Below are 111932 nucleotides of genomic sequence, written 5' to 3' on the forward strand. Positions count from 1 at the left end.
TGGCCTTTATCCTCGTTATGACCCTTCTTCCGCCTTCAAGTTTCACGGCGTCCATGTCGGCTTCCTTTAAAAACCTTCCTGCGTTATACACGGCGTCTTCGTCGGATATCTGGTATGACATGAAGGGCATATCGCCTATGCAAAAAGTATTAGGAGCACCTCTTCGTACTGCCTTACAGCAGGTGATGCATTCTTCCATCGTCACAGGTACGGTTCCCTTGTAGCCAAGCAATACCATCCCTAAGCTGTCTCCTACGAGTATCATGTCCATCCCTGCCTGTTCGGCAAAGGATGCCGTGGGAAAGTCATAAGCAGTTATCCATGCTACGGGCTCTCCCTTTTCCTTCATCTTCATGAAGTCGAGACGTGATTTCTTTGACATGTAGATCCCGCCTTTCGTGCGTTTGTGGTTTTATTTACGTGCTTCATGGTTTTTAATTGAAAATTTAATGAATGCACTCCAAAAAATTGATGTCAAATAAAATGATTGTGCCGATATACGCTACAATGTTTCTCTATATGCTACGTCTATAGCATAGCATGAAAATATTTATTTTGTCAACAGCAAGATGTAAAAATATATCTTTCTGGTTTCATAGTAAAGTGATCTTTTAGGGTGGTTGGTTCTTACAAACAACAATCATTTAGGTACTTCAACTGTTTTAAATTGTTCTAGCAATTTATCAGGGTTTACTCTCATAAAACCACATAATAGTGATAGACCTTGGAGGCTAGCCATAAACCCATTATTGAAGTCGGAATGACGTTTTCGAGAAACTACGGCATACCCGTAATCCCAAGCAGTGCGATCAAGGGCTCCCTGGCACATTATCTTAAAAATAACGGCTTATTGGGCGAGCATTTTAAAGACCTTTTTGGCGAAGACACAAAAGAAAGCGAAGATTCCGAAAACGTGCGAGGATGCCTGATATTCCTGGAGGCCATACCAAAAAGCGACTTAAAGTTCGGCGTTGACATAGTAAACAACCACTTTAAGCCATATTACATGAACTCCGACTACCCTCCGAACGATTGGTACAACCCCGTCCCCGTTACGTACATAACGATCTCGGAAGGAACATTCAGATTTACGCTATTAAAAGACAATACGCAAAATACGCTTCCCAACGAAATTTTTGCCGATGTATCAAAACACCTAAAGCAGATGCTCAGCGAATCAGGCATTGGCGCTAAGACCAATTACGGTTACGGCAGGTTCAAAAGTTCCGGGGTCGGATCTTGAATCTTGAATTTTAATTTAACAGGTTAACATAAAAAGGATTTTAGGTTTCACAAATGCCACCGAGATCAGCGCCTGTTGAGGGCGGGCTCAATGGTATTTGTATGTTTATCAAATATACGATGCGTACAATAGGGGTTAATCAATAACAGTAGGGTTTAATATTTTAAATTAATCATTCTAGGATTTGGCTCTAAGGACAACTTCGGCTGCGGCATAAAGTTTAGATTTGTCGGTGACGGAGCAGGTCAACTTTTCGTCAGAAAATGACAAGCCGAATTTGCGGCGCAATAGTCTTATAAGCACATCTTGCTTGCCCTTTATTCGTCATTCAAGATCCGTCCCTAGAACTAGAAATGCCAATATTGTAAAAGAGTGGAATAAAATTCTTCAATGTCTTTTAGATTATTTCCGAGTATGGATTTTAAGATATTTAAGTCGAGCGCTTGGTAATTATAGACCGCTATATTTCGAAACCCTGTCATTTTGAGCATTCTTGAGGCAAGCTCTGCGCCTATTACTCCCCTTTCCTTTAAGATGACGAAGTTATCTCTGACGCTTTCGGGAAGGCCTAAATACTCCGATGCCACAGCGTGGGCCGCCAGGTCTATGCAGGCTTGAATTGCACGCTGCAGGTTAAGGACGAATATATCCTGCTTATCAATATCATCAAGGCTTTCGGGATCAAGCCCCGTAACGTCACGGATTCTGTCAAGACACCTTTGTATAGTAGCAACCTTCGCCAAAACTATGTCCTTGTCAGGCATAAAGCCGCCTCCTTAGGATGTTTTCTTCAATTTCCCTGCGGCAATACTTTAAGTCGTCATACTCATTTACCGTAGAAACAAAAAACTGCTCGTAAGCTCCTTTTTCAGCATGCAATAAGATGCCCGTTTTTAACGCCTGCATCTTCATCACCGGACCGACGCTATCAAGGACTACAAGGTCTACGTCTACTCCAACTAACTCAGTGAGCTGTTCTTTCAAGTCTAAGACTTGCTTGACATTAAAGCGCCTTCCAAAAAGCACGGCAATATCCACATCGCTATCTGGCCTAGCTGTCCCCATAGCGTAAGAGCCAATCAGAAAGGCCAGTTTTATGTCTTGCATGGCAAAAAAGTCGCGTAGTTTCGCTTCAATTTCCTTTTTGTTTTCTTTTTTCATAATGACCGCCTTCCTTTTTCGACACGAAAAGGACATTATAAATTAAAGTCTTGCTCGTGTTTGCAAAAATATTATAACAGCTCAAGCAGCTTTAAAACCTCGTAAATGCCTTGGGGGCTAGCTTAAAGCGATTGTTAAAAGCTGCTCATATATCTAAAAACGAGCCTATCCCCCTCCGGCCTGTTTTCCGCATCGTCTTCGAAATAGTAATTCACAATGTAGGTGCTCGACCTGTCTCCATACATGATACCGGGGCCAATGCCGAAGACTTTCTCACGCGAATCTGGTACGCCTACTCCATCAATTCAAGATTAAAGATCCGACCCCAGAACCCGTACTATTATCAATTTGAGGTACTCACTACTCACTGGACCACTGGGTGGCGAAAATAAGGTGGTCGGTCCGGTGGTTTTATGAAACGTTTCCTGTTTCAAGGTGCCGACTGGGGACGAGCTGATGCAAAACTGGAGAAAAAGGGCTTGCAAAAAACAGCTTGATCCCTATGCCGATCGATTCAAAATTCTTTACCTTCTCATCGATATCATCGACGGCTATGCGGATGTGATGGATCTTTTCGAAAGGATATGTCATCTTTCTTCTCTCTCCTGTAATTAGTTAATGTATAGATTGAGCATTGCTTGCCGATGGGCAAATATCCCTCATGTTGCATTCGTTACAAAGTGGCTTCTTCGGCTTACACCACTTTCGCCCGATTTCCCAGCAGGAGAAATCAAAAATACCTGGGAACTGTGGGTAGAGAGCCCTTGCTTTATAAACGACCTGCTCTACGGTCGGGTCTGGATTACAAAAACCCAGTCGTGCGAAGACCCTCTTGACATGAACATCTGCGGAAATGTCTATGGAATAATAATCAGCAAATGGAACCTTGAACTCTCGGGCCAGAATGTTTGCCGCCATACTTGCTATTTTGGGCCCGATTCCATCGAACTCAAGAAACCGATAAATTACTTCCGCACTTGACGGTTTCCCCTTCCATATCAGGGAAGCATCGCCGCCATAAACATCTCTGATGCGGGTGATTCCTAAATAAAACAGTCTGCTCATTATGTCCACGAAACGATGGAGAGCCTCCGGTTCTGACATTAACCTATGGATTTCCAAAAGAGAAAGACCTGAAAGTGCTTGAAATGAATAGTCTCCGATTTTCTTATGGATAAGATAGGGAATCAACCATGCCCGCTCCGACTTAATCTGCCTGTCCATGATGCAGGCAAGAACGAAAAAATGAGGATGTTCATCAATATCGTTAAGCAGTTCATCCGCTTCAGGAACTTTTGTAAAAGCGTTAAACTCTTTTTGAGCATGGAACATTTCCTGTCCCAGACCCAAAAGACGATCGCGGATAAGTATTCCTTTGGCACCCAAATCTTGAGAGGTCGAAAAACTATCGTCCGGCGAAGTTGAGCCTTCATTGCCTTTTCCGCCTATCTTCTTTAAATTACCTAAAAGTTTTTTGACACTCAAATCAAACCACTCCTATTCATAGGACCTGTAGTTAGGGGAAATCGCGGAATCGATTCTATAATTTTTCTGCCTTCTGTTCGCTGTTCGTCCAAGTGGATCAGCTCCCAGTAGTGAGCAAATTATTGAGCATCTTTTGGTCAACTATCCCACTTTCTCTTTATATCAGACCACTTCAAACTCAATTTCCTTGTGCTTTTGTTGTGGATTTCAAAACCATAATATGCCGCTCGTTCCTTCATTCCAGAAAGAGCTCAACATTGTATCGGTGCTTGATATCCTGAACTCTATAGAGCAACGTGCTAAATCAAAAACCTCTTGATCTTTCAGAAATCACTCCTGCTCAAAATAAAACCTAGCATTCAGACATAAACCAAGGTTTGTTCGCCACCCATGAAAAATGAAGCAAATTGACTCGAATTGAATGAGAAAACAGTCCAATATATCTTGTTTAAAGATTCTAATTCACAAGGTTTCAAACCACTTTTTGATGCGCATGGCCATCAAATGCCTACGCTCTTCAAGAAAACTTTCGTAGTCTGGTACTTCTCCATCAAGCATCGATTCCGGGATGCAGTTCAAAGTTCATTCGACGTCCAAAGGGATGTCTTTTTCTTTGGCGTACTCTTCTATAGTTCTAGTACGACCTTCCTTATACTCCTTGACAGCTTCTTCAGCTAAGGCGTCAAAAGGACTCACCGCAGGGGCTATCTGCAATCGGTTACTTTGCGGATCATACTTGAAGAACAACGTGTCGCCCGCTTTTACTCCCAAGGCCTTTCTCATGCTCCTGGGCAAAGTAATGCGACCTTTGTCGTCTATTCTTACAGCCACTTCTTTTGTGTCAGCCATCTTCTACCCCCCTTAGTGGGAAAATCCCACTAATTGATGGTTTAATTATATACAACGGACTCTGCCTGTCAAGTAAAAAACTTTGGGGTCAAGTCTTTAGTTTTGAATTTTATGTTTACAGCATGCCATTTTAACGATATGCTATGGTGTAATACATTATTATACTTTACTGCTATATTATTATGGAGAATGTGTTTCCTTGGTTTCGAGTTATAATAAAATAAAAAAAGCAACCAGTTTAGATCTCATATGGGATTTGGCACGTGCAACTAAAACAAACAGAGGGATTATACTTCGTAGAAGAATTAAGGCTGGATATCCGTTAAAATCAAATAAGGAAGCCTTAACTTTTTGGGAGGGCGTTAAAAATAATGAGGAAATTAAACTATGATGAGTATATAGAAAAAATGCGAAAGCAGTCCCTGCACTTGCATGTAGCAAGCGATGCCCACAGAGGCAAGCCGTTACGCTTAAGAAAAGCACGTGATCCCGAAGAAAACGTCGTTTTATTTTTGCTGGACTATAACCGTTGGCAGAAGGCTTTGGCCAGCGGGGAGATCGAAAAGCTTGGCCCGCGGAGGTATCGCATGAAATGGACGAAGGAATAAAAAATATCCTTAATGCTTTAAAGAAAGAAAACGACCCACTTCGCAAAGCTCTAGGAGTGGTTGCCTTGCTAACGGAAGCTCTTGAGCCCGAAGGCATAAGGCCAATTTTGGTCGGCGGAGTCGCCCTGGAATTTTACACCTTAGGCGGTTATGCTACAAAGGATATCGACTTAGTGGTAAGCGACAGAGAAAAGGTAAAGATGGTGCTTGGAAACTTGGGATTTATGCATAGGATGGGCGAAAGGCATTGGTATTCCACAGAACTTGATGTCGCTATCGAGATCCCTGACGAGGTCTTGGCCGGTTCGCCGGAAAAATTGACCGTCCTAGAGATTGACGGCAAAAATGTCTACATCATAGGCATAGAAGACCTAATAATCGACCGCCTGTCTGCAGCCAAGTTTTGGCAAAGTTCAAGCGACTTTGAATGGGCCGTCAAAATCATAGCGCTGCATGCAGAAGACATGGATTTCGACTATTTAAAAAAGGCAGCTAAGGAACACGACGTAAAAGACATTTTAAAAGAAGCCTTAAAAGAAAGCAAAGGTCTTAGACCGCTCAAAGATGTGTAGGAACCGGAGATACTGATATGACTTCATTTCGCGCAACATTCATGTGAAGCTGAGTCCCAGTTTTTATTAATAATTCGCATCATAAACTTCTATAGCAATCAACAACACTTGAGACGTTTCAAAGACTTTCGCCGTTGATGAGGCGCCTTAAAACGATTCCAAAGAACAGCGATAACTGCTAGGCTTTATGCTCATGTCACTGTAAATCTTCCGCCAGTTACGATCCTCGGATGTTTTGACAGCTCCTCCGTCTGAGTAGTGCAAATACCCGAGGGTCAGGTCGTTAGTTTTGAATTTCAATATAGTAATTTAATTAAATAGAACGATCACCTTACACTCTATCAATAGGCGTTATTCTATTTAAATACCACAAACGAAATGTGCATAGAAAGTTTATTGAACGCGTACTGAAGACGTAAGCCGCAGGGTCATTAAACCCCACTGATTTAGTTCTTTTGAAAAACGTATTTTAAGATATATGGCATTTTTCGTTTTGCAAAAGAACAAATATATGATAAAATCGTTCTACGACAGAACGAAAAGGAGAATATCATGACCTTGCAAGATTTGCTATCAAAACTGCAAGAAATACAGGCCCGCCTCGTTTTAAACTTGCCGAAGCGTTTGCGACCGTATTTCGACGCCCTTGACCTGTCGGCCAGGGGGTTGCTTGTGCTGGGCCCCAGGGGCGTGGGAAAGACGACGTTAGCGCTGTCAAGGTCGAAGGGAATGCTTTACATCCCAGCGGACAATCCCTTGGTGGCGCCCTTTAAGCTGTGGGATATATGCGAGGCGGCCTTCGGAGCCGGCTACGACGGTGTTATCGTAGACGAAGTGCATTACGCTCGCGAATGGGCCGTGCACCTAAAGGCGCTTTACGACGCCTTCCCCGGCAAAAGGATCTGGGCCACTGACAGCAGCAGTGCATCGCTTGAAAGTGGCGTTTCCGACCTATCGCGCAGGTTCGTTCAAATCAGGGTTCCCCTTCTTTCGTTCAGGGAATTCATCGCCCTAAAACACGATCGCCTCTTTCCCGTGATCGACCCATTCAACCCAGACATACCCTCGGTCCAGGGCGTAATAAATGCCATAAACCCACTGGCGGCCTTCGGGGAATATTTGCGCCAAGGACTTCGACCTTTTTTCCTCGAGGGACATTACGCGGAGAGGTTGAAAAACGTGCTGGACAAAATGGTGTTCTCGGATGTGCCCTTTTGGACGCCACAAATCTCGGAAAACCACCTTCGGCTCATGCAAGCAATAGTTGGCCATCTTGCCATGTCGCCAATTCCTGTAATTAGCGTGGAGTCGCTAACGCGCGAGTGGGGTGTCGGTAAGGTAAAGCTATACGATCTCATTGAAGTAATGATGCGTATATGTCTTATTCGCGTCATCGAAAGAAAAGGCGCGGCTTCCAAGCTTCACCTTCGAGGAGCGAAGCTCTTTTTCTACGACCCGTCGACTTACTATGTCTTAAATGGAAACACGGCAAACGTGCGGGAGGCATTCGTCGCCTGCTCGCTCGAAGAAGCAGGTAGAAGCGTCTTTGCAGCAGATGATGAAAGGATTTGCGACTTTGTCGTCGACGGCGTAACTTTGGAAGTCGGCGGCAAGAGCAAATTGGGCAAAGCCGCAGATTTCGTCGTAAGAGACGGCCTTGACGTGCCCCTGCCTGGCGTGATTCCCATGTGGCTGCTTGGGATGATGTATTAAGTGAAACGGCGAAAACAAGGCCTTGAGTTTGCAAATCAAAACAGGATTTTGTTTAAAACATACTGCCCAAGCACCCTCAAGGCTTCCCCTTTGAAACAAAATTAAACTGCTAAATTAAAATTCAAGATTAAAGACGTGACCCCAATACCCTTATTGCGTTAAAGACAGCTATCAGTGTGACGCCCACGTCTGCAAAGACTGCTGCCCACATGGTGGCTATCCCTAAGGCGCCAAGGGCTAAGACGGCACCTTTGACGCCCAGGGCGATGGCGATGTTTTGCCTGGCTATGCCAAGCGTTCGCTTGGCTATTTTAATGGCGACTGGGACTTTTGACGGTTCGTCCGTCATTATGACCACGTCGGCTGCCTCGATGGCGGCGTCCGACCCCAGTCCTCCCATGGCGATGCCCACATCCGCCCGCGCCAGCACGGGAGCGTCATTTATGCCGTCTCCGACGAAGATGAGCTTTCCCTTCGCGGATTTGCCCGCCATGAGATCCTCCACCTTTTGCACCTTATCCGCGGGAAGCAGCCCGCCGTAGGCCTCGTCGATGCCAAGATGAGAGGCCACGCTTTCAGCTACGGACTTTGCATCACCCGTGAGCATTACGACCTTTTTTACCTTTTGGGCCTTCAGCTCGCTGACGGCTTTGGTTGCGTCTTCCTTGATAGCGTCTCCTATTACGATATAGCCTTTGTATTCGCCGTCGACCGCGACGTGCACCACCGTTGCAGCGTCGACAAGGTCTTCGGCTGATATGGATATGTCAAGCATCTGCATCATCTTGGCGTTTCCCGCCGCAACGAAGCGGCCGTCGACGGTGGCGGTGACGCCCTGCCCAGGGATTTCTTTGACGTTTGAAATGAGTGCGGCATCGACTTCTTTGCCATATGCCCGCCTGATCGAAAGGGAAATGGGATGATTTGAAAAGCTTTCGGCGCAGGCGGCGAACTTTAAAATTTCTTCATTATTATACATGTCTTGTGAGACGACTTCTTGTACCTTGAAAGTCCCTTTGGTGAGCGTGCCGGTTTTGTCGAAGACGGCAACTTCCGCATCGGCCAGCGCTTCCAAGTAGTTGCTTCCCTTCACGAGGATGCCCTTTCTTGCCGCAGCGCCAAGCCCGCCAAAGAAGCTCAAGGGTATGGAGATCACCAGCGCGCAAGGGCATGAAATTACGAGAAAGACCAGTGCCCTATAGATCCAGTCGCCAAATGCCGCGCCTCCAAGCGCTAGAGGCGGGACGACGGCTATGAACGCCGCTCCGCCCACCACGGCAGGCGTATAAAAGCGGGCAAACTTGGTGATGAAGTTCTCATGTTTTGACTTTTTGGCGGAGGCGTTTTCGACTAAATCCAGGATTTTTGATGCCGTCGATTCGCTGAATACCTTTTTGACCCGTGCGACGAGCAGGCCGTTTAAATTGACGGACCCGCTTAGCAGTTCGTCGCCTTCGCGTACAGCTTTGGGCATCGATTCACCGGTCAGAGGCGAGGTATCAAGGCTTGAGCTACCCTCCATGACCACGCAGTCTAAGGGCACCTTCTCTCCCGGTTTTATGACAATGACGTCGCCAATGTTTACTTCGTCGGGATCGACGCGATCTATAACGTTGCCTATTTTAATGTTTGCATAATCGGGGCGTATGTTCATGAGCTCGGCGATGGATCTTCGCGACTTGTCCACTGCTCTGTCTTGAAATAGCATGCCGATCTTGTAAAAAAGCATCACGGCGACAGCTTCGCTGTACTGTCCGATGCAGAAGGCCCCGATCGTGGCAACGCTCATCAGGAAGTTTTCGTCGAAGATCTGCCTGCGCGAGATGTTTCTTGCCGCCCGTAAAATCACGTCGCCGCCGGCTACCGCGTAGGCAGCTAAAAAAAGCAACAGCCGGGCTGTGTTTTCAGCTTCCAGTAATAGGGCAAAAAGGAAAAGCCCCAACCCTATGACTATCTCAGCGATCCTCTTTTGGTGCGGCGAAATAGGCATCGTTAGGCCTTCTTTACCACCACGTCCGGCTCGTATCTTGCAACAATCCCCTGTGCTGCTTTGACGATTTCGTCAAATCTTGAATCGTCACCTTCGATGACCATCTTAGTGGTCATGAAATTTACGGATGCAAAGTTGACGCCCTCCAAAGCTTTGATCTCCCTTTCTATCTTTTCCGCGCAGTTTACGCAGTTTAGTCCCTCGAGCTTAAATGCCCTTTTCATGCCGACGCCTCCTTTTTAGGCTAAACGTTTTTTGGCTTTACAATTGAACGTCTCTTCAACTGTCAAGGCAATTATAGTTGAGTGATCGTTCAACCGTCAAGGTCGTAAGGTCTTTTTTAAGAAAATATCGGCGGAAACGTGCAAGAAACGTCGAAACATGGCGAAAATATCCGCTTTTTCAACGCTCGGGTTAATGATAGAATACAATCGACCGATACTTGCAGGGGCATTACATCTTTTTGATTGACGTTACTAGCTAAATTTTAGTCAATCGGAGGCAAGGGCATGAAAAAGGACGAAATGGTCTGCGACTGCGACGTCATCCACGAGGAGGTGGTCGACGCAGTCAGAAAAAAACTGCCCGACGAAAGGGAGCTTTACGATTTATCGGATTTCTTCAAGGTCCTGGGCGACAGCACGAGGGCAAAAATTATGTGGGCCCTCGATGAAAGCGAGATGTGCGTCTGCGACCTGGCCGTGCTTTTGGGCATGACGAAGTCTGCCGTCTCCCACCAGCTGCGCTCGCTTCGGGAGGCAAACCTCGTAAAAAACAGGCGCGAGGGGAAAAACGTGTTCTACTCCCTCGCCGACGACCACGTCAAACAAATATTCGAGAAGGGCCTCGAACACATCCGCGAGAAAAAAGACTAAATTCCCGAGGTCGGATCTTTAATCTTGAATTTTAAGGTCCCGGGGTCGGATATGACCCCGGTGCTTTTATACGTCCAGCGCCTGTGGCGTAGCTTTGTTTAGGATTCCCTTCGCCCTAACCTTGCATCCAATTGCCTCAAGATGGCATGAAAGCAGGTCTAAAGCTTTTTCTACTTCCGGTGCGTCGGATTCCTGGGCTGCATCGACGAAAAAGAGCGCACTTTTTGTTTCTTGAGTCACGGCGCATAACCTGCTGTCGCGGTGATTCCACAGCCAACAGCAAATCTTTTCCTCGTCGGCATAGACGATGTGGGTGTCTTTGACGGTAATTTCATCATTTGAACCGAGGGGAAGAAATATCTCACCTGTTTTGCCATACCTCAGCGTGAGGTCGCCTCTAAGCTTATGTACATCATAAGCTCCCATGGGAAGCAGCGTCATGACGGAGACACAGTTGTAGCAATCGACCACGCTTGAAACGTTCCAAAGACTTTCGCCCTTGATGACGCGCCTCAAAAGCGCCTCCAAAGAGCAACGGCAGCTGTTGGGTTTAACGCCCATGTCGCTGTAGATCTTCCTCCAGTTTGCGATCCTCGGATGTTTTGACAGCTCCTCTGTTTTAAATAAGCCGTATTCCTGCACGATCCGTGGCAGCTTTGGCTTGAAGGCTTCTACGTAGTCATTTCTTGTCTCTACTACCACGTGAGCATAAAGCCAACCAATATGGGTGCCGGGATAATTTTTCAATATCTCCGGAGCTATTGTGATCTTCATGATTTCCTCCTATTAGAAGTTCGCAGATGAAAGCGGGAATTCTCTTTTAACGGAATCGCTAAGTTTTTGCAACATATACTGTTTCCCCTTGACGATCAAAAGTAATATGGCTACAATGTTATCACAAACAGGAGGTGTTTGAATTGAGGCGCGTTTGCGATTCGTCAATTCGGGTAAGAATAGACAGCGACACAAAAGAGCGAGCATCAAAAGCGCTGGACAGAATGGGCCTTTCGGTCTCTGATGCCGTTCGCTTGCTATTGGTTCGAATAGCCGAAGACGGTCGATTTCCCTTCGATCTAGAGGTGCCAAACGCCAGAACGAGAAAGGCAATGGTCGAGCTTGAACAAGGAGGCGGAATATCCAAAGGTTCCATCGAAGATGCGTTTGCAGATTTAGGGCTCTAAATGTTAGATATTCGATACTCTTCGCAGTTCAAAAAGGACATTCGTCGTATAAAACGGCAGGGCAAAGATTTGGAGAAGTTGCGAGAGGCGATTTCGCTCCTTGCCCAAGGAGAAGCTTTGCCAGCACATTATTTAGATCACTCTTTACGTGGGCAGTGGAATAAGTATCGAGAAATTCATATTGATAACGATTGGCTTCTTATATACAGAAAAACAGCAAAAGAGCTGCTTTTAGTTTCAACAGGTTCACATTCTGAACTTTTTGATCGATAGGAATAAGATCTTTTATCCTCATTCAGGCGTATCGGAACAAACAGTACTACCCTGTTAAACTAAAATTCAAGATTAATGATCCGACCCCTAAATCCCTCCAACTTTTTCGCTACATCTTTTCCGGAAAGGTTAGGCAGTTTGCTCATCAGAAAGAGATATCTCTACGACATCGACAATAACATCGCTTTGCGGGATTTCATCGCCAAATTGCTCGGAAACTTCTATCCACCCTTTTATGGCTTCCTTCACATTCGCAAGCGCTTCTTCGTAGGTATCACCTTCGCTAATACACCCAGGAAGCGAAGGGACATACACAGTATAACCGCCCTCTTCCGCAGGCTCGAAGATAACTTTATAAGCTCGAGTTTTACTCATCATCTCAATACACCTCTTCAATAATACCTAACTGGGGTCACATCTTTAGTTTTGAATCTTGGCATTTTCAGGAACCCCCGTTATACCTTTACCGTTACACCTTTAAAGGTATTCGGCCGGAAAATTCAAGATTAAAGATCCGATCCCAATGCAAGTAATTATTCTAGCTTTTTCTCCTTTTTGGCTTGGGGAGGTTGGAAATACCGGCTTTGTTTAGGTTATCATGAATTTGGAGCTTTAACATCAACGAATAACCTCTGGAATGATATATCTTATCATAGATTTCTCTAAGCTTTTGATCAGATATTTTACCTTTAATTTGGATTTTTTGAGACTCCAGGTTCTCTAAAAAGATATCTTGGGGAATCACTAAGTCTCCATGAGCTAAATCTAAAATACATTCTTCGGTAAAACCAAACCCCTCATTCGGACTAAACCGAATGAATGGATTTTCCGCCCGCCTTTCGCCTGGCTCGTAATATTGCGTCTGAGTAGTTGTGGTTGGAGCAATTATCATAACAGAAGACGTGTCATCAAATGGATCCGGGTTGTCTTTATACTCTCCCAGATAGATAAACCAGCGTCGCTTTGTCTCTTCTATTGAATAAGGATATTGTTCCCAGATAAAGACATCGCCCACATCCATGACAAATCACTGGCAGGAAACTAAGAAATAGCTTTTTTTGCTTCTTCAATATCTTTCATGCCCTTGTAAACCAAAAAATACTCCTCTTCGGGCGTTAATTCATTCTCGCTCTTTTTAGAAAGATCATCAAATTCGTCTTCATATCTCATTGGCATTCTGCCCCTTTCATATTCTATGGCAATATCCCAGGCTTTATTCCAAGCTTTGATCTCCTTGTGAGCATTTGCTATTAGGTTATCAAGATTGACGCCATCCCTTGTATAGTCGTCCAAAATCTCTTCCATTAAATCTATTTCATCGTCAGCAAAATAATCAAGGTTTGGCTTACTTACCGGTTCAACTCTAAATCCTCCGTCAGCCGTCTCGATAAATTTAAACTTTTTAAATCTTAAACAGGAGCGAGAATTGTATAAAATATTTGGAACGGGCCCAAATTTCATAGCATCATATTCCAAGCCAATACATGGAACACCTGTCTTTTTAAGCGAACGAAAATCGAGAAGTGCAAGAAACTTATATATCCAAGTTTGGCGTGGATAATATCCCTTTCGCCTATTAAATTCAAAAGCAAAATAAGCTACAGCATTCTCAAACTTCTGCTTCCTAAAAGGGATCATTTTATTATATCCCCCCTCCCCCATATACAATTACGATTATATTTAAGAGGTAAATCAATAGAAAGTTGGATAGCCAGTGTTAACTTAATTCATCATTACCGAGGTTTATCTCCGGAAGCTTCAATACCCTCATAGTATATCCTCTGCCAACATATATAATTATAATCCAAACAATAATAAGCGAAACCAGTCATCACTGGTTAACCATGCATCTATGCCAAGTTCGTTTCGTCTATTTACTGCCCAAGCAGCTTTAAAACTTCCTCCTTCGATTTGGCGTCAAATATGGCTTCGGCCGCGGCGTCGAGTTTAGCTTCGTCGGTGACGGAGCGGATTATCTTTTCGTCAGAAGACGAAAGGCCAAATTTTCTGCGCAACAGCTTTATAAGCAGATCTTGTTTTCCTTTGATTGTACCTATGATTGTACCTTTAATCTCGCCTCTTTTTTCGCCCTCTATTTTGCCTCTTTCTTCCCCTTGCTTTATCAGCTTTTCTGCAAAAGATGGCATAAGCTCTTCACCTCCAAGTTCTTTTACTATCCGTTGCATGGTGTCTTGGTCTACGTCGAGAGTGTAGAATAAATAAAGGATCAGTATTATCCTTTCTTCTTCGGACAGTTTTATTATAACAGCTATCCTTATGATTCCTTCTATATCATGTAAGGCTACAAGCTTCATCAAAAGGAGACTTGCCATCAAAAAGGGTGTGGACTTTGCTTTTTGTTCTATCTCGTCGTTAGGAATTTGGGTTAGGTCTACTAGTACATAATTGAATTCAGGAATGTAAGGTTTTATGGATTCACCAATATTTTGAAACTGTCCTTGAAAATGAGTCGTAACGTTCCAGCTTGAAGAGCCGTGATAGATGACTACGGGAATTATAGGTGTAAGTGGTACGTTTTTCTTTCTCTGTTCATCCCACGTTACGGTCATATAGCTTAGTATTTGAAGTAAAACTCCGGGATCAGGGTATGACTTGTGTTCAAATACGAAGTAAAGCTGCCCTTTTGTGTCTGATATATAGCATTCTACAGCTATGTCCATGTAGTACTTGTTATAGCCTTTAACTTTCTCGGTGGGGATTAGTTTCATTTCCTTTAAATCTATCTGGCTTGAAATGTCTTTTGGTAGGAACTCCTTTATAAATTGTCTTACGTTTGCTTCATCTGACATTACCCTTTTAAAAAGCCTGTCGTGGGGGTCTTTAGGAGTTAGGTCGTCTTTTAGCAAAGGTGAAACCTCCTTTAAAAGAAATTGGGCAATATAATTTAGTAGCTTAAAATAACATTAATATGCCTGCTAAAAAAGCAAGCCTATATTGCATTACTTGCTAATGATATCACAAAAGAACACCTAAGGTAACTTGATCTTTACTCTAAATTATGTCTTGGGCATTTACATACGAAAGAGACAATTAAGCATTTTTGGCAGCATCGTTAAACTATTAAACTAAAATTCAAGATTAAAGATCCGACCCCGGGGTCATATACTGTCAATCTAATTCCTCCAAAACCTTTAGATCTTCGCTTAACTCTTCAAGATCGTAATGACGCAAGATATCTTCTTCCCCTAAAAGTTTGGAGAACTCCCACTTTGTCATCCCTGCAAGCTCGCGAGCCTTTCCAAAACTTAAAAGACCTTTATCATATAACCTTAAGGCAAGCTCTCTTTTTAGCCGTGCGGGTATCTCTTCTCTAGGAAGTTTTATGGACATGACCAAATCATCGGGTAACTCTAATTCAAATCCAGACATTGTGACACCTCCTCAAGCTTGCTGCTTCAACAGCAAGAGGCCTGATGTTAGTTTAACATTATATCATTCACAAGAATAAAATCACTATCAGGGCCTACCGTTCATTTAGCTGCACCTGGCCTTTCCATCCTTACGTTACTTAGCCTGCTTCCTTTATTACCCCTACTACACGCTCAAGGCTTAGGTGCCGATGATTTGGTTGAGGTACTTTTTAAGGCTTTTGATACTTAAATAAACATGATAACCTGCTTGGCTTAAGATATCTGCCTGCTTCTTATCTTCTTCTAACAAAAGTGCAACCGGCTCGCTGTACCCCTTTTGCACCCCATCTGGCCAGGCAAGGTCTGCTATGGTAAGCACCTCACCATGGGCATCAGCAATCTCATAATATATCTCCGGGTCAGGCAAATGATTTTCTTTAATCCAGTCTATCAACTCCTGAGTATCCCCGCTTATTAGCTGAGTCCTTTCGGAAACAGCCAAAGCTTGCGAATAATCAATCATCGCCGGTATAGCGGCAGAACCAGTTAAAAGCTCATCCAAAAAGCGGTTGGCCGCTTCGGCAAGTAATTTTCGCCTTTCAGCCAAAAAGGCAGTATAATTTTCCATTTTCCAAAGCTGGGGGTCTGCAGGCACCCACTGTGAAGCTAAAGCTCCGGGGAATCTTTTTTCTACCTCTGGCAAATATATTTCAGGTTTGGTATTACTTATTTTAAGATTTGTGTCCTGCGTCAAGAAACAGTAATTGGCTATAGCGTTTACTTCTGCTTTTGAGTAACCGTAATCGTAAAGTAAAGATTTAGGGAAAATATGATGAATCTGCAGCGCATTAAGTTTACCCAGTAAATTGGCCGAAAGAGGCACACCGCTGCCCCAATCCAGAGCATTATAAACTCTGGTAAGTAAATAAACCATAGGATAAAACCTTGCGCCTAAACTCCAACCGGCAAAATTCTCCGGACGAACAGTAAGATCACCGCGAGAAAGCCGCAACTGTTCAATTAAGCGATCAAGGGCTCCGTCAATTGGCTCTAAAACTTTTAAATCTTTGCTTAGCGTACTTTCGGTCGCACCGGCAAAACGCCCCCATAAAAAACTATGTACATACCAATACAAAAGACGGTCGCGTTCGCGAGCATCACTTATTTTGCCGCCGTGCAGGGACAAATACCTGGCCATTACTGGAAAAGCATAGCGCCCGCCTAAAACACGGTCGTGGTCTAAACCAAGCCTGCCAGAAATCATATTCAATAAATAGTTACTGTTATTTCTGGCCTCAGCCAAACCTTTTTGAAAATCAGCAGCACTTACATTTTCCAGAGCATCAAAGAAAGCTTCGCCGGTAAGTATAGCATTGGCATTACGCAGCAGCCACTCTAAGCTAAAATTAAAACCCGCTTTATTCCATTGCGCTAAATAATCGCGCATCGTTTTTCTGGCTTCGGGCCAAAGAGTACAAATTTTTGCCAGGGCCAGGTCGCCTTTGGATAATTTAGTCCCGCCGCTATTTACCATATTAAAAATATCAACCACTATCTCAATGGTTTTATCTTCACCGGTAACCTCTTCCACATGCAAATCGATTTCTTTGATATTTTCAACAGCATTCAGTCGCCCAATGTAAGTCTTCATTTTGTCGTCTAATAAGTCTGAAGCACCACTTATGCGTTCCAAAAAACTAATAATACCTTTTTGCATAATTTCTGTAACATTTACCCATAAAGGATTACCCTGCATCTTTATAGGCATATAAAACTCAAAAATTTCTTCTTCCAGATTAAAATATAAATCTAAAAAGACTTGAGCATTCCCTTCGAAAAATGCCGGTGGTTTACCCCGAATAATTCCATACAAAGTAGTGACTCGCTGCTGCCCATCCAGCAAAAGCTTAACAATACCAGGCGATAAACCATCGCTGCCCCTATAGGCGGCAGTATCAGCTGGGGTAAGCCAGACCAATAAACTGCCCACCGGATACCGGCGATAAAGAGACTGCATAAATTTGCGCACCTGATTGCGGTTCCAAACGTAACCCCTTTGAAATTCCGGCAGTGCAATACTGCCCAAATCGATATTATCTAGAATAGTACTGATTTTCATGCTGCAGGAACATATCTTCTATAAGATAAATATGCTCCCCTGCCACCTCCTTTTTATGTATGTGATGCTATTCCATACTCCCATTTTTCATCTTAAGTAACGCTCATAAATTCTTTCCATTTCAACCAATATTTTTCTAAAGAATAATCTTGAATTTTCTTTTGCCCTGCTCCCCCCATAGTATTTCTTAACTCACGGTCCAAAATAAGCTTTTCCAACGCCCGGGCTAAACCGACAACATCGCCAAGTTCTACCAAAAAATCTGTTTGCCCATCTTCTACTAATAAATCACGATTATCCCGCACATTACTGGCCACCACTGGTAGCCCAATCGCCATGGCTTCCATGATACATCTCGGCAAACCTTTGTAACTGGGGTCACATGTAACTGGGGTCACATCTTTAGTTTTGAATCTTGGCATTTTCGGAAACCTCCGTTACACCTTTAAAGGTATTCAGCCGGAAAATTCAAGATTAAAGACGTGACCCTGTGGCTATTAAAGATCTGAACCTGTGGCCCACAAAGAGTCATAGGCCATATTGATGTACATATCATAATAGGTCATGTAACTTGCTTCTGATGCTTTCTGCAAAGCACCCAGGTCAACCGAAAAGCCTTTCGGGAAAAGCGCAGCCCATCCGTAGGGCGATGCATCCGACCAGGTCAATTTCTTGACCGTTTTTAGTTTATCAAGGAGGTCAGCAAATGTATCGTCGTAATAGGACGATAAGGTAAGTATCTTTGAAATAGTTAGCGGGACCTTGTTTTCCAGGTCTTTGAAAAGGATATCGCCCGCTCCGAAAAGCTCGCCAGACAGCGTTAAGATTGCCATATATAGGGCAAAATAACGCACAAGCCGGTCGAAGGCATCGTCGCGCCATTGGGCCAATGACGCCCTGATCGGCTCATCATCGCCAAAGCAAGGGTATATGTAAATGCCATCTTCAATACCTTTTTTTCTTAAGTCAAAGGGGACGGATGATGAAGAAATCTTTAACTTAGAAGCTAAAACGATGCACTTTTCGCGCATTTCTTGAAGCTCAAAGGCTTCTTTAAGCGAAGGTATGCGCTGTATGTCTCGGAGGTTGTTGGCACAACTCATCTCGGAAGCGGGAAATTTTCCGATGTATACCCTATCTCCTGATTCGCACTCTCTCGACTGACGCTCTTTGATCCACATATTCCATGAGTTAAGCATTATTCCATCTTTCATCTCGAAATCTTCATTGCTGAGCAAATGCCCTGTGCTGTCGAAGTAATCTGCTAAGCATACATATACTCGGCCATCGATGATGCGCTCCTGTAGCCCAAGCGAATTTATGCGCTCTTCTGCTTCAATAAAGATCGCATACTGCTCATCTTTATTTAAAATTCCAAAATCTTCGACTTTGAGAATGACACCTTGCACAGCCTCTTCGTCTTGCGTCTTTTTATCCAATACGATTGGCCAGGCAACAGGATTTTCTTCCTCGGACCGAATCATCTCGTAACCCATCTTCAAGATGGTTTGATACCACTCAAGCACAGCAAGGGCCTTTTTGTCTATCCAATTCCCCTCGATCAAAGGTATGGATGACATGAAAAGATTGGGCGGATCTTTCGGACAAAGCACCCATCCTGCTTCGACGGCGCCGCTGTTTACTAGGGAGCGCACTTCCTCTAGCAAGGATTCTAGAGCAGTTTCAAAGTCCTCGTCTCGAACATCAAGCAGGCCGTAATTGAAGTCTCTGCCATGCAAAAAATCGTCTCCGTCTTCGGGAGATTCAAACTTTGAGCATATCGCCGCGATCTTACTTTCCTCTCCTGAATTTACGAGAATTTGACGCATTAAATCCCAACCCCAAGGGATCGCCCTGTTTCCCTGCAACAAAAAATATTCCCTTACCATGGCGGGCAGTTCTGATTCAAGCATCTCATCCCATGTCCTAACAGTCCTTTCGTTTAAACTCCAAAGTAAGTCTGCCATTTCTTCCGAAAGCGGATAAGCTTCACGAGCAAAGGTCGTATCGACAGCCTGGGCAAAGCTTGAAACCTGCAGGGACATCAAAAGTCTTTTTAGTCGTTCGGTAAGCAAGTCAACTTCTAACTGCATTTCCCTCTGTCTGTTTCGCAGGTCATCGTTTATGCAATAAAAGAGAGAGGCCAAAAAGTCGATTTGTGGTTTTAACACGTCAAACTTTTCCTTCACATACTTAAGTCCTTTGTCGCTATACTCCTCTGCTAAGGCTTCGGTAAAGCGATTATATAAGCTTTTTACTGAATCACGACGAAATTCGGACCCATTTGCGGCCAGAACTTCCTTTACCCATTCCTTTACAGTTTTTTTAACCATGGGAGAAATATTTTTCAGATCAATTGATGATGATTTTAATGTACTCATTGCAATACTCCTCTCATTTTAAAGATAGTCTAAGTTCATCCAAAATTAACTTTGGCGTCAGGCGTTTTAAGATCAGAGGAAAAACATCCCCTTCGGCTATGCGGACCAAAAGCAGCGGAAGGATGCTGATCGACTAATGCGAAAAAGTACTGAACAAACTGCTGAAATGAACCTAAATTCCACGCTTTTTGCTCACCAAAGAACTTTTACCGGATATTGAGAGATTTGAGAGTCAACCGTCAGAATGGACAGCCCTTCTAATTGAGCTTGTGAAATTAGCAAGCGATCAAAAGGGTCCCGATGATAGTCCGGAAGGGTATAGACATGTAAGACATGGCTTAAAACAATGGGCAGGTTTTCAATGGCGTTAAGGGCCACTTGTTCAGGAATAAAATGCTCAAGATTATCAGAAACCTTTAGCTTGCCAAGTTTAGCTTTTATTGCAATTTCCCAACCGCTGGCAGCGCTCAAGAATAATTGGTTTTTGCCATCACCCATAATTTCGCGAGCCTTTTCGGACAACCTTGGGTCATCTGTGATCCACCACAAAAACGCGTGGGTATCTAACAGGAGTCGCATTTTTCAAATTCATTAAGGATATCTTCGGGAAGTGGCGCATCAAAGTCGTCAGCGATGACTAGCTTCCCCTTTGCGCTTCCTGGAATGCGCTGTGCTGTCTGTCTTTCTATCGACACCAGTCGGGCGACAGGTTTGCCTGCTCTTGCAATGATGACTTCTTTGCCTTCTTCCACTTGGGCTAAGAGCTTGGAAAGGTTGGTTTTGGCTTCATGAACATTTACCTTGAGCAACATTAAGACTCACTCCTTTTTTAAAAGTATAGACTAAGTCATGGACTAAGTCAACTTAGCCTAACTGGGGTCACATCTTTAGTGTTGAATTTTGGCATTCTCGGACACCTCCATTAACCTTTAAAGGTATTCAACCGGAAAATTCATGATTAATGACGTGAGACCCATTCATTACCAGGAATGCAATTTTATTCTATAATTATCAATGAGGTGAACATAAATGTCCATATTGACTGCATTCGTGGAAACAGCCATGCATGAGGCAAGGTATAAAATGCTCGAGGATGGCACGTTTTTTGGGGAAATTCCTTCTTGCCCCGGCGTGTGGGCAAACGAAAAGACCTTGGAAGTGTGCCGTGACGTGCTGAGGGAGGTCCTTGAGGAATGGCTAATTTTAAAACTTCGAGACGGAGATCTTCTTCCTAAAATAGGCGAAATCAACCTTAACACAATAGCGACTGAAGCATGAACCCTAAAAACCAGCGTGAACTGATCAAACGTTTGAAAACATTAGGTTTTACCGGTCCATATTCCGGTGGACGTCATTCGTTTAAGGCGCGATACGTTGAAGTTAAAAGCACCAAGTCCTCATGTAGGGGATATCGGTATTCTAATGCTTAAAGAAATTTTAAGACAGGCGGGCATTTCTGAAGATGAGTGGAATAATACCAGAATAAGATCAACCTGCCAGATTAAATTTAAAGATTAAAGATCCGATCCCAGTGCCGACCGAACATTTTACACCAAAAATTCAAGATTAAAGACCCGACCCCATTTCGAAAGGGAAGTGATATAGTGTTCACGAATGAAAATAATATTGAAGAAAGAATACAGGAGCTTCCCAATGATTTAAAAAAAGAAGTCCTGGATTATGTAGACTTTTTACTCAATAAATATAAAAGTAAGGATATCAAAAAAACAGATAGTTTCAAATTTGACTGGGAAGGCGGATTATCTGATGCAAACATAAAAATAAGTTCTGTTGACCTTCAGCATAAAGCTTTAGATTGGAGATAGGATCTTTGACGATGCTTATCAATGTGTTGCTGCTAAATATTATAAATTGAAAATAATTACCATTCGGAGAGATCCCCTAGGCCGGCTACTTACACATAACCCGAACAAAAATCGACCAAACCAGTCATCACCGGTTAAGCTTGCATTTATGCCAAGTTCGTTTCGTCTATTTACTGCCCAAGCAACTTTAAAACTTCGTCTTTGGATTTGGCGTCAAGGATGACTTCCGCTGCGACGTCGAGTTTAACTTCGTCGGTGACGGAGCGGATTATCTTTTCGTCAGAAGACGACAGGCCGAATTTTCGGCGCAACAGTTTTATAAGCACATCTTGTTTGCCCTTGATTTTGCCTTCTATTTTGCATCTTTCTTCCCCTTGCTGTATCAGCTTTTCAGCAAAAGATGGCATGATTTCTTCACCTCAAAGTTTTTTACTATCCGCTGCATGATGGTTTGAGTATGTCAAAATTCAAGATTAAAGACCCGACCCCAGTACTACTGGCCCATGCCGAAGTACTTGAAGCCGCGGGATTCCATGTCCTTTTTCTTGTAGATGTTGCGCAGGTCGAAAAAGTAGGGCTGGCGCAGCAGTTCCTTTACCCTGTTTAAATCAAGGCTTCTGAACTGGTTCCATTCCGTGATGATTACCAGGGCGTCGCTGCCTTCCATGGTCTCATATTCGTTTTGACAGTAAATGATCCTGTCTTCGATGTTTTTGAGCCTCCATTTGGCTTCCCTATGGGCTGCCGGGTCGTAGACCTTAAAGGTGGCACCCTTACTTGCGAGCTCGTTTAGTATGGTTATGGAGGGTGCCTCGCGCATGTCGTCGGTGTTCGGCTTAAAGGCAAGCCCAAGCACTGCCAATTGCTTTCCCGATAAGTCTCCCAAGACGCGCTCTATCTTTTGTGCGGCCAAAAGCTTTTGGCGTTCGTTTGCCTCGACGGTCTGCTCGACCAAGCTTAAAGTCACGCCGAATTTGCGCGCCATCTCGGCAAAGGCCCTGGTGTCTTTGGGAAAGCAGCTTCCGCCGTAGCCCGGTCCGGGGTGCAGGAACTTGGGCCCGATGCGGCCGTCCATGCCCATGGCCCTGGCGACGTCCTGCACGTTTGCCCCCACGTGCTCGCAAAGGTTTGCCACCTCGTTTATGAAGGTCACCTTCATCGCCAAAAAGGCGTTTGAGGCGTACTTTATCATCTCGGCCGTCTCTATGTTCGTCTCGACGAAGGGCGTCTCGTTTAAGTACAATACCCTGTAAACCTGCTTCATCACCTCAAGCGCCCGATTTGAGTCCGTGCCGATCACCACCCTGTCGGGGTGGGTGAAGTCGTGCACGGCCGAGCCTTCCCGCAGGAATTCGGGGTTTGAGACGACGTCAAACTCAAAGCTTGCCCCTCTTTTTGCCATCTCCTCGTTTATCCATTCTTTGACCTTTTTGCCCGTCCCGATGGGCACGGTGCTTTTGTTCACGATGACCGTGTAGCCGTTCATGTAGCGGGCGATGTCGCGGGCGACCTGCTCGACATACGTAAGGTCTGCGCTTCCGTCGTCTGCGGGAGGCGTTCCCACGGCGATAAATATCACGTCGCAGCTTTCGACGGCCTGCCTTAAGTCGGTGGTAAACTCAAGCCTCTTGTAGTAGACGTTTCTTTCGACTATCGGCTGTAAGCCTGGCTCAAAGATGGGGATCACGCCGCGCTTCAGGCTTTCTATCTTTTCTTTGTCTTTGTCCACGCATATCACGTTTAATCCGAAATCAGACAAACAGCTTCCCGAAACAAGCCCAACGTAACCCGTCCCAACGACGGCTATCTTGTTCATGAACGTCCACTCCTTGCCCTTTAAACTTTATAATATTTCCTGTACCACTCCACGAACTTTGCCAAGCCCTCCTCTATTTGCGTCTCGGGCTTGAAACCGATGGCTTTTTCAAGGTCCGCCACGTCGGCGTAAGTCATTATAACGTCGCCAGGCTGCATGTCCAAGTATACTTTTTGGGCCTTTTTGCCAAGACAATTTTCAAGTACTGCAATGAACCTTGAAAGCTTCACGGGGCTGTTGTTGCCCAGGTTATAGATCTTGTAGGGCGCAAAGCTTTCGCTTATCGGGCCTGCCTTTTCGTTCCAGTCGGGGTTTGGTTTTGGCGTGAGGTCAATAAGGCGGTAAAGGGCTTTTACCACGTCGTCAATGTAGGTAAAGTCGCGGCTCATCCTGCCGTGGTTGAAGACTTTTATAGGCACCCCTGCCAAGATGTCGCGGGTGAAGGAAAAGTAAGCCATGTCAGGCCTTCCCCAGGGGCCGTAGACGGTAAAAAGGCGCACCCCCGTCGAGGGGATGCCGTAAAGGTGGGCGTAAGTGTGGGCCATCAATTCGTTTGCCTTTTTCGTGGCGGCATACAAGCTCACAGGGTGGTCCGTGTTGTGCTCCGTCGAAAAGGGGACGGTCTTATTGCCGCCGTAAACGGAGCTTGACGAGGCAAAAAGCAGGTGTTTAACGGGATAATTTCGGCAGGCTTCAAGGACGTTTACGAACCCCACCAGGTTTGAATCCACGTAGGCGTAGGGGTTTTCGATGGAATAGCGCACCCCCGCCTGGGCCGCCAAGTTCACCACGTATTCGGGCCTACAAGCGGCAAAAATTTCGTCCACGACAGGTTTTTTCTTTAAATCCGCGCGGTAAAAGACGAAGTTGCCATAGGCGCGCAGTATATCCAGGCGGTCTTCCTTAAGCTTGGGGTCGTAGTAGTTGTTTAGGTTGTCTAACCCAACGACGAAATACCTTCGCTCAAGCATAAATTTTGCGAGATGAAAGCCGATAAACCCGGCAACGCCGGTGATCAGGATTTTTGACTGTATAGGTAAGGTGTCGGTCATTTGGTGGTCTCCTTTGGTTAAATCTAAATTGGGCCTTTACGGGGCGCAAAGATTACAAAATGGGTATTGCTGTAATGTTTAAGACAAAATACGGCTGCGAAGGGAAATTAGCCATCTTTGCCAGCTTCGTTAACTTTTTAAATTAAAATTCAAGATTCAAGATGCGACCCCCAGTGCTTTTTTTGATAAATAAAGGTCATATATATCGGACATCTCGACCAGGACATTTTCCAAAGAATAATCGCATATCTTTTTTTGCCCCGCAATGCCCATGGAAATTCGCAGTTGGCGATCCAAAATAAGTTTTTCAAATGCCTGGATTAATCCAGAAATGTCTTCAAGTTCTACCAAAAACCCTGTACGCCCATGTTCTACCAGATCTCGGTTACCGCGAACATTGCTTGCTACGACAGGCTTGCCTGCAGCCATGGCTTCCATGATGCATCTCGGCAAACCTTCGTGTTTAGAAACAAGGGTAACGATATCAGTTTCCCTAAGAATTTGCGGAACATCGCGACGGTAACCCAAGAAATAAACTCGCTGGATATGTTCTTGTAAAACTTTTTTCTGCAAGGTTGCCATTTTTTCTCCAGTGCCTACAAATAACAAATGAATGTAATTATGCCGTCTTGTCAGCTCACCCCAGGCATCTAACAAAAAATCATGATTTTTTCTTTCAATTAATTCAGCCACACATGTAACAATGATATCTTCTTGGCCAATTCCTAAGGAAGCGCGAATGTTATTTTCGCATACAAGTGGGTCAGCATATTCGGATAAATCGACACCCACTCCATGCACGTAAAACAAATTTTCTCCGGCTTTGAAGCTAAGCTTTTGGGCATTTTCAAAATCCTCACTGTTCATAACAATTAGCCCGTCCGTCCAACGTGAGGCAATTCGCTCTGCAGTATAATATATAAGCCAGTTTCGCCTCGGAGCTTCCTTGTAGAAGTGAAAACCGTGTGCAGTGTATAAAACCGGCCCCTGATGTGTTGATTTGGCTAAAAACCTCCCCAAAAAGGCAGCCACCGGCGTATGAACATGGATAAGATCAAAATGATGGTTCTTTAATAAAGACCTCAACTCAAGGAAAGCCTTAAAATTAGCCGGGTTATAGGGAGAACGTTTGAAAGGAATTTCCCAACATATCACACCGGCATTTTCAACGTCATCCCTGCGTCCTGTCACAGAAGAAGCCGCGGCATGAACCTCGTAGCCTTTTTCCTGCAGCATCTTCATGAATGGGATGTGAAAAGCTGCCAAGTGGTTGTAGACGGTGGCGATGAAAAGGATTTTGCCGTTATTTTGGACGTATGTACCACAACTTTGTTCTACATTTTCTTTTTTATTTACAATACAATCCATTAACAGAGAACTCCTTTGATTTCGAAACATCTCATATACTAGAATACAAATCATAAAATTAATAAGATGATTTAATATAAATTAATCTTTAAGCCTGATCTATTCCAGAAATCGAAGTAGACAATATATAAGATATTACTTTTTCTGCTATTTCTTTTTCTTTATCAGAAATCACCTTGCTGCGCCTACGAATCAAAATCTGCTCAAGCCCTATTAACGTAAAAATTTTATAAATTATATATTTCATCCATTCTTTACACAAAAGAGAGAAGGTCCCTAAATATCCGACAATCGATGGGCCATATTTAGTTATTATCTTCATATCCGTTTTTTTTGATGCGATATATTTTGATATATTAAAAGATCCTAATTCTCGATAAAAAAATAGTGGCTCTGGTAATATCGCAGCTTGCGCTCTGCCGAAAGTTCTACACCATAACTCCCGGTCTTCGGCTCGTACAAATAATGGGTCATACGGATTATTTCTAAACCAAACAGTTCGACCTGTTATAGTGGGATGAACATAAGGCGCACGACGAAGAACGTCCTTGCCAGAGATATTCGACATAATATCGCCCCTTTTTCCAGTTATTTGATTTTGGTCGTCAATAATATATATTGCTGTAGCGACAAAATCCACATCTGGATGAGCATCCAGAAATTCAACTTGTTTATGTAATCTATCGGGATGCATAAGATCATCGGCATCCATTCTGGCAAAATACTCACCTCTAGCCATATTAACCATTTGGTTTAATCTTACAATCAAACCTTTATTAACTCCATCACTTATTAGTCTAACCCGCGGATCTTTTATCCTTCTTGCTATATTTAATGAATTATCGGATGATCCATCATCAATCAATATCAGTTCCCAATCTTGAAATGTCTGGCAAAATACGGATTTAATTGCATTCAACAAAGTTTTTTCATTGTTAAAAAAGGGAATTCCAACGGAAACTCTCACATATCCCAACCTCCTATTTCACAGGCTTATTAAAATGTTGGTAGAACTGATATTTAGGCATCACCATCTTAAGAGATCAATCTCTATTAGTTTCAGAGCAGTTCCTTCTGTTTATAACTTGACGAAAGAAATCTAAACGTTTACTCTCTTTTTGCCAGGTGCTAAGATGCATCACTTCATTACGCGGAACACGTTTTCCCTTCCATTGGTTTACAAAGTTTTGTATCAATTGAATATTATTATCAATATTATCCTCACAGTTAGGAAGTTTAAGCAAAAAAGAAGCGCCATTGGGGAAATCAGTATCTTCATAAGCAATAATAACAGGTAAACCGTATGCAAGATATTCTCTAACTTTCAAAGGAGAAGCTTCTTTCATCCCATTACGATGTAATGCCAGGGTACCTATTGCACAGTCAGAGATTTGTAATATCTGCTCATATTGTGATCTATTGAGCTTCCCATGCAAATGTAAATTTGTTGGTGCGCTACCATCAATTTCAGATTGACTAATACCGATAAGTTCGAATTCCCAGCCAGGACATAAATTTGCAAGGCGAATAATTTTATCAACGCCGTGCCAGGAACAACCTGCTTGCCCAATGAAAACCAGTCTGACAGTATCAGTATTATTTGGAGGTAATGTTTTTACCTCTTCTATTGGAAAGCCATTTCCAATTAAGGTATACGGTTTATTGTATTTTCTATATTGGTACTCCTGTGCTAATTCCGAACATACAAACACTAAACCAGCAGCTTTACTAAGGATAATGCGACTCGATGCTAAACTGTAAAGCCATTTTAATCTTGAATACATTCGTACTTCCTTCATAAAATTTGTGTTAACTTCAATTACTAAAGCATTATTAATTGCTAATTGTTTAACAGGTGGATAGTAATGATCTTGTCTTGTATAGATAACATCAGGATTCCAAGCAATTATATCATTTACTGCCCTTTCAAAAGCTGTAATTCTTGAACGATAAGCAATTGATCGATTCTGATATGTGTATATAGCTGAATCAAAGTTATAATATTTCTTTATGGATTCATCGAGGCATCGTGTTATTATAAAAATCTTAACGTCAGAATATTGTAACCATACATTTATCTGAGATATTATTTTTTTGAACACACCACTGTCAGGTCCCATGTTTAGATGAACCATGTACGCTATGCGCATATTATGCAATCTATGAAGTCTCCTTTTTATATATTTAAATGATAATCGTCATTATTTAACATACTATAATATTTAGAATATGGTATGTTGATATTAAGCTTTACTTTCATACTTGACATAACTATTATAATAATAAAAGCTACTAAGCCACCTTTATTTATAAAATCGGAGAAGCTACCTGATATTAATCCTAAAATAGAGTATGAAGAAATTGCTAATGTAGCATAAAAAATACATATATCTACATTTCTTATACAATAATCAATTAAAATAATTATAGATATAAATATAATAGATATTATAAATATCCCAATATATCCATATCCGCTCCACGCTACAGCAAGAAATGAGGCATTCGATGAAAATCGATCTCCAACAGCTGCATATGCAACTTGATATATACTAATATCATTATTAGAGTATCGTAGTGGTATGGCAAATATTTTTAAGATGCCTCGATAATCAAAATATTCAGGAAAAACTGCAAAAAAGTTTGTTTCGGTAGCGCCTGGTATTATAAAAATCCTTGCTATTAGACTCAATGTTGCTTCCTTAAATGATAAGCCAAAGTTGACAGCATAAAGAAGGATTCCCCCTATTATGCCTGTCATAAAAGCAAGTTTTGTTATTTTGCCTAGCATATCTTTAATAGATGTTCCATATGATATACTAAAACTTTTCCAAAGCAATATATAAATTAATATCACACCTAATATGGGTGCTTTTTGTCTTGTTTGATAAGCATAGGCTAACGAAAGGAAAAATAATATCATATAAATTATTCTTGTAATTATACTTTTCTTTTGCTTACCCGCCAAATAACAAAACGCGGTTAAAGGAAATAAAATTTGAGCAGCTAAGCTTGCAGACCACGCCCCTTGTCCTTTTTGAAGAGTATCACGTATTATTGATCTTGCTCCTATTGCTTCCATTGTACTAGAATAAAATAAGCGTGTATCCATTAGGAAACCTAAACCGGGACCTAAAAAAAAGTATTTAATGTAAAATAATATACCTATTACAAAAAAAATAAATCCCCATATGTTTAAAGTGTATTTCTTCAATTTTACTGAATTATATGATCTAATGGAAGTCTTCCAATTAAGTTCTATCATAATTGCGACAATAGCAATACTAAAAAATATCCAATGTGAGAATAATTGCCTTGCATAAAGCTCTAAATTACCATCATTAATTAAAAAAATAGGATTAGGTAAATATGAAATATTTTCTAGTGGTAAATATGGAGCTATGCTAATTCCCAATGAATCAAACACAATAAATCCTACTAATATGAATGCTAAAAACGATTTTTTTCTTATCATTATAATATATGATAAAAGAAGAGCTATTAAAATGAATAATAAGTGTGCTATACTCAACATCACCATTTTACTAACCTGCCCCTTAGATAAATATATTAAATAACATCATCAATTAAGTAGGCTATTATCTTCTTGGCCGCTGAACTCTGTTTGTATGCATTTAGATCCATTTTATTGAATTGTTCTAGAATATTTTCTATTACGGTAACAATATCACAGAAAACAGGATTTAGTAATATATTCCACCCCAGCTCGACCAATTCCACCCATTCCGTCTCCTCGCGCAAGGTAACGCAGGGCACGCGGTAGAAAAACGCCTCCTTTTGCACGCCGCCGGAATCTGTGGCGATGAGACGGGCGTTTTTTTCAAGCATCACCATATCAAGATAGCCAACCGGCTCAGTCAGGCAAATGGCCGAAGCCACCTTATCGTACATACCGCTTTTTATCAACGCCTCACGGGTTCGCGGATGTAAAGGCAAAACCACCTTTATCTCACCGGCTATTTCACACAATGCGTCAAATATGACCTTAAGCCTTACAGGATCATCCGTGTTTTCGGCGCGGTGCACGGTAGCAAGGATGTATTCCTTAGGTTTTAGGCCCAATTTATTTAATATTTGGCTTTGCCCCTCGGCCATTTTACCGTAGAAAAGGGCTGCATCATACATCACGTCTCCAACTAATTTAATCCTTTCTTCGGGGATTCCCTCGTGTCGCAAGTTCATAACGGCAGTCTTCGTGGGAGCAAAGAGCAAATCCGAGGCATGATCCGTAAGTACTCTGTTGATCTCCTCAGGCATATGGCGATTGAATGAGCGCAGTCCCGCCTCCACGTGTGCCACCGGAATATGAAGCTTGACGGCTGCCAACGCACCTGCCAGCGTGGAGTTTGTGTCGCCATAAACCAACACCCAGTCAGGTTTTTCTTCCAATAAAACTTTTTCGATGGCTTCTAGCATTTTCCCGGTCTGCGCGCCGTGCGTGCCGGAACCGATACCCAGGTTGTAATCGGGCCTTGGAATTTCAAGCTCCTCAAAGAATACGTCAGACATATTTGCGTCGTAATGCTGACCTGTATGCACCAAAATTTCTTTGACGCCTTCTGTTGACCTAAGCACCCGCGATACAGCGGCAGCTTTGATGAATTGTGGACGGGCACCGACCACAGACACTATCTTTAGCATAATACGACCACTCCGTTTTTTATGTCGCCTTCACGACTACGCCTCAAATTCAAACCCCCACCAACACCTTACCGTAAAGCTCCCTGTCCTTCCTTGAGATCAAGCTGCTGTTGTGCCATAATAACGTAAAGTCGCCATTAAACATTTTACACGTTTCTGCCAGCTTTTGGATCAAAGGCAGGGACTTTTCATGCGAAAATCCCATATATTGGCCTCCCAGCATGCTTCCTTCCATCACTATCAAGGGCCTTTCGCACAAGGCTAAAGGTTTCCGCTGGAGGATGTCGTAAACAGGATACTCAAAACACACTCCGCAGCGAAATCCGACGTGATCCGCAAAGGTCAATGTGCTGTCGTAATCTAGCCCTGCTTCCTCCCACGCCCGCCACGTCGTGGGAGCCTCCCAGCGCAGGTAATGCTACCTTCCGCCCCAAACGTCCTGGCAAATCCCCTCTTCTTCTGCAACCGAAATAAGCCTTTTAAACTCCTTCTTCACCTGATCCGTGCTTCGAAAACTATTATAGCTTGTGTGCAGCCCTATTTCATGTCCCCGCCCGCAGATCTTTTTCATTAGCTTTCTAATCCATGGATCATCAAGGCGGTAAATTCCGTCGATTCTACCCGCCGTATGGTCGGCGATGAAGTAAAAAGCTCTCCTTAAGCCATTTCGTTCGCTCGCATCCATGATGAAGTCAAAGGTATTGCTGATATCCGCATCGACGTTTCCCGTGCATACCTTTGCCAACGACATAAGCCTGCGCGTCGAAAGTTGCACATCTTTTCTTTTTAAGACATCTCCCGCTGCGGTCTTTAACACCCTTAGAGGATTGTTGCCGGCGACGCTCAAAGGCCAATCTACGTCATGGCTGAGACATGCTCTGTAGCTTCTTTTTTTACGCTCAAGTCCAGGCCAAAGCTTCTTAATGGACCACCACAGAATCTCCAGGTATTCATTTACTATCGGGCGCATTAAAAAGCCCTCATGGTAAGCAAGCGATGCCCGGGCCGGAAAGCGCTCGTGCTCGTCTTTGACCGATTTAACGACCTCTTCGTATCGCGTGAGCATGAAAAAGGCGCTCCCAAAAATATCGAGGCCCAATTTAACTTTAGAATCTTGAACATCTATATAATCGCCGCTATCCAATCTGCTTCCGTAGATAATCGGGATAATATGATTTACACATGCAATATCGACAAGAACCTGAGATAAATCAAATGTCTCCAGCGGTTGGTTCGGCAAAGAATCGTCCTTAATCCATTTGTCCGTTGGAGTTTGAAATAAGACGTCTGAGACAAGCAATTCGCGATTCTTTGTGTCATTCATGGTTATCAGGACGTCTTGTCGTTCCTCTGCAACCTAAATTCCCGAAAAATTTTAACTATGCTCCGGGTCAACCTCCAGCCTCTCCATAATTTGACGCTGTGGCTTAGTAACTTCCGTGAGGATATGCCTGTACTTGCCCGAATAGCGAACTTGAGTCAACGTCTCCATTTCCAAGAGCAGTTCCCGGACAGTGTTCTTTTCAATAAGCCTAGCGTCGCGCATCTTTTTTGCGCAGGGCGCTCATATAGATGGAAGCTATGAACTGGACGAAGAGTCGGCCATCCATAGTCGAGGAGGTGTGAATGCGGAGTCGTTTCATATCCAACTGGTTTTTGAGGTCATCAAAACATTTCTCCACATAAAAGCTTTGAGATTTACTGAGACATACATGTCTCAATAGAGAAATGTTGCAAGGAATCTAATATGGGGAGCACTATACAGATACTCTAGTAAGAAATATGATAACTCGGGCAAAAGAGTAGGGCAGTTGAAGAGGAAAGTCTTGAATATCTCAATTGAATAGTGCCTTCAAATAACTCCTCCAAACTAACAGGAAAGCGCAGCTTCCTAAGAAAGCCGAAGAATACATGAAAATTTGTTTCCCGATAATCTGAAAATATAAACAAGGCAGCAAAAGTAAAACCGAATGAACAAAGATTTTCCCTATGAAACGCATAGGAGTTGTCAACTTGTTCCCAGAGATATTCAATATCAAAAGAAGATATACGCAATATGCTGCAGCGCTAGCGACTCCATAAAAAAGTATGGAATGGTCGGCGCTTTCAAAAAGCCTACCGCTGTAAAGTGAAGTGACCCTGGTTAGAAGCAGAATTGACTGGAAAACAAGAAGGGTGCGTTGTCTTTCCATAGCGAAAAAAACAGTGGAGAGAGGGGATGCCAATACCTGAAAAATGAGATATGGAGCTAGAAATCTGACATAGAGTCCGGATATAGCCCAATCCTTTCCAAATACTGTTGAAAAAAGATTTGGAGCGATAATTGCTATGACAATGAGGGGGAAGATCCCAACAATGGCCAAAGCCTTAAAGAACTTCTCTGTTACATTTGCGGTATTCCCTGAAAATCTAGAAGCACTTGCCTTTTGAAAATAAACCTGGGAAACGGACGCACCGATGATCAAAAGAGGAAGATGTATGAGCCGATTTCCCAGGGAAAACCATCCAGCTACAGATTCGGAATACCAGCTCACCAGAAGAATCGGAGTGACCTGTGCACTGGCGGTATTCAGCAAGGTGCCCCAAGAACTGTATAAGGGGAACCGGCGGTACCGTTTCGCCACGTGCTTCAAGCGATGTGATCGGGGGAACCGGAAGGTCTTGCCCTTGAAACTGCTCGCCAAGGAAAGGATACCTGCAGTCTGGTTTATGAATTGCCCGATCAGCAACCCTATGGGGCGCAGCCCAATGAATCCGAGGAAAATCTGAGTGATGCCTCCGAAAATGCTTTGAGCCATTCGTGTCCTGGATATGACCCCAAAAGCTTTTTCTCTCACTGCCCAGTAATTCAGGATGGTGTAGAAGCCCCCGCCGGCAAAACCCAATGGAATCAACCAAAAATAGGGTTGCAAAGATTCCCATTTGAGAATACGCACCCATTTGTCGGGTACGAAGAATATTGTCGTCGCAACGAAAAGACAAAGAAGCAGGTGCAGTATCATGCTTAAGACGAATAGATTGAAAGCACGATTGTTTGCCTTTGGTAAAGGTATGGCAAGATGGTAACCAAATCCAGAGAAGGCTAGAAGCAATGCAAGTATCGCGGTATAAACCGAGAGAACTCCAAAATCAGCGGGAGAATACACTCGAGTTAAAAGGGGGGCGAAGAGGATATTAATAAATTGAGCCATAGCTGTCCCTCCGGCAAGAACCGATATGGCCCGAACGGTTTTGCTTTTCGGAACAAATTTCGCAAATTTTTCTCTGGCCTTATCAATTCCAGGAATGGTCATGTATCACTCAATAAGCTCCAAGGGATTCATATACTTACCTCGGCATCGCACAGGGCTTCACCTGTCCTCCGGAAAGAGCGGATTGGTATGCCGCCTGGATGATCTCCACGGTCTTTCGTCCCTCGCGCCCTTCTACAACTCCGTTGATATTGCCTTTAAGCGCCTCAATGACATGGCTGTAGAAGTCAAGGTGTCCGAAGCCGTAGACTGAAGTCGGATTGGTATTGGCCTGTTCCACTTCTTTGTCCATGGGGTGGGGCTGATCGAACTCCCAGGTATCTATTCTATTGAGGGCAATGCCGCCTATCTTGACAGTGCCTTTTTCTCCCAGAATTGTGATGCTTCCTTCAAGATTTTTGGGATATGTCAGGGTGGTGACGTTGATGCTCCCCAGGGCTCCGCTTCGGTAGCGGAGATTGACCACGATGGTGTCCTCGGCCTCGATGCGCCTGGCCAAGGTGGCGCTGAAGGCCTGGACGGATTCCACGGCCTGGAGTATCGAAAGGTCTTTGCCTTTTTCTTTGGCTGAACGGATGAGAGCCTTCACGTCCTTGGGAAAGCATGAACCTCCGTAGCCGACGCCGGCGTAGAGGAAGGCGGGGCCGATTCGCTTGTCGGTGCCGATGCCGCGGCGGACTTCCTCTATGTCGGCGCCTACGGTCTCGCAAAAGTTGGCGAGCTCGTTCATGAAGCTGATACGGGTGGGCTGCATGGCGTTAGCGGCGTATTTAATCAGTTCGGCGGAAGAGATGCTCACGGTGAGGATTCTGGGTTCCCTCTGCACGTAGGGGGAGAAAAGCTCCCTGAGAAACGCCGATGTCCTGTCGTTTTCCGTCCCGATGACGATGCGGTCGGGGCTCAAAAAGTCGTCGACGGCGGAGCCTTCCTTGAGGAATTCGGGGCAGAAGGCCACGTCGAAGTCGATGTCGGTGCGTCCGCGCTTTGTAAGTTCTTCTGTGATGATGGTCTTGATCTTGTAGCTGGTCCCCACAGGGACGGTGGACTTGATGGCGATGATCTTGTAGCCTTCCATGCAGGCGCCGATGTTTTGTGCCGCCTGTAGGACGTATTTGAGGTCGGCGTTGCCGTTTCCGTCGGGCGGGGTCCCCACTGCGATGAAGACGAAGAAGCTGTTTTTGACGGCTTCTTTTGTGTCGGTGGTGAACTTGAGCCGTCCCTGGGAGACGTTTCTTTTGATGATGTCCTCCAGGCCGGGTTCGTAGATGGGGACGATTCCGGCATTGAGCCTTGAGATCTTGTCTTCGTCAATGACGACGCACCAGACGTGGTTACCCTGTTCGGCAAGGCATGCCCCGGTGACGAGCCCCACATATCCTGTTCCGATCATGCAGACGCGCATTGGTTGCCTCCTTCGTGTGCCTTCAGCGTGCCGTAGAATTGTGCCTTCGCTTTGATTCTAGACGTCAGTTGCCTTTTCAGTCAATTCCCAGAACTGCTACAAATTCGGGCACGGTTACATATTCATCGTTACGGCCTCTGGTTTAGCCATAACGGGCTATCGTAAAACTAATTTCTCCCTGAAACCGCTTTTAGGTAAACTGTCTTACAAGTCTTAATATCATTCACCTCATAAATTCCCTTATAGCCTCCGTCACTTCCCCCTGCACATCCTCTCCTATATTCGGCCAGATGGGAAGGCTTAAGACTTCGCCGCTCAACTTTTCTGCGACGGGTAGCACGGGTGCGCCCTCCTTGTAGATAGGGAGCCTGTGTACGGGTACCGGGTAGTAGACCATCGTGCCAATGCCTCGGTCAGCCAAGCTTTGTTGAAGCTCGTCTCTTTTGCCGTCCAAGACGCGAATCGTGTATTGATGGTAGACGTGTTTTGATCGTGCGTCTTCGAAGGGAGTTATTATTCCAGGGATATCCTTTAGTAAATCGTTATACCTGTGCGCGGCCTTTCTCCTGGCCTCGTTTGCTTCGTCTATGCGGGACATCTTCACCCGTAGTATCGCGGCTTGTATTTCGTCCAAGCGAGAGTTGTAGCCGACCGTTTCGTTGTAGTACTTTTTCTTCGAGCCGTGGACTCGAAGCATCTTGGCCGTCTCTGCCACTTCGTCGTCGTTTGTTGCTATAAGGCCACCGTCGCCAAAGCCTCCGAGGGTCTTTGAGGGAAAGAAGGAAAAACAGCCCACGTGGCCTATGGTTCCAAGCTTTCGGCTTTTGTAGTCGCCGCCAAAGGCCTGGGCGGTGTCTTCTATGACCTTTAGGCCGTAGGCGTCAGCCAACTCCATGATGGGGTCCATGTCTGCAGCCTGACCATAAAGGTGTACGGGAAGTATCGCTTTGGTGCGCTTCGTTATGGCCTGCTTTATGAGGTCGGGATTGATGTTAAAGGTGCGTTCGTCTATGTCCACGAACACGGGCGTCGCACCCAAAGCCGTGATGGACTCGGCCGTGGCAAAAAAGGTAAAGGGCGTCGTTATGACTTCGTCATTCTCACCTATCCCTGCAGCCCTAAGGGCAATAACCAATGCGTCGGTGCCCGAGTTTACGCCGATGGTGTGTTTGACGCCAAGGTAACGGGCGACTTCTTCCTCGAAGGCCTTTACGTTTGGTCCCATGATGAACTGGGCGGATCTCAGGACTTCCTCTATAGCCTTCATGTATTCGTCTAAGTGCTCGTTTATCTCACTCTTTAGGTCCAAAATGGGAATCTTAAGCTCGCTCATGTCTTCACCTCATTTAATTCGAACTATGCACGCTTCGTTTTCCTTGCGGTATTCCTTCAGGCATTCAGGGCATAAGGCATGTGCGTCGGCAAAGCGCAGCGGAACTCCGCACTCGCAGGCCCAGCCAATTATCCTTGCGGGCACGCCCGCTACCAGCGCGTAAGGCGGCACGTCTTTGGTGACGACGGCACCGGCGGCAACAAAGGCCCATTCGCCTATCGTTACACCGCAGACTATCGTGGCGTTTGCGCCTATGGAGGCGTTTCTTTTTACCAATGTCTTTACGTAATCTTCGCTTGTGTTTCGTGGGTAGGCACAGCGAGGAGTCCTTACATTGGTAAAGACCATGCTCGGGCCGCAAAAGACGTAATCTTCAAGGATGACGCCCTCGTATACCGAGACGTTGTTTTGTATCTTCACGTGACTTCCTATCTTCACGTTTTTTGCCACGTAGACATTTTGCCCGATCGAGCAGTGAGAGCCTATCTCGCAGTCGCCGCTTATGTGGCAGAAATGCCATATCTTGGTGCCCTCTCCGATGCGCGCTCCGTCGTCTACGTAAGAAGATTCGTGCACAAAGTAATCGCTCACATCTTCACCCCCAGCTTATTGCTTGCTTCTTCTAAAATTTTGACTACCCCAACGGCGCTTTCACCATCAGAGTAGGGCCTTTGCCTGCTTTGACAGCACTCTATGAAATGTTTGAGCTCAAGCTTCAAAGGTTCGCTGTTTCCTTTAAATACGACTTGCTGGCCTTCGTCCATGTTTTCTAATTTTGAATTTATGTATTTTTTATGAAGCGTCACCGTCTGGGCAATTTCATCGTAGACGAGCATGCCCCGTTCAAATACGGCAGTTAATCTGCGGTATTTTCCCGGCCAAAGCCACGAGGCGTGAAGGTGTGCCGCTACGCCGCCGGAAAAGGCAAGGTGAAGGTATACGTCGTCTTCGACGTCTTTCTGCAAAACGGGCTGGCCCACTACTTCGACTCTTTGGGGGTTTCTTCCGACAAGGTCTAAAAATACGGCCACGTCGTGGACGCCAAGGCTCCAGAGGGCGTTTTCGCCCCTCCTTGCACGCCCCAGGTTTAACCTCTCCTGATGAAGGAAATACAACTTTCCCAAGGTATTTTTTAGGATGCAGTCTTTGATCCACCTTATGGCGGGCTGGTAAAGAAGGAGATGGCCCACCATGATTATGCGGCCTGAAGATTTGGCCAGCGTTACAAGCTCTTCTGCCTGACTTGCGTTTAATGTAAAGGGCTTTTCGACGAATACGTCCCTGCCCTTTGTAAGGGCTGTTTTTGTTATTTCGTAGTGGGTAGGCGCTGGCGTAGCTATTGCGACCGCGGGTATGGCCATCTTCCATAGGTCGTTTAAACTGGTAAGCAAATGCACACCTTTATAGTCTTTGCCTACTTTGTTTAGGCGGCCTTCGTCCTCGTCTACGACGGCAGAAAGCGAGCCGAGTTCGTAAAAGTTTTTAACTAAATTTTTGCCCCAGTTTCCTGCGCCAATGACTGCAACTTTAACCATGTCCTGCAATTTCGGTATCTCCTTTAGCGTAAAAGTTTAAAGCAGATGAAGCTTCGGGCAGCTTTTAATGTCAACGCCGGTGACTTTTGAAATTATGTTTTTCGTGTCAAGTATCAGCGGTGAAGCTTCTAATACCAAATTGTAATCCACGCCCTTGGTGTGAGCGCAAGTTACGACGACGGCGTCGGCTTTTTTTAGCATATCTTCGTCTAAGGAGCACGACTCGTAAGCTTTGCCTTTGCGTTTTACCGACCTGCAGTAGGGATCAAAGTAAGTGACGTCTGCTCCTTTGGCTTCGAGCTGGTCCCACACCTTCAGCGCGGGCGATTCGCGCACGTCGTCCATGTCGCCCTTGTAGGCGATGCCTAAAAGTATGACCTTGCTTCCCCTTAGGGGTTTTCTTTCGTCGTTAAGCAGGTCCTGCAGCCTCGCGGTCACGTATTCGGGCATGTAGTCGTTTATCTCGCCTGCCAGTTCTATGAGCCTCGTGTGATAGTCGACAGACCTTGCCTTGTAGGTCAGGTAAAAGGGATCTATGGGGATGCAGTGGCCACCCACGCCCGGGCCTGGATAAAAGGGCATGAAGCCAAAGGGCTTGGTCGAAGCAGCCTCTATGACTTCCCAGATATTTATGCCAAGCTTCCTGCACACGACGGCCATCTCGTTTGCCAGTGCACAGTTTACAATGCGAAAGGTGTTTTCAAGTATCTTTGCCATCTCGGCTTCCTTTGGAGAAGATACGGCAAATACGGGAGCTTGTAAGACTGCCTCGTATAAGGCCTTGGCATGTTTAAGACACTGGGGCGTGCATCCACCTACCACCTTTGGCGTGTTTTTGGTCTTATAAAGCAAGTTGCCGGGGTCCACGCGCTCGGGCGAATAGGCAAGGTAAAAGTCTTGGCCTACCTTTAAGCCGCCTTTTGAAAGGATGGGAAGAAGCACCTCTTCTGTGGTGCCGGGATAGGTCGTAGATTCTAGGACGACGAGCATGTCTTCGTGCATGAATGAAGACAGAGTATCAGCCGTATTTACTACGTAGCTTAAGTCGGGCTGTTTGAAGTTGTCCAGAGGTGTAGGAACGCATATCGCCACGACGTCGCATTCGCCGATGCGGGAAAAGTCGTCCGTGGCCGAAAGGTGCCCGTTTTTGGTCAAAGTCGCCAGGTCTTCGGGGACAACGTCACCTATGTAGTTTTCGCCGCGGTTTATTTTGTCCACCTTTTCGCGCTGGATGTCAAAGCCCAATACGCGAAAGCCCGCCTTTGCCTTTTCCACCGCCAGAGGAAGGCCCACATATCCAAGCCCGATTACGCCGACTTTCGCAGATTTCGTAGTGATCTTTTCGTACAATGTTGACATAAGTTTTGCTTCTCCTTCCAATTTCCAATTTAGGGTCACATCTTTAATCTTAAATTTCTCACCCTGCCCTCACTCACCCCTACCGCTCCACAGCTCTATTGCCTCTTCCAGTTTAAGGGCAGCTTTGTACCTTTCAAGCTCGTCTTCGCCTAAAGACAGGTAGCGTATTTTTCGGTGAAGCATGGGCTCGACCTTGTCTATTAAATTTTGCAGGTAAGCTTTGTCAACTTTGCCTACTAAGACGAGGTCAATTATACCCGAATCCATCCCCCTTGCGTAGTCGCCCACGATGTAGGCCGAATGTATGTCGCCAAGCTTCGACAATACTTGAGGGATCAGCTGGTCAATCCCTGTGAATTTACGAACCATGCTGTGTATTTCAGGAAATAAGGGGTGGTTGGTGTTTGCCCGATAAACTTTTGTCCTGCCCTCGTCGAAGGAATTTAAAAGCCCTGCTTCAGTGAGCCTATTTAACTCTACCCGCACGGAATTGGTCGATTCGCCGAACTCCTCTGCAAGCTCTCGAAGGTACGACCTGCTTTCGGGGTTTAAGAAAAACTTTAAAAGAAGCTTTACCCTCGTCTGGGAGGTTATCAAAGAATCTAGCTTTATGGCCAATGAATTCACCTGCACACATAGTTATTTATGAGTAAAAATACTACTCGGAAATTCGCCTGTCAAGTGGTGATCTTTAAATTCCCTCCCTTGGTACTTTTTTTCTTTTTTTGTTTTTTACGCTAATGGTTGAATATTAATAAGACTTATTATTTATGTAATAACTAAATATTCCTGGAAGGAATTATGTAATTTATATTTCAATTTGGGGTTGCATTTTTGTCCAACCTGTGTTAAATATTTTTCTTGTGCGCATTAGCACAATTAAAAGTCCAATCGGGAGGACAAAATAATCGGAAAGGAGGTGGGCTCATGGAGTTCGAAATTCTGAGCGAGGTCATCGGTGATTTGGTGAGGCGAAGGCGAAAGGAGCTTAACCTTGCCCAGGCCGATGTATGTCGCTATGCTCATATTTCTCAAGGCCAGCTTTCCCGTATCGAAAACGGGCTTCGGATTCCTTCTCTTGCTCTTATGCTCAGGTTGTGCCGCGTGTTGAAGTATGACATAAGCATCAGCGACATATTCGATAAGTTTTCATCCAAAGATATGAAATCGAAAAAAGACAAAAAGGAGGGTGACGAAAAGAAGAAAGGCAAGGAGGGCGAAAAGTCCTAAAGAATGGTCCGGGCGTGGCCCGGCGGTTTTAGGTAGCGTGAGGAACATCTCACGCTACTTTTTTTGAAAATTAAACGTTAAATCACAAATATGGAGGTATTTCTAATGAGCTCATCTAAAAATGGCGCTTTTGTGATGGTAGACTTCTGTGTAATCACCGATAAAAATCTAGACGTCTTTGACAAGATGACCTACGTGGCGCTTTGCAAATTTGCCGACAGAGAGGGAAAGTGCTTCCCCAGCTTAAACACTCTCGCCGCCCTGGTGGGATGCGCCCGCTCCCGCCTTCGCAAATCGCTGGACAACCTAAAAAGTTTAAATTACCTAAGGGTGGACTGCAGGGTGCTCGACGGCAAACAGCGAAGCAATCTATACACCCTCCTGCCGCGAGAAAACCGCACCCGGGTCTCCACAGGCGCAGAGGGGGGTCTCCAAAAAACCCACCCCGGGTCGCAGAACGGCCACATAACTATATCTAATATAACTAGATCTAAAGAACAAGATTCAGGGGAACTTCCGCAGTGCCATGCAGTCGCAGAAAAACCCCAGGACTCCCGGAAGCCTGCCCTCTATCCGGGAAGAGCCAGCGAACCCCCTTCACCTCTTTTTTATAAAAATCAAAATACGGCCCCCCTAGAGCGGGAGATGAAGCATCCTCCCTATGAAGAAGTGGTCGAGTCCTTTAAGCGGCACTTTCCCGACCAAAATCCTCCCACACTAGACGAAGCAAACTGTATGTGGATGAGGGTTGCCGCCTTAGTGCATAACGAGCTTTATACCGCCCAGGGGTGGGACGACTACTTCGACGGCATCGCTGAAAGCCCCTTTTTGTTGGGGGATAACGACGCCAACTGGAGGCCGGGCGTCTTCTGGATATTGCTTGCACAAAACATCCGAAAGGTAAAGGAAGGCTTCTTTGAAAGGGGCGGAACTTGGGAGCAGATCGTGGAACAAAGAATGAAGGTCGCAGACTTGACGGAGGAAGATCAAAAATACGTTCGTGATCTGATTTTCAATATAAAATCCAATATAAAATCGAGGGAGGCGGCCTAGCCATGGAAAGCAGGGATTTCGAGGGCTTTTTCGGCTTACTTAAGGAGGTTGCCGAGCTTTACGGGACCAGGTTGTCAAAAAAGCGGGCGGAGCTTTTCTTCGAGGCCTGCAGGGGATTATCCCTTGAAAGCTTTGCCGAGGGCGTCAGAAGGCACATTCGCTGGGGGAGCTTTTTCCCGGCTCCTGCCGAGGTGTTCAAGGCCCTCTACGGCACGCATGAAGATCAGGCGACGATGGCCTGGTGCGACGTTTTGGAGGCTATCCGAAAGACGGGTGCCGAGGGACCCGTTAAATTCGCCGACTACCGCATCCACTACGCCATCGAGCGGATGGGCGGCTGGGCGCACGTCGCCTGGGCCGTCGGGGAAAAGAAAAGATGGCCGATGAAGGATTTTATCTACTGGTATGTCTTTGCCCTCAAGATAAACATCGACCCCGACGACGTAAAGCCCTATTTAATGGGAAACAGAGGGCTGCCCTACAAGGCCGGGCCCGAGGACATCGCAAGGATGACGCTCGAGGTGCCGGCAGGACAGGCGCGGGGGCTTCGCAGGGTCCTTTAGGTTTCGCCTGTGCGTCGGCGGGTCGAATATGTTGCATGAAGCTTTTGACTGCTCCGTTGGAGCGATGTGTTTGATCTTGCTGGAGGACTTTGGTGTTTCAGGCGTTCGGCTCTTTGGCGACTTAGATGGCCTAAAAAATTTATAATATTCCTTTAGCTATGCGTATTGTGAAATTGCAGGGCCTCCTTTATAGTAGATACATCACGAAAAGAAAGGAGGCAAAGATATGGCAGCTTATCAACCGATAGCAAGCCGTCTGACCCTGAGGCTTCAGGTAGGAGCAGACGAATGGGGAAAGCCAAAGCTAAAGAGCAAATCCATCGCAGGCGTTGATTACTCCGCCGACGCTACCGACGTGTTGACGGTGGCGCAGGCGATCGCCGGGCTTTTGCCCTACAATCTGGTGGAAGCGCAGAAGGTCGATACCGATAGGGTCGGTTAGGCGATTTAACAAATTATGACGAAAAGGAGGTGATACATGTTGGAGCCGAAAATGACCAGAAGGCTTAGGATGACCTTTGAGACGGAAGACGGGCCGTGGACTTTGTCTTTGTCGGACGTAAAGGAAGGGCTGCTTCCTGAGGATGTTGAGTCGGTCATGCAGACAATAGTTGACAACAGCATATTCGGCATTCCCCCAACGGGGATCGTAAAGGCCGAGCTCATAGAGACCGACACTACTCAGCTGGTGTAAATATAGATGTTTAAAGGCTGCCCTCAAAGGTGGCCTTTTGACGGAAAAATAAGGGGTTTTTTAGGGCTCCCTTTTAAGGTAAAAGTTCAAGCCGGGGGGGTTTACCGGCAAAGTGAAGTGTGTTTGCAGTTTACGAGCGGGTCTTTGCGGGCCTTACATAATGTGAGGCAGACATGGGAAAAGCCGGGGCTTCCTGGGAGGAGGCGCCCGCAAGGGCTTTAAGCTCCTGTAATTTAAGCGAAGGGAGGGAAAATTTTGGAGGAATTTATGACGTCCACTCTTCAGACGACCTTTTCCATCGCGGTGGCGGCTTATCTGCTGATCCGCATGGAAAAGCGTCTCGACGAGCTGGCAATAGCGATAAACAACCTCGAAAAGGGCGTGGCAAAATACTTCGGCAAGGTGTAATTGCAGGTCTAATTTGAAATTTTGCAGACTTTCGAGGCGTTTTTGCAAGTTTTTTGACCGTAATTGAAAAATGCAAGCGCCGATGACGGCGCATAAATATAGATTAATATAACGAAAGGAGATCTCATGAGAGGAAGCGTTGCAGATTATATTTTGAAGGTCGAAGGAGGGTTCGTAGACAACCCGAAAGACCCCGGCGGCAGGACAAAGTTTGGCATCACTGCCGCCACCCTCGCCTCGGCACGAGCGAGGCTAAAAGACGCCGGGCTTCCCGAAGACGTAATAAACCTTACAAAAGAGCAGGCGCTGGCGATATACGAAAAATTTTACTGGAAGCCCGCAGGGTGCGACCACATCCCCCGCCCCGTCGATTTAGCCCTATTCGACGGGTGCGTCAACTGCGGAGTAAGGCAGGGCGTGAAGTTCCTGCAGGAGGCGCTTAATATGCTTGGAGAAAACCTGGCCGTAGACGGCATCTTTGGACAAAAGACCATGCAGGCTGCCTGGGAGCATGCGCTACCCAAGACCAAAATTTTATCCACCCTGCTTTGGCGGCGCACGAAATACTACAACGACATCGTCGCCCGAAACCCCGACAGGCGGGTCTTCCTGCACGGCTGGCTCAACCGCCTAGCCCAACTTTGGAGCTGCGCTGTGGGATGATAAATGTTATGAAGAAATTTATTTAGCCGCACTTGTTGGCTTTGGGGCCTGCCGTTTTATATGAACAATATATAAGCGGTAGGCCCCGCTTTAAGTTATAATAAAGTTACCTAAAAGTAAAGGGTATCATGAGGTCGCCAAGCAAGCGGTAGACCTTGGATTGAGGTGATCGAGATTGGTTAAAGTAGCGGATCGGATCGTCGTCGATCCTGAAATATGTTTTGGAAAACCGGTTATCGAGGACACTAGAATCCCGGTTCATCTGGTTTTGGAACTTTTGGGCGATGGAGTTACACCAGATGAAATTATAAAAAATTATTATCCCTGTTTGACCAAGGAGGATATCCTTGCTTGTATCCGTTTTGCCAACTCCTTCATAATGATAGACCCTTGAAATGACGGCTTGAAATTACATGGCAGCAAATTGAGTGGACATTTTTAATGCGTATAGTATAATATCTTTCAAGTAAAAGTATATGGAATGCATTATGATGATTTGGTACAATCTAATATCAAGGGCATCTTCAACGATTATAAAAAAATCAGCGCTTGACATGAGAGAAAACAATGCTAAACTAATCATTGCAGGCTGAGGCCTGTGCGAATAAGGTTTTCTCCCCCGGCGGATGTTGAGGAAAGCCCTCAACGCTAAATCCAAAGGGGGTTATTTTTTGTCCGCTCAATTTTATAAATATATTTGGGGTCGGATCTTTAATCTTGAAATATCTTTAATCTTGAAATATCTTTAATCTTGAAATATACTTTAGTAATCAAACACGCGATATCTCAGGATCCGATGATCTCAAGGATAAATTTTTGGCTGACTGACACCGATGGGTTTATATAAAAAGACGGAGGCGGCATTTTGAGGTCGGGTCAATTCCTGTTACAGAATGACCGACCTTGAGCCACACCTCCGTCTGCTATTATTTTAACCTAATTACCTAGAATTGTCACTCGATTATTATATGTAAATATTTAATCTAACCAAATAACGTTTGTTGCCAAAATCAGCGCCTATTGAAGGCAGCTTCAGTGGGGCGCTTTTAAAATTTAAAGGCAACGGCACGGTTACACATCAGTAGACCTTAATATTTTAAATACCTCGTCTTTGGAGATAGCGTCAAGCACGGCTTCGGCTCCTACGTCAAGCTTGGATTCGTCGGCGACGGAGCTATTAAACTATAATTCAAGATTAAAGATCCGACCCTCGAGGTTTTCGCGACCCTCGAGGTTTTCGCTGCTAGTTTAGATGGCCTCGCGAAAGTAATCCTCGAAAGCAGCCTTAATTATGTCTTTTACTTTATCCACTGCATTGGACTCGGACAGCGCAAGCGTAAGCAATGTATTAATTAAACTATTAAGGCTTACGTTCTCACGCTCGGCCCTTTCGGCCAGCATACGGTGCAGAAATTTTGGAATTCGAAGGACAAAACGGCCGCTGTACTCTTCTTCCGCTTCTTCTGCAGTCTCAGGTATAGGCAGCCCCTCATTTAGCCAGCGCGCAAAGGATTCCCGTTTTATCTCGTTCAGCAGCGCCAAGGCCTCCTCAAAAGTTTCGCCATACGCATTCATCGATGCCCGACCCAAGGCAGGAATGGTTATGATAAATCCTCCCCCTTCCTCTTGAGAAACTTGCGTGACTTCAAGGGGGTAATTTAACTTCATGTAATATTCTAAATCCTTTTTCAAACCTATCACCTCAATATGTCTCATTTGTCCTTCTTCATCCCTTCTATTTCCTGGATGTATTTCAACGCCTTACAGATATTTCTTAAATACCAATGTTTAACTTTATTTTATGCCGTACGATGACCAAGTCTCCACTGGGATGAAAATCCCTTGAAAAGTAGCCCGGGAACTGCTTAAAGGCTTCTTTAATCAAAGGATGTTGAAAGACCGCATGACTTCCTTTATCGTGAACCTTTTTGAATCCGGCCTTTAAAAGAAAATTTTCAACGACATCATAACGTTCTTCTGATGTTGAACATAGCCACTTGTTCAAAAGTTTGTCAGCTTCATCCACAAAGATACCTCCATCTCAAGTGATATCGTATATGATATCACTAATTTTGTAAATACACCAAAAAACGGGTCCATCCTAATTCAGCGCTCTGTCAAATTGTTTGCCGTGAAGGCGCGCTACTTCCTTGTTACGCTATGTGCGTTACGCAGTATGGGTAATGATTATATGCAAATGAGGATTATGCAACTATTGAAAAATTTAAGAAGTGTAAAATATGATGAATATGGCCAAAATTCTCTATACCGATAAGAAATTGATTTGCTACGTTATTGGTAAATTACAAAACATCGGTATTATATTTTGACTTTCAGTATATTCAAGAACCCTTTTGTTGCTTTTCAAGGGATTCAACGAAAAATTCAAGATTAAAGATCCGACCCTCGAGGGTTCCTTCCCTTGATTTTCCTTGCCGGTACCCCGACATATGTACCAGGCTCCATTATGTCCCTAGTTACTACCGCGCCTGCTCCAATGATGCAATTGCCTGTAATACTTATATTGTTTATTACTGCGCTTCCGATACCTATCCATGTACCCTTTCCAACGCTTACAGTCCCGGCCAGATGCGCACCTGGTGAGATATGCACGTAATCGCCTATCATATTGTCGTGATCTATGGTTGCTCCGGTATTGATTATGCAACCTTTACCTATCTTGGTACAGCAGTTAATTACAGCCCCTGCCATGATGACCGTACCAATCCCGACCTCCACCAGCTTGCCCAAAACAGCACTAGGATGAATCAACACAGGGACGCTTGCTTCTAATGACATCAATTCCTCTAATACCTTTTCTCTCGTAGCGTTATTGCCAATTGCCACGAATATATCGTAGTCTTTTATATACTTAAAGGCATTTTCTGATCTATCTATTACATCAATATCTAACGAAGACTTGATGGCTTCATCCTGATCCATAAAAGCAATATATTTCCATTTATTCATCTTTAAGGCAACGTCGGCAACGACCTTGCCATGACCGCTTGCGCCAATAATCAAAAGCCTTTTTTTTGTATTATAATTTATTTTCATGTAATTGACCTGCCTGTTGGCTTCCTCTAAACGGCTCCATCGTCGCCCTGCCCTCTTGGTTAATTCCCTCTCTTTGTAAAACCTTCATGATGGTCAAAAAAATTATCTTCACGTCCAGAAAAAAGCTGAGGTTATCGACATATTCGACATCGTAGTTAAATTTCTCTTCCCAACTTATGGCGTTACGGCCGTTTACTTGCGCCCAACCTGTTAGCCCCGGCCTTACTTCGTGACGTCGCCTTTGATGTGCATTATATAGGGGAAGATATTCTATCAGCAACGGCCTGGGCCCCACAATTGACATATCTCCTTTTAGGATGTTAAAAAGCTCAGGCAATTCATCCAAAGACGACGCCCGCAAGAACTTGCCGAAATCTGTCAGCCTCATTTCGTCGGGCAGCAATTCTCCCTTTTCATCTCTTTCGTCAGTCATGGTACGAAACTTATATAGGGTAAATATCTTTTCGTTCATGCCAGGCCTTTGCTGTTTGAATATAACAGGACTTCCAAGCTTTATCCTAACGAGCAAAGCGATGAGTAACAAAATCGGACTTAATATGATAATGGCCCCTAGCGAGAGCACAAAATCAAGGGGTCGTTTGAAATACCGCCCGTAGGGGCCTCTTTTTTCTTTTTGTGGCTTTAATTCCGCCTCACCCGGCATCTCATCTCCAAACCCCTTTAATAATTTCACATACCCTGTTTAGGTCGTCATCCGTCATTTTCGTGTCGCTCGGCAAACATAAGCCGTGTTCGAAGATCTTTTGAGATACGCCGCTTCCCAAAAAGTCATAATTCCGGTAAAAGGGCTGCATATGCATGGGCTTCCATATGGGCCTCGATTCGATGTTTTCCCGCTCCAAGGCCTCAATAATGTCTAAAGGCTTGACTTTGCCCGACAAGGTGATGCAGCTCAGCCAAAAGTTGGGCTCGTTCCAATCGTTTACGGGCATCATTCCTAGTCCTTCAAGGTGGCTCAAGTTTTCTTTGTAAAATTCAAAGATGTGCTTTTTTTGGATTAACCTTCGGTCTAAAACCTTTAGCTGACCACGGCCGATGCCTGCCAATACGTTACTCATCCTGTAGTTGTAGCCAAGTTCGCTATGTTCGTAGTGTCGTGCCTTGTCCCTTGCTTGCGTGGACCAAAATCTGACTTTGGCTATCCTTTCTTCGTCACTTGAGACGAGCATCCCTCCGCCCGACGTCGTGATGATCTTGTTGCCGTTGAAGGAAAACACGCCGTATTTGCCAAAGGTGCCCGTGTATTTGCCCTTGTACTTCGTGCCCAGGCTTTCGGCGGCGTCTTCTATTAATGTGACGTTGTGATCCCAGCATATCCTAATGATCGGGTCTAAGTCTGCAGATAAGCCGTAAAGATGAGTCAGTATGACCGCCTTTGGATTGGGGTACTTCTTGAAGGCGTCCTCCAGGGCCTGGGGGTCCATGTTCCAGGTCTTAAAGTCGCTGTCAATGAACACGGGGGTCGCGTTTTGATACACGATTGGGTTGGCCGTGGCCGAAAAGGTGAGGGACTGGCAAAAAACTAGGTCGTCTTTTTCCACTCCCGCGGCCTTCAACGCCATGTGAATGGCGGCAGTCCCTGAAGAAAGCGCCGCTGCGTGCTTTGCGCCGACCCAGGCGGCAAGCTCTTTCTCGAAGGCGTCCACGTTTGGCCCCAGGGGGGCGATCCAGTTGGTGTCAAAGGCTTCTTTCACGTATTGCAATTCGTAGCCTTCACCGCTCATGTGGGGCGACGAAAGCCATATCTTTTTCGGCAAATTTATCCCTCCATTTTTATGATGCCAGTTTACTATAAAAAGTATAACATTTTGGAGAGATTTGAGGTTTATCTTCTTCCTTCCTTGTAAAACTGAGGTAAGAATTTTAATAACTTTGGATTTGGACTTTTTGAATGTGTTGCTATACCCTCCTAAGGATTCATCTGGTATCATTCTACTGCGTTCTTTATGTCAATCCATCGATTGCATAACTGACCTTGTCAGAAAACTTCGAAAGAAGCTGAAATTAGAAACATCTGAAAGATCGGAAAAGGGAAACAGGACTACTACGACATCACCTTTTACAAATCTTGCCAAGCTTCATCTTCCTCAGGCCTGAGCCAATCTTTCCGCAAACTGGATTCGCTAAACGTGAGCGTTTCCGATCGTTTCTTTAATGACTTAGTCTTTAAGAAACGGACAAAATCTAAAACCTCCTGAAGGTCCGATGCCGTTAAACCCTCCATTTCACGGATAAGCTTTTCTCTCCTATCCATCTATCTCCACCTTCTCTATTTTATGTGATTCATGATTTTGTTATTATAATTTTATCAGATCTATTTTATCGACCACTTTTTAATCGGGGGATGAGATATGAAGATCGCAAAGATCACCTCAAAGGGACAGGTTACCATTCCTATCGATATACGCCGCAAATTGGGGGTCAAGGAGGGTGACAAGATCTTATTTGTCGAGGAAGCAGGAAAGGTATACATTCTTAATGCATCGATGGAGGCCCTAAGGAAGGCACAGGCCGCTTTTGCCGGTGAGGCACAACGCGTTGGATTAAAAGACGAGAACGACGTAGTCTCCATGATAAAAGAACTTCGCCGCGAAAGAAAGGAAAAATAGCATGAGAATTATGTTGGATACAAACGTGCTCGTATCGTTGCTTTTGTTTCCTAATCCGCAAATGAATGAAATGATGGAGAATATATTTGCAGATCATAAGTTAGTAAAAATATTTTGGGGGTCTACCATTATAAAACCACTAAATGAACGGTAGGCCCCGCAATCGAAAGGATCAGCCTTTCTGTTCCTCCAACTTATTGAGAAAGGCCATTACATACGAAAGAAATTTGCCGAAATCGTCCAATTCATAATGGATTGTGCGGTAAACTAGCTTGCTATCAACTTCCCAATATACATGGACGAGGATGTTGCGCATTGCGCACATACGAGCCAGTTTGTCGGCAAAATCTTTAGGGATGACGTTTAGCGAGGCAAGTGTTTTGAAGATATCTGCATAGGTCTTTGGTGCCTTAAAATTGCCCTTAAACTGATGCAACGAAAGCAAACGATTGCCTATGTTTATACACGTCTCGATTGCGATTTGTAAGTAACGTTCCGTCGCTGCCTGCAAAGTTTTATCTTTTAGATATTCTTCTATAGGCTTTTGTCGAATCTTTTCAAGGCGACTTATGTATTCCTGTAACAATTCAATTTGGTTCATTAATTTAATATCCATTGAAGGCTCCTCCGAAGCACCTATGAGTCTCTTGTAATACTCCCGCAGAATCGGATAAAAGTCTAGGTAAGCGCCCAAAACCTTAGCCTGAAAATCGATCAAGGTTTGGGGATCGTAAAGGACCAGGATGACCTTATCTTCTATTGCGCTAAATTGTAGGGTTAACGGTGCAACATTTAGATTTACTAAGTCGAAGTCATCAGTGTGCATCAGCCGAGAGAGATCGAGGTAAAGATTTGAATGAATCTTAAACATTTCCCATTCGCTTAAACCTTCACGGTACAAAACTGCCAGGTCGATATCGCTCAAAGGCGTGACCTCATCTCGACTCGCAGAACCGAACAAAAGCAGGGCTGCAACCTCTTTCCTGTAGGGCATTAGCGCCTCCGGGGCCCTTTGAAGCTGTTTTAATATGAAATCAAAATCAAGCGGTCTCTCGCTCAAGCGCATTTGTTTAACTCCTTTTTAAATTATGATCGCCGAGCAACCTTCGTGCTGGTGTCTTGGTCTACGTCGATAGTGTAAAACAGGCATGAGATCCGACGGAGCCTTATTGTATCAGCACCTTCAAACTTGAATATCGGTACTCTAAAGAACTTATTTTTTGCATTTCAAAAAATTAGCTTAAAATTCAAGATTCAAGATCTGACCCCAGGTAGTTTGATTCCCTTATCTTCATCTCTTACGCCAGCCGATTTATCCTTACAGAAGAGGATCTTTAGTGTGTTAATCATTATGCGGATATCTAAAAGCAAGGAGTAGTTTCTAATGTAAAGGAGGTCATACTTTGCTTTATTATCCGGTTTAGTTGTGTACCTGCCAAGGATCTGGGCAAGGCCGGTTATTCCTGCCTTCACGAGGACTCTGTACTTGAACTCCTCAATCTCCTCGTTGAATTGCTCGACAAAATGAGGCCTTTCGGGCCTGGGTCCCACTATGCTCATTTCTCCCTTCAATACGTTTATAAGCTGTGGAAGCTCGTCAAGCCTTGTGGCCCTCAAAAACCTGCCAACTTTTAATATCCTAGGATCGTTCTCCATGGCAAGCACGGGGCCGGTGTATTTTTCCGCATCAACTACCATGGTCCGGAACTTATAAATCTCAAATATCCTGTTGTTTTCAGTGATCCTTTTCTGCCTGTAGAATACGGGGCCTCTGTCTTCAAGCTTTATCATCAAGGCAATGATTAAAAAAAGCGGAGAGGTTAAAATCAATCCTATGGCAGACAAAACCACGTCCATAACCCTTTTCATCACTCTTTGCTCAAATGAAAGACCCAGCGGTTCTACCTTGAGAAGCAAAACGTCGCCATGGTTTTTCGTTTTCGAGTTCATCATTGCTATCTCTAAAAGTCCAGGCACTATATATATTACCTTATCCTTCACGGAACAATATTTAATCAAGTCGAGCTTGTCGTTGTAAGGGATATTGGAATCTACATAAACTTTATCAACATAATCTATTAAATAATATGTGTTATTATTCACTGAGCCGAGGGCATATTCTATGTGATTTTCTCCAGTGTCTCTAGTGAAACTATCAGCAAGTAAGTTAGAGTTTTCACCGGGGGCAATAATCAATATTTTTTGTTGTTTTTTAGTGCGTTTTATAATGCTCAGGATTAAAATCTTTGTAATTAAAATGAACACACATTGTGTTATAAAACCGATTATGAAAATGCTCCTGGGAAAGCTGAAGCCTCTGCTTAAAAACATGATTGCCAAGGTAAGAGTATCTATCAAAAATAATGAAGCCACGATTATGATTACGTTCTCATACAATGATTTTTTAGCAGTTGATGTAATGTTAAAAATGTAAAATATGACTGCCGACGTCAGCACTATGTAAGGAATGTTTTGGTAAAAGGGGATTAAGTTAATTAAAGGCGGATGGCTTCCGAACCTAATAAAATAAGATAAATATAACCCTCCTACTGCTATGAGAACGTAGAGGATGAATTCAAATATCTTGAGAAAACTCCCATCACTTTTCGGCCTCGAAATACGCATTTGACTTCCTCCCGCTTAAAAAGCGAAGGTGCCATTCTTAACCCCACAGAATGCACCAACAAGGAACACAATTTACAATTGCAATTATAGCATTTACCCATATATACCATATATAATCGAGATTATATATCACACAGAAAGTCTTGTTTCAACCTTTGCATGACTCGTTTAACTTGTCTCTGCAAACTATTGCCCATAAATCTCGTGACAAATCTACCTACTGCCTACAGTGATGCTACCTTGCTTTTCAGTTGTCTTTTTGGCACAATCCCTTTTCTTACATATTATCTGATGCTGCTATAGACCACCTCATCACGCATCATCTTGAACGCTACCTTTGCCCCTTTCCGGCAGTGCTGCAGCGATGCCACACAAGGCCCAGAAAAGAAAGCCGATCTTTTGTCTGGCGGCAAATATACTCCCTGCCATGCTATAAATCATGATAGCTATGATTGTGGTAAGGACTGCCGCGTAAAGATACTTATTTTCGCCTTTGCAGCCTTTAAGTTTTCTCCAGGCAAGCCATGCACAGCGAAGCATCAAGCCCATGACGACGATAAGAAGCGGAAAACCTCCATAAGTCAGCAGCTGAAGGTACATGTTATGGGGCTCAAGGGGAATGGCTGATCCCGATATCGGTTTTAATTCATTCATCAAATATAATGTCTGGTATCTGATCCACCCCCACCCCGTGAAGGGTTTTTCAGAGATCAGATGCACAGTTTGCTCCCATATGTCCCAGCGTCTATTTGTAAATTCAGATAAATCCCCCGAGAAAGAAAGTAATTGAGATATCTCTCGTTTAAAGCGGCCTAAATAATCCGGCTGATTGAAGGCAAACAGCCCCGCCAGGAGAACCGTAATTAAAAGGGGAATCAATAACCCCTTAAATAAACCGTATTTCCCTGGGCGGGCTATTATCAAGAAAAGCAAGATCTCTATCCCGCCTACCAGCCAGGGACCGGAGCTGAAACTTAGAAAGAGCACTGTTAAATTAAGGACAACCGTCAAAAAAGAAATGACGTTTAGCAGCCTGCTGTCGTATCTTCGAACTGCAAAGTTAAGTGACATAGGAAGAGCCACTATGGCATACAAACCAACGGTATTTATATTTGAAATAACGGTGATATCAAACACCTTGCCAGCCTGCAAAATATATGCTGCAAATATCAGGACGCTTGAAGCCCACCACACCTTTTGAAAACGCCCTGTACCTTCTTTAGCCACGACGGACGCCGTCAACCATAAGCCAAAGACGGCCTCCAAAGGGTTTGATACCCCCTTGCCAAAATGGTACCATCCGTAAAAGTTAAGCAGCGTGGTAAAAACAGACCATATTATCATTATATATATAATGATTTTAACCGCAGGGTCCAAAACAGGCCTTCGTAGCTCCGAGCTTTGAAGGATAAACAGACCGACTATCCCGATGATGCATAAAAGCCAACCAAAATACCTGGGAATGGGACCCCAAGGATCGAAAAAGAGGGAAAAGTAAAACCCAAAAGCAATTAAAGACATTGGCCACGAGGCGGTTTTAGCAAGGGATTCATTCATCGTTTCATCCTCCATTATGTCAGATAATTAGTATCACTTAAGCACATAAAGAAACAGGGCATAAAGGGCCAAAATATTTTATCACATATCACAAAAGAAAAGTCCATAGCGCCTATAGAAAATTTGAGCGACACACCTTTATTTAAACCCTGTATAATAAAACAGTAACCCAAAGATCGGGAGGTTGTTACTGTGAGTGAAGACATAAAAAAGCAGATAAGACATTTTTACGGAGAGATAGCCAAAAACGCAAAAGAGGGAAATTCCTGCTGTTGCAGCGGCTCATGCTGCGGGCCCATCGCAAACGCACCGCTCATTTACGGCGAAGAGTTTCTTGAGGGTCTGCCCGAGGAAGCCTTGATGGCCTCTCAGGGGTGTGCCAATCCGCTGGTATTTGCCGATCTAAAGGAAGGCGACGTGGTGCTCGATTTGGGAAGCGGCGGCGGTATCGACGCATTTTTGGCAGCAAAGATCGTCGGAGACAGCGGAAAGGTTTACGGCCTTGACATGACGGACGACATGCTTGCCCTAGCCGAGGAAAACAGGAAAAAGGCGGGCCTTACGAACGTGGAGTTTATTAAAGGCTACATCGAAGATATCCCCCTGCCCGATGAATCCGTCGACGTGGTCATTTCAAACTGCGTCGTGAACCTGTCGGAGGACAAGGAGAAGGTCTTCAGGGAAATTTACAGGGTCATAAAGAAGGGCGGCCACCTGTCCATAGCAGACATAGTTACTTTAAAGGAGGTGCCCGACCGCGTCAGACAAATTACGGATCTTTGGGTGTCATGCATAGCCGGCTCCATGCCCGTCGACGAATTGAACAAAACGCTCGCCCACGTCGGCTTTAAGGACATCACGATTTCCCTGGAACACGTGTATACCAAAGACGTGATAAAATCCATGCTCGGAGACGAGGCAAAGATCGATTCTGCCGATTTCGACCTGCTCGACGGGGCCTTCGGCAGCGCCGTGATAAAGGCCGTTAAATAAGCAGGGCTTGACATAAGGGGAGATCGGGATGTATCTCCCCCGATTTTTTTTACCCCAGCGCCACATCCAAGACCATCATTATGGCAACCCCGAGCATAATAGCCTGCTGGTGACGTTGGTTTCACCGCTGCGCCGTGCTTCGGGGATGACCTACTCGACTGCCACTTGCATGTATAATAAAAACATGGAATTAAAAGATCAAAAGGGGAGAAAAGCAAATTGAGAAGCATGGTTCGCATCGATGAGAACCTCATAAAAAATGCCGTTTTTACGACATTAGGAAATATGAAAGAAATTGCCGGAGTTTACCTCTTTGGTTCTGCCCTTGGGTTGTGCCGACCCGACAGCGATATAGATATCGGCCTGGTCATAAAACCGCTTTACGGCAAGCCGGACAAATATTATTTAGACATAGCCCTTGCCGTAGAGACAGGCCTTGACCCCATCGATGGGCACCCCTTCCAGGTGGTCCCCTTAAACATAACGGACTGCATCTTCGCCTTTAACGTCATCAGAAAGGGGCGGTTAATTCACGAGCCGGACCATGAGGTGGTGACCGATTTCATGGAGATGATAAGCCGTCGATACAGTGAAAATTATCCGCGTTACATCAAATATCTAAAGGAAATAGTGGGTGCATAATGATGACTCTCGATACGGAACGGGTCAGAAGAAAGATAGCCTATTACTAGCAAACCCCTTGGAGTCTACCGCTTATTTAGTGGTTTTTGTAATGGTAGGCCCTCAATCATATGAGTAATTAAAATATGCATAATTAAAAGAAAGACTTTAATAATACAGTCAAATCATAGTGATATAATCGTAAAGAGCTGGTACCCTATCTTTAAATACTGGAACTTTTGTTCTTGCTTCAAGAACTTTGTCTGGATCAATGTCGACGAAATATAAACCTTCTTTGCTCCCAGCATCTAACAAAACTTCACCCCACGGATCGACGACCAGTGACCTCCCATCAAAGGTATTTTCCGTCGTGATTCCGCACCTATTACATGATATAACGAATACTTGATTTTCTATGGCCCTCGCTTTAAGCAGTATTTCCCAATGCTTGGCCCGTGCAGATGGCCATTCGGCACTTATGAAAAGGAGTTTCACCCCCTTTAAGGCATAACATCTCATCCATTCGCAGAAGCGCAGGTCGTAGCATATTACACATCCTGCACTTACGCCTTCCCAGTCGAATATGCAATCCCTATCTCCCACCGCAAGATATTTGTCTTCTTCCATCAATGGGAACAAATGCACTTTATCATAAAAGGCAATCAACTTGCCTTGCGGATCTATTACCTGAGCTCTGTTCGTAACGCCTCTTTCTGTTTTGGCCAAGGTGGAACCACCGATGAACCAAACGCCGTATTTCCTTGCTAATTCTCCCAAAAAAGAGGCGGTCTCGTTTCCTTCAACTGAGGCAAGCATGTTAGCTTTTTCCAAGGCATAACCGGTATCCCAAAGTTCTGGAAGTACGATCGCTGTCGGCAATTCAGATGGAACCCATGACCTTTCTATCCATTCTTTTACGCGTATGAAGTTTGCTTCTCTATTACCCACTTGAACGTCAAGTTGCAATACTCCTACTCGAAGCATAGTTTCCCCCTCGCTTTTATCTGGCAAAATTTGGACTTCGTAATTCTTCACTTAACCTATAGCATTTACCGTAAATAAAACTTTATTTTAACGTCTATCCCAGCGCCACATCCAAAATCATCATCACGGTAAACCCGAGCATCGCGGCCATAGTGGTGATGTTGGTTTCACCGCTACGCTGTGCTTCGGGGATGACCTCTTCGACCACCACGAATATCATCGCTCCTGCTGCAAAGGCAAGCGCGTAGGGAAGTATGGGCTGGGCGATCATGACGGCCCAGGCGCCTATGACGCCTGCGATGGGTTCGACCATCGCCGACATTTGACCCATCATAAAGCATTTTCTGGGGGAAACGCCCTCGCGGCGCAAGGGCATGGATACGGCAAATCCTTCAGGGAAATTCTGAAGGCCGATGCCCAACGCCAAAGATACGGCTCCGGCCAGCGATGCCGTGGGCAGCCCGTACGCGAGCGCGCCAAAGGCGACGCCAACGGCGAGGCCTTCGGGGATGTTATGTAGCGTTATGGCTAGCACTAGTAAGGTGCTGCGCCGCCACGATGTTGGGATTCCCTCGGCATCGGTCCTTTCCAACCCTATGTGAAGGTGGGGAAGGACCATGTCGATGGCCCTCATGAAGACTCCGCCGGCCAAAAACCCCACGGCAGGCGGAATCCACGAGGGAATGGGCTTTCCTTCGGACATCTCGATGGCGGGCGCAAGCAGAGACCAGTAGCTTGCCGCTATCATGACGCCCCCGGCAAAGGCAAGCATGCTGTCAAGCAGCTTTTTGCTCACCTCTTTGGTCAAAAAGACCGCCGAAGCACCAAGGGCCGTAACACCCCAGGTAAAAAGCGTCGCCAATAACGCCTGCACAATAGGGTTTAAGTTGATAAAAGCCTGAGCCAGGTTCACAGGTATCCTCCCCCATTCTCGAAGAGTCTGTTTCGTTTGACGTTACAAATATACCATGGCCAGCCAATTTAAAAAAGGTTTAGTTAAAGCAGAACGCGGACAGCATTTGTTTAATGTGTTTAAGGGGGCCATCCTTTTCAAATTGTTCCGTTGAACATAACAAACTGTATTTTCCCCTTCAACGTGATAAAACACAGGCGTTTGATCTAAGAACGAGACCATGGAATAATGACCAATTTCATAGAGGTCACAAGCCGTCGATAGGGGGAAATTATCCGCAGTGCATCGAATGCCTGAAGGAAATATTGTGAAAACAATAAACAATAATGTTAACATCCATGTTAACAAGCATGTTATAATATAGGCTGAAGATTACCTTATTTGGCAGTCGACGGAGGTGCTAATAATGGAAAAAGTAATAGGCGTAAACGAATTAAGGCCAAAGTTGGGCAAATATTTGGATGAGGCAGAAAAGGGCGAAACCTTCGTCATTTCATCAAGGTCAAAGTTAAAGGGTGTTTTGCTCAGTTATTCAAAATACAGGGAATTAAAAGAACTGACCGAAAAAGCAAGGCGGCTTGAAGTTTCCCTATTGGTCAACAAATTCAGAGACAGAGCCTCAAAGGCCGGACTGACCGAGGCAGATGTAGAGGAAGAGATCGAAAAAACAAGGAATTCGTGATGCGCATTGTAGTAGATACGAATGTGCTACTTTCAGGTTTCATAAGCAGGGAAAGTTATCCGGCCAATGTAATCGACAGTTGGATTGCCAAGAACTTTGAGCCTACAGTGAGCAGTGAGATCATTCAAGAATACTGCGAGGTCATGGTGAGAGATAAATTTTCGGCCCTGGGCACTACAGAAGAAAGGCTAAATCTAATTCACATGATGCTATCCTTTGAGCATGTAGTATTGGTAGACCCGAAAGAAAAAATCTGCTTGATCGAAGACGATCCTAAAGATAATATCTTCATAGAATGTGCCTTAGCCGGCGAATGCAAGTTCATCGTTTCTGGAGACCATCATCTGTTGAAATTGAAGGAATACAAAGATATTAAGATCGTAACAGCAAAAGAATTAATAACCACTTTGCAACTTCGGGTCTACCATTATAAAACCACTAAATGAACGGTAGGCCCTCACGGGCACGCCTGCACCACAGGACTTAAGCAGACCTGGCATGACATCGCATTGTCATGATTGTTAATATAATTGCTATAATGTCTTTAAAGAAAGAAGCTTAAGGGAGACATCAAAATGGATACAGATGCATTTACTGCAGGTTGGACTGAGAGGCTCGAGATCGAAAGAAAAAGCAGATGCAAACGAATGCGTGAAGCCTATATTGTTGCGCGCAAATGTGCGCACATACTTTACGACAAATACAGGGTCCGCAGAGTCTATCTGATCGGCTCTCTTGCCAATCCTGAGGATTTTCACGAAAGATCCGATATTGACCTCGCAGTCGAAGAGCTTCCGTCGCACCTCTATTTTAAGGCTCTTGCCGAACTTTGGCGTGAACTGCCCGCCGGCTTGGAGTTGGATTTGATTCCTCTAGAAGATGTCGACCCTGTTTTTTTGAGTCGAATATTAAAAGAAGGGGTAATTATTGATGACTAGATTTGCTGCGCTAAAAGCGGATATCGACCATGAATTACGCAACCTCAAAAGATTAGCCAAAGAATTAGACGACATACTTACAGCAACAAAAGAGGGGTCAATCGCAAGAACGCGTGCGGTCGGCAGCTTGCTTCATGACTTCTATACTGGAGTCGAAAAAATCTTTAGCCAAATTGCAATAAAGATAGACCAAGACTTACCTGCAGGCGAAGGTTGGCATATTCAACTGCTCAAAAGGATGACAATTCCAATAGAAGGGATCCGACCTCGAGTAATTGACGAAAAATTAGAAAATGATCTCGAAGAATACCTTCGTTTTCGCCATCTTTTTCGGAATATATACGGTTTTGAGCTAAAATGGGATAAATGCCAGCCTTTAGTTGAAAGATTGGATGATATTATTTGCGAATTGGAAGAACAGGTAGCTAAATTTGAATCTTTTTTGGATTCAATTACATAAAGCCCCCCTTTAAAGTAGCCCCCACAGGGCTAGGATTCAAATATTGTCTGTTCGGATATATCTGCCTGGAGTGTGTCCTTGGGGTCAGGTCTTTAATCTTGAAAATACAATTTAACGTACTTATATCTATCGCAGCTATGTGTTGGCATCATGGTGATAATTACAAAAAGAGTAATTGTAACCAGCGTGGTCATTTTTGATGTATGGACTGAAATTTTTCAAACATACAACATATCTCGTAGGTTTACCTTGGGAAATACATTTGCCCCAGGGGTGGGCATACAATATCGTTAACGAAAACTATATCAAATATGACCGCTGCATATTCAAGTTTTATGTGCTTAAAATTAGTATTTGTTAAATCAAAGGAATAACAAACAATGAAGAAAATCAAAAATAAAGACCTGACCCCCACGGGCAGGCTCAAGTTTAGGAATTGCTGTCCTCTTGTTTTAAGATTACACTAACGGTGGAATAATGAAGGCCTAAAAACCTTGCAACTTCGGTTTGCGTGTAACCGTGTACGCGGACTGCCTCATAAATTTTGCCGTTTCGCTCACGCTTATCATCAATCTTAATATTGGCAAACAGCTCCTTCAAAGTTGGACGTGCTGCCTTTCTTTGATAGATCGGATACTCGTTATCCTGTTGGTAGTTGTCTAACAAAGGCTTCACAGCATCAAGAAAATTTTCGCTGCCAAGCACTACCCCGCCTTTGAGTTCTTCCCACGGGCCTGTTTTGCCATCATTTGCCACGAAAGCCCGATATAGCTGTCTTGCCCGCTCGCTGTTTTTGTCAAATTGATCCAGCAACCAGCTAGTATACAAAAAGGGTGGAGCGCTTTCAATCCCCGCTGTCGCCCTGTAGCTACTCCATGGCCACTCCTCTGGTCGCTTTACGAATCCCGCCCTCACGGGATTCAGCACAATATACCGAGTCAACTCAAGCAAATGACTTTCACGCTCGACCAGTATAGACTTATACCTGCCCTGCAGTACATGACCAACTCGATCGTGATTGCGATTAAAATATATCGTATACACACAATTGAGGTAATGCATCCCCTTTGAAATGTTAGCGTCCGGTGTTTCAATTAAAAGGTGGTAATGGTTATCCATTAAACAGTAAGCATGACATAGCCAATTGTATCGCTCGATGGTCTTGCCAAGCATACCCAAAAACATCGTGCGATCCTTGGCGTCGAGGAAAACGTCGTTTCTCGCGTTTCCGCGACAGGTAATGTGATATATTGCCCCCTCGAATTGAACCCTCAATGGTCGTGCCATGTATCAAATATACTACATATTTTACTTTTGTACATACATGAACACTACGAAAGTTGATCATTGTGTGTTACGAATTTATTCTGGCGCTGAGTAAAGGAAGTATTCAAAAATAAAGACCTGACCCCGCCATTGTTTATTCAGGCCGAAACCTTATGACTTTGCCAAAATTCTATAGCAAAGGCCGCGAATATTCCGACGAAAAGCCCAAGAACACCCGCTACGGCGACCATGAGCGTGCGTTTTGGAGAAACACGCTGGGGGTCGATGGTCGGTTCCTGGACGATTCTTAGACCAGATATATTTGCTTTTTGCGCCTCTAAATCCTTTTGCTTTATAGCCAATTTATTATCTTGAAGATCTAGATTTTTGGACTTTATATCTAAATTTGCTAATCTAACATCAATATCGGCTAATTGAAGATCTAAATTTGCCAATTGCATTTCTAAGTCTTTTATTTCCTGCTGTAATTGTTGTTTTAGAATGTAGTTGTCTTCCAATGTCAGATTAAGTCGATCGATTTGGGTTAAATTTTCCTGAATTGTATTTGAATACAGTAATAGTGACATAGAATCGGTTGGATTATGTTCTTTAGCCAACACTGCATCTCGCTGTTTAATAAAATGTAGCATTTACGGCTGCTTTATGTAAATAAAAATTTTGTACTTTATCGAGAAAAATGGAAAAATATTCTTTTGCCCTCTCCGGTTCTGAAGAATCGATATTAACAAATATATAATTAGTTCTTTCTTGAACATTAGTTTTGATATCAAATTGGTTCTGCGGATCTTGGTAATCCCAGGTCAACTGAGTTAATATTTCATAATGAAAAGGGTTTTGCGAAATGAGCCTTTCGATGTTTTCTGGCGTATCTATCGCCTTCTCACGCCAAATTAAAGCATCGCGCACAGGTTCTTGTTCGTAGATCTGTCCCGGAGCCACTACCGCCGAAACCCTGTAAACCGGTTTCATAATGTATGAAGCCGCAATCGTAACAATTACAACCACCAAAAACACGCCTACGATAAGCTTTTTTCTCTTCAAAAGGACCTGTATAAGTTGATAAAGGTCAATTTCGTCCTCATAGTAGGGCTCGCGCTCATGATGCTCGTTTAATTCATTATCCATTCCCTTCACCTCAATATTCCGCTTTATATATAAAATCAATGTCTATAGTTTACAAAATCTCCCTTAAAAAGTCCACAGATGCTCCTGAGGACTCTCGAGCTTTGCCGCTATAAAACCGTTTTGCATGCTCGACCAACAGGGCGTGATATTCCTGGTAAAGAGTGACATCCCCGGGCAGGTTTGACTCAAACAGATTTTTAAGTTCCATGTAGCCTGCTTTTCTTTCGGCAAGGCCCAAGGAAGTAACGATCCGCTTCGTGTAGGCATCTACGACGAACTCAGGGCGTTTGTAGGCGTAAAGCAAGATAGAATCGGCCGTCTCGTTTCCAACGCCTTTGACGGACATAAGCTCCTTTCTGGATGGCGTCCTCCCCTTCAATCCCACGAAAAAGTCGGCCATTTCCCTCAAATAAATCGCCTTCTGGTTGAAAAACCCTGCGGGCCTTATGGCCGATTTAAGCGCGCCCAAGCTTAAGGCAAGGATTTTATGAGGGTTCAGCGCTTCGATGCGCCTCAAATTTTCAAGCGCCCTCTCAACCGACGTCCAGGCAGTGTTTTGCGTGAGCACCGCCCCTGCGATGATCTCAAAGGTCTCTTCTTCGTTTTTGGGAACTCCGTAATCTCCGGCGTGGTAACTTCCTGCAACGGGCCACCACCCCTGTGGGCCGTAAGCATCAAGCAAAGCTTCGTAAATCGCAATTATCCCCTTGTCCATAGCATTATTCTACCAAATCCAACGGCAGGCCAAACTTATGATACGTAAAATATTTGTAGGATATTTTTAAGGGAAAAAATAAAGGGATCGCGAACTTATCCGCTGATAGACAGAATAAACAAATGTAGTTAAAATACGGTAAATAAAGGAGGTATGGACTTATGAATTTTCAGGAGAACACATTGGCCCTAATCTGCGGAGGAGGACCCGCACCGGGCATCAACAACGTAATAGCTTCAGTCACTATAGAGGCTCGCAACAACGGTTGGGACGTCTTGGGCATCTGCGACGGATTTTCAAGCCTTGCTACGGCCAACAAAAAGGTCATCCCCCTTACCATCGACAAGGTCAGCCGCATCCACAAGGAAGGCGGAAGTATCATAAGAACCTCCAGATTTAACCCCACCAAAAGCGAGGCGACCATGCGCACCGTCGTGGAAAACCTAGTAGACCTGGGCGTTACCCACATCGTCACCATCGGCGGGGACGACACGGCCTACGCTGCCTACAAGGTCTCGGAGTTCGCTAGAGAAAGGCTGGGGTTAAACATCCACTTCGTCCACGTCCCCAAAACCATAGATAACGACCTGCCTTTGCCGGAAGGGCTGCCCACCTTCGGCTTTGAGACGGCCAGGGCACTGGGTGCGGAACTGGTGATGAACCTCATGGAAGACGCAAAGACCATGGGACGCTGGTTTCTGGTGGTTACCATGGGACGTTCCAGCGGGCACTTGGCCTTAGGTATAGGCAAAAGCGCAAGCGCCACACTCACAATCATACCAGAGGAATTTGAAAGCGAAACCATAAGCCTCCAACACGTCATCGACATAATGAGCTGCGCCATCATAAAAAGGCTCGCCCTCGAGAAAGATCACGGCCTCATTGTAGCCGCCGAGGGCCTGATATCGAAGGTGTCCTCACAGGAACTTGCGGCCATCGACTGCATCGAAAAAGACGACTTCGGCCACGTCCGATACGCCGAGATCAACTTCTCCGACGTCTTAAAAAAGCAGCTCAACTCCGAGCTAAAAAAGATGGGCATTCCCATATCGGTCCAAAACAAGGAGATAGGCTACGAGGTAAGATGCGCTCCCCCAAACCCCTTCGACGTAGAATACACCAGAAACCTGGGCTATGGCGCCTTTAAATTCCTCGTCGAGGGCGGCTCCAACGCTGTAATTGCCATCCAAAACAACGAGCTCAACCCCATCAAATTCGAGGACATCGTGGATCCCGAGACGGGCAAGATGAAGATAAGGCTCGTCGATACCGACTCTTTACAGTATCGCATCGCAAGAAAATACATGATACGCCTGGAGCGGCGCGACTTGGAATCGGAATTCCTTTTAAACAAGATGTCGCGCATCGCCAACATGACGCCGCAGCAGTTCGTGGAAAAATACGGATATGTGGCGGGGCTGTAATACGTCGATAATGCTACTTAAGGTGATATATTGTCAATTTTAAGAAACGTATCAGGCTCATATCGGCAGGTAATAATATACGAACATTTTTCGTCGGGCGAAACTAAAGGAAAAAACGACATATCCTTTGCAAATGAAGGCCTCTTTATGGCCAAGACGATGCTTTCCTGTTTTTCTCGTCTGGATTACATAAAGCCCCTTTTGATCTTGAACGAAAGGTTCTCCTCCGCCTTTGACCCTACCGAAGGGCAAAACCAATACATCGTGCACAATGACGAAGGAGAAATGGCACTGTTTGAGCTTTGCGGCAACAGGCCCGTTGTGCTCATTGCCCCAGAAACACAGGGGCTATCCGCGCGTCTTGCCTTAAAGGTGACTCAGGCCGGCGGTATAATTTTAGGGTCAGCCCCAGGTGCCGTAAAGATAGCATCGGACAAGGCCCGCCTTCTTGAACTGCTTGCCGACAAAGGAGTGCCGTGTTCGCCTTTTGCCGTAGTCTGCGACCAAACCACGATAAAAGAGGCGGCTCTGTCGTGGGGTTTTCCTCTTGTCGTCAAGCCCTCCTGCGGGACCGGAGGAGAGGGAAGTATCTTACTTAATAACAAAATCGAACTTGATGAATTTTTAACGTCCAAGAAAGCCGATACAAGAGGTTTAATTATTCAGCCATTCATAGAAGGATTCCCAGCCAGTTTATCCATTTTGGCAACCGGCAGCGGAAAGGCATATCTCGTCTCGGTAAACGAGCAAAAGATCGCCTTAAGCGAAAGCGATGATGGCAAATCCGCAAGCTTCAGGTACATAGGAGGAAAAACTGGCCTTTCCGAAGAAGACTATGCTGCCTACGGAGGCACAAGCCTGGAATACCTTCAAGGGCTTAGTCAGACTGTCGTAGACGCGATACCGGGTCTTATGGGATATATTGGAATTGACCTGATCATGACTACGAAGGGCCCCCAGGTGCTTGAGGTAAACCCAAGGATTACTACGCCTTTGGCCTTCCTGGGGAAGTTTGCAACTTGGAACATAGCCGAGGCATTGATGGAAGCCTGTCTCCTCGACAAGCTTCCCTCAGATTCTGCTGTGCCGAAAATTGATTTCACCCTGGAGGGTTTATCATGCTAAAAACATACGACGTGATCGTAGGCTGGGACATTGGTGGAGTACAGAGTAAGTGCGCCTGTATCTCAGGCGACTTTGCCTTTTTAAGCTCTAAGGATATGACCTTTGAGATATGGAAGGACCCCGGCAAGCTTTCGACGGTGCTTGAGTACCTTGCCTCAGACATCCCCCTCTCCGACACAGCCATGGCTATCACCATGACGGCTGAACTTTCCGATTGTTTTACCACCAAAGCTGAAGGTGTGCGCTTCGTGCTGGAGGCTTTCATCGATACCTTTCCTGGCATCCAACTTATGTGCCTTGGCACGAACGAAAGGTGGGTGCCGGTAGAAAAAGCTATGGGCGATCCGATCAACTTTGCGGCAACGAACTGGATAGCGGCCGCTCGTGAAATGGCAAGGTCCATCGGCGACGGAATATGGATAGATGTGGGAAGCACCACAACGGACATAATACCCATCAAAGAAAATGCCCTGTACGTTAGAGGAAGAAACGACACAGACAGGCTGCGCTTCGGTGAGCTGGTCTATACGGGCTTAATCCGCTCAAATCCCAACGCCCTAGCCTCACGGCTTCCCTTTAAGGGAGACTGGTATCGTACTTCCAACGAATATTTTGCCCTCATGGGAGATTGCTACCTTCTTTTAGGTGAAATCGACCCGGAAGACTACAGCTGTACCCCGCCTGACAGCGGATCCGTTAACACCGAGGGCGCTGCCCGTCGCCTGGCTCGACTTATATGTGCAGACGCTTCTCTCGCAAAGCCAGAAGATCTGTTGCCATTGGCCGGATATTTGAGGGAACGTCAAATCGGGCTGATAGTTGACGCGCTGTATCAAGTTTGCTCCGAGCCTCACGTAAAGGGGCCTGCCGCAGTCACGGGAGCAGGCCAATTCTTAGGAATTCAGGCAGCCCTCCGGACAAATCTGTCAATCTTAAATGCCGAGGCGATCATCCCTGATGTGGTTAAGAAACATTTTCCGCCTATGCTGCTGCCAAGGATTTGGCCATTTACCTGTCATGTCTGTCGAAGTCGTAGTAAAATTTGGCGGAAGCCTTGAAAGGCTGCCACAATTTCTTGAGATATGCAGAAATTTAAGCGAGTCACTGCGAGGCCACAAATCCATAGTGGTACCGGGAGGCGGTAAATTTGCCGATGTGGTGCGCCTATGCGACAGACAATGGAAGCTAGCGGCTTTCACTTCTCACTGGTTGGCCGTGCTGGCGATGGATCAATTTGGTTACGTGCTTGCCGAAAAGGTACCACACTCCGTAACGGCCTACGGCAAAGAAGATATATCAAAGGCCTGGCTTTCAGGAAAGATCCCTATATTTTTGCCATCTAGCTGGCTTAAGGAGCAAAGAGGAATACCCGAAAGCTGGGAAACAACCTCTGACAGCTTGGCCTGCTTTATCGCCGCAGCCTTCGACGCCTCAAGACTTGTCTTGCTTAAAGACAACATTCCTCCCTATGACGTGAAGGACCTTAGGGGCACAAGTTGGGTCGATCCAATGTTCTTCCGGTTCCTTTCCCGCTACAATGGAGAGGTCTGGCTGTGCGACGGAAGTAAGAAGCTTTCGCTACAAGACACCGTCAGCTGCGGCGACAGGTGCTGCTTTCGCCTGCAATGAGCGACGAAATTTCCAGGACCTTTCTTGACGAAAGCTTGCCCGACCGACCCCCTTCGCAAAGCGCGCCTCTAAAGCCCAGGTAATCAGGCCTAAGGGGCAATAATAAAGGTATATCTTCGAGTTTTAAAGAACCAGCCAAGGCAGAAAAAAGGCCCCATTCCCTGCAGGCCGAGACAAAATCCCTTACCCGCTCCATAGAGGCAATCTCAAGCAAGTTGTGGCCGAAGGATTTATCAAAAGTATCAAGAAGACAACCTGCAGCTTTTGCCTCTGCCGCCATGGACGGGACAGCGAGAAAGTCTATGCCGCCAAAAAATTGAGCATCCGCGTAAGCTCCGACAACCAATGAAGATTCTGGGCAATACTTTTTTAACGCAGTCGATACCGAAAAAAGCAGCTTCAGGACTTCATCCGGAGTTTTAGCTCCATAAAGGCCCACTTTAATGATCGAAGCCCCCGCCTGGGCTGCTCCAATGGCTGCAAGCGCTGCCGTACCCGGAAGATAGGGCATGTCTCCGATGGCGGCGCTCACGGGGATTGTCTTGGGGACGACGCCTCTTATCTCGCTTATCGTCTCCGGCAAGGCTGCCCCCAAAGCCCCTTCCGCTGGGTTTTTTACGTCTACCACGTCAATATGGGCTTTCAGTGCCACAATAGCTTCTTCCTTTGAGACGACACTTGCCAAAAATGCCGTTCTATCAGGAAATAATGAGTTCATTACGCAAGCTCCTTTATGTCCTTTTTATTGATCCATCCTTCATGAAGTGCTGTAGCCACAAGCACCCCCGCCATGTTCGACTTCTTTATGTCAAAAAGCTCGTCCTTGGACTTAAACCCTCCACCGCCGTAAAAGCTCATATCGGGCGCCATTTGCGTCGCTGTTTCATACATCTTCAATGGCAATCCCCTCCCCGTCCCAACGCCATCCAACGTAAGCAGGATAACCCTCCTCCAGCCCGCCAACCTCAATAGATCAATTCCCTCCTCTAAAGTCTTGCCTGCAAGGGGCGATTCGCTGCGAGTCAGGATATTGCCTTTCTTCATGTCCAGGCTGAAGATCATACGATCCTCTTGACATGCTTTGCTTATCCTTTCAAATTCGTCGCTGCTTTGAAGCGTCTCAGAGCCAACGACAACCTTGCAGGATGGGATCTCGGACATCAGGTAAAGCACTTCATCCAAGCTTCCTGTTCCCGCATCTATCCAAAGGGTTGCCATTGTCTCCTCCCGCACTTTTTTCAAGATCTCGAGATTATCTCCCATGTCTTGAATGGCGTTGAGATCGGCGACGTACAGGTCACTTCCTCCTGTTACGTAAAGCAACGCCTTTGCCACTTCCACAGGATGGGGCGAATTTACCAAAGGACTTTCCATAGGGCGATATTTGTTCCTCTCTCCCCTGTATGCTCGCACGGTTAAACCATCCAAAAGATCCATTACCGGGATAACTTGCAAATTTACGACATCCCCTCTGATATTTCCTTTTTAAAGTTAGTTTCAAACACTAAAGAGAATTTTTCTTTTACTTTTTTTACTACCTCGCGAAAATCTACATCCTCGACGTAGTCATCGAGCGAGGCCACGGAAAATTCCTTTATACCGCAGGGGTTGATGAGCTCGAAGTGGGACTTGTCAACCTTTACATTAAAGGCAAAACCGTGCATGGTGATCCACCTTTCGGCGGCGATCCCTATGGCTGCGATTTTTTTGTCGGCGACCCAGACGCCCCTGTATTTAGGCTTTCTGCCGGCCTTTACATTGTAATCTTTCAGCACTTGTATAATCACTTCTTCAAGGCATGAGACGTACCATTGGAGGTCCTTTTTCCATTTGCTCAAATTAAATATGGGGTAGGCGACGATCTGCCCAGGACCATGGTAGGTTATGTTTCCTCCCCTGTTCGTCTCGTATAGCTCTATCCCGTAAGCTTCAAGAGTCCTTTTGTCCGCGAGCAGGTTTTCCCTTCCCCCCGATCTTCCTACGGTAAAAACGGGCTTGTGCTCCAAAAGAAGGAGTATGCCATCGGCCTCGCCCGCGGAAACTTTTTCAAAAGCTCTTTCCTGGAGGGTAAGGCCGTCGCCGTAACCCAGGGGCTCTTTAAATTCCACGACAGAGCATCTCCTGCTCAACTGGCCACACCTCCCAAAAGTAAGGTGTAGGGGCATTTTCCCCTACACCTTGTACTATTATGTTATATCTTATTTCAAGACAGCCAGAAGCAGCAAGGGATTTTCAAGCAGCTCTTTTACTCGCCTGATAAACATGGCCCCTTGGGCGCCGTCGACGATCCTGTGGTCGAAGGTCAAAGAAAGCGTCATCATGGGCTTTACTACCATTTGGCCATCGCAAATGCAGGGCCTGTCTTTCATCTCTCCAACCCCCAAAATAGCGCACTGCGGAGGATTGATGATGGGAGTAAAGTCTCGAACGCCAAACATTCCGAGGTTAGTGATCGTAAAAGTGCCCCCGGTCACGTCGTCTATAGCAAGTTCGCCTTTGCGGGCCTTTTCGATCAAGGCATCACCGTCAGAGGCAATTTCGTACAAGTTCTTGCCGGCAACGTCCTTCACCACGGGAACGAGCAACGCCTCTTCCGTCGCCACAGCAAGGCCGATGTTGATCTCGTCGTAGAGGACTACCTCGTTGCCTTCCAAGTAGGAATTGAGCATCGGCTGTTCTTTCAAAGCGACGGCACAGGCTTTCATTAATATATAATTGTAAGAGAGGTTAAGCCCCTTTTCCTTAAAAGAGGATTTTAGGTCTTCCCGCAGTTTTTTTAACAAAGTGCAATCTACGTCGGCATTTAATGTAACCATTGGCGAGTTCTGCCAGCTCGTGGACATCCTCTCGGCTATGACCTGCCTGACATCGGATAGGGCGATCCTTTTAAGCTGAGCTGCCTCAACTGCTGGCTTTGCCCTTTCGGCTTTTTGTCTTTCGATGAAGTCAAGCACGTCTTTTTCTACTATCCTCCCACCCGGACCCGTGCCGGTAACCAAGGCTAAATCGATGCCCTGTTCCTTGGCTATCTTTTTTGCGATGGGCGTGGCTTTGATTAAAACCTCTTCGCCTGCCGGTTTCGCGGCCACCGGGGCGGGCTTGGCTTCCGGTTGAGCGGGCTTTTCAGCTGCAGGAGCCGTAGGAGCTTCCTTTAAAAGCTCGCTTATATCTTCGTCTGGGGCTGCTATTATGCAAAGCGGCGTACCGATGGGCACCTTAGTCCCCGGTTGCGTTAAGATCTTTCTCAGCACCCCGCTTTCGGGGGCTTCGACCTTATAGGTGATCTTTTCCGTGGAGACCTCCAGGACCACCTCTCCCTTTTCGACCCTGTCTCCTTCCTTTTTATGCCATTTGGCCACCGAGCCGGATGTCATGGTAAGGCCAAGCTTGGGCATTGTAATGACTGTTGCCATAAAACTACACCTCCCTATTTGCCGTGATTGGTCATGCGCCCTCTTTGAACGGCAAGCCACATAGTCCTTTCGATGTCTACGACTCGCGGGCCACTTCCGCTTAAACGAACTGAAGCCTTCTTTCCCGGGAGCAATTCCACTTCCCTCTCACCGTCAAGGGCGATCACTGCCGGGCTCATATCGAAACATATCTCATCTCCTATCGATATTGAGTTAAATTCCAGGACCCTTACAGGCTTTATAAGCCCTGGGGCGACAGGAGCGGTTACTATGAAACCTTCCTCAGAATCGGAAGATCCTAAAATTACGTGCAATCCTTTATCCTGTGGCATTGGCCATTGAATGACCATGCCCCCGATGGACGAAAGGCCTATATTGCTCGGTTTGGCCTGGGTCAGCACAAGTTCTTTAACCCTATTCATATCCCATATGGCCTTTGAGCCCAAAAATATATCGTCGTAAAGGGCGACGTCCACCAAGGCGATGTCCACGACCTTTCCGTCGATCATAATATCGATGCGTTTCGTTGGAAAGGTAGCATCTTCGACGGAGACTGCACCGGTAGCTACGTAGCCCGCCGCCATCCCCGCTATTGTCCCTTCAACCATACAGGGAAAGATGTTGTTCGTCCCCGTGGACACGGACATGAAGGGAACGGAAATGCTCCCCTTCGCAACGGCGCGATTTGTCCCGTCTCCTCCGAGAATCACGAAACACTTGGCCCCCTCCTCTTCCAACAGCTTGGCGGCCAAAGTGGAGTCTTCCTGCGTTCCCTCACATCTCATGTTCAATGGTTCGACGCTAATTTTGAGGTGAACGTTTTCCAAAGCCCTGGGTACGATATCGAAGTAATCGGGCATGTAAAGCACTTTGTCCACGCCCGCGGACTCGAGTCCCAAGAGGATGCGCCTAACGATGTTTACCTTTTCGATATTATCGAAGACCGAGCCGTGAGCAACGAGCCTCCTAATGTCCTTGCCCGAAGCGGGGTTAGCTATGATCCCTACTAATGTCAAGGATATCGATTCCCCTTTCCAATCAGATTAAAATGTCATAGAACCTCCATCGACGTTGACCGACTGACCCGTCACGTGATCGGAGTAGACAAAAAACAACGCAAGTTTAGCCATATCCTCAGGTGTCTGCTCAACCCCTTGAGGTATCATGGTCGATACATTTCTGGCAAAGGACTCATCCCAACTTTCGCCTGGCATCTTCCAGACGTCAGCAAGCAGAGTCCACATCTGGGTTCGAACTATGCCGGGGCAGATGGCGTTTACAGTGATGTTGTCCCTGGCAAGCTCCTTTGCCAAGGAATTGGTAAATCCCACCACAGCAAATTTAGACGCGCAATAAAGGGAAAGTCCTGGAAATCCCGATTTCCCCGCAATTGAAGCGACGTTTATTATGCGCCCCCATTTTCTTTGCTTCATGTAGGGAATGACCGCCTTCGAAAATAGAAAGACCCCTTTTGCGTTGACATTCATCGTCAGGTCCCAGGCCTCTTCCTCCACGTTCTCCACGGTCGAGACCGACACAACTCCAGCGGCATTGACCAATATATCTATTGACCCCAGTTCATCGATGGTCTGTTTTACTGCTTGAGCGACTTGTCCGGATTTACTTACGTCCGCGTTTATGGCTATAGCCCGTTTTCCGAGGGACTCTATCTCCTTTACCACTTCCTGGGCTGCGCTGTAACCTTTGATCTCCTTCGTGCCATAGTGGTTAAAGGAGCTGTCGAGAACTTCTGCCTCAACTATTGCAACATTAGCCCCTTCTCTAGCAAGGGCAAGTGCAATTCCTCGGCCGATTCCTCGTCCTCCCCCTGTAACGATCGCTACTTTTCCCTCCAGGCTCATTTCCCTAGCCCTCCTTTAAGAGTTCTTGGGATAGGTATCCTCGGGTTCAGGAAATTCCCAACCTTCTGGCTGGTTGTAAAGCTCCACGATAGTGGCCAAATCTTCCCTGGTGTCAAGATAGGTGTAAGTAAATCCAAACCATGTTCCACCCTGAATTACTTCTATTCCCCTCTCCTCTGCCAGCTTCATCACTTCTTCGTAGCTTTCGACCCCTAAAGCCACATGATGTAGCCCTTCTCCGTGTTCTTTAAGGAAATCAGCATATATACTCTTATCATCAAGGGGTTGAATGAGCTCCCATTGAACGTTCCCGATCTCAGCAAGCGCAAGCCTCATAGCGTAATCTTCTCTTTTGCCATGCAATATCATGTCTTTAACGGTGTTTGGATCGAAGGTATAAACGCTCCAGGGACCTATGCCCCATTTATCCCAGTAATTTTTCATGGCTTCTTCCAGGTCCTTAACGACCACTGCTATCTGAAGAACCTGGTTAAACAAACCTTTCTTTGTCATTTCTCTCTCCCCCTCTTTGTAACGGTTAGCAATGCAGGGAACGCTTTGACAATGGATGTCAAGCGTTCCCTGAACTAGCTCACGCTACGGCTTCCTTTACGGCAGCGATGATCTTTTCCTTGCTTGGGATGTACTCCTGTTCGAGCACGGGGCTAAAGGGTACGGGAGTAAAGGGAGCAGCTACGCGCTTTATCGGAGCATCCAAATAATCGAAGGCCTCTTCGGCGATCATGGCCGCAATTTCAGCGCCGGGACCGGCAAATTTGACCGCCTCATGGACGATGACCACCTTGTGGGTCTTCTTTACCGATTCGATGATCGTCTCGCCGTCTAAGGGTTGCAGCGTCCGCGGATCGACGACCTCCACGCTGATGCCTTCCTTGGACAGCTCCTCGGCTGCCTCTAGTGCTTTGTGGACCATCGCCATCGTGGCAATAATCGTTACGTCGCTTCCCTGCCTTTTGACGTCAGCTTTTCCCAGGGGAACGGTGTAGGTATCCTCGGGCACTTCACCTTCCAGGCCATATATGAACTTATGTTCTACGAATATGACGGGATTGTCATCTCTTATCGAGCTTATGAGCAACCCCTTGGCATCGTAAGCGGTGGAGGGAGCTACGACCTTCAATCCCGGAACGTGCATGAACCAGGCCTCAAGGGACTGGGAATGCTGTGCCGCCGCAGATCCGCCGGCGCCGCATGCCGTCCTTATGACCATCGGTATTTTCGCCTTTCCGCCGAACATATAGCGCATCTTCGCCGCCTGATTGTATATCTGGTCCATGGTAACGCCCACGAAGTCCATGAACATTATTTCTGCCACGGGCCTCAACCCCGTTGCAGCAGCGCCCAGGGCATTGCCGACTATGGCGCTTTCCGTGATTGGCGTATCTATTACCCGTTTAGGCCCGAACTCGTCTATCAGCCCTGCCGTCACGCCGAAACAGCCGCCGAATACTCCAACGTCCTCGCCAATGACGTACACGTTGGGATCGCGCCTCATCTCCTGGAGTAAGGCCTCATTTATCGCTGCACGCATTGTCAACTTTCTCATCGTCTTCGCCTCCTCTCTCGCTCACGCGTACACATCTTCCAAGACTTCTTCCGGAGAAGGCCAGGGGCTCTCTTCGGCAAACTTCACGGCTTCTTCGATCTTGCTGGCAATCTCCTCACGAACCTGTTTCATCTGTTCTTCGGTCATGATCCCCATCTGTGCAAGCTTCTCCTCAAATCGCGGAATGGGGTCTTTTTTCTTCCACTCCTGGACCTCTTCCTCCGGGCGGTAGACGGTCGGATCTCCCTCGAAATGTCCCCTGTAACGATAGGTCTTGCACTCAATTAATGTCGGCCCTTCTCCGGCCCTAGCCCTTTTTACTGCCTCTTGGACTGCCTCATAAACGGCGAGCACGTCGTTGCCGTCGACCACTACTCCGGGAATGTTATAGGCTGCCGCTCTGGCTGCCACATCTGGCACGTTCATAGATCGCCTTTGCGATAGTGAGATCCCGTAGAAGTTGTTCTCGTTGATGAATATGACCGGCAGCTTCCAAATCGATGCCATGTTCAACGCCTCATGAAACGTCCCCTGGTTAGATGATCCGTCGCCAAAGAAGCAGGCCGCCACATGATCGGTACCCTTGTACTTGGCCGTAAAGCCTGCACCCACGGCAATGGGAAATCCGCCGCCCACTATGCCGTTGGCACCCAGGATCCCAAGTTCCACATCGGCGATGTGCATCGATCCGCCCTTGCCCTTACAATATCCCGTACGCCTTCCAAAAAGTTCGGCCATCATAAGCTTGAGATCTCCGCCCTTGGAAATCAGATGTCCGTGTCCCCTGTGCGTACTGGTTATATAGTCATCCTTGCGCAGGTTTGCACACGCCCCCGTAGCCACAGCCTCCTCGCCTACGTAAAGGTGCACAAAACCGAAGCACTTTCCGGCTGCAAAAAGCTCAGCCACTCGCTCCTCGAAATATCTTATAGTGAGCATGTTCCTGTACATCCACTGCAATGTTTCCCTTTCAATTGCCATGATATCCTACCTCCTTCTCTCATAATGTTGTTTAATTAAGCTAACGGTAATCTGACCTTGATCTGTCACCTCCTATCTCTAAGTGAAATTTTATCGTGACGACACCCCTAAGGCTGATAGGCACCAGCCTTATAGGAACTCCTCACCAGTGGGCCGGCAACTACATATTTAAACCCAAGCTCGAGACCCTTTTGTTCGTAAATTTGATATTGTTTTGGATGCACAAACTCCCTCACGGGAAGATGAGATGAAGAAGGTTGTAAATACTGTCCTATTGTAAGTATATCACATCCTACTGATATCAAATCGCTCATTACTTCTATTGATAGCGTAAAATATTTGTAGGAGTTTTTTAGGGAGGAAAAATAAAGGGGCCGCTCCTTTTGGTAGAATCTTTGTAGCACACAAAAATTCATAAAGGAGGGTCCCAACTTGAACAAGGTTATTTTACTACAAATTGTCTCAAACTTCATCTCCGAGATATTGAAGTTTTTTTGCAGTTCCCATGTCAGGACGCTGGCTGAAATAGAAGATGAGCTTTTTCGCATGACGAAGGCCTTCATCCGGGAGATCGTAAAGGCTTACCTTGAGCTTGCAGACGAAGCCATATTAAAGGACAAAACGTCTCGAAAGCAAAGAGGATTGGTCGTAGAAAGGCGTGATGACAAAAGAAGCGTTTATACCATATTTGGAGATATATCCTTTGACAGGACCTACTACTTTGATAAAAGTCATGATAAATACGTATACCCCTTAGACGAAGCCCTGGGGTTGGATAAATACGAAAGGTTGAGCAAAACAGTGACGGTAAAGCTGGTAGAAACGGCAGGCCAGGTATCTTACGCCAAAAGTTCGATGAACGTAACTGAGGGTGAGCTATCCAGACAGACCGTCAAAAACAAGATCCACAGCTTAAACCTGGAGGCCTTAAAGACAAAAGTTCCTAAAAAAAGAGGCGTAGAGGTATTACATATAGATGCAGATGAAGACCACGTATCCTTACAGGAGGGCAGAAATACGAATCTTCCTTTGATCTGTATATACGAGGGCACCTTTAAAGAGGGATCCAAAAACAGATGTATAAACCCCATATACATGAGCGGTTACGGAAAAGACACAGATGAGTTTTGGCTTGAGGTAACAGATAGGATATACGAGCTTTACGACCCGGAGGACATAAAGGACATATACATCCATGGAGATGGTGCAAATTGGATAAGACAGGGGATAAACTGGCTGCCCGAGTCAAAGCTGGTGCTCGATAAATTTCACCTAAATAAAGCGATCCTTGAATCCACGGCAAGGCAGCCTGAAAAAAGACGTGATATATACAGGGCCATAAATACAAATGACTTGAACTTTTTTAAAAAGATTAGCTTTGAGATGTTAAACGATGCCCTGGATGAAAAGGAAAGAAGGAGGATAAAAGATTTCAGGAGGTATATAACCAACAACTGGCAGTCTATAACCATTCGAAACGAAGAGGATTGCGGCAGTTCAAGCCCCGAGGCCCACGTAAGTCACGTGCTTTCTTCTAGGTTAAGCTCCAGGCCTATGGCCTGGAGCAGGAAGGGCTTAAAGGCCATGTCTGCTTTAAGGGCCTACATCTGTAGCGGTGGCATGGTGACGTCAGAACAGGTAAAGAAAAAAGACCAAGAAGGTGAGAATGCGGACAAAAGACACAAATTCACCTTGAACCTGGGGGATATCTTCGGTTCCGTTGCAAGTGAGCTTGGATGCATAACGGTACTTAAAACGGGAAAAGTAACGCCTTTATACACTTCTTTAAAGGGCATATGTCATAGCGGGTTTGATTTTTAGCTGACTCGCAGACGTTACCCTTTAAGATACATCGGGGAGTGGTTCCTAAAAATCCTACAAAAACTTGACGCGGTCCTTCTATTACCTCTTCATACGTCTCGCCAAGGCCGACCATGATCCCCGATTTTGTCAGCACCTTCGGGGCAATGGTCTTTGCCATCTCAATCACGGCCAAGCTCCGTTCGTAGTCAGCCTGCGGCCTCACGGCCGGATAAAGAGAAGGAACAGTTTCAACGTTATGGGCTAAGACTTCTAAAGGAGCTTCAAGTAAGGTTTTTAAGGCGTCCCTGTTGCCCGCCAGGTCGGAGGTCAAAAGCTCTACTCTAGCGCCGGGGTTTAATTTCTTTACTTCCTTCACCACCAAGGCCATGTGCGATGCGCCGCCGTCGGCTAGGTCATCTCGGGTGACACAGGTTAAGACCACGTATTTAAGGCCAAGGGCTTTGCACGCCTCAGCGATATGTCGAGGTTCATCGGGGTCTAAGGGCAAAGGGTTTCCGTGTCTTACGGCGCAGAAGTTGCAATTTCTGGTACATACGTCTCCCATGAGCAGAAAAGTGGCCGTGCGAGACTTGAAACACTCCCCGACGTTGGGACATAAGGCTTCCTCGCAGACAGTATGAAGGGTCATGCCCTTTATTAAGTCCTGCATTTGTCTTAAGCTTTCTTCGTCAGGCGCCGGTATCTTAAGCCACTCCGGAAATTCCTGATTCATTTATCCTTACCCTTCCTTTGGAAGATGTATGGCTCTGCCTTGAACGGACAAAGCCGCTTCCTTCAACGCCTCACCTACGGTGGGATGGGCAACTATAAGTTGAGCTATCTCCTCGGCTGTCGCCTCCAGCTTCATGGCCATACAGGCCGTAGATATCAACTCCGTAGCGTTAGGACCCAATATGTGCACGCCTAATACCTTTTCGTACCTTGAGTCCGCTACGACCTTTACCATTCCTTCAGCTTCACCCAGCGTCAATGCCCTTCCGTTGCCGACCATGGGAAACCGTCCCACCTTTACGGGAATACCCGCTTTTTGGCAATCAAGCTCGCTCATCCCCACGGAGGCCAACTCCGGTGAGGTAAATATGCAGGCAGGAACGACGGAGTAATCCATCTCCCGCATACCGCCGGCGACGTTTTCTGCCGCGATCTCGCCTTCGGCCATGGCAACATGGGCAAGCATGTAAGGAGACGTGCAATCACCTACCGCGTAGATGTTGGGCACATTAGTCCTCATGAATTTATCTGTTTTAATTCGGCCACGCTCCGTCTCGACTCCTGCGTTCGTTAAATTTAAAGTTTGCGTGTTTGTAACGCGACCTGCGGCCAGGAGCAAATGTCCTGCCTCCACGGTTATATTTTCTCCGCTCATTTTTTGAACCGAGACGACAAGGGAACTTCCCCTTTCTTCGATCTTCGTTACCTTGGCAGCTACGTGAATGGTTATCCCCTTTGACGATAAAATCTCGTGCACGTAAGAGGCCATCTCCTCGTCGATGTTTGACAATATCCTCGGCAAAAACTCTACCACCGTTACATGGCAGCCGAGGCCTGAAAAAAGGGTTGCAAACTCTATTCCTATCACGCCGCCGCCAACTATGAGCATCGACGAAGGAATTTCTTGGATCTGCAATACGTCATCACTGGTTAAGACGTTTCGGCATTGCAGACCCTCAATTGGAGGCATCGAGGGCTTTGAACCCGTCGCTATGATGAAGCTGTCTGACTTTAATGTTGAAGTGCCATTGCCGTTTTTCACGACGATTTCCTTAGAATTGACGAACGAAGCCTCTCCGTAAACTACATCTACTCCCCACGATTCCAAAAGCGTAGCCACGCCATCGGTGAGCTGCTTTACGGTAGCATCCTTGCGATCCATGAGCACCTTCCAATCAAAAGTACTTTCCTTGACCGAAAAGCCGTAATCCCGCGCCATATCGAAGTTGCTTTTAAGCTCTGCGGCATGAAGCAAGACCTTAGTTGGTATGCAGCCTCGATTAAGACAAGTCCCGCCTACCTTTTCCCCTTCAATCAGCCTGACATTGCATCCAAGCTGGGCTGCCCTTATTGCGGCTACATATCCTCCAGGTCCGCCTCCTATGACTGTTAAGTCCGCCACGATTCGTTCCCCCTTTGCAGCTTAGAATCAAATACACCGACGATTTAGCAAGAAATATGTTTCATGAGGTTGCAGTTTCTAACCTGTTGTCGAAATTTAAGAATGTTATAACAATATATAAGCATAATATAGCACTACATCAATTATACTATAGTACAGTCGACAAACCTGTCAAGGTATTCGTATTTCTAGACAAAAAACACTACGGCCATGCAGCCTCGTGGGCTTACATGGCCGTAGTGTGCAACTTTTAATAATTCTGTAATCAGGTCGTTACTTTCCTACAAACTGCGGTTCCCTAACGTTTGATTCCTCTCGCCTTACGCCCATCTTCATCTTAGAGGCGATTTTGTCGACGACTATGGCGATAGCGTTGTCTCCAGAAACGTTGCAGGCCGTTCCGAAGCTGTCTTGGGCGATGTAAAGGGCTATCATCAGGCCGAGCTGGGCCTCGCTAAAGCCGAGAATGCTTTCCAGCACGCCTAGGGCAGCCATAACGGCTCCGCCGGGAACGCCGGGAGCTGCGACCATGGTAATGCCAAGCATGGCAATAAAGCCGACCATGGAGGCAAAGGTAAACTGCGTTCCGTGAAGCATCATGACCGCCAGGGAGCACATTGTGATCGTTATCGTAGAACCTGCTAGATGTATGGTGGCGCCAAGGGGTATGACGAAATCCCTTACCGCCTTGGAAACGCCGTTTCTTTCGGCGCACTGGACATTTACGGGAATCGTAGCAGCCGAGGACTGCGTTCCTAAAGCAGTAACATAGCCGGGGATCTGGTTTTTAAGGCACTGAAAGAAGTTTTTGCCTCCGTAGGTGCAGGCTATGGCAAAATAGACAATTATCAATGTGAGATGGGAAGCGATGACGAGCAGAAAGACTTTGCCAAAAACGGACATTATCCTGCCCACTTCTCCCGCATGGGTCATGTTCGCAAATATGCCCGCCACGTGAAAGGGAAGCAGGGGAATTACCACGTAAACAATGACCATGTTCACGATCTTTTGAAATTCGACCGTTACGTTGTAGAGGGTTTTTTCCTTCAGCGCGGATATACCGATCCCGAGGATAAAAGCCAGCAGAATAGCCGTCATCACGCCCATGAGCGGCGGCATGTCGATCACAAAATAAGGGGGCAACAGGTGCTCTTCGGGGTTGGTAGCCATTATGTTGGAGGCGAAGTTGATTATCTTAGGCATAATATTAGTCCCGACAAAGAAGGCAAAAAGGCCGGCCAGTACAGTAGAGCCGTAGGCAAACGCGACCGTCATCCCAAGGAGCTTTCCCGCTCCCTTGCCCAGATCTGCTATGCCGGGGGCGACGAAACCGAGGATAATGAGGGGAATGACAAACCCCAGGAAATTTCCGAAAATGCCGTTGAAGGTGGCAAGAAGCCCGACACACCACTGGGGAAAATATTTCCCGATCAAGATACCGCAAATAATGGCAATGATCAGCCTTGGCAGTAAGCCCATCCTCTTAAACATCGAAAGACCTCCTATCATTTGTTATAAAGATAACTTAAATGAGTAAAATAATGCTTACACAACCGATCCGACCTGCTGTAACCTCGAGCATCACCTCCGCATGTGTATTTATTCCATAATCACATGTATATTATATACGCAAAGTCTCTTTGTCTATGTATACATGTCAGGAAGAGCTATCAAAATATTTACGGTAAGGGGGATGCAAAATTTCATTATATGTGTTAGGCTAACTACGGTTTTTAAAATTCCATTCACAAGAAAGGTGGTGGCAGTGCGTGGACGCTGGACCCGGTAGTCGTCGGTACAGTGCAATGAAGGATGAAGTTACGTTTTTAAATGAAGGACATCGCCTCAAGCGCGCTCTTCTTCCTTCGGAAGGTCGCAGCTACACTGCCGCCGCTTTGACAGCTTCAGCCTCTCGATACTCTCGATAGCCTCCGTTTAAAACGTTTTCCAAATAAGCGGCAGAACCTTCCGATAAGATGAGAGCAGCCTTTGAAGGCCCCGGGCAATCGGCTTGGGCAACGTAATGTTGCCTCCATATTCCTTTGCCCTTTAACCAAAAAAGCTCTCTGGGAGGTGATTTGCATGGAACAGAGAAACATCGATTTCTTCAAGGAAACGGTCGAAGAAATGCTCGAAAAACAGGACCTGGAAGCTTTGCGCCTTTATTTGGAGGAGCTTCACCCCTACGAGATAGGCGCGCTCTTGGACGAACTCGAAGAGTCCGAACAGCTCGTCATCCTCTCTCTCACTCTGCCGGAAGCAGCAGCTGAGGCTTTGGAGCACCTTGATTACGACGACCAATACAGGCTCCTCGATCATCTGGACGAAGAGTCAGCAAGCAAGATAATCGCCGCCATGGGACGGGATGCTATAGCCGACCTGCTTATGGCCATACACCCAAACAAAGCCCAGGAGATCATGGCCATGATTCCCCGGGAGTACCTCGAAAGCATAAAGTTTCTCATGTCCTATCCCGAGGATTCCGCCGGGGGCATAATGTCCTTGGACTACATCCAGGCCAGGCAATACTGGACTATAGAGCGGGTGATAGAACACTTCAGAAAGGTCGGCAGAAAACAAAGCGTTGCAAACTACATATACATCGTAGATGCCGTGGGCAAGCTTGTCGGCGTCCTCTCACTGAAGGAGCTTTTATTAAACGAGCCTAAGACAAAGGTTGAAGACGTAATGCACACCAACATCATAACGGTTTTGGCTACGGCAGACCAGGAAGAGGCTGCCAAGCTCATGAGCCAGTACGACCTCATGATACTACCAGTGGTGAACGAACAGGCTCGCCTCGTAGGCGTCATCACGGCCGACGACATCATGGACGTCATCGAGGAAGAGGACACTGAAGACATCCACAGGCTGGGTGGAAGCCAACCTTTGGACCTGCCCTACTTAGAATCGACACTGACGACGCTTTTCAGCAAGCGCATCGGCTGGCTCGTGGTTCTTTTCGCAACACAGGCAGTGACGAGCAACATCCTGAAACATTACGAGGGAGTTTTAAGCAGCGTCGTGGCCCTTACTTTTTTCATGCCCCTGCTTGCGGGAGTGGGAGGCAATTCCGGGACCCAGGCTTCTTCTTTAATCATAAGGGGTCTTGCCCTTGGCGAGATCACGGTCCATGACATAGCCGTCATACTCTTCAAGGAGCTTCGCGTAAGCGCCCTCATCGGAATTGTGATGGGAACGATCGGGTATTTCTTCGCCTGGACTGTCAGCGGTTCAACTGGCGTCGCAACTGTCGTCGCCGTAACCGTAACAGTGGTTTTGATCGTAAGCTCCACCATCGGTGCCATACTTCCCATCGTCGGGAGGGCCTTCAGGCTGGATCCGGCCGTCTTTTCCGCCCCTCTTATAACCACCGTGGTGGATATCACGTCGCTGATGGTTTATTTCAACATTGCCATAAAGCTGCTCAAGTTAGGCGGATAAGATTTTCGAATGCATATTTGATACCCTGGAACACCTGCGGCGCCTATCATGCGAGCCTTTTTGGCATACCTACCCTTGAGTTCGCGCCCTTCGCCTTCTTTAACTACATCAACCCAATAGTGGCCATAATTCTGACGGCCATGGGCAAGTTCATATTCTGGCGCAAGGATACTGACGACGACATAATAACCGAATAGTTTACGAAAAGAAAAAGGCCACCATCTTACCGGTGGCCTTTTTGGAGTTCCTTTAGGATTTCCTCTATCTTGGCAGCCATTATAAAATCATTTAAGAACAGTCCCTTTATGGCATAGGTGAATAAAGTTACGATCACGCGGTTATAGTGGACCGATATGTCAGGATGATGTCCTTCGGACTCGGCCAGCTCAGCTATTCTATCGAAAAACTGCCAGGATTCCCTGAAGTTGTTAAATTTAAAGGTCTTATTAAGTTTAAGAATGCCCTCATCATCCACGATTCTCCATGAAGGCACCTGGCTCAAATATTCTTCGGCCTCCTCCTTTGTCATGGGAGGAATGCCTCCCTCGCAGGGTACGCATCTTTGATTCGTCAATTTTTCCATACCCTACACCTCCCGCAAAGAATTATTCAAGATAAACTATATATGGAAGAGGCCTTTCCCTGCCGCCGGGCGAGTGGTTGATCAAAGCACCCTTCCACCAAAGCCCGGATGAGCCTCCCCCGTCTAAATTGACGGCTTCTTTCATGCCGAATTGTTTGGCAAGGGACTTTAGCTCCGACAGGGTCATGCCCCTGGAGTGCCACGGGTCGCGGCCATCGACCACAACCCAGTAAATCCGCCTTCCGTCGTATCCCCAAAGCGTCCTAGGGTGTCTTTTATCGGTGAAACTCGGCTTAAAACCTTCGTTTGCATAGACCTCTCTTCCATTGCGCAAAAGAGGCGGCCCTGCCTGGAAAGCCCACTTTGCGCCGTTAAACTCCTCGGGGACAAGAGATGATTTTATTTCAACTTCCGTTCCCAATACCACGTTTGCGAAGTACTGCCTGCTGTTACCCCTGGCGACGAGCAAAAAACCGTCGGGCGGGATATAGTGGCCTTTTGCCGTAGCAGCGCTTTGCTTCCAAGTGACCTTCCCTTCCCTCACCATTACTTCCAGGGCATCGGAGGGTAGTTTGGAAACCTCCATGCCGAATTCCGGCCTATATACGCTTATGCCGTGATAGCTCGGCGACACGTTCACGCCATCTAGAGCGAATTCCGCCTTCGATCCCACCACTACCTTTGCTGCTGCTTCGACTTGTCCGATATAGACCTTTCCGCTGTCGTCCCAGCCTATGGCGGTCCTGCCTCTGTAGGGCATGTAAGAGATAGCTCCGTCAGTCAGCACGAGCCCAATGGGTCTCGTTTCGCTGAAATATCCTCCGTTTACCGCAGCCTTCGCCCCCGTCGCCTTGGCCATTTCGCTTAAAGGTTTAAATGTCCCGAATAGAGCGCTGGACAAAGCTATCTTCCCCGTCTCGGAAGTGGCGTCGTAGGAAAGGCAAACCCAATAAAGAGCTGGGCTTTCCTCGGAGCCGTTGTAGGGAACTATGGAGGCCGTCATACTTTTGGGGAGGCGTGCCTTCACGTCATGGGCTTTGACGTAGTCCATGAAGGGCCCGACGGTGACCAAATAGGCCCACTCCTGCTTCACGATGAATGCGGGAAATCCCAGATTTTTCAAATAGTCCGTCAGATCTCGGGCACGAGCTTCGGCGTTCAAGGGAATTTCGTCTATCAACACGAGCCACAGCTTCGGAGGTCGCCCGACACCTTCCCTATGCATCGTCACCGCGATGGGTCCTTCTTCAAGGGTCTTTTCGAAGATAAATCCCCTCTTGCAATTTTTCAGCCAGCTTACGAGGGAATTCAAGCCTTCTCGGCTAACGTTGGCCGCAGGTTCGCTCAAAAGCAGTTCAGGTGCCTTTGGAGACATCGCTTCGGCCATGGTCAGATAGACCGTAAGATGGGGCGGAACATCCTCTTTTTCGCCAAACTCGCATATTTTGTCCAATATTTCGGCCTCGTTGAAAAGACCGAGAGCGCGAAGGGCGAACATCAAGGCCTCGGCGTTCGTCGCGTCCAAAGTTGGATAGAAATGTTCAAAGGGCGGCAATATTCCCAACGCTTTGGCTGCCTGAATGGACTCTCCGTGAAGAGTGAGCTTCGAGACGTCGGCAAAACCAGCGCCGTCCTGCACCACCGGCAGGTCTAAAGCCGTCATTATTTCATAGACCACTTCGCCCCTCGAAATTGCGCTGGCTCCGCCAACGTGCGCAAACGCTATAATGCACACTAAAAAAATTAAAGACGCAACCCGAAGCCTCTTGAAAGCTCCCACGGCCTCGCCCCCCTTAGGTTTTAACCTTTCGTTTTGTCCTTCAAATAGTACCTTCCGTCAGTATAAAAGAACTCATTCTTTAATTCTACAACCTCTTTAGAAAGCAGGAGTAAAACTAACACGTTCGGTATCACTATCATGGCCAGACTGATGTCGAGGAAATGCCAGAGCACCTTGGCCCCGCCCACGGCACCTATGTATATGGCAGCAATGTAGACGTACCTCGAAAGTTTTGCTGCCTTCAGGCCGAAGAGAAACTCCACCTGTTTTTCTGCGTAAAAAACTAACACCAAAACGGTGGTTATGACGAAAAGAAAGAGGCTTAAGGCGACGAGGCCGCTTCCTAAGTTGCCGAAATACCTGCCAAAGGAAAGAGCTGCCAGGCTCGAGGGGTTGACGGCCGCTATCTCGCTCGTCCATATGCCGGAGATGAGAACGGCAAAGGCTGTAGCAGTGCAGGCGAGCGTATCCAGTATTACTTCTGTAACGGACCACAATCCCTGTCTAGTAGGATGGTCGGTGCTCGCCGTAGCGTGAGCGATGGGAGCGGTCCCCATGCCCGCCTCGTTAGAGTAAACGCCCCTCGCAAAACCCCACCTCAAAACGGCAGCCAGGCTCGCCCCCATAAATCCGCCAATGGGTGCCATGGGCACGAAGGCGCTTCGCAAGATGAGCCATATGACGGAAGGCAGCTTGTCTATCTCCATTACTATGATTATCACCACGCCCAGGGTATAAAGAAGGGCCATAATGGGCACCATCTTTTCCGTAACTTTTCCTATTCTTTTGATCCCGCCTATGACCACGACTCCGACGAACAGCATGGCGCCCAACCCAACAAGGTATTCGGAAACGCCAAAGGACTCTGCCATGTTGCCAGCAATAGAATTGGACTGCACCATGATACTGCAAAAAAGTTCCACAATGAAAGCCAGGGCAAACCATATACCAAGCCATCTCCAACCAAGGCCCTTCGTCATGTAGTACATGGGCCCGCCAACGTATTCTCCTTCTTCGTTTCTTTCCCTGTATTTGAGGCTTAGCACCGTCTCGGTAAACTTGGTGGCCATGCCCATCATAGCCACCACCCACATCCAAAATACCGCCCCAGGCCCTCCGTAATAGATCGCAACAGAAACACCCGCTATGTTTCCTGCGCCCAGAGTGGAAGCGAGGGCTGAAGTCAGCGCCTGGAAGGGAGAGATTGTCCCCTCCCCTAATTCTTCCTTGGAAAATATCTTTCCCAGCGTCTGCTTAATGATGTAGCCAATGTACTTCACTTGAAAGAAACGAAGCCTGAAGGAGAGAAAGACACCTGTCACAACTAAAACTGCCATCATGGGAATTCCCCAGAGCCAGGCCGAGAAAGCCTCGACCGCCTGAATAAAACCTTCCATTACTCTGCTACCTCCTTTATATGGGTTTGACCAAAGGCCGACATGCTCCTGCAGGGCTAAATGATTTTGCTATAAAAATCTGAGACAAGGACGCTTTTACTCGTGGTTTTGGCTTTGAATAAAGCTAAAGGGAGGACCGGCGATATGATAATAAACCGAATAATGATTTCAATTTAATATATTATGCATTGTATTACTTCTTTTTTTGAATAATCTCACTTTGCTACGGCATTGTCGTCCCTCCCTTTGAGGGAATTTTAGGACAAGATACTTTGAAAAGTAAACTTGATCATTACAACAGTTACTATAATTGACAAATGAGAATTATTCAAGAAAAAATTACATTAAAAATATTTCATAAATATCGTCTGCCTTCCCCATAGTCATGAACTTAAGTTTATTGACAAGACTTCCGGCTGCATATATATTTAAATCATCGAAGGGCTTTAAATAGTTTGAATCGTTCTTTCATGGGAATTATCTGTAAGTATCGTCGGGAGGTGCATGTAATGAAAAAATGTTTATTTTATCTGTCGGTTATCGCTTTGGCTTTGTTCGTATCGGTAGCTCCTGTCTCTGCCAAGACTTACGTTGTAGGCACGAGCGCCGGGTTTCCTCCTTTTGAGTACATCCAAGAGGGCAAAATCGTTGGCTTTGACGTCGATCTCATGAAGGCCATTGCAGAAAGCCAGGGCTTCGAGGTCGAGTTTCAAGACATCAGCTTCGACTCCCTCATCCCGGGGCTTAACGCAGGCACTATCGACATCGTGGCGGCAGGAATGACCATCACCGAGGAGAGGGCCAAAGTAGTAGATTTCACCGAGCCTTACTACTCGGCAAACCAGGCTCTGCTGGTCAAAGAAGGCAGCGGCAATACCTTAACGGTCCTTTTCGGCAATCACAATATCGCCGTCCAGACGGGCACCACAGGCGACCTCTGGGTCGAGGAAAATTTGGAAAAGACGGGGATTTTAACGGGCAAGGTTACGCGCTTTGACACCTTCGTGCTCGCCATTCAGGACCTGATCAACGGAAACGTCGACGGCGTGGTCCTCGATACTCCCGTCGCCAAAAGGTACGCGGCCGAAAAGCCCGTCGTCATGGTGGCGGAAATAATCACGGGCGAACAATACGGCCTTGCCGTGGCCAAAGGCAACAAGGAGCTCCTCGAAAAGCTGAACAAGGGGCTTGAGGAAGTAAAGACGAGCGGCAAGATGGACGAGCTTTTAAAGAAGTACTTTTAGCCTTTATTAGCGAATAAATGAGGGATTTCCTTGCTTGATGCTCTTGTTTTAATACAAAAGTCCCTCCCAACTCTGTTGGAAGGGACTTTTGTAACGATAAAACTAACCATATTGATTGTGGCCATGGGGCTTGTTTTGGGCTTAATTTTGGCCTTTTGTCAGACCTATGGAAGCAAGACCCTTCGCATTGTGGTGGCCGTCTACGACAGGATCTTCAGGAGCATACCGGAGCTCGTTCTGCTGCTTTTAGTCTTTTACGGCATGCCGGGCATCGGTTTGAGGTTGAGCCCCTTTTACGCAGCCGTGGTCGCCCTGGGGCTTCGTGCCGCCGCCTACATGGGCCAAATCTTCAGAGGAAGTTTCATGTCCGTAGGCTCGGACCAGCTGACTGCCGCCTACTCCCTCGGCATGAGCGAATACAAAGCCTTCATTTACGTCATCTTCCCCCAGGCGATGAGGGCCTTCATCCCGCCCTTCGCAAACGAGTACGCTATCATATTAAAAGACACTTCTTTAGCTTACGCCATAGGCGTAGTAGAGCTCCTTAGACAAGGACAATACATAATCACGGTGGAATACGAACCGCTGCCCATCTTCCTCGCCATCGCAGGCATCTACTTCGTCTTGACCTTCGGCGTGGCGAGGCTCTTAAAAAAGCTCGAAAACAAACTTAAGATCCCCGGGATAGGAGTGTAAAGAGGTCAAAATGGCAGGTAAACCGCTTCTTAGAGTCGTAAACGTAAAAAAGAGGTTCGGGGACAAGATCGTCCTCGACGGGGTTTCCTTTACGCTGAACAAAGGCGAGACAAAGGTAATCATAGGTCCCAGCGGCACCGGAAAGAGCACCTTGCTTAAGTCCGTAAACCGCCTCGTCGTCCCCGATGAGGGCGAGATATGGCTCGAGGACAAGGAAATCATAAGGTGCAAGAACATAAACGCCGTGCGCCAGAAGATCGGCTACGTATTTCAGGATTTCGGGCTCTTTCACCACCTGACGGCTTTGGAAAACGTCATGATCGGCCTAACCAAAGTGAAAAAGATGCCCAAAAAAGAAGCCATGGAAAAGGCCCGTTACGAGCTGAACAGGGTCGGACTAACGGGAATAGAAGACCTTTATCCCGCCCAGCTTTCGGGAGGGCAAAAACAGCGCGTCGCCATAGCCAGGGCGCTCGCCATGGAGCCGAAACTGATGCTTTTCGACGAACCGACGTCAGCACTTGACCCGGAACTGATTGGAGAGGTGCTGGCCGTCATGAAAGAGCTTGCCGAATCGAAGATGACGATGCTCGTCGTAACCCATGAGATGGGCTTTGCCCGCTCCGTCTCCGACGAGATTATTTTCATAGAAAAGGGCAAAATAGTCGAGCAGGCCCCTCCGGAAAAGATGTTCAGGGAGCCCGAGCATCAGCGAACGAGGGAATTTCTCTTTAAGCTAAAGGATCTTTATGGGGAAGGCGGCGAATAGACCGTGCTTGAATTTTTAAGGCAATTCCTGATCGTTGACATCTTCATCTCCAACTTCGGCACGTTAATGAAGGGCCTTGCCTTCACCTTTGAGCTTGCTATCGTCGCCATGTTTTTCGGCACAATACTTGGGGTTTTGCTTGCCCTGGGTCGAAGCTTCGGCAATAGACTTCTCTCCTGGTTATGCACAGCTTACGTTGAGCTGATCAGGGGCACTCCTCTTTTAGCACAGCTTTTCATACTTTACTTCGCTCTCCCGCCTTACGGCATCAGGTTATCTGCCGTATCCGTGGCCTTTTTGGGCTTCATCCTCAACTCGGCAGCCTACCAGGCCGAGTACACTCGCGGATCCATCGAGGCCGTTGGCGAAGACCAATTCAAGGCAGCCTACTCCCTCGGCATGGGCAAATGGCAGACCATATTTTACGTAGTCCTTCCCCAGGCCATTCGCTGGTCCATCCCGGCCTGGATGAACGAATTCATATATCTTTTAAAGTGCACCTCCATCGCCTACATAATAGGCGCACCCGACCTTCTGACCCAGGGGAAGTTCATAGCAAGCAGAAACTACCAGTTCTTCAGGGTCTACCTCATCGTAGCAATCATTTATCTTGTGATAGTGCTTGCAGCCACCTGGATCGTCGGCAAAATAGAACAAAAGGTCCAAATCCCCGGCTTCGGTTACGACAAGGCAAGGCGCTAACCTTTTTTTCGCCAAAATTTATACGCTGTAAGCCCTTAGAGCTTTTAAAGGCTTTTAGGGGTTTTCTTCTTTTTCAATTGACATATGAAAGAATATTTTATATCTTATATATATGTGGGACAGTATGTCCCGTTTTTTGGGAGGAGAAGATGGCAGAGAGATCTTTCAAGGCCGATACCGTCGGAAAAGTAACTGCTGTGATGGAGCTTTTGTGTTCCTCCGATGGCACCTACAGCTTAAGGGAGATAGAAAGCCTGACGGGGATCCCGAAAAGCACCCTCCATCGTCTGTTGAAATCCCTGGAAAGGGAAGAGTGGGTTTACGCCGATTCCGAGACGGAACGATACCGCCCGGGCGTGAGGTTTTTTCTCCTTCACAACGAAAGGCTCTTCCACCAGGCTCTGATCAACACATCCTCTCCCGAAATGGAGCGCCTCGTCCGTGAAACGGAGAAGACCGCCATCTTAAGCGTCCTGGAGGGTTCGGTTGGGCTATGTATACACCATGTTGAACCCTCAAGCCCCGTAAAATACGTAGCCCATCGTGGAATGACCATACCCTTGCACGTAAGCGCCACGGGAAAGGTGCTTCTCGCCTTCAGCCCCAAGGATCTGCAAGAACGAATCATATCTTCATGCCTTCCTTCCGATGTCGATGCTCATCGCCTTATAAGTGAGCTTGAAAAGATCAAAAGCGACGGATTTGCCTACAGCAGAGAAGAATGGATAACCCACGCCGGCGATATAAGCGTACCTCTCTTCGATTCGAGGGGGACCTTCGTCGCCCAGCTGGGGCTGGCGGGGTTGGCCGCCAGCTTCGACGGCCGAGAAGAGGCCATCGTGCAGATGTTGAAAGAAGCCTCCCGCCGCATAGGATCAAAACTTTAAGAAGAATTTATAAGTTTATAAAAGAAAGTCTTAAATAAAAAGTACGAAGAAGGAGGTAGTTTGACGTGAAAGAGATAAACGAACTGAACGGTAAGGCGATGACCATCAAACTCGACCCCGAACTTCCCGAATACCCTCCCTTTGAACCAAACGTAAGGCGCGCTCCCAACAGAGGATTTACTCTAACCCAAAAGGAGGCGGAACTGGCGCTTAAAAACGCCCTTCGCTACGTCCCGGAGGAGCTTCACGAAAAGCTTGCGCCCGAGTTCATGGAAGAGCTCGTAACCCGAGGCCGCATCTACGGCTACCGCTTCAGGCCGAAGGGCCGCATCTGGGGACGGCCCATCGACGAGTACAAGGGAAAATGCATCGAAGGAAAGGCCTTTCAGGTGATGATCGACAACAACCTCGATTTCGAAGTGGCTCTCTACCCTTACGAGCTCGTCACCTACGGCGAGACGGGACAGGTATGCCAAAACTGGATGCAGTACAGGCTCATCAAAAAATATCTCGAAATCCTCGACAGAGAACACACCCTGGTCGTCATGTCGGGACACCCCTTGGGACTTTTCAAATCCCATCCCGAGGCACCGAGGGTAATCATCACCAACGGCCTGCTCGTGGGCATGTACGATGACCAGCAAAACTGGCACAGAGGGATGCAGCTTGGCGTGACGAATTACGGCCAGATGACGGCAGGCGGCTGGATGTACATAGGGCCTCAGGGAATAGTTCACGGCACGTACAACACCATTTTAAACGCCGGAAGGCTGCACCTCGGCCTCAAACCGGGCGAGGACATGCGGGGACATCTTTTCATATCTTCAGGACTGGGCGGCATGAGCGGCGCTCAGCCGAAGGCCTGCGAGATCGCGGGAGCCGTCGGCATCATCGCCGAAGTCGACCCCTCCAGGATCGAGACGCGAAGAAAACAAGGCTGGGTATCCTACGTCTCCTCCGACTTAGACGAGGTATTCCGCGTCGCCAACGAGCACCTCAAGAAGAAGGAGCCTATATCCATAGCTTACTACGGAAACATCGTCGATTTGCTCGAATACGCAGTGAAACTCGGCATAAAAGCGGAGCTCATATCCGACCAAACGTCATGTCATGCGGCCTACGACGGAGGCTACTGCCCCAAGGGGCTGACCTTTGAAGAGCGGACAAAGCTGCTGTCCGAAGACAGGGAAAAATTTAAACTACTTGTGAATAAGAGCCTGCGCAAGCACTTCGAGCTCATAAAGACCCTCGTCGACCGCGGGGCCTACTTTTTCGACTACGGCAATTCCTTCATGAAGGCCGTCTACGACGCAGGCGTGAAAGAAATTTGCAAAAACGGCACCGACGAAAGGGAAGGCTTCATATTCCCCTCCTACGTGGAGGACATCATGGGGCCGCTCCTTTTCGATTACGGTTACGGACCTTTCAGATGGGTATGTCTTTCGGGCAAAAGAGAAGATCTCCTCAAGACGGACAAGGCAGCCATGGAGTGCATCGACCCGGACCGCAGGCCACAGGACAGGGATAACTACATCTGGATAAGGGACGCCGACAAAAACAACCTCGTCGTAGGAACCCAGGCAAGAATTCTTTATGCCGACGCAGACCTTCGCCTTGCCATCGCCCGAAAGTTCAACGAAATGGTGAGAAAGGGCGAAATAGGTCCCGTCATGCTTGGCAGAGACCACCACGATACGGGCGGCACGGACTCCCCCTTCAGGGAGACGGCAAACATCAAAGACGGAAGCAACATCACTGCCGACATGGCCGTGCAGTGCTATGCAGGAAACGCCGCCCGAGGTATGTCTCTTATCGCTCTTCATAACGGTGGCGGAGTCGGAATCGGCAAGGCCATAAATGGGGGCTTCGGCTTGGTATTAGACGGTAGCGAAGGGGTAGATAAGGTCATAGACAGGGCCCTATCCTGGGACGTATTGGTGGGAGTAGCGAGGCGATCCTGGGCCAGAAACGACGGTGCCATGGAAGTGGCCAGATCGGTCAACGAAAAATCCAAGGAAAACTACCACATCACCCTTCCCTACATTCCCAACGACACACTGGTCGCCAACACGGTCGCCGAAGCGTTGAAAAAGAATTAAAAATTAAACAACATAAGGCGGCTTTTAAAGCCGCCTTATTTTTTACGGATCTAAAAGGGCCCGTACCCGACTAAATGGGCAATAATTACCATGGCCGTGCCTATTAAGTGCCAGAATATCATGAGAGGCCAGATGAACTTAAACCACCTGTCGTAGGGAATTTTGGCCATGCCTAATGTGGCCATGAGCACGCCCGACGTGGGGATGATCTGATTGGTAAATCCGTCGCCGTACTGATATGCAAGCACCGCAGTCTGCCTTGTTACGCCTATGAGGTCGGCTATTGGGGCCATTATGGGCATCGTTGCCATGGCCTGCCCGCTTCCCGAGGGGATGAAGAAATTAATTACCGACTGAACCCAAAACATCCCCGCTGCGGACAAAGCTCCCGGTAAATGGGAAACCCAGTTGGCCAGAGCATATATAACGGTATCGATTATCTGGCCTTCCGTCATCACGACCAATATGGCCCTGGCTATGCCCACTACGAGGGCACCAAAGGCAATGCTTTTGGTCCCGTCGGCGAAGGCCCTCCCGATTGCGTTGGGAGTAAGACCTCCCACAAACCCGGAGATGACGCCCATGGCAAGAAATATGGTGGCAAGTTCCATTATGTAATACCCCTTCGCCATGACGCCGTATATCATATAGGCAAAAAACAGCACCACAACCAACAAAACCAACTTATGGGAAGAAGTAAGCTTGGTCGATTCGCTAGTATAATGGCCTGGAACCTCTTCGTCCTTAAAGAGGTCGTAGACGATGCTGCTTTTAGGGTCCTCTTTGACCTTTGAGGCATATCGCATCACATAGTAACAGGCCCCGAGGAAAAGCAGGGCGTAGCCTGCAACCCTGATCCCTATCCCAGAAAAAAGCGGAAGTTCGGCGATGCTTTGCGCTACCCCGACGGTGAAAGGATTCAGGATGCCGCCGGCAAAGCCAACGGCAGCACCGGTAGATATAATAGCCGTCCCGACTATGGGATCGAAGCCGACGGCCCTGGCCAAAGCAACGCCCATGGGAATGAAGACTATCGTCTCCTCTGCCATGCCAAAGGAAAGTCCTCCCAGGGAAAAGACGAACATGGTCGCGGGGATGAGAAGCTTTTCCCTTCCCTTTAATTGCAACACGACTTTCGATATCCCTGCGTCAATAGCGCCCGTCGCCTGAATTATCGTAAAGGCCCCTCCGACGATGAAGATGAAAAATATCACCTCACCGGCAGCGATCATTCCCTTTGGAACGGATGCAAAGACATCGAAAAAGCCAACGGGAGTCGGTTCGACGTGGTGAAAGCTGTCGGGATCGACGAGCGTTCTTCCCGTCGCCTCGTCCCTATACCTCTCAAACACCCCGGCAGGAACTACGTAAGTACCTACCGCCACCACGATAACGATCATAAACAAAAGCACATAAGTATGCGGTATGGCCAACTTTCGCATTTTTAGCCACCTTTCTTTTCAAAAAGTCCGTAAATACGCTGTTTGTGATATTTACTAATTCTCTGGGCAGCTACACACCCCCTTTACAGCCCCTTCCCCCATTCATAGATTTTGTTAACATGTAGACTTTTTACCACGATCGCAAGGAAACTGTCAAGGCGCTCCTGGGGGTATAGGAGAACAAAGATCGCGTAAAATATTTGTAGGAGATTTTCAGAGGTAAAAAGAAAGGGACCCCTCCTTTTGGTAGAATCTTTGTAGCACACAAAAACTCATAAAGGAGGGTCCCAACTTGAACAAGGATATTTTACTACAAATAGCAATAAACTTCATCAAGGAGTTGCTTGAATTCTTCGGTGATTCCGAGGTCAGGACATTAGCGGAAATTGAAGACGAAATCTCTCGGATCATGAAGGCCTTCATCCGAGAACTGATAAAGGCTTACTTCGAGCTTGCAGATGAGGCCATATTAAAGGACAAAACATCTCGAAAGGAAAGAGGGTTAGTCGTAGAAAGGCGTGAGGACAAAAGAAGCGTTTATACCATCTTTGGGGATATATCTTTTAGCAGGACCTATTATTACGACAAAAAGCGAAACGCGTACATCTACCCCCTGGACAAAGCATTAGGGTTGGATAAATACGAAAGGCTGACTGAAGCGGTGGCCATAAAGCTGGTAGAAACGGCAGGACAGGTATCTTACGCCAAAAGCTCGATGAACGTAACTAATGGCGAGTTATCCAGGCAGACCGTCAAAAACAAGATACACAACCTAAACCTTGAGGCCTTGAAGACAAAAGTTCCTGAGAAAAGAAGCGTAAATGTATTACATATAGATGCGGATGAGGACCACGCATCGTTACAAGACGGCAGAAGCACGAATCTTCCTTTGATCTGCATATACGAGGGCACCTTTAAAGAGGGATCCAAAAACAGATGTATAAACCCCATATACATGAGCGGCTATGGAAAGGGCAGCGATGAGTTTTGGCTTGAGGTAACAGATAAGATATACGAGCTTTATGACCCGGAGGACATAAAGGGCATATACATCCATGGAGATGGTGCAAATTGGATAAAGGAAGGGATAAACTGGCTGCCCGAGTCAAAGCTGGTGCTGGATAAATTCCACCTAAATAAAGCAATCCTGGAAGCCACGGCAAGGCAGCCCGAAAAAAGACGTGATATATACAGGGCCATAAATACAAGTGACTTGAACTTGTTTAAGAAAATAACCACCGAGATGGCTAAATGTGCTTCAAGCGAGAGGGAAAGAAAGATGATCGCAGATTTTAGGAGATATATAACCAACAACTGGGGCTCCATTACCATTCGAAACGAAGAGGACTGCGGGAGCTCAAGTCCCGAGGGTCATATTAGCCACGTACTTTCCTCTAGGTTAAGTTCTAGGCCTATAGCATGGAGCCGCAAGGGCTTAAAGGCCATGTCTTCTTTGAGGGCTTACATCTGTAGCGGTGGCAAGGTGACGTCAGAACAGATAAAGAAAAAAGACCAAAAAGGTGAGAATGCGGACAAAAGACACAAATTCACCTTGAACCTGGAGGAGATCTTAGGTCCCGTTATAAGTGAGCTTGGATGCATAACGGTACTGAAAACGGGAAAGGTAACGCCCTTATACACGACCTTAAGGGGCATATGTCATGGCGGGTTTGATTTTTACCTAACCTAAAAGACGTTGCCCTTTAGGACACATGGGGAGTGGTTCCTAAAAATCCTACAAAAACTTGACGCGGTCGAGAACAAACTTCTGCTTGCAGAATGCATAGGGGTGTTTTATAATCGAATACGCAGTGGGCGACTAGCTCAGCGGGAGAGCGCTTCCCTCACACGGAAGAGGTCACAGGTTCGAAACCTGTGTCGCCCACCATTTTTATTGGATTTCCTTAGGCAGACGCATATCCTCAATATCGTAAAGCCCCGATGCTATGGATAGGGCATCGGTGATACCGCACTCCACCAGGGGAGCGAGATAGTTAGCGCCTCCAAAGATCAACATATAACCTCGCGTACGATCTTTTATGCTCATCTGATATTTTGGCGGCATTAGATACCCCAACTCGAAAAGTCCGCTTATGTTGTCGTTTTTGCAGTCTTTGATGGCCTCCACGACCTTTTCGTACATAAAGGAAGGAAAGGTTTTGATGGCGGCCGTGACGCAGCCTTTCCCCGTGCGAACTGCAGACATCACGTCAGTGAAGCCTCCCCTTATCAAAAGCTCTCCCGGGCTCAAGGTAGTGCCCGAATGGGATATAACATCGACGAAGCCCTTGCCTTTGTAGCCCTGCAGCCTGAAAAGTCCTGTAGCAACGGTCTCCACATAGACGCCGCAGCGCCTCAAGGCCACATCGTAATTGGCCGAAGAAAGGCAAAGGATGGCGCAGCGACCTTCCGGAACCCTGTAGTTCCAAATCCTCTTTCCCTGGGGTAAGACTGCAACCAAGGGCGAGACGATGACGTTGGACTCAGACACCTCGGCCAACAACGACAGAGCTTCATCTTTTAGCTCCTCTGGAACGGAGGTGATGTTCACGATGACCTTGCCCTTGTTAGAACAAGGGTCCAGGTCGCTTTTCATGATCAGCATTTCCGTCTCCATGGAAGAAAGGCCTATGCGATCGAAGACGAAGATGGCTCTAGCCTCCTCGCTGCCTTCTACGGTAAGCATCACGCCCTTTCTACCAAAGCGTGTGATGAGGCCTTCCTTCTCCAGGTTGGACAGGTGGTAACGAACGGTTCTGTCATCGATGGAAAAACCGCGCTTATCGAGCTGTTCCTTCAATTCGACAGAGGTCAACGGATCCTCCGAAAAATAGAGGCTCCTAAGTATCTCTATAACTGTTGGCGGATATTCTTCTGCGTTGTTTCCCATCGGTATCTCCATCGGCTATCAACTCCCGTTGTATCTGTATAAATTTCAGCATTTATATTAGTATATCTCAAGAAGGTATGGCAAATCGGAGAGCTGTCAAGCGACGCTCAAACGTAGCTCTCCGATTTTTGCGATTTAGTTAAAAGGCCAATCCCTAGCTCCGACGGAAGAACAGAGCCTTAAGGAATGTATTCGGGCAAAAACGCCTTTTCAAGATCTCTATATTTATTAAAGCCTATCAACTCTTTAAATTCCCCGAAGGGGACCACGAGGTCCGTCTTTCCTTCGGCGATACCGTCTTTTATCACATCGAGGTAATTGACCATGCCCTTTATGGCAGCGAACAAAGGACCTACGGGGATGCTTATGCGAGCTACTCCCATCTCGCGAAGCTCGTCAATACTGATAAGAGGAGTCTTGCCGCCGCTTACGGCATCGAAGAGATTAATGCTAATGGGTGCCTGAATCTCCCTTGTTAATCTTTTTATGTCTTCTTTGGTGCGGGGAGCCTCGATGAATATTAAATCCGCTCCCGCTTCAGCATAGGCATTGCCTCTGCGTATGGCCTCCTCCACCCCGCTCACGGCTATGGCATCGGTCCTGGCGTTAATGACGAAATCAGGGTCCAATTTCTTTTTGACCTCTATGCAGGCCTTTATCTTGAGCACCATTTCCTCCATCGGAATTATCTGCTTTCCTTCAAGGTGCCCGCAACGCTTGGGGAAAACCTGGTCTTCTATATTCATTCCCGCCGCACCCGCTTTTATGAACTCCTCCGTAACCCTCATGGCGTTTATTGCGTTGCCAAAACCTGTATCGGCATCCACCATGACGGGTATGTTCACCGCATCTATTATGTTTTTGGAAAAACTTAAGGCCTCGGAGAAGGACAAAAAAGCCATATCGGGAAGCCCGAGGTAGGTAGCCGAAAGACCGAAGCCGCTGACCTGACAGGCCTTAAAGCCTGCGCGCTCTATGAGCTTAGCGGAAATAACGTCGTGAGCGCCAGGACAAACGAGGGCTTTTCTTTCCAAGATCATATTTTTTAACAAGGTCGATTTCTTCATGCAGACGATCCCTCCAGATCAATTTTTTTGCTGACCATCTTTTCTATTATCAAAAAACCGACGGCGACGGCAAGCCCAATCATCGAATAAAGATGATGGGGAAAGAGCAGCAGCACCCCTCCTGCGAAAAAGAATGCTCTAAACAAAAGGTTCACCTTGCTGTTTATGTGTCCGAAAAAGCCGTAGGCCATGAATATTGCTCCCAAAAAGCCGGTGACTGCACAGATTAAAATCTGCATAGGCGTCCCCCTGCCGACGAAGGCGGGGTTCCAGACGAAGAAAAAGGGCATGATAAAGGCCACGATGCCCAATTTCACCGAATTAATTCCCGTCTTAAACCAGTCGCCCTTTGCTATGCCTGCAGCCACGATAGCCTGGGTACATGTAGGTGGTGTTAGACCGCCGAGCAGCGACCAATAAATGAAAAACAGATGGAGCGCCACAGCATCAGCTCCGAGCCTGAGCAGGGAAGGAGCCAGAATGGAAAGGGAGAGGACGTAAGTGGGAACGACGGGAAGCGAAGTCCCCAAGATAAAGGGGACGAACGTGCTTATAATCAGGGCGAATATGAAGCTGTCCTGCCCCACGCTCATTATCAGGCTGCTTATCTTGGGAGCTATGCCCGTTATCCCCACCATGTTTACCAATATGCTGACCGAGACCAGTATGGGAACGATCCTGGCAAGGCTTATGCCACCTTCAGCCAGAGCAGCGATCATTTTTTTTATGCTTTTCATAAGTCCGCTTTCGGGAATTTCATTTATGAACATGAGAATTATGGTAGAAAGACAAGTATAAAATCCTGCGGTAAGGAGTGGCCTCCCGACGGCAACAAGGCCAAGCAAAATGACGATGGGAATAACAAGACAGGAGAGGCGCCTGAAGGTCAATATTTCCTTCCACTCGGGAATCTCATCTTCCGGCACGGGAGCCAGGCCCAACCTCAAGGTCATGAACTGCACGCCGGCATAGACACTCGTGTAGTAGAGGACGCAGGGAATGATGGCGTAACCTATTATCTTTAAATATGAAATTCCCAAAAATTCGGACATCATGAAGGCGGCGATGCTCATTATAGGGGGAGTGATGCCGCCTCCTGTAGAGGCGACCGCCTCAACGGCTCCGGCAAAGTTGGGAGGATATCCCAGTCGTTTCATCATCGGTATGGTGTAGCTTCCCGTGACGGCGACGTTTGCCACTCCGCTTCCCGATATGCTTCCAAAAAGCGCGCTGGCCACTATGGCAGCCTTGGCAGGGCCTCCCTTCCATTTGCCCGTCAATGCAAAGGCTATATCTATGAAGGTCTTCCCTCCCCCACCGGCCGACAACAAGGCCCCAAAGATTATGAAAAGGGATATGAAGGTGGCCGACATGGCGGTGACGCTACCGTAAATACCTAAGGGGGAGAAATAGATCGAGTTTACTACGAAGTTCCAGGACAACCCTCTCAATTTCCACATTCCGGGAAATATGTCTCCAAAGAGTGCGTAAAATATCAAGCCGGCAACAATTATCGGGATGGCCCAACCCACGGCCCTCCTGGTAGTATCGAGGATTATGACGGTTAAGGCGATCCCAAGCAACAGATCTAACATATCTGCGCTTCCGGGATACATGTAAATATTTAGCGTCTTGATGTATATATTCACATTTGCCGCTATTATGAAAAGAAGTTCTAAGATGTCCAGCGTAGTCAGCCTGTTCGTCTCGTACTTTTTCTTAAAGGGAAACACCAGCGCGGCCAAAGATATGCCGAGGCCTACGTGAATCGCCCTAAGCTGCAAATCGAGCAGGTGAAAAAATATCGGGACAGTAAGCTGCGCCACGGAAAGCGCTACAGCCAACCAAAAGATGACGGAGGTCTTCACATCGGGAGCATCGATTCTGTCTTTGGTCATGTCAAACATTGATCCTCCTTCTCATATCCCCTTATATCAGGGATATATATAGGGCAACCGACGAGAGATATACCATCCTGAATGATCGGCTGCCCCTTTGCCTTATTTGGGTCTACTTTTTGTATTCTGGAGGTATAAACCTCTCAGGAACTTCGATGCCCCTTTCCTGGGCGTAACGTATCAGACCTGCATGAGCGTAAATTTCACCGCCCTCAGGGACGTTTTCGAAGAAATCTGCCACGGGATCCCAACCCTTAATTGCGGGATAGGCGGATGCCACTTCATCGAACCCTTCGACGTAGGCTTTAACGATTTGATACCCGATTTCCTCGGGCAGATTGACCGATGCTACGGCCCCTACTATGGCGCACTCTTCCATGACGGGTCCCACGTCCGGCAACTGCTTGATCTTGCCCTTGGGCGTCTCGAGGAAGATCATGTAGGGGTAACGCTCCCTTATCTTAGCCACGTCATCTTCGCTGTAACCTATAACCGTGATGGGAAGGGTGAGGTTGACCTCGATCATGGAAGCATCCAGGCTGTCCAAGGGTGATGTCTTTTGAAGTCCCGCTATCCTTCCGTTTTTCAAGGCATCTATGGCATCTCCGTAGGCTGCAGGAACGAGGTCTATTCCGACTTTAAGGAGTTCGTTAAATTTAAAGACATAGTCGGCCGATGCGGAGCCTGGGATGCCGGGGCTGAACTTCTTGCCCTTCAGCTCTTTAAAGGTAGTGACGCCTGAGTCCTTTCTCACATACAGACGATCGGCAGTAATATTGCGCATGAAAAGCCAGCGAACGTCTTCCCACTTCTCCTTCTCGAAGGTATCCATGCCCTTCACCATTTGATAAGCTGAAGGCAGATCGACACATAACGCAAAATCGAACACACCCGACTTGATCTTTCTCAAGTTATCGAGGGCCGCGCCACTTTCGATGACCGTAACCTGAATGTCGTTTTGGGCCTCGTTTATCACGTTTGCCGTAGCGACGCACCAGGCATAGACCCCCGAGGTGGAGGACGTGCTCCCCATGTTGAGGTATTGTTTTTCCGCCATTGCCGGCGAAGTTAAAAGACATAAGGCTATGGCGAAGAAAAGGAACCAAAATCCTTTCTTTTTCATCTTTCTCCCCTCCTTAAAATTATGACTGCTCAAAATATCTTCCCTTCAGGACTCGCTCCATACCGCTTTCTCGAATTTTGACCGTACACTTATCCTGCCGCGAAATCCCCGTACTTCTTAAGGTAAGGTACCAATCCTCCTTCTTTTAAGATGGCTTTCATGATATCGGGCATCTTTTCCGTGGGAATTTTTATTTCCTTAGATATGTTCAAAACAAACCCGCTTTCCAGGTCCACCTCAAGTTCGTCTCCGTCATCTATTTCGTCGGTATCACATACCAGGGCGGGAAGGCCGATGTTGATGGCATTTCTGAAGAAAATCCTGGCAAAGGACTTCGCCAGCACAGCTGATACGCCCGATTCCTTTATAGCGATGGGAGCCTGTTCGCGCGAGGATCCGCAGCCGAAGTTTTTGCCCGCCACGACCATGTCTCCGCGCTTCAATTTCTTCGAAAATTCGGGGTCGATGTCCTCGAACAAATGGGCTGCCAGATCGTTTAAATTCAAAGTTTTTGTGTATTTGCCGGCTATTATGTAGTCGGTGTTTATGTCATCGCCAAACTTGTGGGCCTTTCCCTTCAATAAAAGATCGCTCATCTTCCATCACCTTTCTGCCGACTTCAGTCCAAGTATTTTCTGGGGTCGGCTATTCTGCCCTCTATCGCCGAAGCTGCGCACGTAGCGGGTGAGGCCAAATATATGTTCGATTTGTTGTTGCCCATTCTGCCCTTGAAGTTTCTGTTAGCCGTGGAGATGACGTTTTCTCCCTCTCCCGGCACACCAAGATGTGTGCCCGGACAGGGTCCGCACCCCGGCGGGATGAGCGTAGCTCCTGCTTCGACCAGGGAGGCTATGATGCCCTGCTTTGCGGCCTCAAGCATAACCTCCCTCGAAGCGGGACATAGGAGCAGCCTGACAGAATCATTTACCTTCCGCCCTCTTAGGATACTTTCGGCTTCCTTTAAATCCTCCAAACGTCCGTTGGTGCAGGTGCCTATGAAGACCTGCTGTACGGGAATTCCGATGGCTTCGTCCACGGGATGGACGTTGTCGACGGCGTGGGGAAAGGCCACCTGAGGTTCGAGGTTAGCTGCGTCGATATGGAGAACATCTATGTAATTTGCATCTGCGTCGCTCAGCTTGGGAGTAAAGAAACGAGATGAACGGTGGCGAACCCATTCGAGCGTCTTTTCGTCCGGCGGGACTATTCCCCCCTTGGCCCCTGCTTCGATCGCCATGTTACAAAGCGTCATCCTGCCTCCCATTGACATGTCGTCGATGCAGCTGCCTGAAAATTCGAGACAGAGGTAGTCTGCCCCGTCGGATTTCAATATTCCTATGATGTGAAGCATGAGGTCCTTGGGATAGACTCCACGGGTTAGCCCCTTTTCGACGACGATCTTCATGGTTTGGGGAACCTTAAGCCATAATTTGCCCGTAAGGAGCACGCCGCTTGCGTCGGTTGATCCTATGCCGAAGGAAAATGCCCCGACGGCACCGTAAGTGCAGGTATGAGAATCGGTCCCGAGGGCGATGTCGCCAGGCAAGACCATCCCCTTCTCCAGCATCAGTTGATGGCAGATCCCTTCGCCGACGTCAAAGAACCTTATTCCCTGCTCCTTCGCGAAGCTTCTCAACATGTCGTGGAGACCGCTGATCCGTTCGTTTGGGCTTGGCGTGGCATGGTCAAGGACGAAGGCAACCTTTGTGGGGTCCCACACCCTTTCCCTTTCAAATTCCCTGAAGGCCTTGATCGCAAGCGGGCCCGTGGCGTCGTGACACATCAACATATCGACGGGTACCACGCAATAATCTCCTGCCTTAACTTCTTCGCCGACGTGACCGGAAATTATCTTTTCGATAATCGTCTTTCCCACATCGATGCCCCCTGTCGTCTCTTTCGTATAGGAGTGAGCGATGTTTGAAGGTAAGATAGTTGTTCAAGCATGCAATATTGGAAGTGTCTTTCCATTGATTATTTTAAAAATACCACTAATATAATTTTTGTCAATAGTAGGATGGCATGATTTTTAGTGATATCGATGATGTCTCTTAATATCCCTAGGGCGAACAAAAACATCATTAGTATAACGTAGAGTATAAGGTAGGTTCCGGCGATCTTTGAAGGCGAGAGACCTCTGTATCTCCTTCTTCCCGCCGCGTACTGAGTTAGTTCCCTTGCTTATCAATAAAAAGAAATTTCATAACCGGCCCAATACACATATATGCATAGTATCATTTGGTCAAAGACAAATAGATAAATTTTTAGCGATATAACCCTTTTTCATATATTGACTTAAAGGTAAAGGAGTGATAAGCTCGACAAAGATAGGAAATATATATCCGCTATTATGATGCAAAGGGCATCACGATCGGAGGGATCGAATTGGAAAAGGTTTCGTTATTGGTGTCAACGGGAAATTTGGGCGATAACATAATCGAGGAGGGATCCTTTTACGAAGGAGTGAAACGTCAGATCGATTGTTTCGCCGCAGATGCCGGCACTGCCGATGCAGGTCCCACCTTTTTGGGCGCCGACATGCCCCATAACCCAATCGAATGGGAGGAACACGACCTAGAACTTCTCCTGGTAGAAAGCAGAAAAAGAAACGTCCCCATGATAGTAGGCTCCTGCAGCACTACGGGCACGGACAGCGCAGTGGACAGATATGCGGATATCATCAGAAGGCTGGCCACAAAACATAAGCTGGAGCCCTTCAAAATGGCCTTGATATACTCTCAGGTCAGCAAGGAGGAGCTGCAAAGAAGGCTCAAGGATATCGAACCTCTCGAAGCTCCCTACGAACTTACCGAAGAAGTCTTAAACGAGACGACAAACGTAACGGCATCCATGGGCATAGAGCAGATCGTACATGCCCTGGAAGAAGGCGCAGATGTAATTTTGGCGGGCAGGGCCTGCGACGACGCTGTCTTGGCGGCCTACCCCATCTATAAGGGCTTCCCCAAGGGTATCAGCTTGCATATGGGCAAAGCTGCCGAATGCGCATCGCTGGTCTGCTGGCCCCAGATGGTGAAGGAATCCATCATTGCCACGGTCACCAAGGAATACTTTTCGATAGAGCCGATGCATCCGGCACAGCGGGCAACACCCCACAGCGTGGCGGCCCACTCGATGTACGAGAGGACAAACCCCTTCGTACAAGGAGTGCCCGGCGGCATCTTAGACATGCACGAATCCGAGTACGTCGCCGAAACGGACCGCATCACCAGGGTTTACGGAAGCAAATTCGTCCCTTCTCCGGACGGAACCTACAAGGTGAAGCTGGAGGGAGCCGGCGAGGTGGGCTACAGGGTGTATCACCTGGTCGGCATCAGAGACACCAGGGCCATCGCCAACATCGACCAAATATTGAAGGATACGCGTAAAAAGGTCTCCCAGATAATAGGACCCAATAGGGATAACGATTATCAACTGTATTTTCATATTTATGGCAAAAACGCGATTATGAAGGATTTCGAACCGCAAGAGCAGATAACAAGCCACGAGCTCGCCATAGTGATCGAAGCCATATCGAAGGATCAGGAGTTAGCCACCTCCGTGGCAAAGTGCGCCAAATTCCGCTTTTTCTACATGAGCTATCCCGGGCAGATGAACTCCTCCGGCGGATCGGTGGCGCTTCTTACGGACGAACCGCTTTATCCCAAAAACAAATGTTATAGATGGACGGTAGACCATCTGTTACGCCTTGATGATCCCTTGGACGACAAGATATTCAGATTCTCCTTTGAAACTGTCAGGGGAAGGTAACGATGAGCAAGCCGAGGGACGAAAAGGACACATTGCTCTGCAAACTTTCCCGCTACTACGCCTCGCTGTCGCACGATGACGTTCCTGCCAAAGTCATCGAGAAGGCAAAACGTTCACTGGTGGATTTCTTGAGCGAGCTGGCTGCGGGTTTCTATGTAGGTGAACTCGCTGAGGTGGTAAATCCTTACCTTGTGGAGCTAGGCGGCAAACCTGAGTCGACTTTGCTTTGTGTAGGCAAAAAGATACCTGCCCAAAACGCCGCCCTCGGGATGGGAGTAATGGCCCACGCTATAGAGCTTGACGACGGCCACAGGTGGGGAACGTCACATCCTGCCGTGGCAATTATGCCTGCCGTGCTGGCCATGGCCGAAAGGGAGAAAAGCTCCTACGGCGAAATCCTTTTAGCCATCGTCATCGGCTACGACATGATGCTTCGGACGGCCAGGGCGATAAACCCCGCGCACCTTAAAAGGGGATTTCATTCGACCGGGACATGCGGCTCTTTAGGCGCTGCTGCAGCATGTGCCAAGCTTTTAAACTTGGACGAAGAAAAGACGGCTTACGCCATATCAATGGGCGGACTTCAAAGCGCAGGATTACAGGAAATGCTTCACGACCATCCGGGCGTGAAGCCCCTTCAGCCCGGAAAGTCTGCCTCCGCCGGCGTCCTGGCTGCAGACTTGGCAAAGTGCGGCGCCAAATCCCCCAGGACCCTTTTTGAGGGAGAACACGGCTGGCTTAAGGCCATGTGCGATTCAAATTACTCCACCGAAGCCCTTATAGGAGACCTTGGAACCCGATTTGAGATCCTATATACTTACACGAAACTTTATCCCACCTGCAGGCACTGCCACGCCGCCATAGACCTGGCACGGGAGGCCAGAGAAACGCTATCCTGTGATCCGGCCGATATTGAATCCATCGAAGTCAAAACTTACAGGCTCGGCATCGTGGAAGTTGGCCGAATACAGGTGCCAAAGACCCAGCAAGAGGCCATGTTCAGCCTGCCCTTTGCCGTAGCAATAGCATTGACTCGAGGAAACGTCACGCTACAAGACTATACACCTGAGACGTTAAGCGATCCGAAGCTCATCTCCTTGGCAGAAAAAGTTAATGTAATAGAAGATGAAAAATTAAACGACCTGTACCCCGAAGAAAGGGGTGCCCATATGAAAGTAGTTTTAAAAGACGGCCGAAGCTTTGAAAAATACATCCCCGTCGCCAAGGGAGAGCCGGAATTTCCCGTCACCGACGATGATTTAAAGAAAAAGTTACAGGCTATGTTATCACCCTATTACCCCAACGCATTTTTCGAAGGCTTGTGGACAATGACGGTAGATGGGGATATTGAAACTCGAAGTTATGAAGAAACCATTGAACACTTTGGGAGGTATTGTTCATGAAGACAAAAAATGTTTGTGATTTGGCTCGAACGGTAAGAAGCAAGAACGCCGGGAGCTTCATGATAACCCTTGAGATAATATTCGACGACCGGCAAGTGTACGAAAAGGTCAAGAAGAGCGGCGCTATAACCAGGGAAGCAATAGCTAAGGCCTATAACGTAGAACCCGAAAAGATCTTAGACTTCATGTTCTTCGATCCGGGCATGGGCATCAAGGCAAATTATCAGCGCCCGATCCCAAGCGGCGGACCTGCCGAAACGGATGTCTACGGCTGTCAACAGTACGCTCCCCTCTTTTCCCTGGAGATACCGTGGGAGGACTGAAGATGACCAAAAGCGTCTCCGAAAGGCTGGCAGATTTCGTACAAAGGGCTACTTACGAAAACTTGCCCAAAGAGGTGGTCCACCAGGCTAAAAGATGCCTTTTGGATACCTGCGGAGCCGTCATTGCGGGAAGCTATCACTCGACGTCAGGAAAGATAGCTCAAAATTACGCAAGGTCCCTGGAGGAGCCGCCCAAGGCTACGATAATTGGAACGAACATCATGAGATCTCCTCAAACGGCTGCCTTCGCAAACGGCATCGCAGCGCACGCTCTGGAGCTCGACGACGGCTCAAGGCATGCAACTTACCATCCCGGATCCTCGATTATACCTTCCTCCCTCGCTCTATGCGAGGCGGAAGAAAAAACTGCTCGGGATTTGATCGCTGCCATCGCCGTTGGCTACGAAGTCTCCATAAGGATAGGAAAATCCATGAACCCACACCACTACCTCAAGGGATTTCATCCAACGGGAACGGTCGCTCACTTTGGCACGACGGCAGCCTCCTGCAAAATATTAAACTTAAGCGTCGAAGAAACGGTCAACGCCTTAGGGCTTGCCGGAAGCCTGGCATCGGGCATCAATCAATACGAGATAGACGGCTCTTTAGTGAAGCACTTACATCCTGGTAACGCTGCAAGAAACGGAATCTTGACTGCCCTACTGGCTAAAGAAGGCCTGACGGGCCCAAGGGGCATAATCGAGGGGCGTCTCGGGTTCTGCCACTGTTTCTCTGACCGATACGACATCTCATCCATAACGAAGGGCTTGGGCAGCGAATACGACATATTGTCCATTTACTTCAAGCCATACCCCTCCTGCAGATATGTCCACTACGCAAACGAGGCTACATTGAACATTCTAAAGGAGCACCCCATGAGGGCAGACGACGTCGATCATATACACATCCTCACACACCAAAACGCCAAGCAGGGATCTGATATCCCCGATTACCAAACGGTCTTGCACGCACGCTTGAGCATCCAATACGGGATCGCCTCAATATTAGTCAGAGGCAAAGCCGGGCTTCAGGAGTACACGGAAGAGGCGATAAAGGACCCAAAGGTGCATGAAATTGCAAAAAAGATCACCATAGAAATAGATCCTGAAATTCAAAAGCTATACCCGAATCCTAGGAGCATGATCGTTCAAATTAAGGATAAAAAGGGCAATATCTATTCATCGCGCGTAGATTATCCAAAGGGTGACCCGGAAAATCCAATGTCAGACGAAGAATTGACAGATAAGTTCATCGACGTCACGGAAGGGGTAATTTCAAAGAAAAGACAGTCGGAGATCATCGAAAATACGTTACACGGATCAGCCGACGCGCCGGTAAGAAGTTTGATGAAACTGTTAAGTTTCTAAGGCATATTTTTAAAATTAATAGAGGGGGAAAAGAAGATGTCGGAAAAACAGACAATGAGCAGACGGTTATCGGAATTCGCTGTCAGCCTGAAATACGAGGACATTCCTTCGGAGGTGATGGAACACCTCAAAAACGTCATGCTTGACGGTTACGGGTGCGGGCTTTTCGGATCCACCACCCCGTGGATGAGGATCTATAAAGACGTCCTGACGGCCAGGACGGACAGAAAGGAAGCCTCCATATGGGGAACGAAGGACAAAACTTCTGTCACCGCCGCCATGATGATAAACGGCTCGGCCATAAACTCCTTTGAGCTCGACGACACGCATACCGACGGGATAATTCACGTTTCCACAGGCGTTTTGGGATGCGTCACCTCCTTTGCCGAGATGCTTGAAAGCGTAAGCGGCAAGGAATTTTTGGTCGCCGCCGCCCTGGCCTACGAAATATCCTGCCGCGTGGCCGCACCCATCGGCATGGAGCTGGCCCATCAGGGATTTAACAACACAGGAACCACCTGCGTATTCGGTTCGACAGCGGGCGTGGGAAGGCTGCTTGGCTTGAACGCTGAGCAAATGCAACACGCCATGGGAATTTCAGGAAACTGGGCAAGCGGCCTGCAGGCCGTACAGTTTGCCTCCATGGCAAAAAGGATAGTGCCCTCCAAATCCTCGGAAGGAGCCATCGTCGGAGCTTTGCTCGCCAAAGAGGGCTTCACGGGGATCGAAGATGTCTTCGAAAACGAATTCGGAGGATTTTACCACTGCTTCACCGACAGAGTCTACAACGAAGAGAGAACCTGCGGCGAATTAGGCGACCGGTGGGAGCTCATGGGCATCGGACTTAAGTTTTACTCCACTTGCCGAAGCAAGCACACGACCATAGACGGCTTGAGAAAGTTCAGGGCAGAACATCCTGAGATAAAGCCTGAAGACATTAAAAAAATAGTCGTTCATACCACATCCATAACCCGAAAGTACTCCGTCGACGCAGACGATATCAAAAGCGTGGTCTCAGCCCAATTGAGCCACCCTTATGTCTGCGCCGTTACGCTCATGGAAGGGAACGCCTTCATCGACCAGTTCACGGAAGACAAGATCAAAGATCCCAAGATATTGGAGTTCGCAAGAAAAGTAGAAGTCGTAGACGATCCTGAAATAGAAAACCTGCCAAGGGCTCTTCGCTACACCGTGAAAATAGACATCCACATAAACGACGGACGCGTGTTCAACCTGGAGGTAAATTATCCCAAGGGACATCCCAAAAACCCCTTCACTAAGGAAGAGTTGCTTTGGAAGTTCAAAACCCTGGGCTACAAGGCAATCCCCGACGACAAAAAACTCGACAAGATCGCCGAGGCCTTATTTAACCTGGAAGAAGTCAAAAACGTCAAAAACTTCGTGGAGCTTTTGAGGAAGGAATAACTTTTAAATACCGAGCGGGACAAGATAACCGCTCGGTATTTTTATCGAATATCACCTATCATCGCAGGGGATAAAATTTCCTTTTGAGCTCGTCGGTCCCGTATTTATCATATGGGTTGTATTTTCATTAGGAACTGCGGTAAGCATAATTATCGTGCTATTCTTTTAAAATATTCTCAAGTTGTATTTTCAAGGTAGGAAGTTCCTGCTTGATGACACCCCAAATAATTTTCAAGTCTATGTTAAAATACCCGTGAACAATCCTGTTTCTAAGGCCGACTACCTATTTCCAAGGGATGTCTTTATGACGAGTTTTAATGTCGTCAGGAATGTGCCCAGCGGCTTCTCCTATAGTCTCGAGATTTTTTATAACTGCATCGACCGTTTTGTCGTCTTTTTCGAAAAGTGTAAAATCCATGTCGCCGGTATATTTTTCAACCTTTTTGATGCATTCTAAAACGCCTTCAACGTAAAGCATCCAGTCCCTTTTAGACATAACACAAATCTTCCATGACGTACTCTTTCCTGTTGGGCTTTATGCCGTCAGGTGTCGTAAGATTGACTTTTATGCCCAGGATGTCTTCCAGAAAATCGGCAAGGCCGAAGAACTTGAGACCCACGGGCTCGCTAAACTCGACCATGATGTCGACATCGCTGTCTTTGGTCTGTTCACCGCGGGCATAAGAACCAAAGACAGCGATGCTTTTTACCTTGTACTTTTCTTCAAGCTCTTTCCTGTGGCTGTTTATGATTCTTTTTATCTCTTCAAGGGTTTTTGGCTTTGTTTTTTCTTCTTTGGCTTTGGGAACTTCGATCTCAAAGGGGAAACGCCCTTCTTCGGCAACGCGGACTAAAAACATGCGCACTGCGTCAGAAAGGGTGAGCCCCATACCATCTAGGACACGTGCGACCCTCTTCTTTGTTTCGCTGTTTATTCGCACCCTGATCATCGAATCGCAGGTTCGTACCAATGTCAACACCACCTTTGTAGATACATTGTAACTACATATACATACACTGTCAAGTAAGTGTACCCTGTCTAATGCCGGCCTTAAAAGGTCTTTGTTTAATCGGGGCGAGGTTGCCATGCAGACTCGAAGGGGAATTATCCACGGAACAGGGGAAAGGCAGATATCCCAGCGATAGATAAAGATGCCTTATTTTGACCTTATTGTTATAATATTACTATCAGAATAAGAGCATAAAAACAAAGCGAGGAATGAAAATTGATGAAACAAAAATTTATATATTGGCAAGATGGCAATCTATGGATTGGTTATCTCGAAGAATTTCCAGATTATTGGACTCAAGGAGAAACGCTAGAAGAACTTAAAGAAAATTTGAGGGATCTATGGCGGGATTTGGCAAGCGAAAATATCCCCAATGTTCGCAGGGTCTCTGAATTAGAAGTTTCGTGAAAAGAAAAGAATTAATTAAAATCCTGGAGGGGATGGGTTGCATTTTTATAAGGCACGGCGGTAAACATGATTGGTATCAAAATCCGAAGACAAAAGTTTCCCAACCTATTCCTAGACACAATGAAATCAGTGAAATGCTCGCAAAACATATTATAAAAATGCTCAAAGATTAGCATCAGTCGTAATTACCTAATGAGGGCTTTAAGTATTGTTTTTCGTATGATATTTCCTGGGGTTTTTTAATGAAAGTTAAGCTGGCCCGTGCTGCCCTGAACTCAGCGGGAGAGCGCTTCCCTATACGTGAAATAGGTCACAGGTTCAAAACCCGTACTCCTATCATTTTCATTGGATCTCCTGAGGCATCAATTTTCCCGGACTTTCGTCTCATCGCATAATATAAATATCAAATCATTTACGTTTGTGCCCGTCGGTCCCGTCTTTATCAAGCCATTGACTTTTTGTAAGGCGTGATAGGAATCGTTGTCGTTTAAGGCATCGTCGATATCTATGCCGGCTTCCTCTAGCGTATAGGCAGTCTTTCCGTCGACGATTCCGCCCGCCGCATCCGTCGGGCCGTCAGTGCCGTCCGTACCTACGGAGGCTATGACAACTCCCGGATAGTTTCTTATGCCTCGGGCAGCGGACAGGACAAGCTCCTGGTTTCTGCCTCCCTTTCCGGTTCCCTTTACGTGTACCACCGTCTCACCGCCCAAGATTATCGCACAGGGCCTTTCTAAAGGCCTTTCTTTTTCAACCTCCTCTCTGGCAATCGAGGCCAAAAACAGGCCTGCTTCGCTTGCCTCACAATCTAGCGTAGTAGTCAGGATCATGGCATTGTATCCCAAACTTACAGCCACATTTTTTGCGCTTTCGCATACCTTGGAGACGCTTCCTATTATCCTGGTTTCAACGTTGTCGAGGCTTTTAGGGGTTTCTTCCCTTAGGCTTTGAAGTATATGCTTCGGCAATTTTAAGTCGTATTTCCTTATTATTTTTCTTACGTCTTCGCACCTCGTCGAGTCGGGATAAGCGGGGCCTGAGGCGATGCTATCGAGCCTGTCGCCCAAGACGTCCGAAAGAACGAGGGAATACACTCTGGCTGGCGAGGCCATCAGAGCAAACTTTCCGCCCTTTACCCGAGACATCCGCTTTCTTATGGCGTTTATCTCCACGATATTGGCCCCGCACCTTAAAAGCATATCGGTGACGTTTTTTATATCCTCCAGGCTCACCCCATCGACGGGAAGCTCAAAAAGTGCAGACCCTCCTCCGGAGACCAAAAACAGCATAGTATCGTCCTTCGATAGGCCCTTCGCAAGTTCTACGGCCTCTTTCGTGGAGCTGATCGTATTTTCGTCGGGTATGGGATGGCCCGCTTCGTAGATCTTAAGCCCCTCGATTGGACCTTGAGAATGTCCGTATTTGGTGATGACAACGCCGCCTTTAACTTTTTCCTTAAGACAGTCCTTCGCGGACTTGGCCATCCTCCAAGCGGCTTTTCCTATGGCGACCAAATAAATCTTGTCACCCAAATCCAGCTTTTTAAGCTCTTGTTCCACTGCCTTTTCTGGCAATACCGAGCTAATAGAATCCTCTATTATCCTAAGGGCATCTTCTCTTAAGCTTTTCATTAGCAGCTTTCCATA

General features: G+C 46.7%; 123 protein-coding genes, 1 tRNA gene and 1 pseudogene. 48 read left to right on the top strand and 77 right to left on the bottom strand.

Annotated features, from left to right (window positions below):
- The coding region (locus tag HMPREF1705_RS00005) for a 3-methyl-2-oxobutanoate hydroxymethyltransferase (RefSeq protein WP_131725242.1) at positions 1–382 on the bottom strand (382 nt) is incomplete at its 3' end.
- 342 nt (positions 383–724) lie between these two features.
- Here HMPREF1705_RS00005 and cmr6 point away from each other — a divergent pair.
- Complete coding sequence (gene cmr6, locus HMPREF1705_RS00010; RefSeq protein WP_131725243.1) at positions 725–1243, top strand: type III-B CRISPR module RAMP protein Cmr6; 519 nt, start codon at positions 725–727, stop codon at positions 1241–1243.
- 347 nt (positions 1244–1590) lie between these two features.
- Here cmr6 and hepT (HMPREF1705_RS00015) read toward each other — a convergent pair whose 3' ends face one another.
- The 6 genes from hepT (HMPREF1705_RS00015) to HMPREF1705_RS00035 all read right to left on the bottom strand — a co-directional run bounded on the left by hepT (HMPREF1705_RS00015) (position 1591) and on the right by HMPREF1705_RS00035 (position 4738).
- Complete coding sequence (gene hepT, locus HMPREF1705_RS00015; RefSeq protein ID WP_009200819.1) at positions 1591–2007, bottom strand: type VII toxin-antitoxin system HepT family RNase toxin; 417 nt, start codon at positions 2005–2007, stop codon at positions 1591–1593.
- Positions 2000–2404, bottom strand: a complete 405-nt coding sequence (gene mntA, locus HMPREF1705_RS00020; protein WP_009200800.1) for a type VII toxin-antitoxin system MntA family adenylyltransferase antitoxin — start codon at positions 2402–2404, stop codon at positions 2000–2002. Before mntA ends, hepT (HMPREF1705_RS00015) begins: the two co-directional genes overlap by 8 nt.
- A 134-nt stretch (positions 2405–2538) precedes the next feature.
- Positions 2539–2709: a transporter gene (locus tag HMPREF1705_RS11215; RefSeq protein WP_083489933.1), complete on the bottom strand. Its 171-nt coding sequence runs from the start codon at positions 2707–2709 to the stop codon at positions 2539–2541.
- A 106-nt stretch (positions 2710–2815) separates the two neighbouring features.
- Positions 2816–2995 carry a glyoxalase gene (locus HMPREF1705_RS10965; RefSeq protein WP_009200799.1) on the bottom strand — a complete coding sequence of 60 codons (180 nt, stop codon included), beginning with the start codon at positions 2993–2995 and terminating at the stop codon, positions 2816–2818.
- Positions 2996–3019: 24 nt separating this feature from the next.
- Positions 3020–3889, bottom strand: a complete 870-nt coding sequence (locus tag HMPREF1705_RS00030) for a hypothetical protein (protein ID WP_009200817.1) — start codon at positions 3887–3889, stop codon at positions 3020–3022.
- A 582-nt stretch (positions 3890–4471) separates the two neighbouring features.
- A complete protein-coding gene (locus HMPREF1705_RS00035; RefSeq protein WP_009200816.1) occupies positions 4472–4738 on the bottom strand; it encodes an AbrB/MazE/SpoVT family DNA-binding domain-containing protein in 267 nt (88 codons plus the stop codon).
- Between the two features lie 371 nt (positions 4739–5109).
- Here HMPREF1705_RS00035 and HMPREF1705_RS00045 point away from each other — a divergent pair, with 371 nt between their 5' ends.
- The 3 genes from HMPREF1705_RS00045 to HMPREF1705_RS00055 all read left to right on the top strand — a co-directional run bounded on the left by HMPREF1705_RS00045 (position 5110) and on the right by HMPREF1705_RS00055 (position 7631).
- Complete coding sequence (locus HMPREF1705_RS00045; protein WP_009200814.1) at positions 5110–5346, top strand: hypothetical protein; 237 nt, start codon at positions 5110–5112, stop codon at positions 5344–5346.
- The gene (locus HMPREF1705_RS00050; RefSeq protein WP_009200813.1) at positions 5331–5918 is read left to right on the top strand and encodes a nucleotidyltransferase family protein; all 588 of its coding nucleotides are present in this window, start codon (positions 5331–5333) and stop codon (positions 5916–5918) included. The genes HMPREF1705_RS00045 and HMPREF1705_RS00050 overlap by 16 nt, the downstream gene beginning before the upstream one ends.
- Before the next feature lie 552 nt (positions 5919–6470).
- Positions 6471–7631: an ATP-binding protein gene (locus HMPREF1705_RS00055; protein WP_009200812.1), complete on the top strand. Its 1161-nt coding sequence runs from the start codon at positions 6471–6473 to the stop codon at positions 7629–7631.
- Positions 7632–7758: 127 nt separating this feature from the next.
- Here the strand turns inward: HMPREF1705_RS00055 and HMPREF1705_RS00060 are convergent, their stop codons facing one another.
- Positions 7759–9621 carry a heavy metal translocating P-type ATPase gene (locus HMPREF1705_RS00060; protein ID WP_057940603.1) on the bottom strand — a complete coding sequence of 621 codons (1863 nt, stop codon included), beginning with the start codon at positions 9619–9621 and terminating at the stop codon, positions 7759–7761.
- A 2-nt stretch (positions 9622–9623) separates the two neighbouring features.
- Positions 9624–9845 carry a cation transporter gene (locus HMPREF1705_RS00065; protein ID WP_057940604.1) on the bottom strand — a complete coding sequence of 74 codons (222 nt, stop codon included), beginning with the start codon at positions 9843–9845 and terminating at the stop codon, positions 9624–9626.
- A 285-nt stretch (positions 9846–10130) separates the two neighbouring features.
- Between HMPREF1705_RS00065 and HMPREF1705_RS00070 the strand changes: the two genes are divergently transcribed.
- Positions 10131–10496 carry an ArsR/SmtB family transcription factor gene (locus HMPREF1705_RS00070; RefSeq protein ID WP_009200783.1) on the top strand — a complete coding sequence of 122 codons (366 nt, stop codon included), beginning with the start codon at positions 10131–10133 and terminating at the stop codon, positions 10494–10496.
- Positions 10497–10562: 66 nt separating this feature from the next.
- Here HMPREF1705_RS00070 and HMPREF1705_RS00075 read toward each other — a convergent pair whose 3' ends face one another.
- A complete protein-coding gene (locus tag HMPREF1705_RS00075; protein ID WP_057940605.1) occupies positions 10563–11270 on the bottom strand; it encodes a B3/B4 domain-containing protein in 708 nt (235 codons plus the stop codon).
- Positions 11271–11404: 134 nt separating this feature from the next.
- On the opposite strand from HMPREF1705_RS00075, the gene HMPREF1705_RS00080 reads away from it, so the two are divergent.
- Together HMPREF1705_RS00080 and HMPREF1705_RS00085 are read left to right on the top strand one after the other, a co-directional pair.
- On the top strand, positions 11405–11677 hold the full coding sequence (locus HMPREF1705_RS00080; RefSeq protein ID WP_242603483.1) for a type II toxin-antitoxin system RelB/DinJ family antitoxin: 273 nt from the start codon (positions 11405–11407) through the stop codon (positions 11675–11677).
- Positions 11678–11950, top strand: coding sequence for a type II toxin-antitoxin system YafQ family toxin (locus tag HMPREF1705_RS00085; RefSeq protein ID WP_009200780.1), 273 nt, complete (start codon positions 11678–11680; stop codon positions 11948–11950).
- A gap of 129 nt (positions 11951–12079) precedes the next feature.
- Here HMPREF1705_RS00085 and HMPREF1705_RS00090 read toward each other — a convergent pair whose 3' ends face one another.
- The 10 genes from HMPREF1705_RS00090 to HMPREF1705_RS00135 all read right to left on the bottom strand — a co-directional run bounded on the left by HMPREF1705_RS00090 (position 12080) and on the right by HMPREF1705_RS00135 (position 20633).
- Positions 12080–12328, bottom strand: a complete 249-nt coding sequence (locus HMPREF1705_RS00090) for a type II toxin-antitoxin system HicB family antitoxin (RefSeq protein WP_009200779.1) — start codon at positions 12326–12328, stop codon at positions 12080–12082.
- A gap of 160 nt (positions 12329–12488) precedes the next feature.
- Entirely contained in the window at positions 12489–12971 is a 483-nt protein-coding gene (locus HMPREF1705_RS00095) for a hypothetical protein (protein WP_009200778.1), read from the bottom strand.
- Positions 12972–12991: 20 nt separating this feature from the next.
- Positions 12992–13588 (bottom strand): Panacea domain-containing protein, encoded by a 597-nt coding sequence (locus HMPREF1705_RS00100; RefSeq protein WP_040347891.1) that lies wholly within the window; start codon positions 13586–13588, stop codon positions 12992–12994.
- Positions 13589–13824: 236 nt separating this feature from the next.
- Positions 13825–14817, bottom strand: coding sequence for an Rpn family recombination-promoting nuclease/putative transposase (locus HMPREF1705_RS00105; RefSeq protein WP_009200776.1), 993 nt, complete (start codon positions 14815–14817; stop codon positions 13825–13827).
- Positions 14818–15079: 262 nt separating this feature from the next.
- Positions 15080–15340, bottom strand: coding sequence for a UPF0175 family protein (locus tag HMPREF1705_RS00110; protein ID WP_009200775.1), 261 nt, complete (start codon positions 15338–15340; stop codon positions 15080–15082).
- 180 nt (positions 15341–15520) lie between these two features.
- The gene (locus tag HMPREF1705_RS00115) at positions 15521–17440 is read right to left on the bottom strand and encodes a GmrSD restriction endonuclease domain-containing protein (protein ID WP_009200774.1); all 1920 of its coding nucleotides are present in this window, start codon (positions 17438–17440) and stop codon (positions 15521–15523) included.
- A gap of 92 nt (positions 17441–17532) precedes the next feature.
- Positions 17533–17862 (bottom strand): glycosyltransferase, encoded by a 330-nt coding sequence (locus HMPREF1705_RS00120; protein ID WP_040347890.1) that lies wholly within the window; start codon positions 17860–17862, stop codon positions 17533–17535.
- 75 nt (positions 17863–17937) lie between these two features.
- On the bottom strand, positions 17938–19821 hold the full coding sequence (locus tag HMPREF1705_RS00125) for a hypothetical protein (RefSeq protein WP_040347889.1): 1884 nt from the start codon (positions 19819–19821) through the stop codon (positions 17938–17940).
- Positions 19822–20013: 192 nt separating this feature from the next.
- Positions 20014–20343, bottom strand: coding sequence for a type II toxin-antitoxin system VapC family toxin (locus HMPREF1705_RS00130; protein ID WP_242603484.1), 330 nt, complete (start codon positions 20341–20343; stop codon positions 20014–20016).
- A gap of 41 nt (positions 20344–20384) precedes the next feature.
- Complete coding sequence (locus tag HMPREF1705_RS00135) at positions 20385–20633, bottom strand: type II toxin-antitoxin system Phd/YefM family antitoxin (protein ID WP_009200770.1); 249 nt, start codon at positions 20631–20633, stop codon at positions 20385–20387.
- Between the two features lie 217 nt (positions 20634–20850).
- Here HMPREF1705_RS00135 and HMPREF1705_RS00140 point away from each other — a divergent pair, with 217 nt between their 5' ends.
- Positions 20851–21099 carry a type II toxin-antitoxin system HicB family antitoxin gene (locus HMPREF1705_RS00140; protein WP_009200769.1) on the top strand — a complete coding sequence of 83 codons (249 nt, stop codon included), beginning with the start codon at positions 20851–20853 and terminating at the stop codon, positions 21097–21099.
- Positions 21100–21425: 326 nt separating this feature from the next.
- Positions 21426–21647: a DUF2281 domain-containing protein gene (locus HMPREF1705_RS00145; protein WP_009200767.1), complete on the top strand. Its 222-nt coding sequence runs from the start codon at positions 21426–21428 to the stop codon at positions 21645–21647.
- A gap of 170 nt (positions 21648–21817) precedes the next feature.
- Here HMPREF1705_RS00145 and HMPREF1705_RS00150 read toward each other — a convergent pair whose 3' ends face one another.
- The 17 genes from HMPREF1705_RS00150 to HMPREF1705_RS00235 form a co-directional block, all read right to left on the bottom strand.
- Entirely contained in the window at positions 21818–22054 is a 237-nt protein-coding gene (locus HMPREF1705_RS00150; protein WP_009200766.1) for an RpnC/YadD family protein, read from the bottom strand.
- A gap of 86 nt (positions 22055–22140) precedes the next feature.
- Positions 22141–23463, bottom strand: coding sequence for a UDP-glucose dehydrogenase family protein (locus HMPREF1705_RS00155; RefSeq protein WP_057940606.1), 1323 nt, complete (start codon positions 23461–23463; stop codon positions 22141–22143).
- Positions 23464–23483: 20 nt separating this feature from the next.
- Positions 23484–24515: an NAD-dependent epimerase gene (locus tag HMPREF1705_RS00160; protein WP_242603485.1), complete on the bottom strand. Its 1032-nt coding sequence runs from the start codon at positions 24513–24515 to the stop codon at positions 23484–23486.
- 156 nt (positions 24516–24671) lie between these two features.
- Positions 24672–25883 (bottom strand): glycosyltransferase family 4 protein, encoded by a 1212-nt coding sequence (locus tag HMPREF1705_RS00165; protein ID WP_083489934.1) that lies wholly within the window; start codon positions 25881–25883, stop codon positions 24672–24674.
- An 88-nt stretch (positions 25884–25971) separates the two neighbouring features.
- Positions 25972–26850, bottom strand: coding sequence for a glycosyltransferase family 2 protein (locus HMPREF1705_RS00170; RefSeq protein WP_057940607.1), 879 nt, complete (start codon positions 26848–26850; stop codon positions 25972–25974).
- A 76-nt stretch (positions 26851–26926) separates the two neighbouring features.
- Positions 26927–28042, bottom strand: a complete 1116-nt coding sequence (locus HMPREF1705_RS00175) for a glycosyltransferase family protein (protein WP_057940608.1) — start codon at positions 28040–28042, stop codon at positions 26927–26929.
- A gap of 17 nt (positions 28043–28059) precedes the next feature.
- The gene (locus HMPREF1705_RS00180; protein ID WP_057940609.1) at positions 28060–29424 is read right to left on the bottom strand and encodes a hypothetical protein; all 1365 of its coding nucleotides are present in this window, start codon (positions 29422–29424) and stop codon (positions 28060–28062) included.
- A gap of 29 nt (positions 29425–29453) precedes the next feature.
- Positions 29454–30545, bottom strand: coding sequence for a non-hydrolyzing UDP-N-acetylglucosamine 2-epimerase (wecB, locus tag HMPREF1705_RS00185; RefSeq protein ID WP_057940610.1), 1092 nt, complete (start codon positions 30543–30545; stop codon positions 29454–29456).
- Positions 30546–30594: 49 nt separating this feature from the next.
- Entirely contained in the window at positions 30595–30750 is a 156-nt protein-coding gene (locus HMPREF1705_RS10860; protein ID WP_165588950.1) for a polysaccharide deacetylase family protein, read from the bottom strand.
- Between the two features lie 213 nt (positions 30751–30963).
- The gene (locus HMPREF1705_RS00195; RefSeq protein WP_057940612.1) at positions 30964–31869 is read right to left on the bottom strand and encodes a DUF7033 domain-containing protein; all 906 of its coding nucleotides are present in this window, start codon (positions 31867–31869) and stop codon (positions 30964–30966) included.
- Between the two features lie 511 nt (positions 31870–32380).
- Positions 32381–33838 (bottom strand): lipopolysaccharide biosynthesis protein, encoded by a 1458-nt coding sequence (locus HMPREF1705_RS00205; protein WP_057940613.1) that lies wholly within the window; start codon positions 33836–33838, stop codon positions 32381–32383.
- Between the two features lie 34 nt (positions 33839–33872).
- The gene (locus HMPREF1705_RS00210) at positions 33873–35198 is read right to left on the bottom strand and encodes a nucleotide sugar dehydrogenase (RefSeq protein WP_057940614.1); all 1326 of its coding nucleotides are present in this window, start codon (positions 35196–35198) and stop codon (positions 33873–33875) included.
- Positions 35199–35421: 223 nt separating this feature from the next.
- Positions 35422–36531, bottom strand: a complete 1110-nt coding sequence (locus HMPREF1705_RS00215; RefSeq protein ID WP_057940615.1) for a DegT/DnrJ/EryC1/StrS family aminotransferase — start codon at positions 36529–36531, stop codon at positions 35422–35424.
- Positions 36532–36540: 9 nt separating this feature from the next.
- Positions 36541–37122, bottom strand: a complete 582-nt coding sequence (locus HMPREF1705_RS00220) for an acyltransferase (protein ID WP_009202462.1) — start codon at positions 37120–37122, stop codon at positions 36541–36543.
- Positions 37119–38066, bottom strand: a complete 948-nt coding sequence (locus HMPREF1705_RS00225) for a Gfo/Idh/MocA family protein (RefSeq protein WP_057941001.1) — start codon at positions 38064–38066, stop codon at positions 37119–37121. The genes HMPREF1705_RS00220 and HMPREF1705_RS00225 overlap by 4 nt, the downstream gene beginning before the upstream one ends.
- Positions 38067–38102: 36 nt before the next feature.
- Complete coding sequence (locus tag HMPREF1705_RS00230; protein ID WP_040348984.1) at positions 38103–39425, bottom strand: nucleotide sugar dehydrogenase; 1323 nt, start codon at positions 39423–39425, stop codon at positions 38103–38105.
- A 69-nt stretch (positions 39426–39494) separates the two neighbouring features.
- Positions 39495–40052 (bottom strand): winged helix-turn-helix domain-containing protein, encoded by a 558-nt coding sequence (locus HMPREF1705_RS00235; protein ID WP_242603486.1) that lies wholly within the window; start codon positions 40050–40052, stop codon positions 39495–39497.
- A gap of 300 nt (positions 40053–40352) precedes the next feature.
- Between HMPREF1705_RS00235 and HMPREF1705_RS00240 the strand changes: the two genes are divergently transcribed.
- The 8 genes from HMPREF1705_RS00240 to HMPREF1705_RS00275 all read left to right on the top strand — a co-directional run bounded on the left by HMPREF1705_RS00240 (position 40353) and on the right by HMPREF1705_RS00275 (position 44430).
- Positions 40353–40655, top strand: a complete 303-nt coding sequence (locus tag HMPREF1705_RS00240) for a helix-turn-helix domain-containing protein (RefSeq protein ID WP_009200744.1) — start codon at positions 40353–40355, stop codon at positions 40653–40655.
- 105 nt (positions 40656–40760) lie between these two features.
- Positions 40761–41708 (top strand): helix-turn-helix domain-containing protein, encoded by a 948-nt coding sequence (locus HMPREF1705_RS00245; RefSeq protein ID WP_057940617.1) that lies wholly within the window; start codon positions 40761–40763, stop codon positions 41706–41708.
- Positions 41709–41710: 2 nt separating this feature from the next.
- Positions 41711–42271: a hypothetical protein gene (locus HMPREF1705_RS00250; protein ID WP_057940618.1), complete on the top strand. Its 561-nt coding sequence runs from the start codon at positions 41711–41713 to the stop codon at positions 42269–42271.
- Positions 42272–42497: 226 nt separating this feature from the next.
- Positions 42498–42713 (top strand): DUF1659 domain-containing protein, encoded by a 216-nt coding sequence (locus tag HMPREF1705_RS00255; protein ID WP_057940619.1) that lies wholly within the window; start codon positions 42498–42500, stop codon positions 42711–42713.
- A 36-nt stretch (positions 42714–42749) separates the two neighbouring features.
- The gene (locus HMPREF1705_RS00260; RefSeq protein WP_057940620.1) at positions 42750–42965 is read left to right on the top strand and encodes a DUF2922 domain-containing protein; all 216 of its coding nucleotides are present in this window, start codon (positions 42750–42752) and stop codon (positions 42963–42965) included.
- A 255-nt stretch (positions 42966–43220) separates the two neighbouring features.
- Positions 43221–43373 (top strand): YvrJ family protein, encoded by a 153-nt coding sequence (locus HMPREF1705_RS10545; protein ID WP_306336302.1) that lies wholly within the window; start codon positions 43221–43223, stop codon positions 43371–43373.
- A 126-nt stretch (positions 43374–43499) separates the two neighbouring features.
- A complete protein-coding gene (locus HMPREF1705_RS00270; protein WP_057940622.1) occupies positions 43500–44036 on the top strand; it encodes a glycoside hydrolase family 108 protein in 537 nt (178 codons plus the stop codon).
- A 175-nt stretch (positions 44037–44211) separates the two neighbouring features.
- Positions 44212–44430: a DUF433 domain-containing protein gene (locus HMPREF1705_RS00275; RefSeq protein WP_009202576.1), complete on the top strand. Its 219-nt coding sequence runs from the start codon at positions 44212–44214 to the stop codon at positions 44428–44430.
- A gap of 854 nt (positions 44431–45284) precedes the next feature.
- Here HMPREF1705_RS00275 and HMPREF1705_RS00280 read toward each other — a convergent pair.
- The 5 genes from HMPREF1705_RS00280 to HMPREF1705_RS00300 form a co-directional block, all read right to left on the bottom strand.
- Entirely contained in the window at positions 45285–45752 is a 468-nt protein-coding gene (locus tag HMPREF1705_RS00280) for a toxin-antitoxin system HicB family antitoxin (protein ID WP_057940623.1), read from the bottom strand.
- A gap of 58 nt (positions 45753–45810) precedes the next feature.
- Entirely contained in the window at positions 45811–46062 is a 252-nt protein-coding gene (locus tag HMPREF1705_RS00285; protein WP_009200727.1) for a type II toxin-antitoxin system HicA family toxin, read from the bottom strand.
- 365 nt (positions 46063–46427) lie between these two features.
- The gene (locus tag HMPREF1705_RS00290) at positions 46428–47093 is read right to left on the bottom strand and encodes an acetyltransferase (protein WP_057940624.1); all 666 of its coding nucleotides are present in this window, start codon (positions 47091–47093) and stop codon (positions 46428–46430) included.
- Entirely contained in the window at positions 47077–47757 is a 681-nt protein-coding gene (locus tag HMPREF1705_RS00295; RefSeq protein ID WP_057940625.1) for a sugar transferase, read from the bottom strand. Before HMPREF1705_RS00295 ends, HMPREF1705_RS00290 begins: the two co-directional genes overlap by 17 nt.
- Before the next feature lies 1 nt (position 47758).
- Positions 47759–48871 (bottom strand): DegT/DnrJ/EryC1/StrS family aminotransferase, encoded by a 1113-nt coding sequence (locus tag HMPREF1705_RS00300; RefSeq protein WP_111089618.1) that lies wholly within the window; start codon positions 48869–48871, stop codon positions 47759–47761.
- Positions 48872–49007: 136 nt separating this feature from the next.
- Here HMPREF1705_RS00300 and HMPREF1705_RS11220 point away from each other — a divergent pair, with 136 nt between their 5' ends.
- Positions 49008–49211 carry a hypothetical protein gene (locus tag HMPREF1705_RS11220; RefSeq protein WP_370739599.1) on the top strand — a complete coding sequence of 68 codons (204 nt, stop codon included), beginning with the start codon at positions 49008–49010 and terminating at the stop codon, positions 49209–49211.
- Here HMPREF1705_RS11220 and HMPREF1705_RS00305 read toward each other — a convergent pair.
- Positions 49174–49368 carry a DUF2281 domain-containing protein gene (locus HMPREF1705_RS00305; protein WP_009200721.1) on the bottom strand — a complete coding sequence of 65 codons (195 nt, stop codon included), beginning with the start codon at positions 49366–49368 and terminating at the stop codon, positions 49174–49176. The two genes, HMPREF1705_RS11220 and HMPREF1705_RS00305, sit on opposite strands and share 38 nt — an antisense overlap.
- 97 nt (positions 49369–49465) lie before the next feature.
- Between HMPREF1705_RS00305 and HMPREF1705_RS00310 the strand changes: the two genes are divergently transcribed.
- A complete protein-coding gene (locus HMPREF1705_RS00310; protein ID WP_009200720.1) occupies positions 49466–49723 on the top strand; it encodes an AbrB/MazE/SpoVT family DNA-binding domain-containing protein in 258 nt (85 codons plus the stop codon).
- 172 nt (positions 49724–49895) lie between these two features.
- Here the strand turns inward: HMPREF1705_RS00310 and hepT (HMPREF1705_RS00315) are convergent, their stop codons facing one another.
- The 3 genes from hepT (HMPREF1705_RS00315) to HMPREF1705_RS00325 form a co-directional block, all read right to left on the bottom strand.
- A complete protein-coding gene (gene hepT, locus HMPREF1705_RS00315) occupies positions 49896–50789 on the bottom strand; it encodes a type VII toxin-antitoxin system HepT family RNase toxin (protein WP_009200718.1) in 894 nt (297 codons plus the stop codon).
- Positions 50790–50977: 188 nt separating this feature from the next.
- A complete protein-coding gene (locus HMPREF1705_RS00320) occupies positions 50978–52348 on the bottom strand; it encodes a sugar transferase (RefSeq protein ID WP_009200717.1) in 1371 nt (456 codons plus the stop codon).
- 312 nt (positions 52349–52660) lie between these two features.
- Positions 52661–53905, bottom strand: a complete 1245-nt coding sequence (locus tag HMPREF1705_RS00325; protein ID WP_111089516.1) for an O-antigen ligase family protein — start codon at positions 53903–53905, stop codon at positions 52661–52663.
- Positions 53906–54097: 192 nt separating this feature from the next.
- Between HMPREF1705_RS00325 and arsM the strand changes: the two genes are divergently transcribed.
- Positions 54098–54898, top strand: a complete 801-nt coding sequence (arsM, locus tag HMPREF1705_RS00330; RefSeq protein ID WP_009200715.1) for an arsenite methyltransferase — start codon at positions 54098–54100, stop codon at positions 54896–54898.
- Between the two features lie 228 nt (positions 54899–55126).
- Positions 55127–55540 (top strand): nucleotidyltransferase domain-containing protein, encoded by a 414-nt coding sequence (locus tag HMPREF1705_RS00340; RefSeq protein ID WP_242603586.1) that lies wholly within the window; start codon positions 55127–55129, stop codon positions 55538–55540.
- 159 nt (positions 55541–55699) lie between these two features.
- Here HMPREF1705_RS00340 and HMPREF1705_RS00345 read toward each other — a convergent pair whose 3' ends face one another.
- Both HMPREF1705_RS00345 and HMPREF1705_RS00350 read right to left on the bottom strand, forming a co-directional pair.
- Entirely contained in the window at positions 55700–56503 is an 804-nt protein-coding gene (locus HMPREF1705_RS00345) for a carbon-nitrogen family hydrolase (RefSeq protein WP_040347877.1), read from the bottom strand.
- Between the two features lie 94 nt (positions 56504–56597).
- Complete coding sequence (locus HMPREF1705_RS00350; RefSeq protein ID WP_009200710.1) at positions 56598–57416, bottom strand: ZIP family metal transporter; 819 nt, start codon at positions 57414–57416, stop codon at positions 56598–56600.
- A gap of 406 nt (positions 57417–57822) precedes the next feature.
- On the opposite strand from HMPREF1705_RS00350, the gene HMPREF1705_RS00355 reads away from it, so the two are divergent.
- From HMPREF1705_RS00355 to HMPREF1705_RS00370, 4 genes are all read left to right on the top strand, one after another.
- A complete protein-coding gene (locus HMPREF1705_RS00355) occupies positions 57823–58098 on the top strand; it encodes a type II toxin-antitoxin system Phd/YefM family antitoxin (RefSeq protein ID WP_009200709.1) in 276 nt (91 codons plus the stop codon).
- The gene (locus HMPREF1705_RS00360; protein ID WP_009200708.1) at positions 58098–58544 is read left to right on the top strand and encodes a putative toxin-antitoxin system toxin component, PIN family; all 447 of its coding nucleotides are present in this window, start codon (positions 58098–58100) and stop codon (positions 58542–58544) included. The genes HMPREF1705_RS00355 and HMPREF1705_RS00360 overlap by 1 nt, the downstream gene beginning before the upstream one ends.
- Positions 58545–58673: 129 nt before the next feature.
- Positions 58674–59036, top strand: coding sequence for a nucleotidyltransferase family protein (locus HMPREF1705_RS00365; RefSeq protein WP_009200707.1), 363 nt, complete (start codon positions 58674–58676; stop codon positions 59034–59036).
- On the top strand, positions 59029–59496 hold the full coding sequence (locus HMPREF1705_RS00370) for a ribonuclease toxin HepT-like protein (RefSeq protein ID WP_009200706.1): 468 nt from the start codon (positions 59029–59031) through the stop codon (positions 59494–59496). The genes HMPREF1705_RS00365 and HMPREF1705_RS00370 overlap by 8 nt, the downstream gene beginning before the upstream one ends.
- Before the next feature lie 429 nt (positions 59497–59925).
- On the opposite strand, the gene HMPREF1705_RS00380 is transcribed toward HMPREF1705_RS00370, so the two are convergent.
- The 4 genes from HMPREF1705_RS00380 to HMPREF1705_RS00395 form a co-directional block, all read right to left on the bottom strand.
- Positions 59926–60783, bottom strand: a complete 858-nt coding sequence (locus HMPREF1705_RS00380; protein ID WP_009200704.1) for an REP-associated tyrosine transposase — start codon at positions 60781–60783, stop codon at positions 59926–59928.
- Between the two features lie 137 nt (positions 60784–60920).
- On the bottom strand, positions 60921–61379 hold the full coding sequence (locus HMPREF1705_RS00385; protein ID WP_165588952.1) for a GNVR domain-containing protein: 459 nt from the start codon (positions 61377–61379) through the stop codon (positions 60921–60923).
- Positions 61380–61395: 16 nt separating this feature from the next.
- Positions 61396–61908: a Wzz/FepE/Etk N-terminal domain-containing protein gene (locus HMPREF1705_RS00390; RefSeq protein WP_131725245.1), complete on the bottom strand. Its 513-nt coding sequence runs from the start codon at positions 61906–61908 to the stop codon at positions 61396–61398.
- 49 nt (positions 61909–61957) lie between these two features.
- The gene (locus HMPREF1705_RS00395; protein WP_057940627.1) at positions 61958–62623 is read right to left on the bottom strand and encodes an endonuclease III domain-containing protein; all 666 of its coding nucleotides are present in this window, start codon (positions 62621–62623) and stop codon (positions 61958–61960) included.
- 161 nt (positions 62624–62784) lie between these two features.
- Here HMPREF1705_RS00395 and pfp point away from each other — a divergent pair, with 161 nt between their 5' ends.
- From pfp to HMPREF1705_RS00415, 4 genes are all read left to right on the top strand, one after another.
- A complete protein-coding gene (gene pfp, locus HMPREF1705_RS00400) occupies positions 62785–64047 on the top strand; it encodes a diphosphate--fructose-6-phosphate 1-phosphotransferase (RefSeq protein WP_057940628.1) in 1263 nt (420 codons plus the stop codon).
- Between the two features lie 147 nt (positions 64048–64194).
- On the top strand, positions 64195–65172 hold the full coding sequence (locus HMPREF1705_RS00405; protein WP_009200699.1) for an ATP-grasp domain-containing protein: 978 nt from the start codon (positions 64195–64197) through the stop codon (positions 65170–65172).
- Positions 65166–66230: a hydantoinase/oxoprolinase family protein gene (locus tag HMPREF1705_RS00410; RefSeq protein ID WP_009200698.1), complete on the top strand. Its 1065-nt coding sequence runs from the start codon at positions 65166–65168 to the stop codon at positions 66228–66230. The genes HMPREF1705_RS00405 and HMPREF1705_RS00410 overlap by 7 nt, the downstream gene beginning before the upstream one ends.
- The gene (locus tag HMPREF1705_RS00415) at positions 66190–66801 is read left to right on the top strand and encodes an amino acid kinase family protein (RefSeq protein WP_009200697.1); all 612 of its coding nucleotides are present in this window, start codon (positions 66190–66192) and stop codon (positions 66799–66801) included. The genes HMPREF1705_RS00410 and HMPREF1705_RS00415 overlap by 41 nt, the downstream gene beginning before the upstream one ends.
- Here HMPREF1705_RS00415 and HMPREF1705_RS00420 read toward each other — a convergent pair.
- The 9 genes from HMPREF1705_RS00420 to pdhA all read right to left on the bottom strand — a co-directional run bounded on the left by HMPREF1705_RS00420 (position 66764) and on the right by pdhA (position 74624).
- Positions 66764–67519 carry a (5-formylfuran-3-yl)methyl phosphate synthase gene (locus HMPREF1705_RS00420; protein ID WP_009200696.1) on the bottom strand — a complete coding sequence of 252 codons (756 nt, stop codon included), beginning with the start codon at positions 67517–67519 and terminating at the stop codon, positions 66764–66766. The genes HMPREF1705_RS00415 and HMPREF1705_RS00420 overlap by 38 nt on opposite strands.
- Positions 67519–68256 (bottom strand): HisA/HisF-related TIM barrel protein, encoded by a 738-nt coding sequence (locus HMPREF1705_RS00425; protein WP_111089517.1) that lies wholly within the window; start codon positions 68254–68256, stop codon positions 67519–67521. The genes HMPREF1705_RS00420 and HMPREF1705_RS00425 overlap by 1 nt, the downstream gene beginning before the upstream one ends.
- 2 nt (positions 68257–68258) lie before the next feature.
- A complete protein-coding gene (gene lipB, locus HMPREF1705_RS00430) occupies positions 68259–68930 on the bottom strand; it encodes a lipoyl(octanoyl) transferase LipB (protein ID WP_040347872.1) in 672 nt (223 codons plus the stop codon).
- Positions 68931–68999: 69 nt separating this feature from the next.
- Positions 69000–70214 carry a dihydrolipoamide acetyltransferase family protein gene (locus HMPREF1705_RS00435; protein ID WP_009200693.1) on the bottom strand — a complete coding sequence of 405 codons (1215 nt, stop codon included), beginning with the start codon at positions 70212–70214 and terminating at the stop codon, positions 69000–69002.
- Positions 70215–70228: 14 nt separating this feature from the next.
- Positions 70229–71230, bottom strand: a complete 1002-nt coding sequence (locus HMPREF1705_RS00440; RefSeq protein WP_009200692.1) for an ATP-NAD kinase family protein — start codon at positions 71228–71230, stop codon at positions 70229–70231.
- Positions 71231–71257: 27 nt separating this feature from the next.
- Positions 71258–72076, bottom strand: coding sequence for an SDR family NAD(P)-dependent oxidoreductase (locus HMPREF1705_RS00445; protein WP_009200691.1), 819 nt, complete (start codon positions 72074–72076; stop codon positions 71258–71260).
- Positions 72077–72091: 15 nt separating this feature from the next.
- Positions 72092–72589: a VOC family protein gene (locus tag HMPREF1705_RS00450; RefSeq protein WP_009200690.1), complete on the bottom strand. Its 498-nt coding sequence runs from the start codon at positions 72587–72589 to the stop codon at positions 72092–72094.
- A 79-nt stretch (positions 72590–72668) separates the two neighbouring features.
- Positions 72669–73643, bottom strand: a complete 975-nt coding sequence (locus HMPREF1705_RS00455) for an alpha-ketoacid dehydrogenase subunit beta (RefSeq protein WP_009200689.1) — start codon at positions 73641–73643, stop codon at positions 72669–72671.
- Between the two features lie 21 nt (positions 73644–73664).
- Complete coding sequence (pdhA, locus tag HMPREF1705_RS00460) at positions 73665–74624, bottom strand: pyruvate dehydrogenase (acetyl-transferring) E1 component subunit alpha (protein ID WP_009200688.1); 960 nt, start codon at positions 74622–74624, stop codon at positions 73665–73667.
- 432 nt (positions 74625–75056) lie between these two features.
- Between pdhA and HMPREF1705_RS00470 the strand changes: the two genes are divergently transcribed.
- On the top strand, positions 75057–76445 hold the full coding sequence (locus HMPREF1705_RS00470) for an ISLre2 family transposase (protein ID WP_040347867.1): 1389 nt from the start codon (positions 75057–75059) through the stop codon (positions 76443–76445).
- On the opposite strand, the gene HMPREF1705_RS00475 is transcribed toward HMPREF1705_RS00470, so the two are convergent.
- The 3 genes from HMPREF1705_RS00475 to HMPREF1705_RS00485 all read right to left on the bottom strand — a co-directional run bounded on the left by HMPREF1705_RS00475 (position 76375) and on the right by HMPREF1705_RS00485 (position 80052).
- The gene (locus HMPREF1705_RS00475; protein ID WP_009200685.1) at positions 76375–77160 is read right to left on the bottom strand and encodes a lipoyl synthase; all 786 of its coding nucleotides are present in this window, start codon (positions 77158–77160) and stop codon (positions 76375–76377) included. The genes HMPREF1705_RS00470 and HMPREF1705_RS00475 overlap by 71 nt on opposite strands.
- A gap of 6 nt (positions 77161–77166) precedes the next feature.
- Positions 77167–78561 (bottom strand): dihydrolipoyl dehydrogenase, encoded by a 1395-nt coding sequence (gene lpdA, locus HMPREF1705_RS00480; protein WP_009200684.1) that lies wholly within the window; start codon positions 78559–78561, stop codon positions 77167–77169.
- A gap of 273 nt (positions 78562–78834) precedes the next feature.
- Complete coding sequence (locus tag HMPREF1705_RS00485; RefSeq protein WP_040347865.1) at positions 78835–80052, bottom strand: dicarboxylate/amino acid:cation symporter; 1218 nt, start codon at positions 80050–80052, stop codon at positions 78835–78837.
- A gap of 278 nt (positions 80053–80330) precedes the next feature.
- Between HMPREF1705_RS00485 and HMPREF1705_RS10865 the strand changes: the two genes are divergently transcribed.
- The 3 genes from HMPREF1705_RS10865 to HMPREF1705_RS00495 all read left to right on the top strand — a co-directional run bounded on the left by HMPREF1705_RS10865 (position 80331) and on the right by HMPREF1705_RS00495 (position 82202).
- Positions 80331–80489, top strand: a complete 159-nt coding sequence (locus HMPREF1705_RS10865) for a hypothetical protein (RefSeq protein WP_009200681.1) — start codon at positions 80331–80333, stop codon at positions 80487–80489.
- Positions 80490–80643: 154 nt separating this feature from the next.
- Positions 80644–82005 (top strand): magnesium transporter, encoded by a 1362-nt coding sequence (gene mgtE, locus HMPREF1705_RS00490; RefSeq protein ID WP_009200680.1) that lies wholly within the window; start codon positions 80644–80646, stop codon positions 82003–82005.
- Between the two features lie 17 nt (positions 82006–82022).
- Entirely contained in the window at positions 82023–82202 is a 180-nt protein-coding gene (locus HMPREF1705_RS00495; RefSeq protein WP_009200679.1) for a Na+/H+ antiporter NhaC family protein, read from the top strand.
- Positions 82203–82228: 26 nt separating this feature from the next.
- Here the strand turns inward: HMPREF1705_RS00495 and HMPREF1705_RS00500 are convergent, their stop codons facing one another.
- Genes HMPREF1705_RS00500 through HMPREF1705_RS00510 form a run of 3 tightly spaced genes read right to left on the bottom strand, consistent with a single transcriptional unit; the run spans position 82229 to position 85765 of the window.
- Positions 82229–82588 carry a 4a-hydroxytetrahydrobiopterin dehydratase gene (locus tag HMPREF1705_RS00500; RefSeq protein ID WP_009200678.1) on the bottom strand — a complete coding sequence of 120 codons (360 nt, stop codon included), beginning with the start codon at positions 82586–82588 and terminating at the stop codon, positions 82229–82231.
- Between the two features lie 22 nt (positions 82589–82610).
- Entirely contained in the window at positions 82611–84368 is a 1758-nt protein-coding gene (locus HMPREF1705_RS00505) for a phosphodiester glycosidase family protein (RefSeq protein WP_009200677.1), read from the bottom strand.
- 20 nt (positions 84369–84388) lie between these two features.
- Positions 84389–85765 (bottom strand): alanine/glycine:cation symporter family protein, encoded by a 1377-nt coding sequence (locus HMPREF1705_RS00510; RefSeq protein WP_009200676.1) that lies wholly within the window; start codon positions 85763–85765, stop codon positions 84389–84391.
- A 509-nt stretch (positions 85766–86274) separates the two neighbouring features.
- On the opposite strand from HMPREF1705_RS00510, the gene HMPREF1705_RS00515 reads away from it, so the two are divergent.
- The 6 genes from HMPREF1705_RS00515 to HMPREF1705_RS00540 all read left to right on the top strand — a co-directional run bounded on the left by HMPREF1705_RS00515 (position 86275) and on the right by HMPREF1705_RS00540 (position 92162).
- Positions 86275–87009: a basic amino acid ABC transporter substrate-binding protein gene (locus HMPREF1705_RS00515; RefSeq protein WP_040347861.1), complete on the top strand. Its 735-nt coding sequence runs from the start codon at positions 86275–86277 to the stop codon at positions 87007–87009.
- Positions 87010–87039: 30 nt separating this feature from the next.
- Complete coding sequence (locus HMPREF1705_RS00520; protein WP_009200674.1) at positions 87040–87705, top strand: amino acid ABC transporter permease; 666 nt, start codon at positions 87040–87042, stop codon at positions 87703–87705.
- A gap of 10 nt (positions 87706–87715) precedes the next feature.
- Positions 87716–88474, top strand: a complete 759-nt coding sequence (locus HMPREF1705_RS00525; protein WP_009200673.1) for an amino acid ABC transporter ATP-binding protein — start codon at positions 87716–87718, stop codon at positions 88472–88474.
- A gap of 3 nt (positions 88475–88477) precedes the next feature.
- The gene (locus HMPREF1705_RS00530) at positions 88478–89176 is read left to right on the top strand and encodes an amino acid ABC transporter permease (protein WP_009200672.1); all 699 of its coding nucleotides are present in this window, start codon (positions 88478–88480) and stop codon (positions 89174–89176) included.
- Positions 89177–89325: 149 nt separating this feature from the next.
- Positions 89326–90063: an IclR family transcriptional regulator gene (locus HMPREF1705_RS00535; RefSeq protein ID WP_009200671.1), complete on the top strand. Its 738-nt coding sequence runs from the start codon at positions 89326–89328 to the stop codon at positions 90061–90063.
- A gap of 98 nt (positions 90064–90161) precedes the next feature.
- Positions 90162–92162: a urocanate hydratase gene (locus HMPREF1705_RS00540; RefSeq protein WP_040348411.1), complete on the top strand. Its 2001-nt coding sequence runs from the start codon at positions 90162–90164 to the stop codon at positions 92160–92162.
- A 50-nt stretch (positions 92163–92212) separates the two neighbouring features.
- Here the strand turns inward: HMPREF1705_RS00540 and HMPREF1705_RS00545 are convergent, their stop codons facing one another.
- On the bottom strand, positions 92213–93604 hold the full coding sequence (locus HMPREF1705_RS00545; protein WP_009200669.1) for a YfcC family protein: 1392 nt from the start codon (positions 93602–93604) through the stop codon (positions 92213–92215).
- A gap of 292 nt (positions 93605–93896) precedes the next feature.
- Here HMPREF1705_RS00545 and HMPREF1705_RS00550 point away from each other — a divergent pair, with 292 nt between their 5' ends.
- The gene (locus tag HMPREF1705_RS00550) at positions 93897–95294 is read left to right on the top strand and encodes an ISLre2-like element ISAnhy1 family transposase (RefSeq protein ID WP_009201920.1); all 1398 of its coding nucleotides are present in this window, start codon (positions 93897–93899) and stop codon (positions 95292–95294) included.
- A 123-nt stretch (positions 95295–95417) separates the two neighbouring features.
- Positions 95418–95492, top strand: a tRNA-Val gene (locus HMPREF1705_RS00555).
- Positions 95493–95495: 3 nt separating this feature from the next.
- On the opposite strand, the gene HMPREF1705_RS00560 is transcribed toward HMPREF1705_RS00555, so the two are convergent.
- The 6 genes from HMPREF1705_RS00560 to HMPREF1705_RS00585 all read right to left on the bottom strand — a co-directional run bounded on the left by HMPREF1705_RS00560 (position 95496) and on the right by HMPREF1705_RS00585 (position 102458).
- A complete protein-coding gene (locus HMPREF1705_RS00560) occupies positions 95496–96506 on the bottom strand; it encodes a DUF128 domain-containing protein (RefSeq protein WP_009200666.1) in 1011 nt (336 codons plus the stop codon).
- A 167-nt stretch (positions 96507–96673) separates the two neighbouring features.
- Positions 96674–97561: an isocitrate lyase/PEP mutase family protein gene (locus HMPREF1705_RS00565; protein WP_009200665.1), complete on the bottom strand. Its 888-nt coding sequence runs from the start codon at positions 97559–97561 to the stop codon at positions 96674–96676.
- Positions 97558–99459 carry a TRAP transporter permease gene (locus HMPREF1705_RS00570; protein WP_111089620.1) on the bottom strand — a complete coding sequence of 634 codons (1902 nt, stop codon included), beginning with the start codon at positions 99457–99459 and terminating at the stop codon, positions 97558–97560. Before HMPREF1705_RS00570 ends, HMPREF1705_RS00565 begins: the two co-directional genes overlap by 4 nt.
- Positions 99460–99571: 112 nt before the next feature.
- On the bottom strand, positions 99572–100582 hold the full coding sequence (locus HMPREF1705_RS00575) for a TAXI family TRAP transporter solute-binding subunit (protein ID WP_009200663.1): 1011 nt from the start codon (positions 100580–100582) through the stop codon (positions 99572–99574).
- Between the two features lie 89 nt (positions 100583–100671).
- Positions 100672–101178, bottom strand: coding sequence for a 3-isopropylmalate dehydratase small subunit (locus HMPREF1705_RS00580; RefSeq protein WP_009200662.1), 507 nt, complete (start codon positions 101176–101178; stop codon positions 100672–100674).
- Positions 101179–101201: 23 nt separating this feature from the next.
- Complete coding sequence (locus tag HMPREF1705_RS00585; protein ID WP_009200661.1) at positions 101202–102458, bottom strand: 3-isopropylmalate dehydratase large subunit; 1257 nt, start codon at positions 102456–102458, stop codon at positions 101202–101204.
- Positions 102459–102967: 509 nt separating this feature from the next.
- On the opposite strand from HMPREF1705_RS00585, the gene HMPREF1705_RS00590 reads away from it, so the two are divergent.
- From HMPREF1705_RS00590 to HMPREF1705_RS00610, 5 genes are read left to right on the top strand one after another with little or no spacing between them, the layout of a single operon-like run.
- Positions 102968–104350 carry an acyclic terpene utilization AtuA family protein gene (locus HMPREF1705_RS00590; RefSeq protein WP_009200660.1) on the top strand — a complete coding sequence of 461 codons (1383 nt, stop codon included), beginning with the start codon at positions 102968–102970 and terminating at the stop codon, positions 104348–104350.
- 2 nt (positions 104351–104352) lie between these two features.
- Positions 104353–105753, top strand: coding sequence for an MmgE/PrpD family protein (locus HMPREF1705_RS00595; RefSeq protein WP_009200659.1), 1401 nt, complete (start codon positions 104353–104355; stop codon positions 105751–105753).
- The gene (locus HMPREF1705_RS00600; protein WP_009200658.1) at positions 105750–106076 is read left to right on the top strand and encodes a DUF4387 domain-containing protein; all 327 of its coding nucleotides are present in this window, start codon (positions 105750–105752) and stop codon (positions 106074–106076) included. The genes HMPREF1705_RS00595 and HMPREF1705_RS00600 overlap by 4 nt, the downstream gene beginning before the upstream one ends.
- A 2-nt stretch (positions 106077–106078) precedes the next feature.
- The gene (locus tag HMPREF1705_RS00605; RefSeq protein WP_009200657.1) at positions 106079–107443 is read left to right on the top strand and encodes an MmgE/PrpD family protein; all 1365 of its coding nucleotides are present in this window, start codon (positions 106079–106081) and stop codon (positions 107441–107443) included.
- A 36-nt stretch (positions 107444–107479) separates the two neighbouring features.
- Positions 107480–108868: an MmgE/PrpD family protein gene (locus tag HMPREF1705_RS00610; RefSeq protein ID WP_009200656.1), complete on the top strand. Its 1389-nt coding sequence runs from the start codon at positions 107480–107482 to the stop codon at positions 108866–108868.
- Between the two features lie 157 nt (positions 108869–109025).
- On the opposite strand, the pseudogene HMPREF1705_RS10990 reads toward HMPREF1705_RS00610, so the two are convergent.
- Positions 109026–109364, bottom strand: a pseudogene (locus HMPREF1705_RS10990) (HepT-like ribonuclease domain-containing protein).
- Positions 109357–109839, bottom strand: coding sequence for a type II toxin-antitoxin system RelB/DinJ family antitoxin (locus HMPREF1705_RS00620; protein ID WP_187366923.1), 483 nt, complete (start codon positions 109837–109839; stop codon positions 109357–109359). The pseudogene HMPREF1705_RS10990 and the gene HMPREF1705_RS00620 overlap by 8 nt, the downstream one beginning before the upstream one ends.
- 258 nt (positions 109840–110097) lie before the next feature.
- Between HMPREF1705_RS00620 and HMPREF1705_RS00625 the strand changes: the two genes are divergently transcribed.
- A complete protein-coding gene (locus HMPREF1705_RS00625; RefSeq protein ID WP_009200653.1) occupies positions 110098–110286 on the top strand; it encodes a type II toxin-antitoxin system HicB family antitoxin in 189 nt (62 codons plus the stop codon).
- Positions 110283–110459 carry a type II toxin-antitoxin system HicA family toxin gene (locus HMPREF1705_RS11225; RefSeq protein WP_009200652.1) on the top strand — a complete coding sequence of 59 codons (177 nt, stop codon included), beginning with the start codon at positions 110283–110285 and terminating at the stop codon, positions 110457–110459. Before HMPREF1705_RS00625 ends, HMPREF1705_RS11225 begins: the two co-directional genes overlap by 4 nt.
- A 189-nt stretch (positions 110460–110648) precedes the next feature.
- Here the strand turns inward: HMPREF1705_RS11225 and HMPREF1705_RS00630 are convergent, their stop codons facing one another.
- On the bottom strand, positions 110649–111917 hold the full coding sequence (locus tag HMPREF1705_RS00630) for a glycerate kinase type-2 family protein (RefSeq protein ID WP_009200651.1): 1269 nt from the start codon (positions 111915–111917) through the stop codon (positions 110649–110651).
- Positions 111918–111932 lie beyond the last annotated feature (15 nt).

Source organism: Acetomicrobium hydrogeniformans ATCC BAA-1850 (genome assembly GCF_000160455.2).
Lineage (GTDB): Bacteria > Synergistota > Synergistia > Synergistales > Acetomicrobiaceae > Acetomicrobium > Acetomicrobium thermoterrenum.

Excerpts from the sequence above, each read along its gene's own strand:
- hepT (WP_009200819.1), bottom strand. The coding sequence starts at position 2,007 with ATGCCTGACAAGGACATAGTTTTGGCGAAGGTTGCTACTATACAAAGG.
- mntA (WP_009200800.1), bottom strand. The coding sequence starts at position 2,404 with ATGAAAAAAGAAAACAAAAAGGAAATTGAAGCGAAACTACGCGACTTT.
- HMPREF1705_RS10965 (WP_009200799.1), bottom strand. The coding sequence starts at position 2,995 with ATGACATATCCTTTCGAAAAGATCCATCACATCCGCATAGCCGTCGAT.
- HMPREF1705_RS00035 (WP_009200816.1), bottom strand. The coding sequence starts at position 4,738 with ATGGCTGACACAAAAGAAGTGGCTGTAAGAATAGACGACAAAGGTCGC.
- HMPREF1705_RS00045 (WP_009200814.1), top strand. The coding sequence starts at position 5,110 with ATGAGGAAATTAAACTATGATGAGTATATAGAAAAAATGCGAAAGCAG.
- HMPREF1705_RS00050 (WP_009200813.1), top strand. The coding sequence starts at position 5,331 with ATGGACGAAGGAATAAAAAATATCCTTAATGCTTTAAAGAAAGAAAAC.
- HMPREF1705_RS00055 (WP_009200812.1), top strand. The coding sequence starts at position 6,471 with ATGACCTTGCAAGATTTGCTATCAAAACTGCAAGAAATACAGGCCCGC.
- HMPREF1705_RS00060 (WP_057940603.1), bottom strand. The coding sequence starts at position 9,621 with ATGCCTATTTCGCCGCACCAAAAGAGGATCGCTGAGATAGTCATAGGG.
- HMPREF1705_RS00065 (WP_057940604.1), bottom strand. The coding sequence starts at position 9,845 with ATGAAAAGGGCATTTAAGCTCGAGGGACTAAACTGCGTAAACTGCGCG.
- HMPREF1705_RS00070 (WP_009200783.1), top strand. The coding sequence starts at position 10,131 with ATGAAAAAGGACGAAATGGTCTGCGACTGCGACGTCATCCACGAGGAG.
- HMPREF1705_RS00075 (WP_057940605.1), bottom strand. The coding sequence starts at position 11,270 with ATGAAGATCACAATAGCTCCGGAGATATTGAAAAATTATCCCGGCACC.
- HMPREF1705_RS00085 (WP_009200780.1), top strand. The coding sequence starts at position 11,678 with ATGTTAGATATTCGATACTCTTCGCAGTTCAAAAAGGACATTCGTCGT.
- HMPREF1705_RS00090 (WP_009200779.1), bottom strand. The coding sequence starts at position 12,328 with ATGATGAGTAAAACTCGAGCTTATAAAGTTATCTTCGAGCCTGCGGAA.
- HMPREF1705_RS00095 (WP_009200778.1), bottom strand. The coding sequence starts at position 12,971 with ATGGATGTGGGCGATGTCTTTATCTGGGAACAATATCCTTATTCAATA.
- HMPREF1705_RS00100 (WP_040347891.1), bottom strand. The coding sequence starts at position 13,588 with ATGATCCCTTTTAGGAAGCAGAAGTTTGAGAATGCTGTAGCTTATTTT.
- HMPREF1705_RS00110 (WP_009200775.1), bottom strand. The coding sequence starts at position 15,340 with ATGTCTGGATTTGAATTAGAGTTACCCGATGATTTGGTCATGTCCATA.
- HMPREF1705_RS00115 (WP_009200774.1), bottom strand. The coding sequence starts at position 17,440 with ATGAAAATCAGTACTATTCTAGATAATATCGATTTGGGCAGTATTGCA.
- HMPREF1705_RS00120 (WP_040347890.1), bottom strand. The coding sequence starts at position 17,862 with ATGCCAAGATTCAAAACTAAAGATGTGACCCCAGTTACATGTGACCCC.
- HMPREF1705_RS00125 (WP_040347889.1), bottom strand. The coding sequence starts at position 19,821 with ATGAGTACATTAAAATCATCATCAATTGATCTGAAAAATATTTCTCCC.
- HMPREF1705_RS00135 (WP_009200770.1), bottom strand. The coding sequence starts at position 20,633 with ATGTTGCTCAAGGTAAATGTTCATGAAGCCAAAACCAACCTTTCCAAG.
- HMPREF1705_RS00140 (WP_009200769.1), top strand. The coding sequence starts at position 20,851 with ATGTCCATATTGACTGCATTCGTGGAAACAGCCATGCATGAGGCAAGG.
- HMPREF1705_RS00150 (WP_009200766.1), bottom strand. The coding sequence starts at position 22,054 with ATGCCATCTTTTGCTGAAAAGCTGATACAGCAAGGGGAAGAAAGATGC.
- HMPREF1705_RS00155 (WP_057940606.1), bottom strand. The coding sequence starts at position 23,463 with ATGAACAAGATAGCCGTCGTTGGGACGGGTTACGTTGGGCTTGTTTCG.
- HMPREF1705_RS00160 (WP_242603485.1), bottom strand. The coding sequence starts at position 24,515 with ATGACCGACACCTTACCTATACAGTCAAAAATCCTGATCACCGGCGTT.
- HMPREF1705_RS00165 (WP_083489934.1), bottom strand. The coding sequence starts at position 25,883 with ATGGATTGTATTGTAAATAAAAAAGAAAATGTAGAACAAAGTTGTGGT.
- HMPREF1705_RS00180 (WP_057940609.1), bottom strand. The coding sequence starts at position 29,424 with ATGGTGATGTTGAGTATAGCACACTTATTATTCATTTTAATAGCTCTT.
- wecB (WP_057940610.1), bottom strand. The coding sequence starts at position 30,545 with ATGCTAAAGATAGTGTCTGTGGTCGGTGCCCGTCCACAATTCATCAAA.
- HMPREF1705_RS10860 (WP_165588950.1), bottom strand. The coding sequence starts at position 30,750 with ATGGGATTTTCGCATGAAAAGTCCCTGCCTTTGATCCAAAAGCTGGCA.
- HMPREF1705_RS00195 (WP_057940612.1), bottom strand. The coding sequence starts at position 31,869 with ATGAATGACACAAAGAATCGCGAATTGCTTGTCTCAGACGTCTTATTT.
- HMPREF1705_RS00205 (WP_057940613.1), bottom strand. The coding sequence starts at position 33,838 with ATGACCATTCCTGGAATTGATAAGGCCAGAGAAAAATTTGCGAAATTT.
- HMPREF1705_RS00210 (WP_057940614.1), bottom strand. The coding sequence starts at position 35,198 with ATGCGCGTCTGCATGATCGGAACAGGATATGTGGGGCTCGTCACCGGG.
- HMPREF1705_RS00215 (WP_057940615.1), bottom strand. The coding sequence starts at position 36,531 with ATGAGCGAGCTTAAGATTCCCATTTTGGACCTAAAGAGTGAGATAAAC.
- HMPREF1705_RS00225 (WP_057941001.1), bottom strand. The coding sequence starts at position 38,066 with ATGGTTAAAGTTGCAGTCATTGGCGCAGGAAACTGGGGCAAAAATTTA.
- HMPREF1705_RS00230 (WP_040348984.1), bottom strand. The coding sequence starts at position 39,425 with ATGTCAACATTGTACGAAAAGATCACTACGAAATCTGCGAAAGTCGGC.
- HMPREF1705_RS00240 (WP_009200744.1), top strand. The coding sequence starts at position 40,353 with ATGGAGTTCGAAATTCTGAGCGAGGTCATCGGTGATTTGGTGAGGCGA.
- HMPREF1705_RS00245 (WP_057940617.1), top strand. The coding sequence starts at position 40,761 with ATGAGCTCATCTAAAAATGGCGCTTTTGTGATGGTAGACTTCTGTGTA.
- HMPREF1705_RS00250 (WP_057940618.1), top strand. The coding sequence starts at position 41,711 with ATGGAAAGCAGGGATTTCGAGGGCTTTTTCGGCTTACTTAAGGAGGTT.
- HMPREF1705_RS00255 (WP_057940619.1), top strand. The coding sequence starts at position 42,498 with ATGGCAGCTTATCAACCGATAGCAAGCCGTCTGACCCTGAGGCTTCAG.
- HMPREF1705_RS00260 (WP_057940620.1), top strand. The coding sequence starts at position 42,750 with ATGTTGGAGCCGAAAATGACCAGAAGGCTTAGGATGACCTTTGAGACG.
- HMPREF1705_RS00270 (WP_057940622.1), top strand. The coding sequence starts at position 43,500 with ATGAGAGGAAGCGTTGCAGATTATATTTTGAAGGTCGAAGGAGGGTTC.
- HMPREF1705_RS00280 (WP_057940623.1), bottom strand. The coding sequence starts at position 45,752 with ATGAGACATATTGAGGTGATAGGTTTGAAAAAGGATTTAGAATATTAC.
- HMPREF1705_RS00290 (WP_057940624.1), bottom strand. The coding sequence starts at position 47,093 with ATGAAAATAAATTATAATACAAAAAAAAGGCTTTTGATTATTGGCGCA.
- HMPREF1705_RS00295 (WP_057940625.1), bottom strand. The coding sequence starts at position 47,757 with ATGCCGGGTGAGGCGGAATTAAAGCCACAAAAAGAAAAAAGAGGCCCC.
- HMPREF1705_RS00305 (WP_009200721.1), bottom strand. The coding sequence starts at position 49,368 with ATGGATAGGAGAGAAAAGCTTATCCGTGAAATGGAGGGTTTAACGGCA.
- HMPREF1705_RS00310 (WP_009200720.1), top strand. The coding sequence starts at position 49,466 with ATGAAGATCGCAAAGATCACCTCAAAGGGACAGGTTACCATTCCTATC.
- hepT (WP_009200718.1), bottom strand. The coding sequence starts at position 50,789 with ATGCGCTTGAGCGAGAGACCGCTTGATTTTGATTTCATATTAAAACAG.
- HMPREF1705_RS00320 (WP_009200717.1), bottom strand. The coding sequence starts at position 52,348 with ATGCGTATTTCGAGGCCGAAAAGTGATGGGAGTTTTCTCAAGATATTT.
- HMPREF1705_RS00325 (WP_111089516.1), bottom strand. The coding sequence starts at position 53,905 with ATGAATGAATCCCTTGCTAAAACCGCCTCGTGGCCAATGTCTTTAATT.
- HMPREF1705_RS00340 (WP_242603586.1), top strand. The coding sequence starts at position 55,127 with ATGGTTCGCATCGATGAGAACCTCATAAAAAATGCCGTTTTTACGACA.
- HMPREF1705_RS00345 (WP_040347877.1), bottom strand. The coding sequence starts at position 56,503 with ATGCTTCGAGTAGGAGTATTGCAACTTGACGTTCAAGTGGGTAATAGA.
- HMPREF1705_RS00355 (WP_009200709.1), top strand. The coding sequence starts at position 57,823 with ATGGAAAAAGTAATAGGCGTAAACGAATTAAGGCCAAAGTTGGGCAAA.
- HMPREF1705_RS00360 (WP_009200708.1), top strand. The coding sequence starts at position 58,098 with ATGCGCATTGTAGTAGATACGAATGTGCTACTTTCAGGTTTCATAAGC.
- HMPREF1705_RS00365 (WP_009200707.1), top strand. The coding sequence starts at position 58,674 with ATGGATACAGATGCATTTACTGCAGGTTGGACTGAGAGGCTCGAGATC.
- HMPREF1705_RS00370 (WP_009200706.1), top strand. The coding sequence starts at position 59,029 with ATGACTAGATTTGCTGCGCTAAAAGCGGATATCGACCATGAATTACGC.
- HMPREF1705_RS00380 (WP_009200704.1), bottom strand. The coding sequence starts at position 60,783 with ATGGCACGACCATTGAGGGTTCAATTCGAGGGGGCAATATATCACATT.
- HMPREF1705_RS00390 (WP_131725245.1), bottom strand. The coding sequence starts at position 61,908 with ATGGATAATGAATTAAACGAGCATCATGAGCGCGAGCCCTACTATGAG.
- HMPREF1705_RS00395 (WP_057940627.1), bottom strand. The coding sequence starts at position 62,623 with ATGGACAAGGGGATAATTGCGATTTACGAAGCTTTGCTTGATGCTTAC.
- pfp (WP_057940628.1), top strand. The coding sequence starts at position 62,785 with ATGAATTTTCAGGAGAACACATTGGCCCTAATCTGCGGAGGAGGACCC.
- HMPREF1705_RS00405 (WP_009200699.1), top strand. The coding sequence starts at position 64,195 with ATGGCCAAGACGATGCTTTCCTGTTTTTCTCGTCTGGATTACATAAAG.
- HMPREF1705_RS00410 (WP_009200698.1), top strand. The coding sequence starts at position 65,166 with ATGCTAAAAACATACGACGTGATCGTAGGCTGGGACATTGGTGGAGTA.
- HMPREF1705_RS00415 (WP_009200697.1), top strand. The coding sequence starts at position 66,190 with ATGTCTGTCGAAGTCGTAGTAAAATTTGGCGGAAGCCTTGAAAGGCTG.
- HMPREF1705_RS00420 (WP_009200696.1), bottom strand. The coding sequence starts at position 67,519 with ATGAACTCATTATTTCCTGATAGAACGGCATTTTTGGCAAGTGTCGTC.
- HMPREF1705_RS00435 (WP_009200693.1), bottom strand. The coding sequence starts at position 70,214 with ATGGCAACAGTCATTACAATGCCCAAGCTTGGCCTTACCATGACATCC.
- HMPREF1705_RS00445 (WP_009200691.1), bottom strand. The coding sequence starts at position 72,076 with ATGAGCCTGGAGGGAAAAGTAGCGATCGTTACAGGGGGAGGACGAGGA.
- HMPREF1705_RS00450 (WP_009200690.1), bottom strand. The coding sequence starts at position 72,589 with ATGACAAAGAAAGGTTTGTTTAACCAGGTTCTTCAGATAGCAGTGGTC.
- HMPREF1705_RS00455 (WP_009200689.1), bottom strand. The coding sequence starts at position 73,643 with ATGAGAAAGTTGACAATGCGTGCAGCGATAAATGAGGCCTTACTCCAG.
- pdhA (WP_009200688.1), bottom strand. The coding sequence starts at position 74,624 with ATGGCAATTGAAAGGGAAACATTGCAGTGGATGTACAGGAACATGCTC.
- HMPREF1705_RS00475 (WP_009200685.1), bottom strand. The coding sequence starts at position 77,160 with ATGAATCAGGAATTTCCGGAGTGGCTTAAGATACCGGCGCCTGACGAA.
- HMPREF1705_RS00485 (WP_040347865.1), bottom strand. The coding sequence starts at position 80,052 with ATGTTTAAGAGGATGGGCTTACTGCCAAGGCTGATCATTGCCATTATT.
- mgtE (WP_009200680.1), top strand. The coding sequence starts at position 80,644 with ATGGAACAGAGAAACATCGATTTCTTCAAGGAAACGGTCGAAGAAATG.
- HMPREF1705_RS00500 (WP_009200678.1), bottom strand. The coding sequence starts at position 82,588 with ATGGAAAAATTGACGAATCAAAGATGCGTACCCTGCGAGGGAGGCATT.
- HMPREF1705_RS00510 (WP_009200676.1), bottom strand. The coding sequence starts at position 85,765 with ATGGAAGGTTTTATTCAGGCGGTCGAGGCTTTCTCGGCCTGGCTCTGG.
- HMPREF1705_RS00515 (WP_040347861.1), top strand. The coding sequence starts at position 86,275 with ATGAAAAAATGTTTATTTTATCTGTCGGTTATCGCTTTGGCTTTGTTC.
- HMPREF1705_RS00525 (WP_009200673.1), top strand. The coding sequence starts at position 87,716 with ATGGCAGGTAAACCGCTTCTTAGAGTCGTAAACGTAAAAAAGAGGTTC.
- HMPREF1705_RS00535 (WP_009200671.1), top strand. The coding sequence starts at position 89,326 with ATGGCAGAGAGATCTTTCAAGGCCGATACCGTCGGAAAAGTAACTGCT.
- HMPREF1705_RS00540 (WP_040348411.1), top strand. The coding sequence starts at position 90,162 with ATGACCATCAAACTCGACCCCGAACTTCCCGAATACCCTCCCTTTGAA.
- HMPREF1705_RS00545 (WP_009200669.1), bottom strand. The coding sequence starts at position 93,604 with ATGCGAAAGTTGGCCATACCGCATACTTATGTGCTTTTGTTTATGATC.
- HMPREF1705_RS00560 (WP_009200666.1), bottom strand. The coding sequence starts at position 96,506 with ATGGAGATACCGATGGGAAACAACGCAGAAGAATATCCGCCAACAGTT.
- HMPREF1705_RS00565 (WP_009200665.1), bottom strand. The coding sequence starts at position 97,561 with ATGAAGAAATCGACCTTGTTAAAAAATATGATCTTGGAAAGAAAAGCC.
- HMPREF1705_RS00570 (WP_111089620.1), bottom strand. The coding sequence starts at position 99,459 with ATGACCAAAGACAGAATCGATGCTCCCGATGTGAAGACCTCCGTCATC.
- HMPREF1705_RS00575 (WP_009200663.1), bottom strand. The coding sequence starts at position 100,582 with ATGAAAAAGAAAGGATTTTGGTTCCTTTTCTTCGCCATAGCCTTATGT.
- HMPREF1705_RS00580 (WP_009200662.1), bottom strand. The coding sequence starts at position 101,178 with ATGAGCGATCTTTTATTGAAGGGAAAGGCCCACAAGTTTGGCGATGAC.
- HMPREF1705_RS00595 (WP_009200659.1), top strand. The coding sequence starts at position 104,353 with ATGAGCAAGCCGAGGGACGAAAAGGACACATTGCTCTGCAAACTTTCC.
- HMPREF1705_RS00600 (WP_009200658.1), top strand. The coding sequence starts at position 105,750 with ATGAAGACAAAAAATGTTTGTGATTTGGCTCGAACGGTAAGAAGCAAG.
- HMPREF1705_RS00605 (WP_009200657.1), top strand. The coding sequence starts at position 106,079 with ATGACCAAAAGCGTCTCCGAAAGGCTGGCAGATTTCGTACAAAGGGCT.
- HMPREF1705_RS00610 (WP_009200656.1), top strand. The coding sequence starts at position 107,480 with ATGTCGGAAAAACAGACAATGAGCAGACGGTTATCGGAATTCGCTGTC.
- HMPREF1705_RS00625 (WP_009200653.1), top strand. The coding sequence starts at position 110,098 with ATGAAACAAAAATTTATATATTGGCAAGATGGCAATCTATGGATTGGT.
- HMPREF1705_RS00630 (WP_009200651.1), bottom strand. The coding sequence starts at position 111,917 with ATGAAAAGCTTAAGAGAAGATGCCCTTAGGATAATAGAGGATTCTATT.